The sequence below is a fragment of the Streptomyces sp. NPDC085524 genome, from assembly GCF_044541755.1.
Classification (GTDB): domain Bacteria; phylum Actinomycetota; class Actinomycetes; order Streptomycetales; family Streptomycetaceae; genus Streptomyces.
On record NZ_JBITTH010000030.1, the window covers coordinates 1 to 106,363 of the forward strand.

The following is a 106,363-nucleotide window of genomic DNA, read 5'->3' on the forward strand; positions in this document are numbered from 1 at the left end:
GGGACTCAGAGTGCTACCGATAGTGGGCGGTTCCGCCATAGGACATGCCCAGGGCCACGGTGAGCTGCTTGATGTCGAGTTCGTCGGCAAGGGTGAGCAGCCGTGTGGAACGCAGAATCCGCAGGAGAAGTCCGATCGGTGCGAGGCTGTCTCGGATGTGAGCTGCGCCGGCCGGGCCGGTGGTGACTCTGGTGAGCCGGCTGACGAGTACATGCGGGTTGTCCGTGTGCAGGGCGCGGCGGTGGGTGAGGCAGGCTTCCAAGGCCCGCCATGTGGCGTCATCGAGAGCGAGATCGACGCTGCGCCCTGGGAAGCGGACTGTTCGGGAGGCGGTGGCGATGTCCATGAGGGTGAGATGGCGGAGTTCGGTGGTGGTGGCAGCGTGCAGAAGAGCCGCCAGGCCGATGAACGCCTCGTGCGGCAGGGCAGCCTCGCCGGCGCTCCAGCGGCGGTAGAGGACACGCTGCTCATCGAGGGTGAGGGTCGAGCCGCTGAAGCCGCGTGGCTGCGGGGCCTCCATGGCCGCGGCCGGGTCGTGGAGTACCAGGCCGGTCCGGTGGGAGTGGGAGAAGAACTGCCTCAGCCCGGGGAGCCAGGAAGCCCGGCGGGCCGGGTTCCGGGCCAGGAAGGCTTCAAGGTCGGTGGCGTTCACGCCTGCCCAGGTGGTGTGGCCCTTCGCGTGGAGGTGGAGTGCCAGGTCTCGGACGGTGTCGAGGCGGATCTCGATGGTCTTGAGCTGATTGGGTCGTAGCCCGAGACGCTCGGCATTCTTCCGGCGGGCCACCAGCACCTCCGCGAAAGCGCGTATGGCGGGGCGCAGCGGGGCGGGGACTGCCTCGATCCGTCGCTCACGGCGGGCTGCAGCCCGCGTGCTCTGGATGTCTGCGGGTGTGTCGAGGAGGTGGTGGGTGTGGAAGAAGTCCGCGAGCAGCCGGCTGAGCCAGGGGCGTGTGCGGCGGGCTTCGGCGAGCAGAGTGTGCGGGTCGGTGTGGCCTGTGTCGATGACGAGGCGGGCCGTGTGAGCGAGGGTGTCCGCGCCGTAGAAGACGTTGCGGTGGGTTACCAGGTGCGCGGTAAGACGGTCCCACCAGGCCGGCGTGCAGGGCATCCGGCGAGCCCAGCCTGCCGCGCGGGTCGTGACGGTGTGAGGCGAATATTCGTAGCAGCGCTTGCACATACCCCGCGCCCACTGGGACGGCACACCGCATCCCGTACAGGCCGCAGGCGGCTGGGCCCTCGTAGGATCGGTGCACGGACGGCACCACTGGGTCGCCGCGTCCAGGATCCGCCGGCGCCCGCATCGCCGACATGGGCCGAGCGCCGGCCTTCCTGCGGCCCGCCGTCGGCATGCCGCGCACGTCTCCTCCACCGAGCGTCTGCCACCTCCGCAACCAGGACACGTCCGTAAGCACCAGGCACACAGGCCCGATCCTGGGCGCAGCCAGCGCAGCTTCGTACAGCCGGGGCAGCGGCCCTGCACGGCGTCAGGAACGGACGCTGACATGGATCTTGAACCCGCCAGGTAGGTGGAAGGACGGCCGACGAAGAGCCGCGAAGGTCAGAGGGGAGGCAGTGACCGTCTCCCGGCCACCCGCGACGAACCGGGCGACGGCCTCCCGTCTGACAGCCCTCCCAGCGCGGGTCCCGGGGCCGGTGCCGGTGCTGCGGGACCGAGCACAAGTAGATCTCCAGGAGCACAGTCCAGGGCCGTGCACAGCGCAGCCAGGGTGGAGAGCTTCACCTGGGACGGCTGCTTGGTGAACAGGGCCGACACCGAGGCCGTGGACAGCTCCAGTCCCGTCCTCTCAGCCAGCAGTAGCCGCAGTTGGGTCCCCGTCCACACACCGCGCTCCGCCGCCGCCATCCGCAACCGCCACTGAACGCCTGCCGCCGCTGGGTGTGAGAGCTCAGGTCCCCTCGAGGTCATGTCCATCGCCCCTCTCCGGTCAGCCGGCCAGGGCGCGGACGGTGGCATCGGTGGCGCGCTGCCAGGCGTCCTCGACGAACCGCTGCGACGGCTTCACGTACGCCATCGTCGAGGCGATATGCCGATGCCCGAGCAGCTGCTGGACCGCGACCAGGTCCATGCCCCGCTCGTACTGGTGCGTCGCGCACGCCCGACGCAGCGCATGAGGCGTGAACCGCTCCTCCCAGCCCACACCCTCAAGGTCAAGAAGTCGGGCCAGACGATCCCGCACCGTGCCCGTCTTCAACGCCTGCCCAACGTCATCACAGAACAGCGCCGCCCCGGCAGGGAACAGCGGCCGAACGTCCTGCAGGTACCAGCCCAGGATCCGGTCCAAGCCCTCCAGCATCGGCGCCCACCGCGGCCGCGGCCCCGACGTGTTCGCCGCCTTCCCGAACCGCACATGCAACTTCCCCGCCGGCCCACGCTGCGGATACACATCAACCTGGTCTAGGCGCACCAGCTCACTCACCCGCACCCCCGACAGGTACGGCGTGCGCAGCATGGCGTAATCCCGCGCCGCAGCCCGGTAATCGGACGCGACCGCGATCTGGGAACGGGCGAAGGAGAAGAACCTCTCCAGACGCTCCCGGCCCGGCGGCGGCCCCACGGCAGCATCGTCACCGGCATGCCGCACACGATTGAACCGGTCCAGCCCACCCCCGCCGGCCTGCACCCCGAACAGGGCCCGGACCTGGGGGCCATACCGCAGCACGACGAAAGCATGGAAGTCACGGAGCATCTGCAAGTACTGCCGACGCGTACCCGCCGCCAGACCCTCCACCACCAGAGCGTGGAGCATCTCATCCACGTCCTCGGCCTCCACCGCCCACACCGGACAGTCGAAACGCCCCAGCACCCGCGCGAGGAGCGTCGTGTAACCACGCACTGTCGTCAGAGCGAACCCCCGCACCACCCACGACCTCGCGAACGCCTCAGCGCACTCGGCCTGGAACACCCACGGATCCGCCCCGGCATCCGGACCGGCCAGCCCGCCACCGACCAGACGCAACCCGCCCCACTCCCCCACAACCACCCGCGACACCCCGAAGCTCGTCAGTTAAGGCAGCACCTGAACAACCGAGCTACCACCGACGAACTCAACGACCCACCGGATGAAAAGCAACCGCCGCCAGCGAAACAACCGGCTCATCCACACCACATCTTGAACAGCCACTGGGCCTCATCACAGACCAGGACATGCGGCTCCTCCAGCGCACCGCGCAGCATCCGGTCGAACTCGATCGCATGAGAGGGTGGGCGCCCCTGCAGGCCGAGTGCGTGGAACAGCTCGTGGCGCAGATCGCGGGTGGAGGGGCGTGCCCGGAACTGGATCCGGCGGGTCAGCTTCGGCGCGAGCTCGCGCAGTGACGCGTTGACCGCGAAGGACTTGCCGTTGCCGGCCTGCCCGTAAATGCAGATCATCGCCTTTGCCTCGATCACGGCCCGGATGTTCTCCCGAGCCGTGAGCAGCGCACGGGTGGAGACCACCTGGGCGCCCGGCAGGCGCATGAAGTCATCCTCACGTTCCCTGGGCAGGCGTCCCCTGCGTTCCGCGGCAGCCATCTGGTGTCACTCCTTGCTGCCCGAACCGGGCTCGGTGTCCATCGCGTCGGCCGGCACGGCTGTGCCGGGGCCGTGCTTCGAGGTCGATGAGGTGGTGCCGGGGCGCGGCCTGGGCCGTGCCCAGCCCTCAGGCGGGTCCCGGGGCGGGATCAGATCGGGCAGAGCACGTGCGGCCAGATCCGTCGCTTTCGCTTCGGCGATCTCCGCCCGAGCCTGCTCCCCGGTGACCGCGTTCCGCGGACGAGGAGCGCCCGGCGTGGTCGTAGCCGCATACCGGGTCCGGCGCAGCTTCTCCGCCGCCTTCAAGGCGGCCTTGAGCTCGCGGGCCTTCTTCTCCCTGACCGAGCTGAGCGCCCAGCGCTCTTCCAGCGTCGCCTCCTGAGCAAGGTGAGCGGTGCCCAGATGCCGGCCCCACCCCTCGGTGGAGAACACCTCGATCCGCCCGTCAAAGTGCGGCAGATACCTCAGCCGGACCCTGGTGCCGACGTGACCGACCATCCACGGCGCGATATAGAACCGGCGCCGCCAGCGGACCCCGCTCGTCGAGATCTTCCGGATGCGGCCGTCGTCCTCCAGCGCGAAGAACGCCAACCGCTCCTCCGGAACGTCCTCGACGGGTGTCGGGTCCGCCTCCCACGCCGCCAGCGGCGTCAGCCCCGACTCCAGGCCCGACGGGCGGTGCTCGGTGTTCCACCGCCGCACCCAGCCCAGCAGTTCCTCGACGAACTGTGCGAACGACAGGAGGTCCTCCACCTGATCCGCGCGGTGAGCACCGACCGGCCGGGCCCTGCGGGTATAGCCAGGCAGGGAGACCAGGAACATCTCCTCCACCGCGTCGTTCAGAGCCTCGACGGTGCCCTTGCGATACGGCTTGTAGGCAGGCAGATCACGGACCGGAACCGCGAATGCGCCCAGAGCGCGTTCCACCGTCCGGCACAAGAACTCCTTACCGCGATCACCCTGACCATCCCCGGCAGGCCACCGAACGGCCCGTACGGATCCCGGCGGCTGATCCCCGCCCGCAACGCCGCCAGCACCGCATCCCTCGCCGGCTGATGCGGGGTGACCGCCACCCCCACGATCACCTTCGACGCGACATCGATGAACCACGTCACCCACGGACACACCGCCCTGCCCTCGACATCCACACGCACCGGGATCCGCTTGTGATCACCCTCCCAGCACGCGTTCCGATGCGTCGGCGGACGCTTGCCATACACATCGAAGCTGCGACGTGCCGCCTCACCGCCCTTCAACCCCGCCCGCTCCCCCACCGACAAGTCCTGGCGAACAGCGCGCTGCAGGGCGCGCAAAGAAGGCACCGATCCCGGCTCGCCGGCCGCAGCGGCCTCGGCAGCCAGTTCCCGGTGCACCGCAGCCACATTCCCGCCCCCACACCGCCAAACGCGCACGCAGATCCGCACTCACACCGACCCGCGACGGAGTCCGTGCGGAGAGCCGGCCCTCACGCCGGGCCACCGCCACCCAGTTCCAGACCGTCCGCAGCGACACCCCAAGAGCCTCCGCGACCAACCGCGCGTGCTCCGTCGTCAATTCGCCCCGGCCATCCAGCGCCACGAGCCGTGCCACCGCGCCCTCACGCGCCCCGCCCGGCGACAACGGCGGCATGCCCCCACCGGCCAGACCCTGATCGGACACCCCTCACCCCCAGCCGCAACCCCGCACCATGCGGCTGTCCACGCGCAGAGGTGTCCATCCCGACACGCCGACCAGACCAACACGAACGAGGGGAGCGGGAAGATCGGAGTTGCCGTATGAATGTGATCACCTCACTACGCTGGCGGCGTGACAGGACTTCCAGGCCTCGGTGCACTCCTAGCGCGACTGTCAGACCTCCGGAATCTCGGCATCAGTGACCTGTCCGAACGGGCCGGTGTAGCCGAATCCGAGCTCCAGGCAGTACTCGACGGCGCCGTACCCCGTCCACCACTGCTCCGGCGGCTCGCACCCGCGCTGAAACTGCACACCGCAGACCTCTTCGTCATCGCAGGAATGGCGGTTCCAGACGAGTTGGCCCCCTCCGACACAAAGGCCGGCAGCCAGATCCCCTCGCTCGCTGGGGACGCCACGGCCCTCCCGCCAGACCGCAGACGACAACTCCGTCAGCTCGCCCAGTCACTGCCCCGGCACAACCGGATACAGCCAACTCCGCCAGCGCCTGCGCACGAGCAGTACCAACCAAGCCACGGCGCGCTACTCGTACACATGCTCGGCAACCGGAACCTGAACTGGACGGCTTCCGCCAAGACCCTCTACCACCTCACGGGCCGGCTCCTCGCCGCAGCCACCATCGGAGCAATATGCCACGGCCGCAAAGAAGTAACCCCCGACCTCCTGGCCGACTTCGCAATCCTGCTCGGCATCCCCGCCCACGACCTGGCCGCCCTGACCGGCATCGACCCGCCGGACCAGACCCCGCCACAGAACCCAGCCGCAGCCGACGTGGCCGAGCTGATCTGGGACATCCGATCCCTGACCGCCGCCCAGGTACAACACATCAGCGACAAGGCCAAGGCCCTGCAGCAGGACTGACCTCACGCGCTACACGAACGACAGCCAACCTTCACTGGAGAACGCCAGCAACCTTCACCAAGAAAACGACATCCCCACGAGCCCACCCACCCCAACCACCAGCAAAAACGCCTCACACACCCGGCGCAAACAACTGACGCCACCCACTGAAAATCACACGACGCCCATCACCGACCGTGATCCCTGTGGTGTGGTCACTGGCCACGGTGAACAGCAGACGACACGGAGCCTCGCAGGTAAGGCAGGCAACGTCGTCAGGTTCGTTCAGGTGCCAGGTGGGCCACCCGCCGAACTTGAGCCCGGCCACCCTGGTGATGACATCGTCTCCGTCCCCAGTCGCCTCCACATACTCCTTCACGGATTCGATGAGCTCCTCGTCTGGCAGGGTCTGCGGGTAGGGGAAATCGACGAGGGGCACCGGGGCAAGCGTGCACCGCACCGGGGAGTAGCCGTAGTCAGGATCCTCCTGCCGTACGGGCAGCGGGGGCGACCCGAGTATTCGCGTGACCTCGGCGCTGCTCCGCCAGCGGATCTCGGCGACCGGGCTGACGTCGGCGTGCGGAGCTGGCGGACCCCAATGCACGTTGGGACACCACAGAAGCTGAAACACGTCCTTGCCTTCCGGCCACCAGTCACCCCGTGCGTCCCGCCGGTATACCTGCACCACCGCCACCATGGCCGTCGCCGGCATCCCCGAACTGGACCTCTCGTCCGGGAAGTCACAGTGCGGCCAAGGCTCCTCGGCCGGCCAAAGCAACGGTCCGCCCACTGCACTCTCGTGGACCGTCGGCGCCCCGTTCGGGGGCCAGGACCACAGCGGGTTGTGCGTACGGTGCAAGTCTGGGCACCGCTGCAACGATCTCCTCCATGGAGGGCCTGGTGCTGTAGGGCAGATCCATGGCCGGAGAGTCACCCACCCCTCCGACGGCCCCCGCCCTGAACGCCTGCACGCGCGCCGTCGGCGAGACCGGCGTGCTGTTCATTGGCGTGCTGGACGAAGTACTCCCTCACTTCACCCGCCTGCCCCGAACACCGACCCATGCACCGGCGGCGACCCCACCTACACCACACTGCGCCACCCGGCCCTGAGCGAGATGGCCGTGCGCGACGACGGCGACGGAGCTCCGACACCCCATAACTGGGGCGGCCCAAAGGCGGCCATACGTAGTGGGCAGCCCCGCCATACGACATGCCCTGAGCCGCCGTGAGCTGCTTCATGTCGGACAGCTTTCGCCAAGACCTCTACCACATCACGGGCCGGCTTCTCGCCGCAGCCACCAGAAATAGCCCACGGCCGCAAGAAGATCACCCGACGCCCATCAACCAGCACGAACGAAACTCCGCAGCAGCGCCTCTGCGCCTACTTGAGCTGCCACAGACCTTCGTCTACGCGGATGCCGGGAAGACCCGGGACTGGCGCTGTGGCCGCATAGAGCACGCACCGGTCCTCTCCCTCATCCATCGCCGCACGAAGGCGTTGGCCATCCGCCAAAATCAGAGTCCACAATCCCGGCGGCTCGGTGTCGCCGTACAGCACATACGCATCGAAGTGGGCAGCAAACCTTTCCGCGAACTCCAGGCGACCCACCCGGTCGACCAACCAACCCTCGATGCTGACGCTAAAACCCATCACGAAGTGACCGAAGACCTCCCGGTACGTACAGAACACCGAGAACACCACATCCTGCGGGACGTCCCGTAACCCCTCGGCGACGCGGTCCTCATGCCCCACGAACAACTGCCACTCGGCGACCTCGAAACAGTCCAGCAAAAACGCCCGCCACTCGCCCTCCGACACCGGACGAGACGAAAGACAGTCATAGCCTGTGGCCTGGGTATCCGTCACCCCTCCACCCTACGTACCACGACAACAGGTCCGGATGGGCAGGAACTCAGCGCAGGTGGCGAAGCTCTCGCAGGCCGTGGTCCGGTGGCAACCACCCCTTCTTCCGCCTCTCGATGGTCTTGCATCAGATCGGGTTCGTCCCTGTCCCACGAGGGCCTGAAGCGAGCGGTGCATACAGGCCAGACAGTGTTCTCCGGCTCTTTCACGCTCGGGGTCGTCCCGCGCCGGCCACGACGTCGTCGGCCAGGCGGTCGTCGTTCGAGTCTGTTCACTCGGGGCCTGCGATCCCAGCTGGACAACTGGGTACGACCGGATCTGAACGGAATGAACGCCAGGCTTCGCCGTAGGTCAGGCCCGGGGCACAGAAGGAGTTACCACGCCTCAATATGCTTATCCCATGACGCATCCTCGTTGGGGACTCCAGTTCCACTGGTGGGCGGTAGATCCGTTCGACCGAGTCGGGTTGTTCTACTCCGCGTTCGGACCGGTGCCCTCGGCGGCAAACGCTCATGTGCAGGCCCTGGATGAGGCGACAGCCTGGGCCAAGACGCGGCACCCGGAATGGTTCGCTGCGGGGTGTGTGGAATATGACTGCCCTCAGCACTGCGTCATCGAGCTGGCACGGGCGCCGTATCTGTTCACCTGGGACGAGGAGCACGACGATCGCTACAGCCGATACGGCGTGCCAACACAACCGCTTTTGCTGTCCGAGCTGCCTACGGCACTGGCCGCTGCCGTGCGGCTTATAGAAGTCGACTTCTCCTTCGACCGGGCCGCGCGGATCGACCTGGGATATTCCACAGGCCGAGAAGCCATCTCGGCCTCGGCGCTCACCCCCTGGACGTACTGCCAACGGCACCTGGACGGGCGGGAGCCGCACACCGTAGGAGAACTTGGCGCCTCGTAGAGTTGTGAGTCTGTTGGTCCGCAGTGCGCCGTGAGTGTGTTACAGGCCGATCGTGTAGGCGAATCCAGGACCGACCTCGTCCTCGGGAACCATCACGACGTGCCATCCGTGCTGCTACACATTCTCGATGATCGTCAGATTCGCATGGTCCGCTTCGTCAGGTCGCCGTAGACCATGGCAGAAGACACAGCGGCACAGGAACGCATCACCAGTCATGTGCGGAGGCTACGAGGTGAGCGTTCGAGTCGGGCAGCCGAGGCTCGTGACCACCCTCTTAAATCGAATGGTCGTCACCCTCCGCGACCGCTCCCCAAGATCTGTCCAGGACCCGGTTCTCGTGAACAAAGCCACTTTGCCGTCCTGTGGGTCGGTCCGCTCAGAGCCAGCCCTGCTGGGCCGCCTTCAGGCCGGCCTCGAAGCGGCTGCTGGCGTTAAGGCGTTCCATCAGAGCGGACATCTGGCGGCGGACGGTCCGCAGGGACACCCCGAGGGGCTTGCCGGCCGCTTCGTCCGTCATCCCCGAGGAGCTTGAGGAGTTCGAGTTCGCCCGCGGTGGGCTTTGAGTCGGTGGGGCGGGGGCGGTCCGCGCCGAGGGGGACGGCGGAGTCCCAGGTCTGCTCGAACAAGGTCAGCAGTGACGCCACGATGCCAGGTGCGCGGGTGCACAGGGCGCCCAGGCGTGAGTTGGCAGGGTCGATCGGTACGACGGCGACCTTGGCGTCGAAGATCAGCAGGCGGGGCGGCGGCAGGAGCGGGCTGGTGCGCACCTGGCCGCCCTTCTCCGTCAGCCACCGGGCGTAGGCCAGCGTCGCGGGGTCATTGCGGGCGCTGTCCTGGTAGACCGAGCGCATCTCGTTGCCACGGCCCAGTGCGCGCCGGTCGAGCGGACGCGAGGCTTCCAGGCTCGCCTCGGACAGGGCACCGCCGGGCAGGATCGCTGTGAACTCCCGGGCCAGCCCGTGGGCCAGCTCCTCCAGCGTCTGAAGCCCGTGGGCGGGGGCTCGGTGCGCCCCCGCCCGGGGATGTCGGTTCGCGGGGACGTCAGCTCGCGGGGCACTCCCGCCAGGCCAGGTGGTACACGGTGCTGATGTCACCGTCGGTGGAGTCCATGGTCATGTAGCTGCTGGACGCGGGGGCCGACGTGCCCTTGCGCACGCGGAGTTCGGTGTTGATGTTGAAGTTCCGTTGCACACCGCACGGCGCCCACACCAGCTGCGCCCAGTCGGTCTCGTCGGTGACCTGCCAGTTGTCGTCGTACAGGCCGTTGAACGTGTGTTCCCGGGCGGCGGTCTGCGGTGAGCCCTGGAAGTAGTACGAGGCCTTCGTGGTGCTGCTCGCGCCGGGTGCGAGGGAGGCGTAGCCGCGGTAGTCCGCGCTGGCGATCGCGTAGGTGAAGCCGTGGGGCACGTGCACGATGAGGTTGAGCTGGCAGTTCCTGCGTGCGGCGGTGGGCGGTGCGCCGGCGCCGACCTGGGCGACGTACTGGCTGTAGGTCACCGTGAAGGCGGTGTTGTCCTGGGACACGGCGACGGCCGCCGTGTCCTTCGGGCAGCCTGACCCGTTGACCGTCGCGACGTCGATGACGATCCGGTCCGGCGGCGGGTCCGTGATCGCCGAGGGGCCGTGCTGGGCGGGCAGGGCCGTTGCGAGCAGCAGGCCGATCGCGCCGCTCGCCAGAAATCCTCCGGCCATGATTCTCCAATTCGCTGCTTCGGAGACCGGGCGCCACTGGGCCGCGGTCCGGGTCACGTGGGGGACGCAACAGCAGGCGGAAGCTGCGTGAATGTCATGTACATGGCAAGCCGGGCGGTCCGCGGGGCCGGACAGCGGAATCGTAGGAGGCGCCACCGGGCCGGGCCAGCGTGCAGTTCGGCCATTCGCCGGTTGCCGGAGCCCGGCGTCGGGCCGCTGGCCGAAAGGGCTCCAAGACCGCTCCGGATGAGCCGGTTCGCCGGGCGGGGCGCGACTTCGCCGAGGCCGTCCTTTCCGGATCCGCCCCTGCGGGCCGGGGTCGTACGCTTCGCTGGCCAGCGTTGATCAGTGTCCGGTCCTGGAGGGGGAGTTGGGGGAAGTGAGCCAGACTCGTGACGAGGAGGGGGCGCGGGTCGAGCAGGCGCCTTCGCAGTCGGGCGGTACGGGCGGCAGTCCGCCCAGGTGGGCCTGGTGGGTCATCGGAATCGTGATCCCGGTCCTGGGCATCGCGGCCACGGTGTGGACCACCTCCGCCAAGACGCCGGGTTCCGCCGCTCCCCCGGTCCAGACCCCGCACACCACCGCGCCGGGAACCCCGGCGCCCTCCGCTCCGGCGGGCGCCGTACCGGCGGTGTTCCTGGGCGTATGGGAGGGAGCCATCAGTGACGACACCGGGGAACACCATCGGCGCATGACCATCCGGCAGGGGAAGTTCGGTGACGAGGTGGTCACCACGCGCACCACCAGCACCGCGACCGGCAGCACGATCCAGTGCAGGGGGACGGGCACCCTCGTGGCCGCCGACGTGGGCGCGATCGAACTCGACACGATGGTCACCGAGAGCATCCCCAGCGGCAGGTGCAAGAGCATCGGCGAGCAGACGCTCACCCTGCTGGACGAGAACCGGGTCCGCTACCAGACCGGAGAGGCGACCGGGATCCTCACCCGCCAGGGCTGATTCGACGGCCGCCCGGGAAGTCCCTAGAGTTCCGGGCGGGCGGGCCCGTAGCGCAGAGGTCGACGCGCGCGGTCTCCAAAATCGCGAGGACGCCGGTTCGAATCCGGCCGGGGCCGCCCCGCCGTCCCGCCCGTGCCCGTCCTGCCGTGTGCGGCCCGTCCCGTCCCGTGCGCCGGCCGGGCGATGGGGGCGGGTCAGACGGTCGCGAGGAATGCGCGGACCGCGGTGGCGAAGCCTTCGGGGTCGGCCTGCTGGACGAAGTGGTCGGTGTCCAGGGAGCGGTAGAGCGTGCCGGGGCGCCGGGAACACATGGCCCGGGCCTGGTCTGCGGGCAGGACCTGGCTGCGCAGGCCGTGGATCAGGAGCGCGGGGCAGTCGGTGGCCAGCCACTGCTTCCAGTGGTCGCCGTGGACGAGGTTCTCGGAGTCGACGGTGTCCTGCGGGTGGAACGGCAGCCGCCAGCCGGCCCCGCCCGGCAGCGGGCGCAGCACCGGGCCGAGGACGGCGGCGAGGGGGCCGCAGCCGGCGGCCAGTTCCTCGCGGGTGGGGGCGGTGTACGGGAAGTCGAGGACGAAGGCGAGGGGGCTGGTGCCGTGGTCGGGGAGGTCCACGGCGGTGTCGACGTTGATCAGGGCCTCGACCAGGCCGGGGCGTTCGGCTGCCAGGTGGACGGCGTTGTACGCGCCGAGGGAGTGGCCGAGGAAGACCGCGCGGTCGATGCCGAGGTGGTCGACGAGGGCGAGGAGGTCGGCGACGTAGCCGGCGCGGGTGTATTCGGGGGCGCGGTCGGAGTCGCCGTGGCCGCGCTGGTCCGGGGCTATCACCCGCCACTCGGGGCCGAGGGCGGCGGCGAGGGCGGTGAAGGAAGCGCCTTCGGAGAGGTGGCCGTGCAGCGCGACGAGGGGGCGGCCGGTGCCGCCGAAGTCCAGGTAGGACAGGGTGCGGCCGTCGACGGTCAGGGTGGCGCGGGTGGGCTGGACGGTCATGGCGGTAGTGCTCCCTCGGTTCGGGTGGTGGGGCGGTTGCCCTTGCCGAGATCGACTATACGCATGTCTATGACGGTTGTTCAATACGCTTGTATGAACGATGTGGCCGGAGGGGCGGTCGACGTGTCCGGTCGACCGCCCGTCACGGTGCGGCGGTCGTCAGTTGGCGCCCAGGTGAGCGGCGTCCGCCCACTCCTTCTCGCCCTCGGCGGCACAGTTGGAGGTGTAGACCGGGCCGACGACCGCCGGAACCGCCGCAGCCGAGGCGCAGGTGCGCGCGAACTGCGAGTGGCCGCCCGAGAAGCTGCCGATCTCGACGCCGTCGTCGGCCAGGGCCGCACCCGCACCGCCCAGCAGGATGCCGGCAGCCAGGACAGAGGACGTGAGAGCAGAGCGAATACGCATGATTCTCCTAAAACTCGATCGCACGCCGGAAAAGTGCGTGCTGACCGCTTCAACATCACGTCCTGGCAGCGGGGAACGCCGGTTCACTCCAATGGCAGGACAGAACCCCCCTCCAGGGAAAGGTCATACGAGCGGCAGCTTCAGAAAGCCCCTGACCGCGAAGGGGATCGTGCCGGGCTCTTCCTCTCCGGGGGCCGGTGCGTCGGCAGCCAGCCCGACCACGGTGAGGGCCTGCCCGTGGAGGTGACGCCGATGGCCCCCGTGCCCCGGGTGCCCACCTGCGGGAGGCGCAGCGGCGACCGCGCTCCGCCGGGTGCCGTCGGAGTGTGCGACCGGTCCGTGGTCCGTGCCGGTCGCACCGCGTTCGACGCGGGCCTCGGCCCAGACGTGGTTCGGGCCGTTCGAGGCCATGGCGTTGAACTCCGCCGTCTCTGAGCAGCGCCGCCGCCGGAAGGTTGAGACGTTTCCGGCACACCGCGGGGCGCATGCGACACGCCCTGCGCAGGGGAGTCCGGTGTCCGCCGACCGGCCCCCGGCCGCGCGCGTCGCGGGTCCGGGCAGCCCGCGCTGCTGCTAGGCAGGCCCTCATCGGCCGTCGGCCGCCCTGCTGCACACCGGGAGAGACCCGTGCCCACCCGCGCCTCCGTACGCCGTTTCCGCGGTGGACTGTCCGCCGCCGCCCTTGCCGCCGCCGCGGTGGGGGCGCTGTTGCAGCCCGCGCATGCGGCCGGTGGCAGCCCCGGGCACGACGAGCAGCACCTCCGGCGGCAGCTCGAACGGCTCGTCGCACAGGACGACGGCCCGCCGGGGGTGATCGCCGTACTCACCAGGGACGGGCGGCCGCAGGTGTACACCGCCGGGGTCGGGGACATCGCCACCGGCCGTCCGCCGAAGCCCGACGACCACATGCGCATCGCGAGCATCGCGAAGGCGTTCAGCGGCGCCGTTGCGCTCCGGCTCGTCGACCAGGGGCTGCTCTCCCTCGACGCCACCATCGGCGAAGTGCTGCCCGCCCAGCCGGCCGCCTGGCACGCGGTGACCCTGCGTCAGCTGCTCCAGCACACCAGCGGGCTGCCCGACTACTCGGCCGATCCCGCGTTCCTGCGGATCCTCCAGGCGGATCCCCGCCACGTGTTCGACCCGCGCACGCTGCTGGACTTCGTCGCCGGGGAGCCGCTGCTCTTCCGTCCGGGTGTCCTGTACGAGTACTCCAACTCCGACAACATCGCCGTCGCGCTGATGGCCGAGGCCGTGACCGGCCGGCCGTACGAGGAGCTGCTCAAGGAGCTCGTGTACCGGCCGCTGGGGCTGCGCCGGACGAGCCTGCCGCTGGGCTACCGCCTGCCGAGCCCGTTCCTGCACGGCTACGACGTCACCCCGCCCGCCGAGCCCGAGGACATCAGTGAGGCCGTCGGCACCTCGGGGGTCTGGGCCTCCGGCGGCATCGTGTCGACCCCCAGGGAACTGGGTGCCTTCATCCGCGGCTACGGCGGCCCCGCGCTGCTGTCGGAGAAGACCCGCAAGGAGCAGCTGGCCTTCCGCCCCGGCGACTCCTCCGAGCCGGCGGGTCCCGGCACCAACGCCGCCGGCCTCGCGATCTTCCAGTACACCACCCGCTGCGGCGTGCTCTACGGCCACACCGGCAACTTCCCCGGCTACACCCAGCTCGCCGCCACCACCCCGGACGGCCGTCGATCGCTCACGTTCTCCATCAACACCCAGACCAGCAAGGGCATGAAGCCCGCGCTGCTCGCCCGGCTCCGCACGGTCCAGGAGGACTTCGCCTGCGCACTCCTCAAGGACCGCTGAGCCCCCTGGGCCATCAGTTGCTGCGGGCGGTGATGTTCGGCGAACCCCCCTCCTCCGCGCCCGCACCCTCCGCAGGGGCGCGCCTCCAAGATCGATTGTCAGTGGCGGCTGCGAGGATTCGAGTATCGATCCGGGGAAGTCCGGAGAAGGGGGAGCCGTCATGTCCGGAAACCAGAACTACATCAATCACGTCGCCCTTGTGCTGGATGCCAGTTCGTCCATGTCGCACCTGAGCGACAAGGTCGTCGAGGTCGCAGATCAGCAAATCGCCTATCTGGCCCGCCGGTCCAAGGAATTGGACCAGGAAACCCGTGTGACGGTGTATGTCTTCGCAGCGGGGGTGGAGTGCGTCATCTACGACAAGGACGTGCTGCGGATGCCGTCCCTGAAGCAGCTGTACCGGGTCGGCGGAATGACGGCCCTGCTGGCGGCCACCCTGAAGTCGCAGCGGGAGCTGGCGCAGACGGCGCAACTGTACGGCGACCACAGCTTCCTGACGTTCGTGCTGACCGACGGGCAGGAGAACGCGAGTCATCGCTGCCCGGAGGCCTTCAGCAGGGATCCGCGCCAGCTGGTGCAGGCCGTGGCCGAGCTGTTCGCGACGCAGGAGGACAACTGGACCCTGGCGGTCCTCGTGCCGGACCAGATGGGCAAGCGCGAGGCCATGCAGTGCGGTTTCCCGAAGGACAACATCGCCATCTGGGACGCCACGAGCACGCAGGGCCTGGAGGAGGCCGGTCAGGTCATCCGGGAGGCCACCGAGAAATTCATGGTGGGCCGCTCCCAGGGAATCCGGGGATCCCGGGCGGTTTTCTCCACGGGCGCCGAGGCGGTGAACAAGGAATCCATCAAGGCCGCAGGGCTCACCGCCGTGAAGCCGTCGGAGTACCAGCTGATTCCGGTGGCCCGCGATGCCTCGATACGCGAATGGGTCGTCGAATGCGGCCACACGTACCGCACCGGCTGTGCGTTCTACCAGCTGAGCAAGTCGGAGAAGATCCAGGCGCGGAAGCAGATCGCGGTGCTGGAGAAGAAGACGGACCGCGTGTACACGGGGCCGGAGGCCCGTGCCCTGCTCGGGCTTCCGGATGCGGAGGCGCGCGTGAAGCCGGACCACAACGACGACTTCACGATCTTCGTGCAGAGCACCAGCGTGAACCGGAAGCTGGTGCCGAACACGCGGCTGCTGCTGATGATCTGACGCTTCAGACGCCGGTTCGGACGCCGGTCCGGGCGAGGTACGGGGTGAGGTCGTCCGAGGAGTCGCCGGCCCAGCCGATGTAGCCGTCGGGGCGGACGAGGAAGAGGCCGTTCCCGTAGGGCTCGGAGGCGGGGAGGCGGACGGTGTGGAGCGCGGGGAGGTCGGCGGAGGCGGCGGGGCCGACGGCCAGGAGGGTCCAGTGGGGGCCGCGGAACTCGTCGAAGAGGCGGACGGTGTCGAAGCCGTCCGGGGCCCGGTCGCCTGCGCGGAGGGCGTCGGCGGGGAGGTCCGTGCGGGTCTCCACCGCCAGCGAGGAGCCGCGGTAGTTGAGGTGCAGCTGCCGGGTGGCCGCCCCGCGGCCCTCCTCGCCCCGGTGGATCCGGGTGGAGAGGCCCAGCATCTCGGCGGCGATGGGCAGGCGCTCCTCCTCGTAGGTGTCGAGGAGGGACTCGGGTGCCTGGCCGTTCAGGACGGCGCCCAGCTTCCAGCCGAGGTTGTACGCGTCCTGGACGCTGGTGTTGAGCCCCTGGCCGCCGGCGGGCGAGTGCACGTGGGCGGCGTCGCCGGCGAGGAAGACGCGCCCCTGGCGGAAGCGGTCGGCCAGGGCGGCCCTGGGGCGGAAGTCCGAGGCCCAGCTCATGGCGGTCACGTCTTCGGGCGAAAGGTGGGAGCGCGCAGCCACCGCCTCGCGGACCGTCTCGAGGGAGGGGACCACGGTGGTGTCCTGCGGGAACTGGGCCACCACCTGGAAGTCCTCCGTCCCGGCGAGGGGGCAGATCGCCAGGAAGCCGGTGTCGCCGGTGGGCGGGAAGATGTGCCAGTTGTCGCGGTCGAGGTTGTCGATGCGGACGTCGGCGACGAGCATCGGGTTCGGGTCCACGGTCTCGCCGGTCATGGCGATGCCGGCCAGACGGCGGACGGTGGAACGGCCGCCGTCGGCGGCGACGGCGTAGCGGGCGCGGACCGGCGGGCCCGCGGCGAAGCCGGCGCTCACGCCGTCCGCGTCCTGGTCCAGGGTCACCAGTTCGCGGCCGAAGGCGATGTCGCCGCCCAGTTCCGCGAGGCGCGCGGCGAGGATCTCCTGGGTGCGCCACTGGGGCACCATCCAGGGCTCGCGGTAGGGCGAGTCCTCGCTGCCCTCGTCGGTCTCGTCGAACATCCGGTGTTCGCCCTGGCGCCGGCCGTCCTGCCAGATCATGCCGACCGGGTAGGGGCCGCCGGCCGCCCGGATCGCCTCGCCGACGCCGAGGTCGTCGAAGACCTCCCGGGTGCGGGGCTGGATGCCCTTGCCGCGCGAGCCGGGGAAGAGGCCGTCGGCCCGCTCCACGACGAGGGCGCGCACTCCGCGGCGGGCCAGGTCCACGGCGAGGGTGAGGCCGGTGGGGCCCGCGCCGACGATCAGTACGTCGCGTTCGATGAGCATCTCACTTCTCCTTAACGTTGTTAAGTTGCGCCTCCAGGAGGATCTCCTTAACGGTGTTAAGCTGTCAAGCGTGACGGCACGGAGATCTCCCAGACTGGACAAGAAGCAGGTCGTGGACGCAGCGCTGCGGCTGCTCAACGAGGTGGGCCTCGAGGGGCTGACGCTGCGGGCGATCGCGAAGGACCTGGAGGTCCAGGCACCGGCCCTGTACTGGCATTTCCAGGGCAAGCAGGAGCTGCTGGACGAGATGGCCACCGAGATGTACCGCAGGATGGTCGCGGGCTCGGACCTCGCGGCGGGCGTCACCTGGCAGGAACGGCTCACGGCCGGCAACCGCGGTCTGCGCGCGGCGCTGCTCGGCTACCGCGACGGCGCGAAGGTCTTCAGCGGCACCCGCTTCACGGGCACCGAGCACGCCGTGCAGATGGAGGAGAACCTCCGGGCGCTCACGGAGGCGGGCTTCACGCTGCCGCAGGCGGTGCGGGCGACCACGACCGCGTACTTCTTCACCCTCGGGTTCGTCACCGAGGAGCAGGGCGTCGAGCCGCTCCCGGGCGACCGCCGGGAGGGCTACGACGTCGACGAGCGCGCCGCCCGCATGGACGGGTTCCCCCTCGCCGCGGCCGCCGGGGCGGACCTCTTCCAGAACTACGACGAGGGGTTCGAGGAGGGCCTGGCGCTCGTGATCGCGGGCATCGGGGCCCGCTACCGGGTGGGGTGAGCCCTACTCCGCGGGCGGGGTTCCGGCCGGGAGGCGCAGGGCCAGGCCGTCGAGCACGGCCTCCAGGCCGTAGGCGAACTTGGCGGCGCGCATGGCGGCCGGGTCGGACGCGGACACCTCGGTCGCTGCTGCGGCGTAGGACTCGGCGAGGTGGTCGTGACCCTCGGCCGCCTGCTGGGCGGCGGGCATGAGGCGAGTGATGAAGCCGGCCTCCGTCTCGCCGGACCGGGCCACCGTCGTCAGCCAGGCCGCTTCGGTGGTGCTCATGCCGATCACGTACGCGAGGAGGGTCTCGATCGCCCGCGGGGGTTCGGGGAATCCCGCCTCGACGAACAGGGTCGCCAGCCGGCTGGAGTAGGCCATCAGGTTGGGGCCGAGGTAGGCCAGGCCGGCCTGGCCCAGTACCGAGGAGAGCCACGGGTGGCTCAGCGCCGTCGCACGGAAGGCTGCAGCGGCCTCGGCGGCCGCGGTCCGCCAGTCGGCGGAGCCGGCGGGCGGCACGGCGATCTCCCCGAAGACCTCGTCCACGGCGAGTTCCATCAGCTCGTCCTTGGTGGCGACGTGGCGGTACAGGGAGGTCGCCCCGGCGTTCAGCCGGGCGGCCAGCTTCCGCATGCTCAGGGCCTCGATGCCCTCGGCGTCCAGCATCACGATCGCCTCCCGGACGATCGCGTCCCGGGACAGCGCGGGCTGTTCCGCCTCGCGCGGCCGTCGGGTCCACACGGAGGGGACGGGCTGCGGCTTCATCTGGGCGGCCATGGGCTCACTCCTTTGCGTACGGTGTGCGCTTCCAGCGTACAAGGTTCAAGGGTTGCGAACAGTGTGCGCATGAGCGTACGGTGTTCGCAACGCCCGGAACGGTGTGCGCGGCGAGCGGAACAGTGTGCGCACGAGGAGAGGAAAGACCGATGACAGACGCAGGGGCCCAGGCCCGCAGTCCCCACCGCTGGTGGATCCTGATCGTGCTGTGCCTCAGCACGCTGGTCCTGGTGGTCGACAGCATGGCGCTGACCGTCGCCGTGCCGGCCATGACCGAGGACATCGGGGCGAGCCCCCAGCAGATCCAGTGGATCCTCGACTCCTACGTCCTGGTCTTCGCCGGTCTGCTGCTGACCTCGGGAAGCCTCGGTGACCGGTTCGGCCGCCGGAAGGTGATGATCATCGGTCTGCTGCTCTTCGGGGCGGCGTCCCTGGCCGCGGTGTACTGCACCACCCCGGGCGAGGTCATAGCCGTCCGCACGGCCATGGGCATCGGCGGCGCGCTGATCATGCCGTCCACCCTGTCGATCCTGATCACGGTCTTCGACGAGGAGGAGCGCCCGAAGGCGATGGCGGCCTGGGGCTCGGTGTCGATGCTCGGCCTGGTCGGCAGCCCGGTCCTCGGCGGTGTCCTGATCGACCGCTTCTCCTGGCATTCGATCTTCTTCATCAACGTGCCCGTGGTCGTCCTGGCCGTGGCGGCCGGTCTGCTGCTGATGCCCGAGTCCAAGGCCCCCTGGCAGAAGCCCGACCCGCTGGGCGCCGTCCTCTCCGCCGTCGGCATGACCGCACTGGTCTGGTGGATCATCGAGATCCCGCAGCACGGCGCCTTCCAGGGCCGCGGGCTGGTCACCCTCGCCGTCGCCGTCGTCGCGCTGGCCGGCTTCGTGGCCTGGGAGAACACCACCGCCTCGCCGATGGTCCCGCTCGTCCTCTTCAAGCACCGCAACTTCACCGGCGGTTCGATGTCGCTGGCCTTGGTCCAGATCGGCAACGGCGGTCTGCTCCTGGTCCTCACGCAGTACCTCCAGGCGGTGCTGGGCTACTCCCCCGTCAAGGCCGGTCTGGCCTTCACGCCGCTGGCCGTGGCCGCGCTGATCGGCAACGGGGCCGGTGCGAAGCTCGCCGCGAAGGCCGGCCACCGGTGGCTGATCCTGGCGGGGATGCTCCTGATGTCGGCCTCCTTCGGCCTCCTGACCACCGTGGGCGCGGACAGCGGCTTCACCGTCCCCGCGCTTTCCCTCGGTCTGCTCGGCCTCGGCGCCGGCCTGGCGATGCCGGCCGCGGTGGGCGCCCTGATGGGGACCATCCCGGCCGACAAGGCGGGCGTCGGCTCGGCGCTGAACGACACCATCCAGCAGGCCGGTACCGCGCTCGGCATCGCCATCCTCGGCTCGCTGCTCACCAGCACCTTCTCGGCGGAGATGCCGGCCGGCGCCCCCGAGCAGGCCAAGCAGTCGATCGGCGGCGCGCTGGCCGTCGCCCAGGGCGACGCGGGTCTGGTCCAGGCCGCCAAGGAGGCCTTCACCGCCTCGATGTCCACCACCCTCACCGTCAGCGCGATCGGTGTCCTGGCCGCGGCGCTGCTGGCCATGGTGGTCATGCGGGGCGGGAAGGAAGAGGAACCGGCCGAGGCCGCCGCCGCGGAGAAGGAGGTCGTGAGGGCCGCCTGACCTGCCCGAAGACTGTTCCACGGCGCGAGGCCGGCACCCCGGGAGGGTGCCGGCCTCGGCCGTTTCCGCAGTGCAGGTAAGTCCTGTCAGCCGCGGCGGGCCTTCACCAGCCGGAAGGCGGCGTAGAGGGCGGCGGCGGCCAGGAGCAGGAGGATGGAGGTTTCGATGAGCTGCGTCGGCCAGTAGTGCGAGGACGGGTGGAACTCCTGGTACCGGGCGGTGACGTTCATGTCCACCAGGCAGTCGTCCCGGCTCTTGTCGCTCGAGAAGCAGGTGTCATAGGGCAGGCGCCCGCCCGAGGCGGTGAGGAATCCGGATTCCATCAGCAGGCCGGAGTTCGGCATCAGTACGGAACGCCCGGGGAAGGGTGTCGTTTCGGTCACCGTGGGCATGAGCGACCACCGTACGAAGCCCATGACCAGCATCGTCAGGCCGGTGAGGAGGCCGGTCACCGCCATGGCGGCGAGGGTGCGCCGGACCAGCTGGCCGACGAGGACCCCGAGGGCCACGCCCAGCAGGCAGTAGCCGACGAGGACGGGGCCGGTGGCCTCGTACGCCCCGCGGTCGGCCCAGTGGAACCGGTAGGTGCCGGACACGCCGGTCCAGCCGAGGCGGTAGACGCCCGCCAGCGCGGCCGATCCGAGCGCCACCGCCGTCGCGGCCACGACGACCTTCGCGCCGAGCCAGGCCTTGGGAGTGGAGGACTGGGTGAGGGCGAGCCGCCAGGTGCCGCTCTCCAGTTCCCGGGCGGTCATCGGGCCGGCGACGAAGGCCCCGGCCAACAGCGGCAGGAACACCAGGGACTTGCCCGCGAACTCCATGAACAGCCGCAGCACGCCGTAGGCGTGGTTCGCGTACAGCGAGCCGTCCTGGGGGGCGTCGGCCCACGCGCGCAGGGCGAGCACCGCGGCGAGGCCGGCCACCACGAGGGCGGGCACGGTCCACAGGGCGAGCCGGTGCTGGCGGACGGTGACCCAGTACGGGCCCTTCAGCGTGAGCGCGCTCATGCCCGCACCTCCGCGGCGGCCGGGGCGTCCCCGGCGGTGAACGGCGGGGCGTCGGGGGAACGCAGGTGGGCGAGCAAGAGCTCCTCCAGGGAGGGGTACGCCGTCTGCCAGGTCCCGCTGTCGACGGGCCCCCGCAGCCGTACGAGTGCGGTGAGCTGGCGGCCCGTCGTACGGGACTCGACGACGGTGTGCGCGGCGAGTTCGGCGGAGGCGGCGACGGGCCCTGTGAGCAGCCGGTGGGCCGCGCCGATGTCGTCGACGGGGCCTGCGAGGCGGATCCGGCCGCGGTCGGCGAGGAGGAGGTGGTCGCAGGCGCCCTCCAGCTCGGTGAGGATGTGCGAGGACATCACCACGGAGGTGCCGTTGTCGGCGGCGTCGGCCATCAGCGTGCCCATGAGCTGGTGCCGGGCGAGCGGGTCGAGGTCGGCCATCGGCTCGTCGAGGAGGAGCACGTCGGGGCGCTTGCCGAGGGCCAGGGCCAGGGCGACGCGGGTGCGCTGGCCGCCGGAGAGCGTACGGACCTTCGCGTCCGGGTCGAGCGCGCCGGCGTCGACGATCCGCTGCGCCGCCTCGGCGTCCCAGCGGCCGGGGTTGAGCTCGCGGCCCATGCGCAGGGTCTCGCCGATGGTGAGCTGCGGGTAGAGGGCCTTGTCCTGGCCCACGTAGGCCAGGGTCTCGCGCGGCACGGTGCGCAGCGTGCCCTCCGTGGGGAGTACGAGCCCGGCCGCGAGCATCAGCAGGGTCGACTTCCCTGCGCCGTTGGGGCCGACGAGGGCGCACACCCGGCCTTCGGGCAGCCGGAAGGAGCAGTCGCGCAGCGCCCAGCCTCCCCGCCGTCCGTAGCGCAGGCCGAGGCCTTCCGCCTCGATCACGGTTCGCGTCATGCGTCGCCGTCCCCCTTGAAGTGTCGTTCCAGTACGGATGTGAAGAGTGCGGACACGTCGTCCCGTTCCAGCCCCGCGTCCTTGGCGCGCTGCGCCCAGTCGGCGAGTTCGCCGTGCAGCGGGGAGTCGGCCGGGGCGCTGCCGCTGCCCAGGGACTTCCGGATGAAGGTGCCCAGTCCCCGCTTCGCCTCGACGAGCCCTTCGCGTTCCAGTTCGCGGTAGGCCTTGAGGACGGTGTTGGGGTTGATGGCGGTGGCTTCCACGACCTCGCGCGCCGTCGGCAGTTTGTCGCCGGGCTCCAGCAGGCCCAGGCGCAGGGCCTGTTTGGTCTGCTGGACGATCTGCAGGTACGTGGCGATGCCGCTGCGCCGGTCGATGCGGTATTCCAGCACGAAACAGCACCACCCTTTCACTAGGTAAGTAGTGAAAGGGTGGTGCAAGGGCGGGCCGTCTGTCAACCGGCCTCATTCACCGCCCGCTTAAGGACGTGGCCGGGCGCCGTCGGCGCGCCTAGGTTCCGGTCCGGAGGAAGGGGGTGGAGGGGTGGTGCGCCTGATGGAGGCTCAGCGGGCCGCGGCGGCCGTACGGTTCTCGCGGGCCTTCTTCCGCGTGACGGCGGCCCAGCGTTCCAGGACCGCGGCCGCCGCGCCGGAGTCGACGGACTCGGCGGCCCTCGCCAACCCGTCGGCCAGCCGCTCGGCGACCGGCCGTGCGTCGGGTGACAGGGCGGCGAGTCCGGCCGCGGCGGAGAGCAGGACCGCGTCCCGGACCGGTCCCCCGGCTCCCGCGAGGACCTCGCGGGCCACCCGTGCGTTGTGGACCCGGTCGCCGCCCCGCAGGGCCTCGGCGGGCGCGTACGGGATGCCGAGGTCCCTCGGGTCGAAGGTCTCCGTCCGCACTCCGGAGCCGGTGGCCGACCAGACGGTGGAGGTGGTGGTGACGGTCAGCTCGTCCATCCCGTCGTCGCCCCGGAAGACCAGCGCGGACGTCCCGCGCCGGGCCAGCACCTCGGCGATCAGCGGGGCCAGCCGGGCGTCGGCGACGCCGACCGCCTGCGCCGCGGGGGCGGCCGGATTGGTCAGCGGTCCCAGCGCGTTGAAGACCGTACGGACGCCCAGTTCACGGCGGGGTCCGGCGGCGTGCCGCATGGCGGGGTGGAACAGCGGGGCGAAGCAGAAGGTGATGCCGGTTTCCTCCGCCACCTCGGCCACCTCCGCCGGCGGCAGGTCCAGGGCGATCCCCAGTTCCTCCAGTACGTCGGCCGAGCCGCAGGCGGAGGAGGCGGAGCGGTTGCCGTGCTTGACCACGCGGGCGCCCGCCCCGGCGGCCACCACGGCGGACATCGTGGAGACGTTCACGCTGTGCGAGCCGTCGCCGCCGGTACCGACGATGTCGAGCGCGGGGCCGGGCACCGGCAGGGGCACCGCGTGCCGGCGCATCGCGCGCACCAGGCCCTCCACCTCGTCGGCGGTCTCCCCCTTGGCCCGCAGGGCCGTCATCAGCCCGGCGAGCCGGACCGGTCCGGCCTCGCCGGACATGACCCGGTCCATCGCCCACTCGGTCTCGGCCGGGGACAGGTTCCGGCGGTCGAGCAGTGCGTCGAGCAGTGCGGGCCAGGCGGTCACGGGGCTCTCCTCGGCGAAGGCGGGACGTACGCGTGCCGACAAGTCTGGGAAAGGGGCGGCCGGGCCTCCAGACCACTGGCCCGCCCTCCGCACGGTCCAATCCGGCAGACACCGAAGGAGAAAGCCAGTGTCCCTGCACGCCACGGTCGCCCTCGTCAGGCACTCCGGCATTCCGCTGACGTCGCAGATCCAGCGGTTCATCAGGCAGGAGGTGACCGAGGGAGCGCTGCACCCCGGCACCCGGCTGCCCTCCAGCCGCCGCCTCGCCGACGACCTCGGCGTCTCGCGCAGCGTCGTGGTGGAGGCGTACGGGCAACTCGTCGCGGAGGGCTACCTCGAGGCCGTCCAGGGTGCCGGGACCCAGGTCGTGCGCCATCTCGAGCGCGCCGCCCCCGCTCCGCCGGTGCCCTCCCTGCTGGACGACGCGCACGGCGCCCGCCGGGACCCCCCGGTCCGCTGGAACCTGCACCCCGGCGGGGGCGGCGTCCCCGGCTTCCCGCGCCGCGAATGGCTCGCCTGCTACCAGCGGGCGCTGAACACGGCCGACCCGGCGGCCCTCGGCTACCCGCCGCTCGCCGGGGACGCGCGGCTGCGCGTCGAACTGGCCCGCTGCCTGGGCCGGATGTGCGGGGTGCGCAGCACGCCCGAGCAGGTCATGGTGACCGCCGGGTTCGCCCAGACGCTGGGTCTGCTGGCCGCGTCACTGCCGCAGCTGGGCATCGGCTCCCTGGGCATCGAGAACCCGGGCCATCCCGGCCAGCGCCGGTTCGTCCGGGAGAGCGGGCTGCGGCCGGTACCGCTGCCGGTGGACGGGGAGGGCCTCGTGGTCGAGGCGCTCGCCGCTTCCGGGGTGCGGGCCGTCCTGGTCACTCCGGCGCACCAGTTCCCCACCGGGGCGACCCTTTCCGGGCCCCGCCGCGAGGCGCTGGTGCGGTGGGCGCGGGAGGTGGACGGCCTGATCATCGAGGACGACTACGACCGCGGGCTCTGGTACGACCGGGGAGCGGGCCGGCCGCCGGCCCTGCAGCGGCTCGCCCCGGACCGCGTGGTGTACGCGGGGACCTCGAGCAAGTCCCTCGCCCCCGGGCTGCGGCTGGGCTGGCTGGCCGCCCCCGTGCCGCTCCTGGACGGGCTGCTGCGCGCCCGGGCCCGCCAGGACCTGGGCACCGACGTACTGACCCAGCTCGCCTTCGCGGAGTTCCTGCGCGGCGGCGCGTACGACCGGCACCTGCGGCGGCTGAACTCCCTGTGCCGCCACCGCCACGACGCCCTGCGCGAGGCGGTGCGCCGGCACCTGCCGGGAGCGGCCGTGGTGGGTCCGGCCGCGGGGCTGCACGCGTACGTGACGCTGCCCCGGCACACCGACGAGGCGGCGCTGGTCGCCGGGGCGCTGCGCCGCTCGGTGCTGCTGTGCGGCGCGGCCTCGCACCACGCCCGCCCCGGCGGGGGCGCGCCCGCACTGGTGGTGGGGCACGCCCATCTGCCGAGGACGGGGGCGGAGCAGGCGGTGCGGGAAGTGGCCGCGGTGCTCGGCGGGGCGTGAGGGTCCCGGTGGGGCCGCACGCCCCCGGAGGGCGGGGTGGGTCAGCTCCGCGAGGCGGAGGAGACGACGCACTCCTTGTACTCGCTGCCGTCGCCCTTGCCGGTGTACGGCGCGGTGGCCTCGGCCTGCTGGGACGCGCCCGCCTTGACCTTGAGGTTCGTGACCAGGGCCTGGGCGGGGGCGGCGGTCGAGCCGGCGGCGCCGCGGAACTTCATGGTGATGTTGTAGGTGTAGTCCAGCGAACCGCTGTTGGTGACGGTGAGCTTGGCGACCAGGTTCTTGCCCGTGGCGTCCAGCTTGCAGGCGTCGATGCGGATGTCGCGCTCGGCCTTGTTGCTGCTGCTGGACCCGCCGGTGACCGAGGTACCGCCGGAGGTGGTGCTGCTGTTGCTGTCGTGGCTGCCGCCGGTGGAACCGCCGCTGGAGCTGGAGCTGTGGCTGGAACCGTGGCTGCCACCGCAGCTGCCGCCGTGGGAGCCGCGGGCTCCGGTGAGGGCGACGATGGCGATGCCGAAGACGGCGACTGCGCGGACATGGCGAAGCTTCACGTTCAAACCCCGTTGATGTGTCAGTGAATGAGAGGGCCCGCCTTGACGGGCGCATGCCACCCTAACAGCGGGCACCGACAGGCCCGGTCCGCGAGACGGACGGCTCCGGGCACACGGCGCTTCAGGATGCGGGCCAGACCGTCAAGTCACCGGTCAGCCAATTCGGTCCGTCACTCATCGCGATGATCTGCTTGAGCTGGAGCACGAACAACGCGATGTCACCGGAGGGGTTCTTGATGCAGAACTGGCTGCCGCCCGCGGCCAGGGACAGCTCGACCTTGCGCCGCTCCGTGCGTTCGAGGGCCGTCCGGCACGTGTCGAGGGTGCCGCTCGCGCCGGCCTCCAGCAGGGTGATCACGCTCGATCCGCTCTCCAAGTCGCAGCTGCCGTACTTGCACTTCAGGCGGAGGTCGCCCGTGCGGTCGGCGCGCAGCACCGGCTTCTTGAGGTCGATCGAGTTGTCCTCCTGCAGCTCCAGGCCGGGATAGGGGACGGGAACCGGCGTCCTGGGCGGCGCGGGTGTGCCCGGTGCCGGGGCGGAGGCCGGCGGTGCGGACGCGCCGGTCGCCGCACCGGACGACGCCGGACCGGACGACGCCGACCCGGACGACGCCGACCCGGGCGTGCGGGCGGGTGCGGATGCGGAGGGTGCGTGCTGCTTCGTCCTGGCGCCTTCCGGGTCGCGCAGGCCCGCCGTTCCCTTGGCCGCCCAGACCAGGCCCGTCACGAGCAGGGCCCCGGCCGTCACCGCCGCCGCGGCGATCAGTGCCGTACGGCGCCGCCCGCGCGGAAGCCGGCTCTGCGGTCCGGGCTCCGGCGGCGGGCGCCAGGCCAGGGCGAAGGTGTGCAGGTCGGTCGGGTTCGGGACCGGGGCCGGGACGGAGACCTCGGGGCCCGCCACCTCCCGCCAGACGGCCGGGCCGTCGTCCGTGTCGCCGGGCAGGTGGCGCCGGCACCATGCCACGATCTCCGCCGGGGTGGCCCGTTCCTCCGGGTCCGCGGCCAGGCAGCGGGCGATCAGCGGGCGCAGTTCCTCCGGCAGGCGGGAGAGGTCGGGGGCGGAGTTCACGATGCGGAACAGCACGCTGACCGCGGGGCCGGATCCGTAGAGGGGTTCGCCCAGCGCCGCGTACGCCGCGGTCTGGCCGAGGGCGAAGACGTCGGTGGCGGCCGTGACGTCGCCCGCCTCCGCCTGTTCGGGAGCCATGTACTGGGGGGTGCCGATGGGGCTGCCCGTGGCGGTGGCCGCGGTGGTGCCGGAGGCGAGGGAGATGCCGAAGTCGATGACGCGGGGGCCGTCGGCGGCCAGGAGCACGTTCGACGGCTTCAGGTCGCGGTGGACGACGCCTGCGGCGTGGATGACCTCCAGGGCCTCGGCCACTCCCGCCAGCAGCCACAGCACCGCGGGCACCGGCAGCGGTCCGCGCCGGGAGACGGCCTCGGACAGCGAGGGGCCGGGCACGTACAGGGTGGCCAGCCAGGGCGGGGTCCCGCCCGCGTCGGCGTCGATCAGCTCGGCGGTGTACGCCCCCCGTACCCGCCTGGCCGCTTCGACCTCGCGGCGGAACCGCCGCCGGAAGTCGGGGTCCTCGGCCAGTTCCGGACGGACCACCTTGATGGCGACCGGGCGGCCGCCCCGGGTGTGCGACAGGTAGACCCGGCCCATGCCGCCCGCACCGAGCCTGGCCGCGAGGCGGTAGCCGCCCACGACGGTCGGATCGTCCGCGTGCAGCGGCTGGAATGCGTCGGTCGCGGTGCTCATCGGTCTCCCCCGGTCCCCTCATCAGCCGACGGGCTGATCAGACGTCACCCTAAGCGGCGGGCAGGGAGGGGGATCTTCCGGGGCGGGCCCGCGCCCACCTGCGGCTTTACCGGTTCACGGCGGACGGGTACCAGCCCGGCCACTGCGGGTGGGGATACCGGCGCACGCGGCGCCCGAGGGCTTCGAGCCCGAGGAACGCGGCTCCCGAGGCGAGGGTCGCGAGGAACGTCAGGCCCATCGCCGCCACCCGCCAGAAGCCGGCGGCGCCCGTCACGCCCAGCCAGAGCGCACCGGTTCCCGCCGCCAGGAGCAGCAGCAGCGGAATCCTGGCCCCGAGCGACAGCCGGCGGCTCGTCGCGACCACGGCGAAACCGACGATCACGCCCGGCGTCACGGCTACGAGGAAGCCCAGGAAGAGGAAGACGAGAAGGGCGATGACCATGGCGCGCTGACCTCCGGGACGCGGACTCCGACGGCCTCCATGCTGCCACAGGATCTGAACGTGTTCAAGAAAACCGGAGGGGGCGTTCAGGCAGGTGAGAGGGGGGTCGCACTCCCTTCTCCCATGCGTGTCCGTCGAGTTGGGGAGCCGTCCATCATCCTGAGGAGCAACGCACGAGCAGGACGAGGTCGGTGGAGCCGTCGCGATGGCCCGGCCCTGGAGGTGCCGGCGCCATCCGGCGGGCGTGCCCGGCGAGCAGCGCCCGGGCCAGGCCCGCGGCCACACCGGCGGCGAACCGGCCGCCATGGTCAGGGAGTACGAGGTGGAGAAGGCGGGGGCGACCTTCGCGCACGCAGACAAAAGGACAGCCGGGCGCCGCCCTGTCGGGCGCCCGGCCGTCCTGGGGGGCCTGCGGTCACTTCGCGGTCCACCCGCCGTCGACGGGCATGGCGGCACCCGTGACGAAGGAGGAGCGGTCACTGAGGAACCACGCGGCGGCCTGGGCGATCTCCGAGGGATCGGCCATGCGCTTCTGGGCGGCGCAGCTGACGAACGGCTCCCGCAACTCCGGTATCTCTTCGAGCACTTGCTGGATGAGTTCGGTGCGGGTGGTGCCCACCACCAGGCGATTGGACCCTGCCCCGTCTCGGCCACACCAGTGATCACTGGACGGCCGGCGGCCCCGGGGCGGGACGCCCGCGTCCCGCCCCGTCACGCGTCGGCCTTCCCGCGCAGCGGGTCGAGGTCGATGGTGGCCGCGACGGCATCGGGAGCCAGGCCCGGAAGCAGCAGCCGCCACATCCTGACCACGCGATCGGTGAGGTCCGCCCGCCCGCTCATCAGCTGCGAGTGCAGCTGCGTGCCGGTACAGGTGCCGACGATGAACTCGGCCACCTCGGCCGGGTCGACCCCTTCCCGGAGCTCGCCGTTGGCCGCCGCCTCCACGAGGCAGGCCTCCAGGATCTTCTCCCAGTCGGTGAACGAGGTCGCGTCCCGCACCCCGAAGGCCCCCTGCTCCACCGCCAGTTGGACGCCGGCCCGCAGCAGCAGGTCCGTCCGCAGGCGCCAGGACCACACCAGGGTGATGTCCACCAGGCGCTGCAGGCCCGATGACGCCAAGTACGGGACGACCGTCTCGGGCTGAGCGTTCATCACGGCACGGGCCATCGCCTCCTTGTCGGGGAAGTGGAAGTAGACGGCTCCGAGTGTGACCCCGGCCAGTCTCGCCACCTCCCTCATGCGGGTGCCCCGGTACCCGTGCTCCTCGAGCAGTTCTGCCGCTGCCCTGAGGATCTGGTCCCGCGTCCTGACCGAGCGCTCCTGCTTCGGCTCCTGCATCGCGCCTCAACTTCCTCGACAAACAAAAAGAACGCACGTTATGTTACGGGCCTCGGCCCCCTCACCGCCAGCGGCCAAGGCGCAACGAGGTACAACGAGGCACGCTCGCCGTTCCCGGAGTGAATCAAATGATCGACATCCAGCCTGCGCACGTCCGTTTCACCACCCGCCTTTCCCACATCCCCAAGCACCGTGCTGGATCGGGGCGGGGCCGTCGCCTCCACCTGCTCCGTGACGCTCGAACCGCACGCCCGCGAGTCGGCAGCCGCGTGACCTCCTGGGGCAGAATGGCCGGCATGCGCGCTCCCATCGGCCCGTTCGAGCAAGTCCGCCCCGCCCCCGAGTGCCTCGAGGAGCTCACCCGGCCGGTGGCCGACGCGATCCGCTCCTGGAGCGGCGGCGTCCCCGCGGAGCAGATCGTCTACGTGGACAGCGACCCGGCCATCGCCGACACGGCCGCCTTCGTCGAGCACTACGGGCAGGAGCTGCTCGGACAGTCGGCGAACTGCGTGGTCGTCGCGGCGAAGCGGGGCGGCGAAACCACGCTCGCGGCCTGCCTGGTCCCCTCGGGCGCCCGCGCCGACGTCAACGGCGCGGTGCGCAGGCGGCTCGGCGCGCGCAAGGTGTCCTTCGCGCCGATGGACACGGCCGTGGAGCGCACGGGCATGGAGTACGGCGGCATCACCCCGATCGGCCTGCCGGCCGACTGGCCGCTGCTGGTGGACCGGGCCGTCGTCGACATGCCGTACGTACTGATCGGCAGCGGCAGCCGGCGCGGCAAGCTCATCGCTCCCGGCAAGCTCTTCGCGGAGCTCCCGGGGGCGGAAGTGATCGAGGGCCTCGCCTTCGCCGGCTGACGGCGCGGCCGGGACCGGCGGCCCTGGACCGGCGGCCCTAGACCGGCGGCCCGGGATCGAGGTGTGCGGGCGTCTGCGATACCGGGGACGGGCGGGACACGGGATAATCGGGTTCATGGTCATGCTCCCCTCCGACAGCGCGGCGCCCTCGGCGGCCGAGGTGCTCCACGCCCGGTACGCGGGCAGGCTGCCCGCCTCGCTGGAGAAGCTCGCAGGTCCCCGGCACGGTGTGGTCGAGCTCCCGCTGCACGTCGCCTGGTCCGGACTGCGCGCCTACGACCTGGACCGGCCGCGGCTGCGCATGGGCCTGTACCGCACCGTCCTGGCCGAGGGGCAGCACGAGGACCTGGTGGCCCTGCTGGACCGCGATCTCCTCCTGGCCCAGTGGCCCGTCCTGCGCACCCTGGTCAGCAGGCACCTGCGGGAGGTCTGGGAGGACGCCTTCCCCGAGCTCGCGTCGGCGGGATCCGCCGCCGCGTGAACCTCAGCGACCTGCACCGGCGGCTGCTCGCCGCCGTGATCGACATCGGTGCGCCGTACCCCCTCGTGATCACCGGCGGGTACGCGGTCCAGGCCCACGGCCTCGTCGAGCGCCTGAGCCAGGACCTCGACGTCGCCACCGAGAATCCGGCGCCGATGGCGGAGATCGCCGCCGGGCTGGAGCGGGGGCTGGCGGCCCGGGGCTGGCAGGTGCGCGTGATCTCCGTGGACCCCCTGTCGGCCCGGCTGATGGCCGCCGACCCGGAGTCCGGCGAGGAGTGCGAGGTCGACGTCCTCAAGGAGCACTTCTGGACCCCGCCGGCCCAGACCGAGTACGGGCCGGTCCTCGCCCTCGACTCCGTGATCGGCACCAAGGTCCGCGCCCTGGCGGACCGGGGGGCCGTACGCGACCTCATCGACGTCCACGCGGCCTCCCGCCACCGCACCGCCGGCGAACTCGAACGTCTCGGCGAGCGGCACGGCCGCGACGAGTTCCGCCTCGAGGACCTCCGCGACCGGCTCGCCGGGGCGGACTGGGCGGACGACGAGGAGTTCGCCGCCTACGGGCTCACCGAGGACGAGACGGCCGGGCTGCGCGTCTGGGCCCGGGGGTGGGCCGACGACCTCGGCCGTCGTCTGCACCACCAGGACGACGAGCACGACGTCTGAGGCGGCCGGCGGCTCCGTTCTTCAGTTGCTGCGGGCGGTGATGTCGCCGTAGGCGGTGGTGGCCCGGAGGCTGAGGCCGGCGCCCGCGCCTTCGGTGTTCAGCAGCGAGTTGTGGATCCGGCCGTAGGCCGTGTCGGCCTCCAGGGTCGCGGAGACCCCCTGCGCGGCGGCGACCGTGATGTCCCCGTGCTCCGTGCGCAGTTCGACCGCTCCCGCCAGGGCGTCGGTGACCCGGATGTCGCCCTTCTGCGTGTGGATCCGGGACGGGCCCGACAGGCGGCCGACCGTGACGTCACCCGACTGCAGGGTCAGACGGGCGCTCGCGGTCTCCTCCAGCGTCACGGTCGCCTTGCTGCCCTCGAAAGTCACGTCACCCAGGCGGCCCGCGCCCTGGAACTCCGCGAGCGCCACCTTCGCCTCGACACTGGAACCGGCCGGCAGCTGCACGGTGACCTCCACCGACCCCGAGCTGCCCAGCAGCCGGTTCCCGGCCGGCCCCGCCGCGATCCGCAGCACACCGTCCGCACAGGCGACCGTGACCTGCTCCGCCGCCTTCACGTCACGGCCCTTCGACGCATCCGAGGGAACGACCTCGACCGTGGTCTCCGCCCGGTCGGCGGCGACGAACCGGATCCGGCCCGCGGGAATGTCCAGGACGGCGGAGACGGGAGCGGCGGTGGCGAACTTCTGCATGGTCATATCCTTCGGCTCGTTGTTTCTGATGACCGAAAGCTACGTTGCGTTCATGGATGCCTGCAACATACTCGTTGCGTAAAATCCAACTTTCCGCAGGTCAAGTGACTAAAATCGTTGCACCGGGTTGGATTTCAACGCAATGGAGATCCTCCTTTCGTTGCAATGAATGGAAAGTGAAGGCCACGGCGGTCAGGCCTGGGCGCGGGGGCGGTAGGTGGTGACCTGGACGCCGGTGGCGCTGGTGACCGTCGAGACCAGGTCGAGCGGGCGCATGGTGCCGTCCGCAGGGAAGATCGACTTACCGGGGCCGAGCAGCACCGGCATGATCATCAGGCGCAGCTCGTCGGCCAGGCCCTCGCTCAGGAGGGTGCGGGCGAGGGTGGGGCTGCCCATGACCAGGAGGTCGCCGCCGGGGGCGTCGTGCAGTTCGCGGATGCGGGTGACGGCCTTGCCGGCGGGGATGAGCGCGGTGTTCCAGGCGAGGTCGTCCTCGGTGAGGGTCTCGGAGACCACGTGCTTGGGCAGGGCGTTCATCCGGTCGGCGAAGGGGTCGCCGGCCCGCTCGGGCCAGGCGGCGGCCATGTTCTGCCAGGTGCGGCGGCCGAAGAGGAGCGCCTCGGCCTGGTCCAGCGCCTCGGCGAAGGCTCCGCCGACGACCTCCGGGTCGAAGAAGGGGTGCGTCCAGCCGCCGTGGGCGAAGCCTCCGTCGGTGTCCTCCTCGGGGCCGCCGGGGGCCTGGACGACGCCGTCGAGGCTGATGAACTCGCTGATGACGATGCGCATGGGAGGTGCTCCTGTTTCCTCGCGTCGGTCCGTACGCCCATGAAGACCGGCGCGAGGGGGCGAACTCATCGGTGGGGGGCGGAGTTCGCGGTGTGAACCGGATCACATCCCGCCGGGGGCGCTCACGTCATGGAGACGACGACCTTGCGGGCCCCGGTGAAGGACTCCCGGCCGTGCAGCACGGACATGTTGTCGACGATCATGATGTCGCCGGCCTGCCAGGGCTCCGCAACCATGTTCTCCCGCTGGGCCTTGCGCACGTGGGCGAGGTCGTCGTCGCTCAGCAGGGTGCCGTCGGCGAAGGTGGCCCAGTGCGGCAGGTCGGCGGCGGTCTCGGTGAGCTCCAGCAGGAGTTCGGCCTCCTCGTCCGGCAGGTTGGACGGGTGCCACTGGTCGGCCTGGTTGAACCAGGTGTAGCGGCCGGTGCGCGGGTTGACCCGGATGCCCGGCCGGCGCTGTATGACCCGCAGGCCGCCCTCGGGGGTCCATTCGTACTCGGCGTCGGACTCCGCCAGGAAGGCCTCCACCACGGACCGGTCCTGCGTCTCGTAGGTGTCCTGCCAGGACTTGCCGAGCCCGAGCCCGCCGTGCAGGTGCTGGCTGTAGACGACGCCCGAGGAGAACCGCGCCCGTACGCCGGGGGGCAGGGAGGCCAGCAGGGCCTCTCCGTCGCAGACCGGGGTGGCGCCGCCGGTCTCGGCCGCGGTCAGGCAGCCGAAGTAGAGCCGCGTCGGCCAGGCCTTGGCGTACGACATCTCGTTGTGCAGGGAGATGTCGTAGCGGGCCGGGTACTCGGTGGAGGTGAAGACCCCGTCCGTGACGGACATGCGCGGGGTGTTGCCGCCCCGGTAGCTGTCGATGAGGGAGTCGCCGAACCGGCTCACCGCACGGTGGAAGGCTTCCGCGTCGCGGGCGCCGAGGCCGCGGACCATCACCGCGCCGCAGGCGGACAGGAGTTCCTCGGCACTCCGGCAGACCTCGTCCCAGCGCGCGTCGTCCCATCCGTCCGCCGGAGTCCCGGTGTGCAGGACCGCCAGCGTCGTGCCGCCGGCGGTGCGTGTCTCGTATCGCATTTCAGCGGTTCTCCTCGCAGTCGCGCGCCGCACCTCGGACCACTCTCACCGGGCGGCGGATGGCGTCGATTATGGGACGGGCCGGGGAGGGGCCGACATGTACGGATTCACGTGCGCGGCATGAACTCCTCACGTCCTGGCGGGCCTTGTGAAAAATTCATGATCATCTCGATGAGCGCGTCACTCGGTTTCGGGTAGAGCCGCACTGGGCCCGGGGCGGGGCCGGGTGAAACGGTCGGGGAAGACAGGGGCCGCACATCCGGCACCACCCGCACCCGTCCTGGAGATGCCATGCAGATCAGCGTTCTCGGTCCGCTCGACGCCGAATGCGAGGGCGTCCGCATCCTGCCCAGCGCCGGCAAGCAGCGGCAGCTGCTGGCCCTGCTCGCCCTGCACTCCAACCGCGCGCTGCCCGTGTCCACGCTGATGGAGGAGCTGTGGGAGGGGGAGCCGCCGCGCACGGCCGCCTCGACCCTGCAGACGTACATCCTCGCCCTGCGCCGGCTGATCGGGCGGGCGCTCGGCGAGCGCGGGCGGACCGTCGCCAAGGAGGTCCTGGTGTACCGGCACGGGGGGTACGAGCTGAGGACCGCCCCGGGCACCGTCGACGCCCTGGAGTACGACCGGCTCGCCGCCGCCGGGCAGGCCGCCTTCGGCGCGGGGGACGACGAGGGGGCGATGCGCATGCTGCGCCAGGCGCTGTCCCTGTGGCAGGGGCCCGCCCTGGCCGACGTGGCGACCGGGTCCCTGCTGGAGCTGGAGCGGGTGCGGCTGGAGGAGAGCCGGCTCGGGATCCTGGAGCGGCGGATCGACATCGAGCTCGGGCTGGGGCTGCACAGCGAACTGATGCCGGAGCTGACGGTCCTGACCCTGCGGCACAGCCTGCACGAGGGGCTGCACGCGCTGCGCATGGTCGCCCTGTACCGGTCCGGCCGGCCTTCGGAGGCCCTGTCCGCCTTCGCCACCCTGCGGACCCGGCTCAAGGACTCCCTCGGGATCGAGCCCTCGGCCCGGCTGCAGCGGCTCCACCGGGCCGTGCTGGCCGGCGATCCCGTGCTGGAGGCCGGGCTCCCGGACCGCCCCCGGCAGCGGGTGCCGGCCGCGTTCCCGGCGTGACGGTCCCCGCGTTGCCGGCGTGGGGTTCCCGCGTCCTCGGCGTGCGGTTGCCCGCGACCCCGGCGCGGCGGGTCCCGTCAGTACGGCGTCAGTTGGGCGTCAGCAGCCGGGAACAGGATGAGGGCGTCCACCGGGACCATTCATCTCATGGAGGCGAAATGCCCAGCACCGTTGCCCTCACCACCGAGCAGCGCGAGCAGATCAAGGAGATCGTCTGCGAGATCCTCGAGATCGAGATCGCCGACGTGACGGACACCAGCCTCTTCAAGGAGGACCACAACGCCGACTCGCTCGGTGCGATCGAGATCCTCTCCAACCTGGAGCGCACCTTCTCCATCGAGATCGACCAGGCCGAGCTGACCCGGATGGTCAACCTCGACGGCGTGGTCGCCGTCGTCGAAGAGGGCCTGGCCAAGTAGGAACGCGGGCCGGGACGGGACGAGACGGGACAGAGGGAGGCATGGTGGAGAGCAGGCACCGGGCACCGCGCCGGGTCGTCATCACGGGGCTGGGCGTGGTCACCAGCATCGGCACCGGGCGGACGGAGTTCCTCGCCGGGCTCCGCTCCGGGCGCAGCGGGGTGAAGCCGATCACGTCCTTCGACACGGCCGGCTACGCGCACGCCAACGGCTGCGAGATCGACGACTTCGACCCGGCCGACTGGATCACGAACACCGACCCCGAGGAGCTCGGCCGGGCCAGTCAGTTCTCCGTGGCCGCGGCTTCGATGGCCGTCTCCGACGCGGGCATGGACGTGGCCGAACTGCGCAGGCGCCGGGTCCTCGTCTCGGTGGGGACCACCGACGGCGAATCGCACGACCTCGACGTCCTGATGGAGCACCAGCTCCGGGACGGGGCCGGCACCCTGCCCGCCCACGTGGCGCGCCGCTCGTCCGCCGGGCTGCTGTCCAGCAGCGTGGTCCGGGAGCTGGCGCTCACCGACGTGGAGGCCGTGACCATCCCCACCGCCTGCGCCGCGGGCAACTACGCCATCGGCTCCGGCTTCGACGCCATCCGCTCGGGCGAGGTGGACATCGCCCTCTCGGGCGGCGCGGACGCGGTGTGCCGCAAGACGTTCACCGGGTTCTACCGCCTCGGCACCATCGCACCGGAGGTGTGCCAGCCGTTCGACGTGGACCGCAAGGGGATCCTGACGGGCGAGGGCGCGGGGATCCTGTTCCTGGAGAGCCTTGACTCGGCGCTCGCGCGGGGTGCCCGGATCTACGCCGAGGTGCTGGGGTACGGGCTGAACTGCGACGCCCACCACCCGGTCGCCCCGGACCGGGACAGCCTCGCCGCCTGCATCGAGGTGGCGCACCGCAACGCCGGGGTGAAGCCCGAGGACATCGACTTCATCTCCGCGCACGGCACCGGTACCAAGGCCAACGACGTGACGGAGGCGGGCGCCATCCGGCAGGTGTTCCCCGAGCCGCCGCCGACCGTCTCCATCAAGTCCATGCTCGGCCACACCATGGGCGCGGCCAGCGCCCTGGCCTCGGCCGCCTGCGCCCTGGCGATCACCGAGGGCTTCATCCCCCCCACGATCAACCACCACGAGACGGATCCCGACTGCGGTGTCGACCCGGTGCCGAACGAGGCCCGGACCGCCGATGTCCGCATCGTGCAGAACAACGCCCTGGCCTTCGCAGGGAACAACGCCGTGCTGATCCTGGCCCGGTACGAGGAATCCGCGCGGTTCGCCCCCACGGCCGCCCCGGAGCCCTCCCGGAGCGCGGCGTGAGCCGCTCGCTCCCCCGCCTGCGGCGGGCCGCCGACCCCACCGGCGGCCGACCGCTGCGGACCCTCCTGCTGCACGGCCTCGGCGGGAAGGCCTCCGTCTGGGACCGGTTCGTACCGCTGGCCGCGCCGGAGCTCGAGCTGTGGGACGTCGAGCTGCCGTGGGCCGCGATGGCCGGCAGCGAAGGCTGGGGCTCGCTGCCCGACCCGGCCCGGTTCCTGGTGGATCTGATCGACGGCAGCGGCAGCGGCGGCGGCCCGGACGACGGCGCCGGCTTCGACGCGGTCGTGGCCCATTCGTACGCCGCGAACCTGCTCACCGAGGCCTACACGGGCGGACGGATCGCACCCCGGCCGACCGTGCTGGTCAGCCCGTTCCACCGGTCCAGTCCGCAGGAGTTCGACTGGTCGGTGATCTCGTACTACCTGAACGACTTCCACCGCGTCTTCGAGGAGGCCCTCGCCGTCGGCGAGACGGGCCGCTACACGAAGGCCCACCGGGACTGGATGGCGCTCCAGCTGCGCGACCGCATCGGACCGTACGGCTGGATGCGGTTCTTCGAGAACTACCTGCGCTCCCCCTTCCTCGACCTCGGCGCCGTCCGCGCTCCGCTGCTGGTGCTGTCCGGCTCGCGGGACAGCGCGGCGCGGCCCGAGGACGGCCGGACCCTGGCGGCGGGCGTGCCCGGGGCCCGGTTCGAGCTGCTCGACGACTGCGCGCACTTCCCGATGCTGGAGCGCCCCGGCCCCTTCGCCGGCCTGGTGTCCGGCTTCCTGCGCGGTGAGGCCCCGGACGCACCGGTGGAGCCGCCGCTCATCTCTTCCCTTGGACTGGAGTTGTCATGACCAACAGCACCACCGCCGCCGCCACGGACGGTTCGACGAGCCTGGAGATCCGGCCCCGTTACGAGGGCTCCAACATCTGCACGTGGATCGGCTTCAAGCACGTCAACTACATGGTCGAGGAGGCCGTCTACGACCACCTGCGCCAGCACGGCTTCCCGGCCGGCGAGCTGTACGAGCGCTTCGGTCTGGGCACCGACATCACCGAGATCGACACCAAGATCCTGACGGCCTTCCACATCGACGACGTCGCGACCGCCGTGGTGCGCCCCGCCCCGGACAAGGGCGACGGGAAGCGCCTGGTCGTCGAGTTCACCGTCCGGCGCGGGGGCGAGACGGTCAAGGCGGTCGTCTCCAAGGTCGCCGTTCAGCTGCGCCTCGACGGCCGCGGCCACCCGGTGGAGGAGCCGCCGGCCGCGCTGGCCCCGTACGTGGTGGAGGGGCTGGGCGCGGGCGCCGAGCCGATCGCGGTGCCCGAGGGCGCGGACCCGCTCGACGTGCTGACCGAGGGCCGCAACGCCTTCGGGTGGGCGTGGCGGATGCCGTACTTCTACTGCCACTTCACCGAGCGCGTGCAGATGTCGGGCTACCTGCGGCAGATGGAGGAGGTCGTCGACCTCTTCCTGGAGGACCGCGGGGTCTCGATCAAGACCCTGCTCGACGAGCAGGACTGGATCCCGGTCGTCCCCCACTCCAAGATCACGATCCTGGACGAGGCCCGGATGGAGGAGACCCTCTACACGGTCTACACCGTCGAGAACGTCTTCAAGCGGCACACCTACACCGCCCGTCAGGACACCTACGTGCTGCGCGACGGCGTGCTGGTGCCCACCTCCACCGGCCGGATCACCCACGGCTGGGCCGTGATCGAGAACCGCCGCGACTGGAGCCTGGTCGAGTTCGACGACCGTCTGCTGAACGGGCTGAACGGCAAGGCCGGCAAGACGGCCGGGCGGGGCTCGGCATGACGGCCGGGACGGCCGCCCTGACGGACCGGGCGGACGCCAGCCGGGCGGCCGGGGACGAGCTGGTCTTCTCGGCGTGGTCGGTCGTCTCGCCGTTCGGAGTGGGGGTGGAGGCCTTCGCCGCCGGGCTGCGGGAGGGCCGCAGCGCCGTCGCGCCGCTCGGTACCGCGGTGGAGGAGAACCCGTACGAACTGGGCGCTCTGGTACCGGAGTTCACGGCTGCCGGGGCTCTGGGCAAGAAGGGCACCCGGACCATGGACCGGGTCACCGCGCTCGCGGTGTCGACCGTGGGGCGGCTGCTCGACGCCGCCGGGGAGGGGCTGCTGGAGCGGCCCGAGCGGGTCGGCCTGGTGCTCGGCACCGGCTCCGGGAGCGTGCAGAGCATCATGGACTTCACCCGGGACTCGCTGACCGGCGAGCGCCCGTACCTGGTGGACCCGGCGCGCTTCCCCAACACGGTGATGAACCGGGCCACCGGGCAGAGCGCCATCTGGTACGGGGTCAAGGGACCCAACACCACCATCTCGGGCGGCTGGCTGACGGGACTGCTGGCCCTCGGTTACGCCGCCCGGCTGTTCCGGGCCGGCCACTGCGACCGCGTGCTGTGCGGGAGCGCCGAGGAGTTCTCGGCGCAGCGGGCCTGGCTGGAGTGGCACGCGGCGGGCGAGGAGCGGACCCCGCTCGGCGAGGGCGGAGCGGCCTGGCTGCTGGAGCCGGCCGGGGAGGCCCGGGCCCAGGGGCGCACCCCGCTGGCCACCCTCCTCGGCACCCGTTTCCGCGCCTACCAGGACCCGGCCGATGCCGGGGCCGCGCTCACCGCCTGTGTGCGCGGGGCGCTGGAGGACGCGGGGGTGCCGGCCGGGGACGTGACGGTCGTGGCTCCGCTGGGCACGCCCGGCGAGGAGGCCGCGGTGCTCGCCGCTTTGGCGCCGGGTGCCGGGCCGAAGTGGCTGCGGTGCCGTCCGCTGGTGGGCGACGCGTCCGCCGCGGCCACCGCGTTCCAGGTGGCGGCCGTACTGGCCGAGGCCGCCGGGGGCAGCCCGGGCGGGCTCGCACTGGTCACCGGCATCGACCGGGACGGCACCGTCGGCTGCGCGCTGCTCGCGCTGTAGGAGGACACCATGATGCTGGAGCAAGCACTGGTCATGGCCGCGGCGCAGGACGCCGGCGTGCCGGGGGCCGCCGCGGACACGGCTGCGGAACGGGAGCCCGAGGGCGCCGCCGCACCGGTGGTCCGCGGCACGGTGACCGTCGGCGCCGACGACCCGTTCCTGGCCGGGCACTACCCGGGCTTCCCGCTCGTACCGGGGTTCAGCCTGGTGGGTTACGTCCACGACCTGGTGGCGGGCGCCGTTCCCGGGCCCGCCCACCGGCCGGTCGTCGTGGAGAAGGCCCGCTTCCTCAGCCCGGTCCGGCCGGGCGAGGAGGTCGTCGTCGAGGCGCACATCACCCGGGACGGGGACGGCGTGCGGGCCGGGGCGACCGTTTCGGCGGACGCACGGCCCGCGGCCGAGATCCGGCTCCACTACCCGCAGGCAGAACCGCAGGCGGAGACGCAGACGGAACCGCAGACGCATCGCACGCAGGAGAGCACGTGACTGGAACCGCCCCGATCGCCGCCGTCATCCCGCACCGCCCCCCGGCGCTGCTGGTGGACCGGGTCGTCGAGGTCGAGCCGGGCCGGCGGCTGGTCGCGCACAAGGCGGTCAGCCTGGCCGAGGCCTGTTACCGCGAGGTCCCCGCGCACGCCGCCGAGGAGGAGTACGCCTACCCACTGGGCCGGCTGCTGGAGTCCTGGGCGCAGTCCGCGGTGCTGCTGGCCTGCTGGGAGAAGCCCAACCCGGACGTACTGGCCGGGCAGGTGGCACTGCTGGCGGGGGTCAGGGGCGCCCGGTCGCTCGCGCCCGTGCTGCCCGGGTCGGTGCTGGTGCACGAGGTCGAGATGGTCCGCGACCTCGGCGACACGGTGATCGTCACCGGCCGCAGCACCGTGGCCGGCGCCCCGGTCCTGGAGGTCGGACAGCTGACGCTGGCGCTGCGCGGCGCGGAGGTCCTCGCGCCGGCGCACGTGAACACCACTACCCCCGAGAGGTCATGATGTCGACAGACAGCAGGCGCGTCGCGCTGGTGACGGGAGGGTCGCGGGGCATCGGCCGCAGTGTGGTGGCCCGGCTCGCCGCCGACGGCTACGACGTGGCGTTCTGCTACCAGTCCAACGAGGAGGCGGCCCGGCAGGCGGCCGAGGAGGCGGAGGCGGCCGGGGCCGCGGTCTTCTCCCGGCGGCTCGACGTGTCCGTCCAGTCCGAGGTGCAGTCCTTCGTCAAGGCCACCGAGAAGGAGTTCGGCCCCGTCCACGCCGTGGTGTCCTCGGCGGGCATCGTGCGCGACAACCCGCTGATCATGCTCGACGAGAAGTCCTGGCAGGACGTGCTGCGGGTCAACCTCGACGGCACGTACAACGTGTGCCGCGCGGCGGTCTTCGCGATGATGAAGCGCGGGACGGGCACCCTGGTGACGATGTCCTCGGTGGCCGGCGTGTACGGCAACGCCACGCAGACCAACTACGCGGCCTCCAAGGCCGGGATCATCGGCTTCTCCAAGGCGCTCGCCAAGGAGGTCGCCCCGCGCGGCATCCGCGTCAACGCGGTGGCCCCCGGGTTCATCGAGACCGACATGACGGCGGCGCTGTCCGACACGGCCGGTGACAGGCTGGCCGAGCGGATCCCGCTCGGCCGGTTCGGCAGGCCCGAGGAGATCGCCGACATGGTGTCCTTCCTGGTGTCCGACCGGGCGTCGTACGTCACCGGGCAGGTGTTCGGGGTGGACGGCGGGCTGGTGCTCTGATGGCCGGTGCCAAGCGGGTCCCCCGCTTCTACTTCTCCCTGCGCAGCCCGTACTCCTGGCTCGCCTACCGCGAGCTGCTGGAGCGCTACCCCGACGTGGCCGGCGCCGTCGAGTGGCGGCCGTTCTTCGAGCCCGACGAGCGCAGCGCGCAGCTGCTCGCCGAGGCCGGCGGGTCCTTCCCGTACACGCCGATGTCCCGGGCCAAGCACATGTACGTCCTCCAGGACGTCGGCCGGATCGCCAAGGAGCGCGGGATCGCGCTGACCTGGCCGGTGGACCGGGACCCGGTGTGGGAGGTCCCGCACCTGGCCTATCTGGTGGCGCTGCGCGAGGGGGCCGGGTCCGCGTTCATCGCGGCCGCGTACCGGGCCCGCTGGGAGCGGGGGCAGGACATCTGCGACCCGGCGGTGATCGCGCGGATCGCCGTGGAGCTGGGGCTGGACCCCGGCGCCCTGGCGGGTGCGAGCGAGGATCCGGGGCTGCGCGCCGAGGGCGTGCGGCTGCTCCTGGACATCGAGGAGGACGGGGTGTTCGGCGTCCCGTTCTTCGTGCACCGGTTCAGCCGGTTCTGGGGACTGGACCGGCTGGCGGAGTTCGCCGCGCACATCCGCGCGAAGCTCGTCCCGGCCCGGGAGCTTCCCGCGCCGGTGCCGGCCGCCGTCGGGCTGGGCGCGCGCTCCACCGACGACGGACACGCGGGCGGCTGCGGATGATCATCGCCGACGAGCGCCTGAACATCCTGCGGCGCCAGTTCCAGGAGTGGGGCCACGACTTCCGCGAGCACGCCCTGGAGATCGACGCGGACGCCGAGGCGATCCGCCGGTACCTCGACCTGCCGGCCGTGCGCTACCTGGCGACGATGGGCATCCCGGCGGAGTACGGCAACGACCCGGAGCCCATCGGCGGCCACCGCTTCCGCGGCGAACTCGCCCTGGAGCGCGCGGTCATCATGGAGGAGCTGGCCTGCGCCGACGCGGGCATGCTGGTCGCCTCCCCCGGGCCGCTGCTGGCCGGGGTGCTGGTCGACGTACTGGCCGACCGCGCGCAGAAGGAGCGGTTCTACGGCCGGATGACCGCCGAGCCGCTGTGGACCTGCTTCGCGCTGACCGAACCGGACCGCGGTTCGGACGCCGGCGGGCTCACCACCCGCCTCACCCCGTCCCCGGAGGGCGGCTTCGTCCTGGACGGCGCCAAGCGGTACGTGGGCAACGCGGCCCGTGCCCAGCTGTCGGTGGTCTTCGCCCGTACGGGTCCGGGCCCGCTCGGGGTGACCGCCGTCCTGGCCGACACCGGGGACCCGGGTTTCCGGGCCGAGGCGCTGCCGATGATCGGGCTGCGCGGGGCGATGATCAGCTCGATCGAGCTGGACTCCGTGCGGATCCGCGAGGAGGACGTGCTGGGCCGGCACCTGTCCGCCACCCGGCGCGGTACCTGGGCGTTCGTGCAGACCTTCAACCGGCTGCGGCCGGGCGTGGCGGCGATCGCGCTGGGCATCGCCCGCGCGGCGCACACGTACGTACTGGCCAACCGGCGGGCGCTGGGCCGGGCCGAGCGGGACCGGCTGGACGAGCTGGGCCGCCGGATCACCGGGACCCGCAAGCTCGTGCACCGGGCGGCGGCCGCGGTGGACCGGGACGGCCAGAACGGCCACCTCGCGTCGGCCGCGAAGGTGCGGGCCGCCCAGCTCGCCGAGGACGCGACCCGCCGGGCCTGTGCCTTCTTCGGGCCGGGCGCCAGGCTGGAGCACCCGCTGCTGGACAAGCTGGCGCGCGACGCGCGGGCCATGGAGTTCCTGGAGGGGACCGGCCACATGCAGCGGCTCAACCTCTTCCAGGGGTACCTGTCGGGCCGGATCGACCGGGACGCGCCCTTCCCGGCGGAGGTTCGATCCGCCGGTCAGTTCAGCAGCACTGCGTCCTGAGTGAGGATCGACTGGTAGATCCTCGACAGATTGCGGCCGGGCTCCAGACCGAGCTCCTCGACCAGCCACCGCCGGGTGCGGTGGAAGACGTCGAGGGCCTCGGTCTGCCTGCCGTCCCGGTACAGGGCGAGCATGAGCTGTTCGCTGAACCGCTCCCGCCCGGGGTGCTGTGACGTCAGCCGGCGCAGTTCGAAGATGACCCCGCGTTCGTCGCCGGTGCCGAGCTTGGCGGCGATGAGGTCCTCGCGCGCGCACAGCCGCTGCTCCTCCAGATGGGCCGCCTCCAGTTGGAGCCGCGGCCCTTCGTACATGTCGAGGAGCGCGGGCCCGCGCCACAGGAGCAGCCCCTCCTCCAGCAGCCGCACGGCCTCGGACGGGTCGGAGCGCACCAGTGCGGAGCCGCGTACGGCCAGGTCCAGGAAGTGCTGGGCGTCGACGGTGTGCCTCGGCAGGTCGAGCATGTAGCCGCCGTTGACGGTGCAGAGGATCTCGTCGCCGCGCCGGCCGGTCAGCGCGCCGAGTATCTTGCGCAGCCGCAGGACGTTGGCCTGCAGGGCGTTGCGCATGTTCTCCAGTTCCTCGCCGCCCCACAGCTCCTCCATCAGCTGTTCGGCGGTCATAGGGGTGCACGGGGGCAGGGACAGCAGGGCCAGCACGGTGCGCACCCGCTTCGACGCGATGGGGCGGCGCACGTCCCCGCATACGACGGTGGCCGTTCCCAGCAACTGCACTTCCATGGTGTCTCCCCCGAGATTTCCGGCCGCGGCGGCTGTGGGACGGTGCGGCCTGCTGTCATTGAGCCATTGGCGGCTAGGCGGACGCGCAGGCCGTGGTCCGGTGCCGGTAGGGCGGCGCCGTGAGATCCTCACGAGCCCGGATCAAGAGGGACGAAAAGGCCCCGGGGACCGTCGCACGGCGGTCGGCCGGCGGTCGTAGGGCCGTACATCGGTGCACGGGTGGGCCTCCGGCCCCGGAGAGGTGAAGTCCTTCATCTGCACGCGCGAGCCCGCCCCGATGGCGTACTCCTCGGGGCTGGTCAAAGCTGAGAAACCATCACAGGCGGGCAGAGCCCGCAGCACACCCTGATGCCCTCGCTGCCCATGGCAGCGAGGGCATCAGTCGTCAGGCGGCCCGAGCTAGGGGTAACTGCGCGACCCACGTCGTGACCTCGGTCAAGTGCCCGGGCTGCAGCCCGAGGTGTGGGTCGGGCTGCACGATGAGGGTCGCCCTTCCCTTGGCGGTGCGCTCCGCCGCCCAGGCATGGTCGAGACCGGTGAAGTCGTCGTCGATCCAGACGACGGGGGCCTCTGCCAACCAGGCGTCGACGTGGTCGCGCTTCCACAGGTAGCCGTTGGGGTGGCTGGTGGCGATCTGGGGGCGCGGCAGGTCGACGTACGGCAGGTCCGGAAGGCCCAGGAGGGGCCCGATGAGGGTGGTGGCGTCCTGGCGCCAGCTGGTGCACCAGACCGGCGTGACCAGACCGGTGCGGATGACATCCATGAGCATGGGGCCGTGGGCGGGGTTGAGCCAGACGGTGACCGGGTTGTCGGCGTTGCAGCCGGTGGGGACGACGTCGTGGCGGGCGTGCGTGGCCGGGGTCGAGCCGTCTGCGGTTGGGAAGGGTATGAGGACACCGTCGATGTCGAGGAGCAGGTAGGGCGGGCGCATCGGTTCCTCCGGGGGAATCCGGGGCGAATGGCTGGTCAGAGCTTGCGTGCGCGGACCAGCAGGGTGGCGGGCCAGTGGCCCATGCGGGGGTCGTTGAACTCCTGGGCCGAAGCGAGCCAGAAGCCCGCCCGGCTGAGGTGCCTCTCCCAACGGTCGGTGTCGAACTCCCATCGGGCGATGGGGAGCCGAGTGCGGTCGGGCAGGGTGACGAAGTCGCGGCGGGGCCGGTCGTCGCCGGAGGGGCTTCGACCGCCGCGCTGTGGGTGGGGGACAGAGAAGGCCAGCACTCGCCCGGGTGTGAGGCGCTGGGCGATGGCCGGGAGCAGGAGCTCGGGGGCGACGAGGCCGACGGCACCGAAGACGGAGTAGACCGCGTCGAACTGCTCGTCGGAGGCGTGCAGGTAGTGCAGGGCGTGGCCGGCGGCGAAGGTGAGGCTGTTCAGCCGTCCGTAGTGGGAGCGCGCGCGGCGGACTTGGAGGCCGACCAGGTCGACGCCGGTGACATGGGCGCCATGGCGGGTAGCAAGGTGGGCTGCGTTGTGGCCAGGGCCGCAGCCGAGTTCCAGGAGTCGCTTGCCGCGCAGGTCGGGGCCGAGGACGTCGGCTCCAGGCCCTTGGCTGGGTCTCGTGGTCCACTCCATCCGGGTGGGTACGGAGAGAGGTTCGGCGAGTCCGGTGGCGGTGCGCTGGATGGCGTGGGCGTGCCATGGGGATGCCTGGGCGAGCACGTCAGATCTCCAGGAGGTGGAGGACGTCGGTGAGGTGGCGGCGAACGGCCTTAATGTAGGCGGGGTCGGTGGCCGGGTCGTTAATCCAACGGATGGCCTGCTCCATGAACCACTCGACGGCCCACATGCGGTGCCAGCCCAGGGCCCAGCTCTCGGCAGTGAGCCCGCCGCGCGGGGCGAGGGCGTCGGGGGTGCCGCCGGCGGTGACGTACTGCTCCAGGAACACGCGCAGGCGCACAGTGTGCGGGGGTTCGATGGTGCCGTGCCAGCTGGCGAGATCGAGCAGGCCGGGGCCGGTGAAGGCGCGGGCGAAGTCGAGCAGCCGCCAGCCGCGCTCACCGATGTGGAGGCTGGTGGGGTGGAACTCGGAGTGCACCCAGCCGAAGGGCGCCAATGTTGCTCCAGCCGAGCGGGCCTCAGCTGCCCGGGCGATCCGGTCGAGCGCGTCCTCGACGTCGTCGGCGTCCTGCCACCGGTCGGCCTTGCGCAGCCGTTCGAGATGCTCCAGTGCCCGGGCCGGCAGTGTGCGCAGCCGGTCCTGGTCGAGAACGGGCGAGGGCGGAGCCGTACGGGTGCTGTGCAGAATCACGGCCGCGGCGACGCCGTCGAGGTCATCGGCCTCGCGGACGGAGGGTCCGAGGTCCTCCATGACCATGCCGAGCCAGCCGTCCAGAACGGCTGAGGCGTGGACCTGGGGAACGGGAACGCCAAGGGTCTGGGCCAGCCGGAGGGCCTGGTCCTCGCTGTCGAAGGGCTTCTTGGCGTACTTGAAGATCGCCGTGGAGCCGTCGGGGAAGGTCACGCGCTCGACGCCGGACATGGACCACACGCGTACCTCCTCCCGTACGGCGGTGGTCCGGCCGGTCGCGGTGAGCAGGTTGTCGAGGAGTTCGGCACTGGGATTCGTGGTCACGTGAGGGCTCCGGGGAGGGGTGGTGGCGTCCGGGGCAGGCGAGAGAAGCCGGCCCACCCCGGAGCCTGATCGGGTGGGTCACGCGGCGGGGTTCACGCGGCGGGCGTAGACCTGCTCGATCCAGCCCGCCTTGAACGCGGCGAGGTCGTCGCGGAAGTTCGCCATCGAGGCACCGTAGGGCGCGACCACGCCGCCGGACTGGTCCGGCACGGACTGGCAGCCGTGCACGAGTCGGCCGCCGAGGGCGGCGTGGGCCTTGATGGACTCGATCCGGCGGTGCTCGTTGAACCAGCCGCCGTGGTAGACCTCGTCGAGCATCCCGTCCATCTCGTCGTCCAGGTCGAAGACGACGGAGGTGGCGGCGGGGAAGAACCAGCACGGGCCGACGTTGGAGATGTGCCCGTCCAACTCGACCTTGTTGAGCGCCATGAGCGTGGCCGCCTCGCGGAGCATCCGCAGGTGGTCGGCGGTGATCTGCGGCAGGCCGAGGCCGGCCAGGTGCTCGTCGCGGAAGAGGTACACGTACACCTCGTACGCGGTGGCCAGGACACGGGCCGCGTCGGAGGTGGACTCCCCGTGCTGCTTGATGAAGTCGAGCGCGAGCTGCTCGACCGCGCTCTCGGTCGTCTCGTCCACGTCCAGGAGCTGGGACTTGACCAGCTCCCAGTCGGCGACGAGCCAGGTGTTGGACTCGAAGCGGAAGAAGTACTCGGCCGGGTTGATCGTGATGCGCCGGCCGTCGACCTGGATGCCGGGCAGGCGGCTCCAGCGCGGGTCGAACGCCTCGGGCAGCTCGACCGTGATGGCCGTGGTGTCGATGGTGGTCACCGTGTCTCCGTCTCTGATCGGCCAGGTTCGGGCACAGGAATGCCCGAGCCCGGTGTGGGCGTACGGAACTTCGGGGTGCCGCCCAGACCAAGGGGGAGCCTGGATCACGGTCGCGCCGTTCCGGGCGGCTGCTGATAAGTGAACCGGTGGTCACGCTCAGTGGGTACGGTGGAAGGCAGTTGAAGCGGTATACGCGGTTTACAGCTCCGGAGTGGAGGCGATCGTGGCGGCGCCGAGAGAACCCAACTCCCGTCTGCGCGACGTCATCGCGGCGGTCGACTGCACCTACGAGGCCCTCGCCAGAGACGTGCGACGTATCGCGGCCGAGAACGGCGAGATCCTCCAGACCAACAAGTCGGCCATCTCGCACTGGGCGAACGGCACCCGCGCCCCGTCCGGCCGGGTAGGTCAGTACCTGGCCGAGGCACTGTCCCGCCGAGCGGGGCGCACGATCACCCAGACCGAGATCGGCCTCCAGGCCGGCGATGACGAAGCGCCGATGGAAGCCGACCCCGTCCTCGCGGTCACCGACCTGGGCCGGGCCGACGTCGAGCGCCGCCGCTTCCTCGCCATCGCGGCCTTCACCACCGCCGGCGTCGCCATGCCGCTCGGCTACGACCACGAAGCCACTGCCCGCATGCTGCGCGCCCGCACCGGCACGTCCCTGGTCGGCGCGGAGGACGTGGACGTCGTACGGCAGATCACCGCGGCCTTCAGCGCCGCCGACGAGCGCCTCGGTGGCGGGCACGGCCTTACTACCGTCACGGCGTACCTCGCCGACACAGCCGCCCCCATGCTGCGTGGACGCTTCCCCAGCGATGCCTTACGCCGAACAGCCTTCGGCGCCGTCGCCGAACTCGCCTATCTCGCAGGGTGGAAGCACCACGACCTCGGCCAGGAAGGCGCTGCCCAGCGCTACTACCAGGTCGGCTACAAGCTCGCCTGCGAAGCCGACCCCCACGGCCACGCCGCCTGGATGATGCGCGCCCTCGCCCACCAGGCTCTCAGCCTCAAACAGCCCCACCACTGCGTAGACCTCGTCGAAGGCGCCCTACGCGCAGGTCTCGGCCACGTCGACGGCCAGACCGAGGCCCTGCTCCACATCACCCACGCCCGCGCCTACGCAGCCACCAACGAGAACCCATTGGCCGCACGCGCCCTGCTCGCCGCCGAAGGCGCGCTCCTCCGCGACGACGGCCCCCAGCCCAGCTACTCCTGCGTCAGCGGCCCCGCTGCCGGCACCGTGGCCAGCCACACCGCCCGCACCCTGACCGATCTCGCCGACCACATCGGAACTGAGCAGCAGCACCGCGATGCCCTAACCCGCTGGGACCCCGAGAAGTACAAGCGGGTCCACGCCCTCACTCACGCCGACCTCGGCGACAGCCTCGCTGCCCAGGCCCGCGCCGACGAGGCGGTCGCCGCCTGGACCCAGGCCCTGGTCCTCATGGAGGGCATGACCTCAGACCGCACCCGCAAGGCGATCACCTCGATCCGCTCCACGCTCGCGGTCTACCAGCGCCGCCGCGTTCCCGGTGCCGCCGATCTGGCCCGCCGCGCCTGCGAGGCCCTCGCCTAACATGCCCAACAACCCGTCCGACGAAGGGAACACCGTGGCCCAGCAGACCGGCGATCAGCCGAAGGCCCTGAAGCCGGCGCTCGAATCCATGACCCTGCTGGTCGCCGCGGTCATCGTCCATGACAAGGCCGCCAACCGCGTCGTCCTCCTCCAGCGCAGCGAGAACGCCAAGTTCGCCCAGGGCATGTGGGACCTACCCGTCGGCAAGAGCGAGCCGGGTGAGCCCATCACCGAGACCGCGGTCCGCGAGCTCTACGAGGAGACCGGCCTCACAGTGAAGCCCGAGTCGCTCAAGGTCGCCCACATCATCCACGGTGCCTGGGGCGTCGAAGCCCCCAACGGCTTCCTCACCGTCGTCTTCGCCGCCCACGAATGGACCGGCGAACCCGAAAACCGCGAACCGCACAAGCACTCGCAAGTCTGTTGGGTCGACACCGATTCCATCCCCGAGGAATTCGTGGACACCACCTCAAGCGCCCTCCACCGGTACCTTGCGGGAGGTCCGGAGGTCTCCCTCGAAGGTTGGAGGTAGAGGTCCGCCCGTCTACGGACCGGAGAAGGAAGCCCTCGGCGCCCTCGCCATTCATGTCCAGCGGATCACTGAGAGAGGCGCTGTTCTGACGGGCAACCGTCGCCCACGGCCAGGTCACTGCTGACCGCTCCACCGGGCGGCCTCGCTTGGCGAGCTTCAGCGACGCGTCGGCCCCCTGGGCCACTGGGGCGCAGGGGGCCGAACGGGCTGAGGTCAGGCGATGATGTCCGTCACGCCGTCCTCGCCGATCTGGTGGGCGATGACCGCGCCGGGACGGGGGATGGGCGGGAGGTGTCCGTCCTTCCGCTTCGCTTCGGCGTAGCCGATGGCCCGCGCCTGCGCCGTGGAGGTCCCGAAGAAGAGGATGTACGGGTGGATCTGGTAGCGGCCGCGCCCGGACTTCCAGATGAACGAGCGCTCCATCAACTGCCCCACGGCGGTGTTGATGGAGCGGCGGCTGACCCCGAGGGCGGCGGCCAGCTCGTCCTGCTTGATGGCCACCTCGCCGTTCTCGTTCATGTGCGGGTAGCGGCCGTTCTCGTCGGTCTCGGCGAGCGCGCCCACGATCTTCCAGAAGGCGTCCTTGGCCAGCGAGCCGATTTTGTAGTCGGGCAGATGGCGCAGGAAGTCCAGGCTGATGACGACGTGGATGGGGCCGGTGTCCTCGCCGTTCATGGCTGCGTCCGTGATGACGAGCATGGTGTACGAGCCTCTTCTTCGAATGGTGATGTCAGCCGACTCGCCAGGCTGAATGAGGGACGCGACGGCCTCTGCGACCTGGACGCGGGTACGCGTCGCACGCATACGTGCGCTGCTTCTCGTTGCCACACCCAAACGCTATCAAGTGAGAAGCTTGGCTTCACACTTACTTCCACGATGCGAACCTCGATTTCTCGTTTCCGGGCTTGCCTGTTCCGGCGGTCGGCGGAAGCGGGCGTGGGGCCCTTGTGTGCAACTGGGGGACTCATTACCCCTCCGTAGTGTGAAGCAGGGCTGCGCATATCAACAGCGAAGGCGCAGATCAGAAAGGCGCTCCTTCTTTGAAGTGGCATCGACTTCCGTGACTGCGCGCGCCGGGTTGACCATGCCGGCCCTCCACGACCTCTCCCCCTCGGCCTCAGCCACAGAAGGTGTGCCCAACTCGGCGCGCACACGGTTCCGGTGTACGGGCGCCTCGCTCAAGCACCCACCTGCCTCAGCCACGCCATTTCAATCACTCGGTGCGCCCACCACGGCCTGGGACCGGCACGACGGCCGTGGTGTTTCAGGGCGCGCACCGGCTTGCGGTGGCGACCACGACGGCGATGGGCCGCCGATACCACCACGGCGGCCGGGCGCCCCGGAGCGGCGTGATGCGCGGCGAGCGCGGGCCGACGCCACCCGCACCAGACGATGCCAGGGGTACTCCTCCTCGGTGTGGCCCACTTATGACAAAGACCCCTGGAGACCGTCTGCCGACGGTCCCCGGGGCCTTGCCGGGCGGGCTCTCAGTGCGCGGTCCGGGTGAGGGCGGCCCCGGTGGTGCGGGTCCGGCCACCCCGGCGCGGCGCGGTATGGGCCGGCCACCAGAGGAGGGGGGTGAGGAGGTTGAGGAGGGCCGGGAGGATCAGGATCCGGACGACCAGGACGTCCAGGAGGACCGCGACGCACAGGCCGAAGCCGAGCTGCTTCATCTCCAGCAGGTTGGTGAAGACGAAGCTGGCGAAGACGGAGACCATGACGACGGCGCCGCCCGTGACCACGGACCCGGAGCGGCCGATGCCCTCGAGTACCGCCTGCGCGGCCGTACGGCCCTCGGCCACCGCCTCCTTGATCCGGCTGACCATGAACACGTTGTAGTCGGTGGAGAGTCCGAAGAGGATCACGAAGAGGAACAGCGGCACGCGGGAGACGATGAAGCCGTCGGAGGTGTAGCCGAGCCGGTCCTGCATCCAGTCGGACTGGAAGACCAGGACGAGCAGTCCGAGTGCGCCGGCCGCCGAGGCCACGTTGAGCAGGGTGGAGACCAGCGCGATCACGACGGAGCGGAAGGCGAGGAACATGACCGCCAGGCTGAGGAGGAGCACCGCGCCGATCACCCAGGGCAGTGCGTCCATCTGGTGGGCCAGCACGTCGGCGTTGCGGGCGACGTCGCCGGAGACGGCCGCGTCGGTGCCCGGGTGTGCTGCGAGGGCGGCCGGGACGAGGGTGCCGCGTACGAGGTCCAGGGTCTGGCGGGCGGCTTCTGAGTCGATGGCGTAGGCGGTGTGCAGCAGGATGGTGACCGTGCGGCCGTCGGCGGAGGTGCGCAGGGCCGGGACCTCGTCGGAGCGCAGCAGCGGTTCGGTGCCGGCGGCCCGGACGAGGCTGTCGGCGGCCTGCGCGGCCGTGTCGGCGGTGCCCTCGCCGACGGCCTTGAGGGCCACGAGGTAGGAGGCGCCCTCGGAGGGGAACTGGTCGATCATGCGGTCCCGGGCCTGTACGGCCTCGACCTTGGGCAGCGTGCTGACCTCGGTGGAGGACAGCTGCATGCCGAGGGCGGGCAGCGCCAGTCCGGCGATCAGCGCGACTCCGGCGATCAGGGTGGCCAGCGGACGGCGGGTCGCGGGGCCGAGCAGCCGCTTCCAGACCCGGCCGGGGCCGCCGGACCCGGCGGCGGAGGCGGCGGAGCGGTCGGCGAGGCGGCCCAGCAGCGGCAGCCGTGGCCGGTCCAGGGCCCGGCCGAGCTTGACCAGGAGGGCGGGCAGCACGGTCAGGGTCGCGGCCATGACGATGGCGACGACGGTGATGGAGCTGACGGCGAGGGAGGAGAAGACCACGTCGCCGACGACGAACAGGGCGGCCAGCGAGACCATCACGGCGAAGCCGGAGACGATGACGGTGCGTCCCGCGGTGGCGGCGGCGATCCGTACGGCGGCCTCCTGCGAGAGCCGGCCCCCGGAGCGGGCGTGCTCCTCGCGGACCCGCTTGATGAACAGCAGCGAGTAGTCGACGCCCACGGCCATGCCCATCAGCAGGATCAGGCTGTTGTTGGCGCCGACGCTCGGGAAGACGTGGGAGAAGAGCTGGGACAGGCCCATGGCCGCGGCGACCGCGGAGAGCGCCAGCAGCACCGGGACCCCGGCGGCGACGACGGCGCCGAACACGGCCATCAGGATGACGAGGGTGAGCGGGAGGGTGATCCGCTCGGCGACGGCGAGGTCCTTGCCCATCGACTCGGAGACGCCCTTGCCCATCGAGAAGTGGCCGGTCTGCGCCACCTTGACCTCGGGGTGGGCCTGCTGCACGGACCGGGTGCGCTCCAGCAGTGCGGGGATGTCGGCGGAGACCGCGGAGTCCGCGCCCTCGACCGTGAAGGGGACCAGCAGGGCCTGTCCGGACGGGGACCACTGCGGGGCGCCGACCTCGCCGACGGAGGGGGCTCCGGTCATGCGGGAGACGGTGTCCCGGCCGGCCGCCTCGGCCGCGCCGCGGTCAAGCGGCGCGCCGCCGGCGCCGGCCGGGGTGATGACCACGTACTCCTTCAGCGGGTCGAGGATCCCGCCCTGTTCGGCGATGAGCTCGGCCCGGCCGGCCTCGCCGACCCGGTAGTCCACGCTGTCCGCCTGCCGCGTCCCGGACATCGCGCCGGCCGCGAGGCAGACGACCACGAGGACCAGCCAGCCCGCCATCGCGCGCCACGGGTGGCGTGCGCTCCAGGCGGCCAGTCGGACCGTTAACCGCTTGTCCCTGCTTGTCTCGTCCACTTCCACTCCTGCGTCTCCCGGTCGGGGCTCGCGTCACGAGATATGAAAGCCCGCGCTATTACCTGTAAGTCGAGAGTGACAGGTGATAGTTGTAGCCGTCAACCGGGCGGGGGGCCGTGCCGAGAACTGTCCGGAATTCGCCCCTCCGGCGCCGGGGCGTGAAAAAGGGCCGGGGTGCGTGTTTCACACCCCGGCCCCGGAACAGCTCAGGCGCCGGTGTCTACCAGCATCTTCCTCCGGCCGCGGACGCGCGCGTGAGCTGCGGTTCCTCGGCCCTTCCGGCCATCGCGTACGCCTCGGCCACCAGCTCCGACACATAACCCGTCTGGCCCGGCCCGTCGGCCAGATAGCCGGATGCGCCGAGCAGTTTGACCTGGGCCCGGTCGGTGGCCGTCAGCTGCCGGTGCAGGTCTTCGACGGCGGCCGGATTCAGCTCCCCGGGCATGGCGTCGGTGAGCACGGCCCGGATCTCCAGGTGGTCGACGAGGGCGTCGGCCACGGCCGCCTTCACCAACTGCTGCCGGATCAGGGGGACGTCACCCGTGGTGCGGCCGGTCAGGTGGGCCACCACCCGCTCCCGCAGCGCCTCCGAGAGCCCGAGACGCACCCACAGCAGTCCCGCCGACCAGTCCGTGCCGGCCCCTCCGGGCCCGTACTCGGCACCGGTCGGCACCTCCTGGCGCACCATCACGAGCTCGCCCCCGGGCAGCTGCTCCGTGCGCAGGACCTCGGGCCCGCCGGGGTCCAGCGGCCCAGGCCGCCCGGCGTACCAGGCGCTCTCCGCCTTGAGCAGCATCTCCCGGGACACCGCTCCGTGGCCGTGCGGCCCCAGGGGCAGCCGGCCCGGCAGTACGGCGGCGCAGAGCGCGGTGAGGGCGGGCGCGAGGCCCTCGTCCCGGGCGATCCGGTGCCAGACCGCTCCGGCGGGCCCCGGACCGGCTGTCATCGCGGCCGCTCCCCGGCGCCGTCCACGGCCCCGGTCACGGCCCCCGTCACGCAGACTCCGAGGTCGCCCGAGACCGGGTCGTGGTCGACCAGGACCAGCGGCCGCCCGGCGTCGGGACCGGCGACGTGGGCCGCGTGGGCCGCGTGGGCCGCCCACAGTGCCGTGCACGGGAACCCCTTGCCGGTCTCCCGGACCGCGCCGGTGCCGGCCGGCAGGTCCCGGCCCGGGTCGATCCCGGGCCCGGCCGCCACGAGGACGTCCGGCCCGAACGGCGCCAGCTGGCCCGCCAGCAGGGACCGTACGTCCTCCACGGCCACCCCGGGGGTGTGCCGTACGAGCGGCCGCGCAGCGCCCGCCACCGGCTGCGCCGACAGGAGCAGGGCCGCCCCGGCGTCGCCGCCGAGCCCGGCGCCCGTCTCGTAGGGCAGCGTCGCCTGGTCCAGCACCAGGACGAGCGCCTTGCGCAGCCCGCCGCGCTTCACGTATGCGGCGGCCAGCCGCAGCGCCGCGAACGGTGCGGCGGTGCCCTGTTCGGAGACCCCGAAGGACAGCGGCCCGTGCGGCCAGGCCTCGGAGAGGTAGGTGGCGGCGGCGTAACGGCAGTCGAGGTCGGGGGTGGCGTGCGCGGCGATCGCCACGCCGACCGGCTCCCGGTCCAGACCGGCCGACTCCACCAGGGCCCGGGACATCGCCGCGAAGGTGTTCCCGGCTCCGGAGGGGGCCAGGTCCGGGCGGTAGTCGCGGCCGTACGCTCCGGCCACGTCGGTGAAGTGCCGGGCGGAGAAGGCGTCGTCGATCCGGCCGGAGCCGGCCGGGAACTCCCGGTGCACCACGCGCTCCAGCCACAGGGGGAGGGCGTCGGCCCCGGGGTCGAGCGGTGCGTCCGGCGCCCTGTCCGCGGCTCGGGGGGCGGGCGCGCCCACGGGAGGCGCGGGCGTCTTGTACACGGCTACGCGCCCATCTCGGCGAGCAGGAAGTCGGCGAGGGTGCGCACCGACTCGAAGTGGGCCATCTCCAGCTGGTCGGTGTCCAGTTCGATGCCGAGGTTCTCCTCCAGGGCCATCAGGAGCTCGAAGACCCCGCTGGAGTCGAGTCCGACCTGGTCGAAGAGGCGGGACTCCTCCGTCAGCCCGGGGATCTCGTGACCGAGGACCTCGCCGAGGGAGAGGGCGATGGTCGTGGTGACCCTGGTGCGCTCCGCGTCGCTCACGAGGGGGGCGGTTTCGGTCATGGCGTGATGTCCTTCCGGGCGAGGCTGTCGTGGTCGGGCAGGTGCTGGTTGCGCAGCAGGTCGTCGGGGCGGTCGCGGTCGCGCACCAGGTGGGCGCGGCCGTCGAGCACGAGGACCTCGGCGGGGTGGCCGTGGCTGAGGAAGTTCACCGGCGAGGCGCTCGGGCCGTAGGCGCCGGAGCGTTCGACGCCGACGATGTCGCCGGGGCGGACCTCGGGCAGGGCCACCTTCTTGCCGAGGGTGTCGTTGGGGGTGCAGAGCGGGCCGGTGATGTTCCACTCGCCGGTGGCCGGCTCGTCGATGCGGTTGAGCAGCCGCATGGGGAAGTTGCGCTTGACGAAGGAACCGATGCCGACGGCCGCCATGTGGTGGTTGGTGCCGCCGTCGGCGACCGCGAAGTTCTCGCCCATGGAGGTCTTCACGTAGCGGACCCGGGTGGCGTAGGTGCCGAAGGGGGCGGTCAGGTAGCGGCCGAGCTCCATCACCAGGCGGGCCTCGGGGTGGGCCGCGGCGAACTTGTCGATCAGGGGGTTGATCCTGTCGGCGAGCACGCCGAAGTCCAGGTCGTCCTCGTTGTCGAAGTAGGCGACGCCGAGGCCGCCGCCGATGTCCACCAGCTCCAGCGGGAAGTCCAGCGTGGCGGAGACCCGTTCGGCGAGTTCGAGGATGCGCTCGGTGTTCTCGGCGATCGCCTCCTCGCTGAGGATGCGGGTGCCCATGTACACCTGGACGCCCATGAGCCTGACGTGGGTGAGGCCGGCGAGTGCCGCCGGGTCGCTCAGCTGGGCCTCGTCGATGCCGAACTGGCGGGGCTTGCCGCCCATGGTCAGGCCGGAGCCCTTGACGGCGAACTCGGGGTTGACGCGCAGGGCGACCCGCGCGGTGGTGCCGCGCTCGCCGGCCAGCTCGTCGATGAGGCGCAGTTCGCCGAAGGACTCGCAGATGATGGTGGAGACGCCCTCGTCGAGGCAGGCGGCGAGTTCGGTGCGGCTCTTGCCGGGGCCGAGGAAGATGATGTCGCGGGGGGAGACCCCGGCGCGGAGCGCGGTGGCCAGCTCGGTCATGGACGAGATCTCGGCGCGGGCCCCGTGGGCGTGCAGCAGTGCACACACGGCGATGTTCGGGTTCGACTTGAGCGAGAAGAACACCTCCAGCCGCGGGTGCAGCCGGTCCAGCAGCGAGGTGATGCGGGCGCGCAGGCCGTCGCCGTCGTAGACGTACAGCGGGGTGCCGTAGCGCTCGGCGAGTTCCGTGATGCCGATCCCCTGCAGGGTGTACTCAGCGGGCATTGCTCACTCCTTCCGCCACCAGCCGGGCGGTGATGCCCTCGTCGAGGGCGGTCAGCTCGGCGGCCGAAGCGGCCACCAGGATTCCGTAGAGGCGGCCGTCGAACGGCTCGCCCGGGTTGACCCCGCTGCCGGCGTTGACGGTCGCGAAGTTGTTGACGAGCAGGCCGGAGCCGCCGGGGCCCGGCAGGACCAGGTCGCCGAGGAGTTCGCGCAGCCGGGCGAAGCCCAGCGGCCGGTCCAGGCGCACCGGGTAGTGGCGGGCGAGCGCGACGCGGCCGGTGCCCACCAGGTGTTCCTGGAGGCGTACCTGGTAGGTGGACATGTTGTTGCGCGCGTTGATCTCCAGGACCGGCCAGATGCCGTCGGCGTCGTCGAGCAGCGCGTCCACGCCGACCACGCCCGTGTAGCCGTCGGCGGCGAGCCGCTTGCCGAGGGCCTGGGCGGCGTCGTGGACGGCCACCAGCTGGCCGTCGGTGAGGTGGGCGGGGAAGCGGTGGCCCTTGTGGACGCCGTTCTCGGTGACGGCCCGCTTCACGAAGTCGAAGTGCACCTGCTGGTCGCGGCCCACGGTGAACTGGTAGTTCAGGTCTCCGCGGTGGGGCACCCACTCCTCGACCACGAAGGCGATCCGGGGCTCTCCGGAGCGTTCGACGCTCTGGCGGACCATGCGCAGCACGCGCTCGGTCCAGCGCTTGTTCTCCAGGACGACGATGCCCTTGCCGGAGACCCCGAAGGCCTCCTTGACCACGGTGCGCCGGCCCTGGTCGATCAGGTCCCGGGCGTGTCCGAGGGCCTCGGCGAGCTCGTCGACGTTCTCGCAGGTCCAGCCGGCGGGCTGGCGCAGTCCCAGTTCGTCGGCGGCCCGGCGGCTGTAGATCTTGCTGTTGACGGCCTTGGCGAGGTCCGCGCCGGCGCCGGCCAGGGGCAGTCCGGTCTGCCGCGACAGTTCCTCCTCCAGTACGGAGACCCCGTGCGGGAGCAGCCGGGCGCCCTGGGCGGCGAGTGCGCGCAGCCGCTCCAGCAGGGCCGGGTCGGCCAGGACGTCCTGGGTGACGTTGCGCTGGGAGTCCTGGGCGGCCACCACGTGGAGGGTGGGCAGGGCCAGCCCGAGGCTCCTGAGGTACGCCAGGTAGTCCGGGTCCGGTGCCGTCTTGAGCACCACGTGGTCGCCCTCGCCGGCCAGCAGCAGGGCGAACTCGTCCATGCGGTTGACCACCGCGCTGCCGGAGGCGGCGGAGAACCGGGGCAGGGTGTGCTCGCCGCGGGCCCACACCTCCTCGACCTCGAAGTTGCCGAGGAACACCAGCGGGGTGCCGGAATCCCCGGTGACCGCCTGCTTGAGCCGGCTGCCGAAGTCGCTGCGCGGTGCGCCGGCCGTGCCCGTCGTGCCTGTCGCGTTCATCTCGTCCGCCCTAGTGCTGGAAGACCATCGCGGCGAAGGACTGGCCGAGTCCCGCCGAGGTCATCAGGTAGTGGTCGCCCGGCTTGAGGAGGCCGCGTTCGGTCGCGGACCGGTGGTTGATGAAGGGGTCCGCGCAGAAGGAGTGGCCGGTGGCCCCGATGTTGCCGAGGTAGATCTTGTCGTTCGGGATGCCGAGGTTCTTGGCGGCGACGGTCCACGAGACCCGGTTGACGTTGTGCGGCAGGACCAGGTCGATGTCGGCGATGGTGAGCCCGGCCTGTTCCAGGGCCGCCCCGACGACCTCGGCCAGGGCGTCCTGGTAGATGCGTACGGCTTCCTTCGCGAGGTCGCCGACCAGGTCGATGAGGCCGTCCTCGCGGCCGTGCAGCCGGGCCGCGTAGCCGAGCATCCGGTCCCGGTCGCCGCCCGGGCCGACCAGGACGGCGGCGGTGGCCTCACCCATGATCGAGACGTCGGCGACCCACTGCGAGAACGGGGTCAGGGTCTTGTCCCCCGCCAGGACCAGGGCCAGCGCGTCCGGGTCGCCGTCCGCCTCCAGGAGCATCCCGGCGACGTCGATGGCGAGCAGCCCGGTGGCGCAGCCGTGGTCGGCGACCGCGAAGGTCCTGGCGTGGCGCAGTCCGAGTGCGTCGCGCACCTCGTGCAGCGGGCTGACCGGGTACGGGGCCGTGGTGCGCAGGCCCTTGGCCCGGATCACGTAGCGGATCCGGTCCTCCGTGCCGGCCAGGCCCTCCAGCTTCCCGGCCGCCGCGAGCAGCAGTTCGGCCTCCCGCTGGTCGGGGGCGTGGCAGATCCGGTCGAGGCCGTAGAGGCGCGTGAACCGGCGTACCTGCTGGTCGTCGAGACCGAGGGGTTCCTTGAGGGCATCCACCGCAACCGTGCCCGGCAGATGGCTTGACACCGCCACCAATGAGGTCATGCGCCGCAAACTATGGGGCTCGGCTGACCGCGTGCTGACGCCGGACTGACCAGCCTCCGGGCCCGGGGCGTGCCCCGGCACGGCGGCGGCCGGGGCCGGGCGCGGGCCGGGACGGCCGGCGGGACACCCCCTGGCGGGTCAGTTCGCGGTCAGTGCCGCGTCAGCGCCGTTCCCAACGATGAGCGTGTCCGGATCGCCTGTGTCAGGGAGTGTGTGGATCAGATGTCGCAGTCGGAGCAGGGTGGGCGCCCCACTTTCGCCGTCGTGCCGGGAGCGCAGGTCAACTCCGTCCTCCGGGGCCGCGAGAAGCAGGTCGTGGAGCTGGTGGAGGCCGCGTACCGGATGCACGGCGGCGGGGAGACGGTCAATCCGCCCTCCTACTTCCTGCGCTTCCCCGACCGGCCCGACTCCCGGATCATCGCCCTGCCGGCTTCGCTCGGCAGTGACCGCTCCGGTGTCGACGGCCTGAAGTGGATCTCCAGTTTCCCGGCGAACGTCGCCTCGGGGCTGCCCAGGGCGTCCGCCGTCCTGATCCTCAACGACCAGGCCACCGGATACCCGTTCGCCTGCCTGGAGTCCTCGGTGATCAGCGCGGCGCGCACCGCCGCTTCGGCGGCCCTCGCCGCGGACGTGCTCAGCCGCGGCCGAGGCGACCGCCCGCGCCGGGTCGGCTTCGTCGGTACGGGGCTCATCGCCCGCTTCATCCACACGTACCTGGCGGCGACCGGCTGGGAGTTCGACGAGGTCGGCGTGCACGACCTGTCGGCCGACCACGCCCGGGCCTTCACCGGGTACCTGACGGGCGGCGGCCACTCGGGCCGGCCCGTGGTCCACGAGAGCGCCGAGGAGCTGATCCGCGCCAGCGACCTGGTGGTCTTCGCCACCGTCGCCGGGGAGCCGTACGTGGCCGACCCGGGCTGGTTCGCGCACGCGCCGCTCGTGCTGAACGTGTCCCTGCGCGACCTGGCGCCGGAGGTGGTCCTGTCGGCCGAGAACGTCGTCGACGACGTCGAGCACTGCCTGAAAGCCAACACCTCGGTGCACCTGGCCGAACAGGCCACCGGCGGGCGGGACTTCCTGACGGGGACGCTGTACGACGTGCTCACCGGCGCGGTCCGGCCCGATCCGGCCCGCACGCTCGTGTTCTCCCCGTTCGGCCTCGGTGTGCTCGACCTGGCCCTCGGCCGGTTCGTCCACGACGAGCTCGACCGGTCCGGCGAACTGCTTTTCATCAACGGATTCTTCGATGAACTCGACCGCTATGGGAACAGCTGAGCTGCGCCGCATCGGCCGTAGGTGGGAGTCGTCCAGTGCCTGTCATATCCGCCCCGCAGGAGTTCAACGTCGACGATCTCTACGTTGACCTCGAATGGATCTCCGGTCGTCCGCTCTATCTGAAGTGCGAGGGCTTCAACTTCGCCGGCTCCATCAAGCTCAAAGCCGCGTCCGAGATGATCGCCACGGCCGAGCGCAGCGGCGAGCTGGGCCCCGGCGACATGCTCGTGGAGAGCTCCTCGGGCAACATGGGCGTGGCCATCAGCCTGCTCGCGAGCAGCCGCGGCTACCGCTTCACCTGCGTGACCGACTCGCGCTGCACCCTGGGCGCCCGCCGCCTGATGGAGGCGCTGGGGACCCGGGTCCACGTCATCACCGAGCCCGATCCGGTGGACGGCTTCCTGGGCGCGCGCATCAACCACGTGAAGCGGCTGGTCGCCGGGAACGACGGCTACGTCTGGCTCAACCAGTACGTCAACCCGGGCAACTGGCTGGCGCACTTCAACACCACCGGCCCCGAGGTGCTCAAGAGCTTCCCGGAGGTCGACGTGGTGTTCGTCGGCGCGGGCACCACGGGCACCCTGATGGGTTCGGCCCGCTACCTGAAGCAGGCCAAGCCGTCCGTGCGCATCGTGGCCATCGACACCGTCGGCTCGGTGACCTTCGGCACCCCGCCCGGCCCGCGGTCCATCCCGGGCCTGGGCACCGGTGTCCGCCCGCACATCCTCGACGAGTCCTTCGTCGACGACGTCGTCCACGTCACCGAGCCCGAGACGATCCGGGTGTGCCGCCGGCTGGCCGACCGCGGCTTCCTCTTCGGCGGCTCCACCGGGACGGTCGTCAGCGGGGCCCTGAGCTGGCTGGAGCGCTGCGCCCCGGACCCGGGGATCACCGCCGTGGCGATCGCGCCGGACCTCGGCGACCGCTACCTGGACACGCTCTACAACGACCAGTGGGTCGAGGAGATCTACGGCGCCGAGGCGCTGCGCGGCGCGACCGCCACGAGGCTACTGAGCAGGGGACCCCGATGACGGACACGACGGACACGGCGGACATGACCGACACGACGCACACGCACGGCGCGCACGACCGCACGCAGGTCCTGGCGCTCTCCGCCGGGCAGGCGGACATCTGGTTCGACGAGCAGCTCTCCGGCGGCGGCTTCGCCTACAACACGGCCGGCTACCTCGACATCCGGGGCCCGCTGGACACCGCCTTGTTCCGGGAGGCCGCGCGGCTGCTGGCCGAGGAGGCCGAGTGCATGCGCGCCCGTTTCCTGGAGACGGCGGGCGGCGAGCCGCGCCAGAGCGTCGAGCCGCTCGGCGAACTGCCCTACACCGCCGTGGACCTGGCCGGGTCGGCCGATCCGCTGGGCTCCGCCCGGGTGTGGATGGCCTCGGACCTCGAGACGCCGTTCGACCCCGAGGGCGGACCGCTCTTCCGGCTCGCGCTGCTGCGGCTGGCCGGGGACCGCTCGCTCTTCTACATGTGCATCCACCACTTCCTGTGCGACGGCTACAGCCAGGTGGTGTTCTGGCGCCGTCTCACGGAGCTGTACGAGGCCCTGCTCGCCGGGGTCTCGGCCGACGAGGGCCGGCTGCCCCCGCTGAGCGCGCTGATCGACGCCGAGCAGGCCTACACCGTCTCCCGCCAGGCCGAGCGCGACGCGCGCTTCTGGTCCGGCCGGTTCCCGGCGGCGCCCGCCCCGGTCACCCTGTCCGGCGGTGACGCGGAGCCCGGATCCGGTTTCGTACGGGCCCGGTTCGAGCTGCCGGCGTCCGCCGCCGGGGCGCTGCGCGGCCTGGCCGCGGACGCGTCGGTGACCTGGCCGACCGTGGTGATGGCCGCCATCGCCGCCTACACGGCGCGGTGCACCGGCCGGCGCGAGGTGCTGCTGACGGTGCCGGTGACCACGCGGGTGGGCGCGCTGATGCGGGCGGTCCCGGGGATGGTCGCCAACACGCTGCCGCTGGCGGTGGAGGTCGCGCCGGCGACCACGCGCGCGCAGCTGCTGCGGCAGACCTCCGGCGAGTTCACCCGGATCCTGAAGCACCAGCGCCGCCGGGTCAGCGCGATCCGCCGCGACATGGGGCTGCGCAGCGACGACCGGCGGCCGTTCGGGCCGCTGGTCAACATCCTGCCGCAGCAGACGCGCCTCGCGCTCGGCCCGTGCGAGGTGACCGTGGAGAACCTGTCCACGGGCTTGATCGACGACTTCGAGATCACCCTGGTGGACGCCCCCGACGGCGGCACCACCGTCCACCTCAGCGGCAACAGCGCCCGCTACACCCTCGCCGAACTGACCGGCCACGCGCAGGGACTGGCCCGGTTCCTCGAGCAGTTCGTCGCCGCCGGGGACGACACCCCGCTGGCCCGGCTGGCCACCCTCGACGAGGAGTCGGTGCGCGCGCTGATCGCCGCCGGTTCGGGGACCGTGGACGAGAGCCCGTTCGAAGGCCTCGTGGAGCGCGTCCGGCGCACCGCGGGCACCTACCCGGGCGGCACCGCCGTCATCGACGACTCCGGTGAGATCGGCTATGCCGCCCTGGTGGGCCGGGCGAGCGCCCTCTCGAGGCGGCTGGACACCGGTCCGACCGCCGTGCTGGCCGCCCCGGGCATCGGGTTCGTCACCACCGTGCTCGCCGCGGTCGGCGCCGGCGGCAGCTACGTGCCGCTGGACGTCGCGGCCCCCGAGGCCCGGCTCGTCGCGCTGCTGCGGGACAGCGGGGCGACGGTGCTGGTCGCCGACGCGGAGCGGCTCCCGCTGGCCGAGACCGTCGCCGCGGCGGCCGGCACGGGGGTGCGGGTGGTGGTGCCGGACGGGTCCGAGGACCCGGCGGACGCGCTGGCCGAGCCGCGCGGGCGCGACCTGGACCTCGCCTACACGATCTTCACCTCGGGTTCCACGGGCACGCCCAAGGGCGCGATGGTGCACCGCGGGGGCATGGCCAACCACCTGCTCGCCAAGATCGAGGACCTCGACCTGTCCGAGATCGACACGCTGGTGCAGAACGCCCCGGTGACCTTCGACATCTCGGTGTGGCAGATGCTCGCACCGCTGCTCGTCGGCGGCCGGGTGCGGGTAGTGGGCCGGGACACCGCGGCCGACCCCGAACTGCTGTTCCCGCTCACGGCCGACGAGGGCGTGACGGTGCTGGAGGTCGTGCCCTCGCTGCTGCGGGCGGCCCTCGACTCCTGGGACGACACGGGTCTCGTGCCCCGGCTGCCCTCGCTGCGCCGGCTGATGGTGACCGGCGAGGTGCTGCCCGTCGACCTGTGCGCGCGCTGGTCGGCCCGCTTCCCCGCGGTCCCGGTCGTGAACGCGTACGGGCCCACCGAGTGCTCGGACGACGTCACGCACGCCGTGCTGACGGCCTCGAACCTGCCCGTCGGGCGGCCGAGCGCACCCATCGGCAAGGCGGTGCGCAACACCCGCCTCCTCGCGCTCGACGACGAGCTGCGTCCCGTGCCCGCGGGCACCCCGGGCGAGCTGTACGTGGCCGGGGCGGGCGTCGGCCGCGGCTACCTGGGCGACCCGGCGCGCACGGCTTCGGTGTTCACGGCCGACCCGTACGGCCCGCCCGGTACCCGGATGTACCGCACGGGCGACCAGGTGATCCTGCACGCCGACGGGCGGTTCGAGTTCCTGGAGCGGCGCGACCACCAGGTCAAGATCCGCGGCCACCGCATCGAGCTCGGTGAGATCGAGTCGGCGCTGCGGGCGCTGGAGGCGGTCACCGACGCCGTGGTCGTGGTGCACCGGGACCCGGCCGGCCGGGCCCGGCTGACCGGCTACGTGGTGGGCCCCGCCGGCCCGGGGGCGCCGGACGCCGTCCGGGAGGGGCTGGCGGCCCGGCTGCCGGGCTACATGGTCCCCGCCGAACTGCTGGTGCTGGACGCGCTGCCGCTGACCGCGCACGGGAAGGTGGACCGCAAGGCCCTGCCCGAGCCGGCCCGGGGGCCCGCCCCCACCGCCCACGAGGCGCCCGCGGGGCGGGCCGAGGCGCTGCTGACCGCGGTGTTCGCCGAGGTGCTCGGCCGGGCGCAGGTCGGCCCGCAGGACAACTTCTTCGCCCTGGGCGGCGACAGCATCAGCGCCATCCAGGTCGTCAGCCGGGCCCGCCGGGCCGGGCTGACGATCAGCGCCCGCGACGTCTTCGACCACCGCACCCCGGCGGCCATCGCGGCCGCGGCACCGCCCGTACGGGAACGGGTGACGGCCGCCGACGACGGCGTCGGCGAGACCGGACTGCTCCCCGTCGCCCACCAGTTGCGCGAGCAGCTGGCGACCTCGGCGGCCGCGGCCCGGGTCTACAGCCAGCACGTCGCGGTGGAGCTGCCGGCCGGCGCCGGCGCCGGGCACGTCACCGGCGCGCTGCAGGCCGTACTGGACCACCACGACGCGCTGCGGCTGAAGCTGGCCGTCCCCGTCGAGGGGCTGTGGACCCTCGAGGTCCGGCCGCCCGGCGAGGTCCGCGCGGAGCAGGTCCTGACCCGGGTGAGCGCCGACGGGCGCCCGCTGCCGGAGCAGATCGAGGAGCAGGTGGCCGCCGCCCGCGAGCTGCTGGACCCCGAGGCGGGGACCGTGCTGCGGGCCGTCCTCCTGGACCGCGGCCCCGCCCTGCCCGGGCGGCTGGTCGTCGTCGCCCACCACCTGGCGGTCGACGGGGTGTCCTGGCGGATCCTGGTCCCGGACCTGAAGGCCGCGTACGAGGCGCTGGAGGCGGGCCGGACGCCCGCGCCGGACCCGGTCGCGACCTCGCTGCGGCGCTGGTCCCGGGAGCTGACCGAGCACGCCCGCTCCACCCGCCGGGTCAGCGAACTGCCCCTGTGGCGGGGGCTGCTGGCGGCCCCGGAGCCGGTGCTGGGCAGCCGCCTGCCGGATCCGGAGCTGGACACCCGGGCGAGCGCCCGGCACCTGCGGGCCGAGCTGCCCGCCGCCCTGACGGCCGAACTGCTCGACACCGTGCCCGGCGTGCTGAACGCCGAGGTCAACGACGTGCTGCTGACGGCGCTCGCGCTGGCGGCGGACGAGTGGCGGGCCCGGCGCGGGGAGGGCCGGGGCGGGCTGCTCGTGGAGATCGAGGGCCACGGGCGCGAGGAGTTCTCCGACGAGCTGGACCTGTCCCGCACCGTCGGCTGGTTCACCAGTGCCTTCCCGGTACGGCTCGACGCGGGCGGCGCCGCCGCCGGCGACGCGCTCAAGCGGGTCAAGGAGCAGCTGCGGGAGCTGCCGGACCACGGCATCGGCTTCGGACTGCTGCGCCACCTCAACCCGCAGACCCAGTCGGTCCTGGCGCGGTTCCCCGCCCCCCAGGTCGGCTTCAACTACCTGGGCCGGTTCCGGCCCCAGGCCGACGGCGGCTGGTCCCTGGACGGGTCCGGCGCCGTGGTCGGCCTCGGCGTGCACCCCGACACCCCGCTGCGCCACGCGCTGGAGCTGTCCTCGGTGGCCGAGGAGCGGGCGGACGGCCCGGTGCTCGTCGCCGAGTGGACCTGGGCCGGCGGGCTGCTGGCCGAGGAGGACGTGGCGGAGCTGGCCGCGGGCTGGTTCCGGGCCCTGGAGTCGCTGGCCGTCCACGCCCGCACCGCCGGGGCCGGCGGTTCCACGCCCAGCGACTTCCCGCTGGTGTCGCTGGGCCAGCGGGAGATCGAGGAGTTCGAAGGGGAGCTGGGGCCGCTCGCCGACGTGCTGCCCGCCTCGCCGCTGCAGCTGGGGCTGCTGTTCTCGGCGGAGTACGACACCGAGGGCGTGGACCCGTACACCCTGCAGATCGGCGTCGACGTGACGGGTCCGCTGGACACCGCGCTGCTGCGGGCGTCGGCGCAGGCCCTGCTGGACCGGCACGACAGCCTGCGGGCGTGCTTCCCGGACCGCACGGACGGCGACCGGGTCCAGGTCATCCCCGCCGGGGCCGTCCTCGGCTGGACCGAGACCGATCTGGGCGGGCTGCCCGGGGAGGAGCGGGAGGCGGCGCTGGCCGAGGTCACCGAGGCCGAGCTGGCGCGCCGCTTCGACGTGCGGCGGGCCCCGCTGGTGCGGTTCACGGTGGTCCGCACCGGTCCGCAGGCGCACCGGCTGCTGTGGTCGGTGCACCACGCGCTGGTGGACGGCTGGTCCATGGCCCTGTTCGCGCAGGAGCTGTTCACCCTGTACGCGGGCGGCGCCGACCCCGGCGTCCTGCCCGAGGCGGTCCCGTACCGGGCGTACGCCGCCTGGCTCGCGGACCAGGACGGCACGGCCGCCCGGAACGCCTGGAAGCTGCTGCTGGACGGCATCGAGGAGCCGACCCGGCTCGTCCAGTCCGGCGCGGCGGGCGGCTCCGCGCTCCCCGGCGAGCTGCTCGTCGACGTGGACGCGCCGTTCACGGCGGCCCTGGCCGAGTGGGCGAACGCCCGTGGCCTGACCGTCAACACGGTGGTCCAGGGCACCTGGGCGATGCTGCTGGGCCGGCTCACCGGCCGGCGCGACGTGGTGTTCGGGGCGGTCAACTCGGGCCGGCCCGCGGACCTTCCGGGAGTGGAGTCGATGATCGGCTCCTTCCTCAGCACCCTTCCGGTGCGGGTCGCCCTGAACCCGGGCCGGACGCCCGCCGAGCTGTTCACGGACCTCCAGGAGCAGCAGTTCTCGATGGCGGAGCACCAGCACATCGGCCTCGCCGAGGTGCAGCGCATCGCCGGGGTGGGCGACCTCTTCGACACCGTGGTCAGCTACAACAACTATCCGATGGCCGACGTGTCCGCCCTGAACGGCCTGGTCGATGGACTGCACTTCGAGTCCGGCCACGCCCGCGTCGTCGCCGAGTACCCCTTCGCCCTGTCGGTCTATCCGGGCGAAAGCATGCGCCTGCACGTGCAGTACGCGCCCGGCGCCCTGACCCCGGCCGCCGCCTCGTCGCTCACCGACCGGTTCACCCGCCTGCTGCGCGCGGTGGTGGAGCGGCCCCAGGACCCGATCGGCCGGTTCGACGTGCTGGGCGGGGAGGAGCGGCAGCGGCTGACCGGCGCATGGGCAGGCGAGGTCACCGCGGATCCGCGGTGCGTGGTCACCGGCCTGTTCGAGAAGTGGGCGCGCGAGACCCCGGGGGCGACCGCCGTCGTCCACGACGGGGAGGAGATCCCGTACGCGGAGGTCAACGCGCGCGCCAACCGGCTGGCCCGGCTGCTCGTCGCCCGCGGGATCGGCCCCGAGCAGCTGGTGGCGCTCGCGCTGCCGCGGACCCCGGACATGGTGGTGTGCGCGCTCGCGGTGCTGAAGGCGGGCGCCGGATACCTGCCGGTCGACGCCGGGTACCCGGCGGAGCGCATCGCCTACATGCTGGCCGACGCCCGGCCCGCCGCCCTGCTGACGGCCGGGGAGGTGGCTCTGGACCTGGACGCCGGGGAGGTGCCGCTGCTGGTCGTCGACGGTGACTCGACCCGCGCCGAACTGGCCGGGCTGAGCCCGCAGGACGTACGGGACGAGGAGCGGACGGCGCCGCTGCGCCCCGGGAACCTCGCCTACGCCATCTACACCTCCGGTTCGACGGGCAAGCCCAAGGGGGTGCTGGTCGACCACGCCGGGTTCGCGGCGATGGTGGCGAGCCTCACCGAGCGGTTCGGGCTGGGCCCGGCGGACCGGGTGCTGCAGTTCGCGTCGTTCAGCTTCGACGCCTCCGCGTGGGAGATGGGGCTCGCCCTCTTCAACGGCGGCGCCGTCGTCGTGGCCGACGACGAGTGCCGGGACCCGGGGCAGCCCCTGGTGGACCTGATCAACGACCACGGGGTGACCCTGGCGGGGCTGCCGCCGGTGGTGGCCGGCGCCCTGCCGCAGGGCACCCGGCTGCCCGCCGGTCTGACGATGGCGGTGGCGGGCGAGGCCTGCCCGCCCGAGGTGGTGGCCCGGTGGTCCCCGCACGTGCGGGTGTTCAACGGGTACGGCCCGACGGAGGCGGTCGTCGCCAGTACCGTCGGCGGCCCGCTGGGGGCGCCCGAGCGGCCGCCGATCGGCAGGCCCACCTCAGCGCACCGGGTCTACGTGCTCGACCGCGACCTGCGCCCGGTGCCCGCGGGCACCACGGGCGAGCTGTACGTGGCCGGGGGCCTGGCCCGCGGCTACGCCGGCCGGGCCGCGCTGACCGCGCTGCGGTTCGTCGCCGACCCGTACGGCGCCCCGGGCTCCCGGATGTACCGCACCGGGGACCTGGTGCGGTGGCTTCCCGACGGGCAGCTGGAGTACGCCGGGCGCAGCGACGACCAGGTGCAGCTGCGCGGCTACCGCGTCGAACTCGGGGAGGTCGAGGCCGTGCTGGCCGCGCACCCCGAGGTCGCGGCCGCCGTGGCCACCGTCCACGAGCCGGTGCCGGGCGACCGCAGGCTGGTCGCCTGCCTGGTGCCGGCCGTGCCGCTCGGCCCGGACGGCGACGAGGCGGCGCTGGCCTCGGCGGTCCGCGCGTACGCCGTCGCGACGCTGCCCCAGCACATGGTGCCCTCGGCGCTGACCGTACTGGACGCACTGCCGCTGACGAGCGCCGGCAAGGTGGACCGCAAGGCGCTGCCGGTGCCCGGATTCGCCGACCTGGCGGGCGGGCGGGCCCCGCGCACCCCGGTGGAGGAGATCCTCTGCGGGATGTTCGCGGACGTGCTCGGCATCGAGCGGATCGGCGCGGACGAGGACTTCTTCGCGGCGGGCGGGCACTCGCTGCTCGCCACCCGCGTGGTCAGCCGGGTGCGCTCGCTGCTCGAGGTGGAACTGCCCATCCGGGCCCTGTTCGAGGCGCGGACGGCCGAGGGGCTGGCGCTCCGGGTGACCGGCGCCGGTGCCGAGGCGGCCCGGCCCGCCCCGCGCCCGTCGAGCCGTACGGGTGCGGCCGCCGGCGGGATCGCCCCGCTGTCGTACGCCCAGCAGCGGCTGTGGTTCGCCAACCGGCTGGAGCAGGGTGCGAAGGGCTCGTACAACGTGCCGTTCGCGATCCGGCTGAGCGGGGAACTCGACCCGCAGGCCCTCCAGTCGGCCCTGAACGACCTGGTGGGCCGCCACCAGGTGCTGCGCTCGGTGTTCCCGCCGGTGGACGACCTGCCCTACCAGCGGGTGCTGGACGCGCCCGCCGGGAACCCGGTGCTGGAGACCCGGCAGACCGGGCAGGAGGCCCTCGCCGGGACCCTGGCCGACGAGGCCGAGCGGGGCTTCGACCTGACGGCCGAACCCCCGCTGCGGGCCCGGCTGTTCACGGTGACCGGGGGCGAGCCCGGCCAGTACGTGCTCCTCCTGGTCTTCCACCACATCGCGTTCGACGGCTGGTCGATCGCCCCGCTGCTGCGGGACCTGTCCACGGCGTACCGGGCGCGCAGCGCCGACTGCGCGCCCCGCTGGCCGGCCCTGCCGGTGCAGTACGCGGACTACGCGCTGTGGCAGCGCGATCTGCTCGGCTCCCCGGACGATCCCGGCTCGCTGCTCGGCGAACAGCTGCGGCACTGGGCGCGGACCCTGGCCGGGCTGCCGGACGAGATCCGGCTGCCGCGGGACCACAAGCGGCCGGCGGTGGCCAGCCACCGCGGCGACGGCGTGGGGTTCCTGCTGGAGCCCGCGGAGCACGCCCGGCTGGCCACCCTGGCCCGGGAGTCCGGCGCCACGCTGTTCATGGTGCTCCAGGCCGCCTTCGCCACCTTGCTGAGCAGGCTCGGCGCGGGCAGCGACATCCCGCTCGGGACTCCCATCGCGGGCCGTACCGACGAGGAGCTCGGCGATCTGATCGGCACCTTCATCAACACGCTGGTGCTGCGCACGGACGTCTCCGGCAACCCCGTCTTCCGGGATCTGGTGACCCGGGTGCGCGAGGTGAACCTCGCCGCGTACGCCCACCAGGACCTTCCCTTCGAACACGTGGTGGACGCGCTCAAGCCGGCCCGCTCGCTGGCCCGGCACCCGCTGTTCCAGGTGATGCTGGTGCTCCAGAACACCGAGGCCGGCGAGGCGCCCGTACTGCCGGGCCTGCGCGTGAGCGGTGAGCACGTGCCGCAGCGGATGACCAAATTCGATCTACGGCTCCAGTTCGACGAGTCGGAGGACGGGCTGCGGGGCGTACTGGAGTACGCCACCGACCTCTTCGACCGGTCCACGGCCGAGCGGCTGGCGGAGGGCGTGCAGCGGGTGCTGCGCGCCGTGGCCGCCGATCCCGATGTCCGCCTCGCGTCGATCGAGCTCCTCGACGGAAAGGAACGGCAGCGCGTGCTGACCGACTTCAACCCCACGCAATCCGACACCGACACCGCCGCCGGCACCTTCCCGGAGCTGTTCGAGGCCGCCGCCCGGCGTGCGCCCGAGGCCCCGGCCCTGCGGGCGGGCTCCACCACCCTCACCTACCGGGAGCTGGACGAGCGGGCCGGCCGGCTGGCCCGGCTGCTCGCGGACCGCGGGGCCGGTCCCGAGCGGCTCGTCGCCGTCGCCCTGCCGCGCTCCCCCGAACTGGTGGTGGCCGTCCTCGCGGTCCTGAAGTCGGGCGCCGCGTACACCCTCTTCGACCCGCGGCTGCCCGCCGGGCGGCTGGAGGCGCTGGCCGGGCAGGCCCGCCCGGTCGCGATCGTCGCCGAGGCCTCCGCCGCCGCGGCGCTCCCGCCGGGGCCCGCGCGGATCCTGCTCGGCTCCCCCGCCGTCACCGAGGCCCTGGCCGCGCTGCCCGACGGCGGCCCGGCCGGGCACGGCGCCCCGGACCCGCGGCACGCGGCCGTCGTGGACTACGCGGCCGATCCCGACGGGAGGCTGCTGGGCACCGTGGTGGAGCACCGGGCGCTGAGCCTGGAGGGGACCGCCCCGGCCCTGTTCGCCCCGCTCCTGGCGGGCCGTACCGTGCTGCTGGACGGGCCGGAGGGCTCCGGCGGTGCGGCCCCGGACGACGACCTCGTGCCGGGCGGGATCACCCTCGGCGGCCGGCCGGCCGCGGGGACGCGGGCGTACGTGCTCGACGAGCGGCTGGAGCCCGTCCCGGTCGGGGCGGTCGGCGAGCTGTACCTGGCGGGCGAGGGGCTGGCCCGCGGCTACTTCGGCCGTACGGGCCGCACCGCGGAGCACTTCGTGGCCGCCCCCTTCGGCCCGGCCGGCACGCGGATGCTGCGGACCGGCGAGCTGGTGCGGTGGAGCGAGGACGGCGCCCTGCTGCCCGCCGAACCGACCGCCGTACGGCCGCAGGAGGAGCCGGCCGCTCCGCAGCCCGCCGCCACTGCCGCCCCCGCCGTCGTCGCCCCGCGGACCCGGCGTGAGGAGCAGCTGGCCACGGCCGTCGCGGAGGCGCTGGGCCGGGACGTCTTCTCCGTCGAGGACAACTTCTTCGACAACGGCATGGACTCCATCCGCTCGCTGCGGCTGGTCAGCCGGGCCCGCAAGGCCGGGGTGGCCATCACCATCGCGGACGTGTTCGCCCACCAGACGGTGGCCGCGCTGGCCGCCGAGGTGGACCGCCGGGAGCAGCCCGTGCGCCAGGACCCGCCGCGCGGCTCCGTCATCGACGAGGTGTTCGCCAAGCTGGGCTCGCCCGAGGAGAACGACCCGTTCGCGACGGTGGTGACGCTGAAGGCGACCGGCGACCGGCCGGGGCTGTTCTGCCTGCACAGCGGGGTCGGCTTCGCCCTCCCGTACGTGGGCCTCGCGCGCCACATCGGCGAGGACTACCCGATCTACGGGATCCAGGCGCCCAGCATCACGGAGCTCGCCCCGCTGCCGGCCGGCGTCGAGGAGATGGCGGCCCGCTACGTGGAGCTGATCCGGGAGGTGCAGCCGCAGGGCCCGTACCACCTGCTCGGCTGGTCCTTCGGCGGCACCCTCGCCTACGAGACGGCCGTGCAGCTCCAGGAGGCCGGCCACGAGGTCGGGCTGGTCGCGAACCTCGACTCCTACCCGCGCACCCCCGAGGAGGAGGTCGGCGACGACCAGTCGCTGCTGGGCTGGGTGGTGGAACTCGTCGGGCACGACAAGTCCGAGTTCGCGGGCCGCGAGCTGACCCCGGCCGACGTGGTCGACGTCCTGGAGCGCGGCAACAGCCCGATGGCCGCACTCGGCGAGGAGCGGGTGCTCGCGATGCTCGCGACGATGCGCAACAACGGCAAGCTGCTGGGCGGATACCTCCCGGGCACCCTGCGCGGGGCGCTCCAGCTGTTCGTCGCCTCGGCCGGCCTGTCCGGGGAGGAGGTCGCCGCCCGGGTGGCCGGCTGGGCCCCGCACGTGGAGGGCCGCATCGAGGTGCACGAGGTGCCCTGCTCGCACGACTACATGATGCATCCCGACCCGCTCGCCCTGATCGGCTCCGCCGTCGCGGCCGGGCTCCAGCGGCTGCACATGGCCGCCGCCCTCGCGCCCGCGGGCAGCGCGGGATGAGCACCGCCACGGCCGCCCCGGCCGCCGAGGTCCTGCGCCCGGCTCCCGGCCGGGTCGCGGCGGCGCTCACCGAGACCCTGGCGGTGGCCGGCCGGCGGCTGCGCCACCTGCGCCGGGCCCCCGGCCGGTTCCTCGGCATCACGCTCAACCCGCTGCTGACCATGCTGGTGCTGGGGTTCCTGCTGGAGAAGTCCCTGGTGCTCCCCGGTGACGGCAGCTACCAGGAGTACCTGTTCGCGGGTGCGGTGGTGCAGGGCGGGCTCGCCGGGGTCGGGCCGACCGCCATCGCGGTCGCCGGCGACGTGCGGGGCGGGGTCATCGACCGGTTCCGCTCGATGCCGGTGTCCCGGGCGTCGGTGCTGTTCGGGCACACCCTGGCGGACTTCCTGGTGGGTCTCGGCGGCCTCGCGGTCGTCGCGCTGTTCGGCCTGCTGCTGGGCTGGCGCCCGCACACGGGTCCGGCGGCGGTGCTCGCCGGGTTCGGCCTGCTCGCCGCGTTCAACTACGTGATGCTCTGGGTGGGGGTGCTGCTCGGCCTGGCCTCGCGCAGCCTGGAGACCATCAGCTCGCTGACCCCGCTCGTGGTGACCGTGCTGCCCTTCCTCTCCGGGGCGTTCCTGGCGCCGGAGAACCTGCCGGCGGGGCTGCGCACGGTCGCCGAGTGGAACCCGGTGACGGCGGTGGCCCGGGCCTGCCGCGAGCTGTGGGGCAACCCGACCGCGGGCGGGGACGGCTTCCCGGCCGAACACCCGCTGACCGTGGTCGCGCTGACCCTCGGCGTGCTGCTCGTCCTGACCACGACCGCGGGGCTGCGCCGCTACCGGCGCCTCGGCACCTGACGTCCCGCCCCTGGGGCCTGTCTAGGAGCCACTCCCCCTGGAACCCGGCCGCGACCCCCGCGCGGCCGGGTTCCGCGCTGTCCGCCGTCCCCGCGGGGCGGTCCCCATCAGGGCGGGGTCAGCAGCAGGTCAGCGCCGCGCGGCAGCATCGTGGACACCACGCTACGACTGCCCCGGAAACGGAGAGTGCGCTGTGAGCAACCCCTTTGAGGACCAGGACGGCTTCTTCCTCGTGCTGGTGAACGACGAGGAGCAGCACAGCATCTGGCCCGCCTTCGCCGCCGTCCCCGACGGCTGGACCGTCGCCCTCGAGGCCAGTACGCGCGACACCGCACTGGCCTTCGTCGAGGGCAACTGGACGGATCTGCGCCCGCTCAGCGTGCGCAACTGACCGATGGGCGCCGAACTGGCGGTGGAGGCGGCCGGGCTGACCAAACGCCACAAGGACAAGCGGGCCCTCGACGGCATCGACCTCGCGGTGCCGGCCGGCTCCGTGCTGGGGCTGCTCGGGCCGAACGGCGCGGGCAAGACCACGACGGTGCGGGTGCTCTCCACGCTGCTGAAGCCGGACTCGGGCACGGCCCGGGTGGCCGGGTTCGACGTGGCGCGGGAGCCCGCGGAGGTACGTCGGCGGATCGCGCTGGCGGGCCAGTACGCGGCTCTGGACGAGCTGCTCACGGGCCGGCAGAACCTGGTGCTCATCGGCACGATGCTGCACCTGGGGCGGGCCGGGGCCCGGTCCCGCGCGGCGCAGCTGCTGGCCCGCTACGGCCTGGAGGAGGCCGCGGACCGCCCGGTGGGCACGTACTCGGGCGGTATGCGCCGCCGCCTCGACCTGGCGAGCTGCCTGGTCGTGCGGCCCGAGGTGCTGTTCCTCGACGAGCCCACCACGGGCCTGGACCCGGCGAGCCGGATCCTGTTGTGGCGGGCGGTGCGCGACCTCGTGGACGAGGGCGTCACCGTCGTGCTCACCACGCAGTACCTGGAGGAGGCCGATCAGCTGGCCGACCGGATCGTGGTGATCGCGGCCGGGTCCGTACTGGCGGAGGGCACTCCGGACCAGCTGAAGAACAAGGTCGGCGAGGCCCGGCTGTCGTTCACCGTCGACGACCGGTCCATGCTGCCGGCCGCCCTCTCGGCCCTGGCCGGGGTGCGGGCCGGTGCCGAGGCCCGGGTCGACGAGCAGCGGGGCGCGGTGACGCTGCGCGTCGGAGACGGGATCCACGACGTCGCCGCGGCCGCGGCGGCGCTCAGGGACGCGGGGGTGCGGGTGGGCGAGTTCGGCCTGCGCCGGCCGACGCTCGACGACGCCTTCCTCCAGCTGACGGGGACCGCGCCGTCCGCGTAGCACTCCCCTGACACTCAAACCAGCGGGGACGAGACCTGTGCAGACCATTCATTTCACCACGTCCGACCTGGCCCGCACCCGGTTGCAGAGCACCCTCGGCCCCTTGGCCGAGGGTGTCTTCGCGCTGGGCGTGCTGACCCGCTCGGGCCAGGCCAACTACGCGCGCTGGCGGGGCGAGACCCTGGGGCGGATGCGCCGCCGGGATCCGCGGGGGGCGGTGTTCACCCGGCGGACCCGGGACCTGGGCGCCCCGGAGGACCTGCTGTTCCTGCTGGAGCACGGCGCCGCCGCCCCCGGGGGTCCGGGGGCGGGCCTGGAGGAGGCCCGGCTCGCCCTGGAGGTGTGGCGTTCGGGCGTGGCCCCGTACTGGGACCGGATCGACCGGCGCCTCGCCGCCGAATGCGAGGCGCGCGGGCGGATCGCGATGACCGGCGGGGTGGAGCGGCTGCTCGCCACGCTCCACCCGAAGGTGGTGTGGAACTCGCCCGTGCTGGAGATCCACGAGGGCCCGGACCGGGAGATCCGGCTGGACGGCCGGGGGCTGCTGCTGTGCCCGTCGGTGTTCCTGCCGGGCCGGGCCGGGCTGGTGGTGGAGGCGGAGCGGGGCAGCGGGATGGCCGCGCTGGTGTTCTCGGTGCCCGCGTCCTCCCCGCGCGACAGCGACGTGTGGGACGCGCCGGCCGACACCAGCGCCGAGGCGCTCAGCGCCCTGGTCGGGCAGACCCGGGCCGCGGCGCTGCGTACGCTCACCGCGGCGTGCAGCACCAGCCAGCTCGCCGAGCGGCTCGGCATCTCCTCGGCCGGGGCCAGCCAGCACACGGCGGTCCTGCGGCATTCGGGGCTGATCACGACCCGGCGGGTGCGCAACAACGTCCTGCACACGGTCACTCCGCTGGGGATGGCCCTGCTCGACGGCCGGCTGGGCGGCGGGGCGGCCGGTGCGCACCCGGAGGGCGGTTCCGTCACCCTGCTCGCGGCCGAGCTGGCGGCGGACCTCCTGCAGGAGGCCGCCGCCGGCTGAGTGTGCGCCGCGCGGTGCAGGCCGGATCAGGAAGCCCAGTGCGGACACCCCCTAGGCGGCCGGCCAGTCGCGGAACTGGCGCAGCCCGTACAGCAGCGGCTCCTGCTCGGCCCGCCGGACGATCCGGCGGGCTTCGCCGTACACGGTGACGTGGTCGCCCATCCGCTGGGTCAGCACCACCTCGCAGTCGGCGATGGTGTGGGCGTCCTGTACGAGGTGTGCGCCGGCGGCGTCCTCGTCCGCCGCCCACCGTACGAGGCCGAAGCGGTCGGGGTTGCCGGAGGCGAACAGCTCGGCCGCCCTGCGGCCGCCCGCGTGCAGCAGGTTGACCGCGAAGGCTCCCGATTGCAGTACGGCGTCGAGGGTCGGGGAGCCGTGGCGCAGGTTGACGAGGAGTACGGGCGGGTCGAGCGAGACGCTGCACACGGAGGAGCAGGTCATGCCGCGCTGTGCTCCGTCGTCGTCGGTGGCCGTGATGATGCCGACCCCGGTGGGGAAGCCGCTCATCATGGTCCGGAACTCGTCGGCGGTCGCCGACGGCGGCGTCCGCAGGGCCGATTCGGTCATCGCACACCGCTCTCTGTGGGTACGGGCACGGCCCGCGGCTCGGCGACCGCGGGGCCGGCGTGCGGCCGGGTCCCGCTCCTGCGGTCGATGAGCAGCAGCAGGGGTCCGGTCATCGCCGTGGTGACCAGGGCCATCACGATCAGCGCGAGCACGAGGGGCGCGGTGAGCAGGCCCGCGGCGAAGCCGGCCTGCAGGACGATGAGTTCGGTCAGGCCGCGGGTGTTCATGAGGGTGCCGATGCGGGCCGACTCCTCGGCGGACTGTCCGGCGATGCGGGCCCCGAAGTAGCCGCCGCCCGCCTTGCCCAGGCAGCCGAGGAGCACCGCGAGCCCGATGAGGGTCCAGGGGACGTCGTCGAAGGCACGGGTGAGCACGGTGATGCCGGTGACCACGAAGAAGGCGGGTACGAAGGCCCGGCCGGCCCGGGAGACCCGGGAGACGGCGGGCGCCCAGGGCGCCGACGCGTCGCCGGGGATCGCGAAGCCGATCAGCGCGGCGCCCACGATGGCCGTCATCCCGAGGGCCTCCATGCCGAAGGCGACCGCCAGGGTGAACGCGCCGAGGAGCACGGCGGCACCGGCCGGCGAGCGCCGCAGGAGCAGCGCGGCCACGTGGGTGCGCAGTCCGTGGCGCAGGGCGAAGGCGCAGACCAGGCCCAGGGCGAGGGCGATTCCGGAGCGCAGCACTCCGGCGGGGCTGCCGTCGCCGATGCCGATGGCGACGGTCAGCAGCAGCCAGCCCACTCCGTCGATGGCGATGGCCGCGGCGAGGGCGAGGCGTCCGGCGGAGGTCTCGCTCATGCCGCGGTCGGCGAGGATCCGGGCCATCACGGGGACGGCGGTGATCGACATGGCGACGGCGGTCATCAGGACGAACGCGGGCAGCGGGGCGCTGCCGCGCACGGCCGGGTCGTCGGAGGCCAGCACGTAGCCGGCCAGGAGGAGTCCGGTCGCGAGGGGCGGTACCAGGGCGCCCGCGGTCACCCACGCCGTGGTGCGGCGGGGCAGGCCCCCGGGGGTGCTGCCCAGCTCGTGGGCGAGGCCCACGAGGAAGAGCACCAGGGTGGCCTTGGAGAGCGTCTTGACGGCCTCGAAGACCTCGTCGGGGAGGACCGTGGTGTGGAAGGTGCCGGCACCGAGGAGGGCGATCGCGGCGGGGCCGGCGACCAGCCCCACCACGATCTCCCCGATGACCTCGGGCTGCCGGAGCAGCCTCGCGGCCGCCCTGCCCAGGACCGCGACGGACAGGACGACCGCGAGTGCCGCGGCCACGTGGGCGGCGTACCACATCACCGCTGGGCCGCGAAGTAGTCGTACGCCTTGGGCAGGGTGTCGAGCAGGCGGGCGGTCTTCTGCCGGATCGCCTCGAACTCTCGCTCCGCGGCGCTGCCGTCGGCGAGGCTGAGCGCGGGCGAGGGCTTGAGGTCGATCCCGCCCATGCCGAGCAGGATGCACATGTAGGAGTACGGCGGGAGCCCGTGGTAGTAGGGGAAGACGGTCTCGCTGTCGGGCAGCTGCGTCTTCCACTTCTCCAGGCGCTCGGCGAGGCCGTCCGGAATGGCCCGGGTCTTGGTGTCCTTCCAGTACTGGGTGTCGTTCCGCTTCGCCGCGACGTAGTGCAGGACGAGGAACTCCCGTACGCCGTCCATGACGTGCGCGATGGCGTCGTTGTAACGGTCGCGGTGGGTGGGGTCCCAGTCCGCTCCGGGGAAGTTCTTGGCGAGCTGTTCGATGGCGTGGTGGATGAAGAAGATTCCGGTGGATTCGAGCGGCTCGACGAATCCGCTGGAAAGTCCGATGGCGACGCAGTTCTTCACCCAGGAATTACGGGTGCGGCCGATCCGCATCTTGATGTGATTGGCCTCGACCTCGGCCGCGGCGGGGCCGACGAATTCCCGCAGGGTGCGTTCGGCCTCCTCCGGGGAGAGGTAGTCCTTGGCGTAGACGTAGCCGGTGCCGACGCGGCCCATCAGCGGGATGGTCCAGATCCATCCGGCGTCCTGGGCGGTGGCGGTGGTGGCGGGGCGGATGCCGCGCCGCTGCATGTCCATGGGGACCTGGAGGGCGACCGCGCTGTCGTTGGGCAGGGTGTCCTGGTAGGAGATGAACGGCTCCTCCAGCGCCTGGTTGATCAGCACGCCGCGGAAGCCGGTGCAGTCGACGTAGACGTCGCCGGTGATCTCGCCGTGTTCGGCGGTCGTGATCTGCGAGATCCAGCCGCGGTCGTCGAGGGCGACGTGCTTGACGTCGTCGACGATGTGCTTGACGCCCCGCTCCACCGAGTACTTGGTGAGGTACTTCGCGAGCAGCGCGGCCTCGAACTGGTAGGCGTAGGGGAACTGGGTCTTGCCCTGGTGCTCGGACATGGTCAGGCCCTGCATCTCGTCCGCGCCCTCGTCGAAGGGCTGGTCGATCAGCGTACCGTCGAGGCGGCGCGGGCTCAGGCCGGCGTCGATGACGGAGGCCATGACGAAGCTGTCCTTGTCGAAGCGGCTCGTGGGGCCCTGCTTCAGCCACCAGTCGGCCAGCGGGAATCCGTTGACCGAGCGCATCTGCTCGAAGGGGTGGTAGAAGTAGTGGCCCTTCTCGCGCCAGTCCTCGAAGCGGACGGCGAGCTTGTAGGTCGCGTTGCAGGCCGGCATCCAGTCCTTCTCCTTGAGCCCGAGGAACTCGAAGAAGTGCCGGATGTCGCTGAAGGTCGCCTCGCCCACGCCGACCGATCCGACGTTGCCGGATTCGACCAGCGTGATGTCGATACGGTCACCGAATGCGGCCTTGAAATACGAGGCCGTCATCCATCCCGCCGTACCGCCGCCGACGATGACAACTCGGTTGAGCATCACTGCCCCCTGTTCCAGTAACTCGCGGATTTCCAACTGGAATTGACCCTAGATTTGGCCCAGTCCGCCCGGTACCCCATTAAGGGAGGAGCGAATGTCCCAGGCCGCCCGGCGCGGCGCGGCCGGGAACGGCAGCGGCGGCCGGACCCGGTGAAACGGGATTCCGGCCGCCGCGGTTGCGGGGGTGCGGGTGCGCTTCCGCGACGTGCCGCGGCTCAGGCGACCGCGATCACCTCCGCGGGCCGCTGGCGCAGGGCCATGCGGCTCGGTACGAGGGTCGCCGCCAGCGTCATCACGGCGGCGAAGCCGACGACGGCGAAGTAGATCCACACCGGTCCGGAGGGCAGCCAGCCGGTGCCCAGGGCGATGCCCATGGGGGCCAGCGTGGCGAGGGCCACCGCGGTGCCCAGTGCGATGCCCGCCAGGGCGACGAGCAGGGACTCGACGGTCATCATCCGCAGGACCTGGCCCTCGGTGGCGCCGACGAGCCGCTGGAGGGCGAACTCCCGGCGCCGTTCGGCGGCCGACACCACGAGGGTGTTGATGAGCGAGATGACCGCGTAGCCGATGATCGTGCCGGCCAGCAGGTAGTTGATCCACGCGCTGGTCTGGCTGTCCTGGGCGGCGGCCTCCACGGTGGCCCGGTCGGCGACCCGCACGGCGGGCGTGGCGTCCGCGGCGCCCCGCAGGGTGTCCACGAGCGCGGCGGCCGGGACGCCGTCCTTGGCCGCGACCAGGATCTGCGGCACCAGCCCGGTGTCGGAGTGGGCCAGCACCAGCTCGGCGGGGAGCAGTCCGGTCTCGAAGCCGGGCTTGCCCTCGTACGACGCGACGATCTTCAGCGGGAGGGCGGTGCCGTCGCCGAGGACGACGGTGACGGTGTCGCCCACCCGCCGGCCCTTCTCCCCCGTCAGGGTGGTGGGCAGGGCGAGGGTGTTGCCGGTCAGGTCCGCGTACGAGCCTTCGCGCGCCGGGGCCGAGAGGGTGGCGGCGGCGCCCGCCGCGCTGACGCCCTGGACGGGGAGCTCGATCTCGTCGGGCTCGTCGTCCGGGTCGCCGCTCGGCTCGAGGATGTAGGCCTTGCCCGGGATGTACGCGGACGCTCCCGCGACGCCGGGCAGTGCGGCGATCCGCTCGACCTGGCCCGGCTCCATGCCGCCTGCGGCCGAGCTGACGACCGCGTCGGCCCGGACGAGGGAGGAGGCCGCGTCCCGGGAGGCCTCGGCCTGCGCGGTCTGGAGGTAGATCAGGCCCGTGGCGAGGCCGGTGACGAGCATGACCGGGGTCACCGCGCCGGCCACCCGGATCCGGCGCACGCGGGCGTTGTCCGTGGCCAGTCGGCCCGGGAAGCCCGACAGGGCGCGCAGCGGCCAGCGCAGTACGGCGGTCAGCACCCGGGTGAGCCCGGGGCTGATCAGGGCCATGCCGCCGGCCCAGAGCATGGCCGAGGGGCCCGCGGTGGCGGCGGCGATGGAGCCGCGCATCACGAGTGCGGTGACCAGGGCGAGCGCAGCGCCGCCGGCGAAGCAGAGCAGGGCGAAGAAGAGCCGGGGGCCGCTGAGCCAGCGGGTCTGCACGGCGGACTCGGCGAGCGCGTCGGCGGGCCGGGCGAGTGCGGCGCGGCGCGAGGCGATGAAGGCGGCGGCCACGGCGGAGGCGAGGGCGGCGCCCGCGGCGACGAGCATCGGGATCCAGCCGGCCCGGTAGACGATCTCGGGGGCGACGACCCCGCCGTCCGCGAGCCGTCCGAGCATCCAGCGGCCGGCGAGCCATCCGGGGACCAACCCGGCGAGGATCGCGGCGGAGCCGACGACCAGGGTCTCGCCGACGATCATGCGGCGGATCTGGGTGGGCAGCGCGCCGATGGCCCGCAGCAGTGCCATCTCGCGCAGCCGCTGCTGGACCAGCAGGGCCAGGGTCGAGCCGACGACGAACACCGCGACCATGACGGCGATGCCGCCGAAGACCGCGGACATCGAGATCAGCCGGGTGGAGGCCTCCAGGGCCTGCGGGAACTCGGCGGCGCCCCGGGCGTCGCCCGTGAGCACCTGCGCCCCGGTGCCCTTCAGCTCCTGCTCGATCTTGCCGGCCAGTTCGGCGGTGGGGACTCCGGCCTTGGGGAGCACGCCGATGGCGTCGGCCCGGCCCGGGCGGCCCAGCAGCCGGCCCGCCTCGCCGTCGGCGAAGTACAGGGAGGCGTCCGTGCCTTCGTGCGGGCGGACCAGCCCGGTGACGGTGACGTCCTCGCCGGTTCCCGCGACGCCGAGGGTGATCCGGTCGCCGGTCCTGACGCCGAGCCGGCCGGCCAGCGCCTGGTCGAGGGCCGCCTCGCCGCGGCCGCTCGGGGCGGCGCCGTCGGCGAGCGGGGCCCCGGTCAGTTCCGCGGAGGACCAGCCGTGGCCGGTGAGGCCGGTGCCGTTCGGGGCGGGGTGTCCGCCCTTCAGCGCGGTGACGGGGAAGGAGACGTCGGTCAGGACCCGGTCCACACCGGGTACGGCGCGCAGCCGGTCGGCGAGGGAGGCGTCGAGCCGGGCCCGTTCGGGCAGGGTGTCGCGCTGGAAGGTCTGCTTGCCGGAGACGACGACGGGGGCGGCGGCGAGCCGCTGCGGCGGGACGACGCTGCGGATGCCGGTCTCCATGAGCGAGCCGCAGGCCATGAGGATGGTGGCGCCGAAGAACAGCGCGACGAAGGAGGCGACGAAGCTGCCGATGCGGAACTTCAGCGTCTGCAGGGCGAGACCGAACATCAGCGGGCCCCTTCCCGGCTCGCCACGGTCTGGTCGCCCCAGGCGCCGAGGTGGGTCATGCGCTCCGCGATGGCGTCGGCGGAGGCTCCGTACAGCTCGTCGACGACCTTGCCGTCGGCGAGGAAGACGACCCGGTCGGCGTGCGAGGCGGCCACCGGGTCGTGCGTGACGACGATGGCGGTCTGTCCTCCCTGGTGGACCGATTCGCGCAGCAGCCGCAGGATCTCCAGTGCGGTCCGGGTGTCGAGGGCGCCGGTGGGTTCGTCGCCGAAGATGACGGCGGGCTTGGTGATGAGGGCGCGGGCGATCGCCACGCGCTGCTGCTGTCCGCCGGAGAGTTCGCCGGGGCGGTGGGTCTTGCGGGAACCGAGGCCGACGCGTTCCAGGACCTGGTCGACGCTGCCCGGCTCGGGCTTGCGGCCGGCCAGGCGCAGCGGCAGCGCCACGTTGTCGGCGACGGTCAGCGCGGGCAGCAGGTTGAAGGCCTGGAAGACGAAGCCGATGCGTTCGCGGCGCAGCATCGTCAGCTGCTTCTCGTCGAGCCCGGTGAGTTCCTGACCGTCCAGCAGCACGGAGCCGGCCGTCGGCCTGTCGAGTCCGGCCGCGCACTGGAGCAGCGTCGTCTTGCCGGATCCGGACGGTCCCATCACGGCGGTGAAGGTGCCGGTGCGGAAGCCGATCGACACGTCGTCGAGGGCGTTGACCCGGTTGCGTTCTCCGCCGTAGGTGCGGCTGACCCCGGTCAGCCGCACCACGTCGGCGGTGGCGTTCGCGGTTGCGGTGTTCATGGGTTCATCCCTGTCGGAGCAGTCGAAGGAGCGGAAGGGGCCGGCGTGTTCACCGGTGCGGCGGCCGCGGCGAGCGGCCCGGGTTCGGCCAGCAGGCGCTTCGCCGCGGACAGCGGGTCGGTCCTGGGTCCGAGGAGTTTGCGGGCCACGGCGCGGTGCAGGCGCGCGGCGGAGGTCACGACGTAGCCGGTGGCCGGGAGCAGTGCGCAGGCCACGAGCGCGGCGGCGAAGGCGGTGGGCAGCGTGTCGACGCGCAGGATCCCGAGGGCGCCGCCGTCGGGCACGGCCCAGTACCAGGCGGGGACGAGCGTGAGGGCGAGGGAGGTCAGCCAGATCACGAGGGCCACCGCGTCCAGGACGAGGAGCGGGACGAAGAGGCAGACCAGGTAGGCGAGGTCGCGCAGGGTCGCCGGGTCGGACCAGCGGGCCTTGACCCCGGCCCGGATCCCGTTCGGTTCGACGGTGCGGTAGTCGGCGGCGACGGGCCCGGACACGAGCCGGGCGCGGGCCCGCTCGATGTGGGCGCCGCCGCGCAGCAGGGCCGCGGCACCGATCAGCAGCGGCAGGCCGATCATGGTGATGTTGAGGACGAAGCAGACCACGACGGTGGCCAGGCAGAACGCGAACAGCACCGGGCCGGTCAGCAGGTAGCTCGCGAGGTAGGCGGTCGCGCGCCAGGGGGCCGGCGACAGCGGTAAGGACAGGGGCCGGGGCGGCAGGCCTAACGGGTCGGGCGCGGCGCGCGTCATTCGTCGACGCTCCTCAGCAGTCCCTCGACGGAGCCCACCCGCTGGGTGAGTTCCCTGACCTCGGCGTGCAGGGCTGCCTGCTGGGCCACGGCCTCTTCGGCGAGTTTGCGGTATCCGGCCATGGCCACGGCGTCCGCGCGGTGTCTCTGCAGCGTGAAATAGGCGACCGTGCTGACGCTGATCCCGCCGACGACGATGAAGGTGACGAGGATGGCGATGATTCCGCCATTCATGAGGGGGTTCCTTTCTTCCCTGCGCCGCTGTCCGCTCCCGCGGCTTGCAACTCGTCCTCCCGGAGGGCCGCGAGGACGGTGTCGACCGTGAGATGGATGTCGAACGGGGCGAGTTCGAAGAACTTCATCGCCTTGCCGTCCTCGGAGAGCTCCAGTGACCCGGCCACCAGCCCGGCCTTCTCCAGACGCTCCAGGTGCATGTACAGGAGCGGCCTGGACAGGCCGAGCCGGCGGGCCAGTTCACTGACGTGCACCCGGCCCCGGGCGAGTTCTCCCACGATCCGCAACCGCTGGGCGTGTCCCACGGCGGCCAGCAGCGTCAGCAGCTCTTCGCTCGTCAGGACCCTCACCCCATTCGTTCCACCCGCAGCCCTACCTGTAAGAAGACACTGACAGGTGTCATGAACGATGTCAATCCAGCGCAGGGGTCACAGCGGGGCGGCCAGGTGGACGTCCACCGGAGCGCCCCGGGCGTCCGGTCCCAGGACGGCGACGGTGAGGGTCACGCGGTCGTCCAGGAAGGGCGAGGAGACCGACAGTCCGGGCTCCCCGGGCGGCGGGGCCAGCGGGGCGTCCGCCCGCCGGTCCCGGGGCCAGCGGGCCGGGACCGGCGCCCGCCGCCGGAAGGCCTCCGGGTCCAGCCCGGTGCCGTACGCCTTGCCCATCGCCTCCTTGTGGGTCCACAGCCAGAAGTACGCGGCCACCCGCATCCGTTCCTCCCGGCCCTTGAGCCAGTCGGCCTCGGCGGCGGGGAACCACCGCTCCGCCAGGGCGACGGCGCGGACCGGCCGCTCCGCCTCCACGTCGACGCCGAGCGGCCCGAGGCCGGTGAGCGCCAGCGCGGCGACCCCGCGGCCGTGGCTGAGGCTCACGTGGACGCCCTCGCCCAGCCCCGACAGCAGCGGCCGGCCGTTGTCCTCGTGGCCCAGGCGCAGGGTGCCGGGTCCGGCCCCCAGCACGACTTCGGCCGCGTCGAGGACCCGGCGGCGCGACTCCGCGTCCCGCAGCCCCGGCGTCGGGACGACCACGACCGTCACGCGCCGGGGCGTGAAGACGCCGTTCACCGGACCGGCCGCGCCAGTTCGGCGAGCTGCTGCCGGGTGGCCCGTACGTCGCGCTTGCCGTTGGCGTTGACGAGCAGCCGGGCGACCACGTGCACCTCGTTCGGCACCAGCACCGAGGGCAGAACCGCCGCCAGCGAGGTCCGGACCCGTTCGGCGAACTCCCCGGCGTCCGGCCACGGCTGCGCGGGCACCACGAAGGCCTCCAGGGTGTCCACGGGCCCGCGCACCACCTCGAAGGCCGCGTCGGCGACCCCCGGGACGGACAGCGCGTGGTGGCGGAGCTCGCCGAGTTCGATCCGGTGGCCGCTCACCTTCAGCTGGTCGTCCCGGCGGCCGAGGTACAGCAGGGCCCCGCTGTCGAGGAGTTCCACCACGTCCCCGGTGCGGTAGGCCCGTCCCGGTACGTCCGCGAGGCCCAGGTCGGCCTCGTCGACGAAGCGGTCGCCGCCCCGGCCGCCCAGGTAGCCGGCCGCGACCGCCCGGCCCGCGATCACCAGTTCGCCGGCCTGCCCCGGGGCCACCGGGCGCAGTTGCTCGTCGAGCACGTGGGCCCGGGTGTTCCAGGCGGGCGTGCCGATCGGCACGGTGGGGGTGCCCGGCACGCGGCCCCGGTCGAAGACGTGCGCCAGGGCGCCGATGGTGGTCTCCGTCGGCCCGTAGTGGTTGATCAGCCGGACCCCGCCGAGGCGCGGGGCCAGCTCCCGGATCAGGGCCGGGTCCAGGCCCTCGCCGCCGAACATCAGGGACCGGGTGGTGCCCCCGTAGACCGGGGGTTCGGCCAGCACCTCGAAGAACCGTGCGTGGGACGGGGTCTGCTTGATGAAGGTGTACGGCTGTGCGCGCGGCCCGAACAGGGTCTCCTGGTCCCAGACCCCGGCCACGGTGACCACCCGGCTGCCCTGCGCCAGGGGCACCCAGAGCGAGGTCATGGCCAGGTCGAAGCCGAGGCTCCCGAAGAGGGGGCTGCCGCCCGTCGAGCGGCCGACCAGCCCGCCGCACCAGCCGACGTAGTTGACCAGCGAGGCGTGCTCGACCAGCACCCCCTTGGGCACTCCGGTGGAGCCCGAGGTGAAGACGGCGTAGGCGACGTCCCCGGGCCGGGGCAGGGCCGGCTCGGGCGGCGCGTCCAGGGCGGGCAGGACCGCCACGTCCACCGCGGGCGCGCGGCCCGCGGCGGCCGCTTCCGGGAAGCCGGTGCCGTCGTGCACGAGGGCCGCGGGGTCGCAGGCCGTCAGGACGGTGGCGATGCGCTCGGCGGGATGCGTCGGGTCGACCGGTACGTACACCGCGCGCAGGGCCATCACGGCCAGGGCGGCGGCGATCACGCCGGGCGTCCGGTCGGCGCGGACGACGACCCGGTCGCCGGGGCCCACCCCGGCCTCGTCCAGGGCGGCGGCGATCACCAGGGCCCGGTGCCACAGGCCCGCGAAGGTCAGCAGGGTGCCGGAGCCCTCGACCGCCACCGCGTCGGGGCGCCGCAGCGCGTGTTCGCGTACGAGGTGGACGACCGAGTCCGCGAGCGCGGGGCGGACCTGGCCGTACAGCGTGCCGCCCCGCGCGGCCGGGGACTTCTCCGTGATCGCGGTCCTGCTCACTCCCTGGCTCCGCTCAGCTCGCGCCGGGAGACCATGTCGCCCATGGTCACCATGATCTTGCGGGCGCCCGCGAACGGGTCCCGGCCGTGTGCGACCAGCATGTTGTCGATCACGACCACGTCGCCGCGCTGCCAGGTGAAGCGGCGGGCGAGGGTGTCGTAGAGCCCGAGCAGCAGGTCCACGGTCTCGTCCGGGATGGGCGAGCCGTCGCCGAAGGTGGCGCTGCGCGGGAAGAGCGCCTCGTCCTCGCCGAACAGCGAGGTCAGCAGTTCCCGCACCTCCTTGTCCAGGCAGGCCGTGTGGTGCAGGAACAGCTGGTTGAAGAAGACCGGTTCGCCGGTCTGCGGGTGCCGGATCACGGCCGGCGCCCACTGCCGGGTGCGCAGGGTGCCGTCGGCCAGCCATTCGCACTCGACGCCCTGGGCGGCACAGCGCCGCTCCACCTCGCCGGGGTCGTCGGTGCCGAACATCTCCTTCCAGCCGACGTCCAGCCCCTCCACGAAGTTGCGGGAGTAGCGGATGCCGAGGGTCTCGAACTGCCGCCGGATGTCCTCCGGCAGCCGGGCGTGGACCTCGCGGCCGTCGACGATCGGGGTGGCACCGCCCTGCTCCGAGGGCTGGACGCAGCAGAAGAACTGCCGGCTCGGCCATTGCGGCATGTGTGAACTCTCGTGGTGGAACAGGATCGACTGCCGCGCCGGATAGGGCGTCGACTTGTAGACCCGGTCCGTGTCCTTCTCGTGCGGGAGGTCGCCGTACTCCCCGTAGAGCGTCGTGACCAGGCTCGCCGCGACGGCTTCGAAGGTGTCGGCGTCGGTCACCGAGAACCCTCGCAGGAGCAGCGCCCCGCTCGCGCGCAGCACGGTCTCGATGGCCTCGCGCCGCTGCGCCGCCCACTCCGCGGCATCGACGCCCGGCACGTCACACGTGACGGCCGGGGGGAAGATCCCCTCTGTGAAACGCACGCCTTCACCGAACACCAGACATCTCCCTCTCACTCGCCCACCCCCGTGCGCCAGAGGGTAGGGAGGCGCCGGCGGGGGCCGACAGGTGATTAAGGGAGCGGTGAATTGCCCTGGGTATGAGATGTTCACGCCCAGTCCGTGACGACGTGGCTGGGCAGGGTGCCGCCGCGGCCCGCAGACTCGACGGGATCAACTTGGAAGGGGGCGCCACCCACATGCCGAACGCCGAGCGGAACCGTACAGTCCACCTCTGGTCGCTCTCCGAGGACGTCGTCGTCCGCACCGGCCCCGGCGCGGGCGAGTTCACCCTGAGCGGGCCGTGGGGCGAGGAGCGGCTCGGCGAGGTGGACCCGGCGGTCGGCGAGGCGCTGCGGCGGATGGAGCTCGGCCCGATGTGGCCGCCGAACCTGGCTCCCGGGGACGACGACCCGGCGGCGCCGGCCTGGTCCTGGCTGGTGCTGATGCCGGAGCTGGAGCGGGTCTCCCACCTGATCGTGCGCACCCTGGGCATCGACGACCTGGCCGGGCCGCTGCTCTCGGCGGCGCCGGTCTCCCGGTACGCGCGTTTCGGCCTGGAGCGGCTGCCGGTCCGTCAGCCCGTCTGGCTGGCCCCCGACGTGAGCCTCTCCCGCCGGGCGCAGGGGATGTCGCTGGAGGCCTCGGGGGCCCTGTACCGGGTCCTGGTGCACCGGCCCGAGGTGGCCTGGGTCGTGGGCATGCTGGCCTGGCCGGTCACCCCGGAGGACGCCTCGGCCTCGCTGGCGATGCCCGCCGGGGTGGCCGAGGGGATCCTGGACTACCTGGTGGCGGCGGGGATCGCGGCCCGGGTGGAGGACGGCGGGGCCCCGGGCCCGCGGGGCCTGGTCCGCCCGGGGGAGGTCACAGGAGCCACCCTGCTTCCCGGGCAATTCGGATGGCGTCCACGCGGTTCCGCGCGTTGAGCTTGGACACCACCGTGGTCAGGTAGTTGCGTACGGTGCCCGGCGCCAGGTGCAGCCGCCTCGCGATCTCGTCGGCCTCCGAGCCCTCGGCCGCCAGCTGGAGCACCTCGGTCTCGCGGTCGGTCAGCGGGGTCTCGCTGCCGCCCCAGGCGGCGAGCGCCAGCTGGGGGTCGATGACCCGGTGGCCGGCCGCCACCCGCCGTACGGCGTGGGCCAGTTCGTGCGGCGGGGCGTCCTTCAGCAGGTAGCCGGTGACCTGGGCGTTCAGCGCCCGGCGCAGGGTGCCCTGGCGGCCGAGGCTGGTGAGGATCAGGGTGCGGCACTCGGGAAGCTTCTCCCGGAGCCGGGCCGCGGCCGTCAGCCCGTCCAGGCCCGGCAGGTCGATGTCGATGATGGCGACGTCGGGCCGGCACTCCACGGCGGCGTCCACGATGCCGTCGCCGCGCTCCAGCTCGCACACGACCTCCATGTCGCCCTCCAGGTTCAGGAGCGCCACGAGGGCCCCCCGCACCATGTTCATGTCCTCGGCGAGCAGCAGTCGGATCGTCACCCTCGGCCTCTCTTCTCTTGCTTCTCCGGATCGGCGGGGAAGGCGTCCGCCTCCGCCACCAGCAGGAACGTTCCCTCTCCGGCGTGGACGGTGGACATGGAGCCGCCCACCTCGGCCAGCCGGGCGGCCAGGCTCTCCAGCCCCGTGCCCCCGTCCGGGGACGGGTCGCGGTGGGCCGGGTCGGCGCCGTCGTTGCGGACCGAGAGCCGGACCCGGTCGCCCGAGCGGACGGCCTCTATCTCGCAGCGGGTGGCCTTGGAGTGCCGGATGAGGTTGGTGACGGCCTCCCGCAGCACCGCCGCGAGGACCGTGTCCGTACGCCGGCCCATCGCGCCGGGCTCGATCCGTACGTGCACGGCGACCTCGGCCGAGATCAGCAGCGACTCGGCCGACTCCGCCTCCTCCGCCAGCGACATGTCGCGCAGCCGGCTGGCCACCGTCCGCACGTCCGACAGGGACTGCCGGGATATCTCCAGGACCTCGCGGATCTCCTCCATCGCGCGCTCGGGGTGGGTGGGCAGGATGCGCCGGACCACCTCGCTCTTGAGCGTGATCGCGGAGAGGCTGTAGCCGAGCAGGTCGTGCAGGTCGCGGGCGAAGCGCAGCCGTTCCTTGGTGACGGCCAGCCGGGCGAGCCGGCCCCGGGTCTCGTGGAGCACGTTGACCAGGTCCGCGAGCCGGGTCAGTCCGAAGACGACCAGCCCGGTCAGCAGGGTGGACTGGCACAGGTAGATGCTGTCGAGCACGGGGCGGCCCTCCAGCAGCGGCGGGGCGAGCATGCTCAGGCCCACGGCGGCGTACAGGCCCCAGGCCGCCCTGGCGGGCAGGAGGAGCAGCAGCGAGCCCGCGAAGAACCCCGCCATCGCCCCCCACACGGCCTTGAACAGGATGACCGGGAGGTAGGTGAGCAGTGCCTGGGCGCCCAGGGTGACGGCGTTCTGCCACCGGGGGCGGCGCGAGGCCCCGGGGCTCGAATGCCGCAGCTGGATGCAGAAGATGGCGGTGAGGCAGGCCAGCCCGGTGAGGAGCAGCCGCGGTCCGGTGTGGGCGCTCCAGATGTTGAGCGTGGTGATCAGCAGGTAGCTCAGCAGAGCCGCCGTCAGGATCACCCGGGCCAGCCGGGGAGCGGGCAGGTCCCGGTGTTCGTCGGGCTCCGGCCCGTACGGCTCGTCGGACTGCTGAGGGAGTGACATCGTCGACCGCGGGCCTCTCCTGTCGCGCCTGCTTGAGCCTCGGTGGCGATCCTATGTGGCACTCTGTTACGTAATGGCCAAATGTGGCTGGTTATACGAACATGGCAACCGGGTTGAGCTCCTCGTACGGGGTCGGTTCCGGGCACCTCCCCAGGGCGACCGGTACGTCGTAGAGCCTGCCGGGGGCGAACCGGGGCCAGAAGTGGCGCATCCCCGGAACGATCACCTTCACCACGGGAAGCCGCAGGTCGGGCCGTGTCTGATCGAGCACCAGCAGCTCCATCCCGCGCTCCCGGACCAGCTCCGTCACGACGTTCACGTCCTCCAGCAGGTCCGCCCGCGGACGGTACCCCCAGTCCTGGGGAGTTCGCGCCACGCAGGCCGGATCTGCCACCAGATATGGCTGATTGGCAACGGTGGCCCCGCTCCACCAGCGGACCGCCGCGGGGTCCGTGACCCGGTGGCCCCCGCCCGGGCCGGCGGCCGCCACGGCCGGCAGCAGCTGGCCCATCTCCGTGAGGGCCCGGCGCAGTGCGGTCCGCGGGTCGAAGTGCGCCCCGAAACCGAACAGGATCTCCTCGGCCGGACCCGATGTGCGCCGCGACAGCGCGGCCACCACCGGGATCCCGAAGTCGGAGGTGAGGTCGAGGGCCCAGACCTCCCGCCCCAGGCTCCGGTAGCCCGCCCGCAGCCGCTCGACGTACGGCTCGCCGGCGGCGTCCAGGTCGATGGCCGGCACGCGCAGCCGGTTGTACCACCACTGGGCGACCGCGTCCCGTTCGACGAGCTCCATGAAGCCCTGGAGCAGCGCGTCCTCGGGGCTGCTGCCCGCGGCGTTCCCGTTGGAGTCGGCGCACAGTCCGTCGGGGGCGTGCGTGTCGCCGAAGTACAGCAGGGAGGTGGGCAGGAGCCGGTGGGTCCGCCCGGTGAGCGACCAGACCGGGGTCCACTCCGTCGGACGGCGCTCGTCGAAGGGCTCCGGCACGTAACTCAGCGCCGATCCGGCGGCGTTCCACCGGTCCCGGTCGCGCAGCTGGCGCTCGTCGTAGAGCTGGCAGGCGTACGGGTGGACGGCCGCGGCCGCCCCCAGGGCCCGGTAGCTGTCCCGGACCACCGGCTCGTCGCCCTGCCGGGTGCCGCTGTAGCGCTCGACGGCCTCGCACAGGGCGCTCGTCCGGGCGTCCGTCTCGTCAAGCCCCTTGCCGCCGCTGAGCGCGCGCAGCCCGGCGTGCAGTCCGGCCAGCGACCGGGGGGCCAGCGCGAGGTTGTGGCCGGAGTGGAAGGCGTGCAGGAAGTCCGGGGCGCCCGGGTCCCGTTCGACCGCCTTGACCACGCCCGTCACGGGCCCGACGAGGTGCCCGTACGCCGCCAGCACCTGCTCCGCGCCGAGCGCGCGGTCCGCTCCGGGCGAGTGGGGGGCCTTGGGGCGGGAGACCGGGACGAAGGGCGAGCGGACCCTGCGGGCCACGAGGGCGGGGTCGCCGCAGACCGCGCACTGCGGCAGCCGGGCCACCGGGTGGGAGGTGATGCCCAGCTCCCGGGAGTCCAGGATCCGGATCGAGGACTGCGCCTCGGAGCGTACGCCGGCCAGCCACTTGGCGGTTTCCAGTACGGCGAGCTGGAGGGCTGCGGCAGCGCCCGCACCGAGCGAGGAGGCCGGCCGGGGCAGCGGCCCGTCGAGGCCCAGCCGGAGCTGGAGGGGGCGCTCCGAGCGCCGGTGCAGGCGCAGCCGCGTGGCCATGCAGGACCAGCACGGACCGGTGCCCGGCCGCATGACCGGCCCGATCCACGGCTCCGCCCCGGTGGCCCGGACCGGCATCCAGGGGGTCCCCTGGGCGCGGTGGACGCTGTCGGTCTCCTTGAGGGCCGGGGAGAGGAAGTCGTCGCAGAGCACCAGGGCGAAGTCGGCGTACCCGCCCGGCTCCGCCAGGCCGATGCCCGAGTCCCGGCAGGCCGCGCGGGCCCGCTCGGCCTCGAGGGGGCCGGTGGAGTCGAGGGCCACCACCCGCACCGTGGCCCGGCGCACGTCCCGGGCGGCGGCTCCGCCGTCCAGGCCGAGCAGGTCCCAGTACGCCTCGGAGTCGGCCGGGGCTCCTTCTGCGGGGGCGGCGGGGGCGGTGCAGGCGGCGGGGGCGGTGCCCGCGGCCCCGGCGGGGGCGGGCCACGTCCGTACCAGTCCCGCCCCGGTGAGGGAGGCGAGCGCGGCCCGGGTCTGGCCGGCGCTCAGCAGGGGCGCGGCGTCCCGGACCACCTGCGCGACGCTGCGGGTGCCGTCGAGCAGCGGCGCCAGCACCTCGGCGTGGGCTCCGCGCAGGGCCAGTACCTCCCGCTGGGAGACCAGGTAGGCCGCCTCACCGGGTACCACGGTGGCCGCCAAATGGGCCTTGAATCCGATGCGTTCGGTGCCGTCGCACCCGATGCCGCCTTCCTGCCCCCCGGGGAAGGTCATCGCGGGAGCCGCCCGGCGGCCGGAACCGCGACCACGCACACGGTGAACAGGGCGACGCCCTGGTCACCGGGGTGGTCGAGGTTCTCGATGACGAGGTCGTGCATGAAAGGAACAGCGGCCGAGTCGACGAGGCGGGCGGCATCGGTGCAGGCGAAGTCGTTCATGAGTGCGGGTGGGTCCCTTCATGTGCTGCGGTGGAGTCCCGGTCGAGAACCGGTGGAGTGCGGTACAGAAGAGATTCTGTGAACCCGGGTGGGTGGCGGACAGTGTGGGGTTCACCCGCCGGGAGTGAAGTTTTCACGGCGGCCCTGACCAGCGTGGAACGCGGTTCCCCCGGGGTTCTCCGCTCCTTCTCCACTCGCCGTACACCCCCCGTACGGCGGTGGCAGCCGCACTACAGGACGGGTAGAGGACCCGGGGGGAAACTGCCCCGTGCCTGCCGCGCCGGCACGGGTCCCGACCGGACGGGGCGCTCGACGGGGAGTGACTGGAAGTGGAGCAGTACCAGGGGGTGGAAGCGGAAGCCGTCGCCGGGCGGCGCGCCAGGGGAGCGGACCGGCTCCAGGAACGAGCCGTCGACGAGGCCCTCCACCAGGTCCTCGGCCCTGCGTACCGGCAGTCCGAGGACCGTCGCGGCGGAGGCCGCGGAGAACGGGCGCGGACCGAGCACCGAGAGCCGGGCCAGCAGCGCCCTGGTCTCCGCGTCGGTGCGCCGCAGCCAGCCGGCGAGCGCTTCGGCCATGTCCAGCTCGCCGAAGGAGAGTTCCGCCAGCCGGCTGGGCTCGTCGGCCAGCCGCTGGGCCAGCCGGGCCGCGGACCAGTGCGGGCGGGAGGCCAGCCGGGCTCCGGCGATGCGCAGCGCGAGCGGTATGCCGCCGCAGAAGTCCACGAGCCGCTCCACGGAACCCGGTTCGGTGGCGGAGAGTGCCGTGCCCAGGGCGTTCGTGAGCAGGTCGAGGGAGTCGTCGCGGTTCATCGGGCCGAGGGCGAGCGTGTGGGGTCCGGTGGCCGCGGTGAGGTGGACGTGCCCCGTCACGAGCACCGCGCACTCCGGCCCGGCAGGCAGCAGCGGGGCGAGCCCGGCGGTGTCGGCCGCGTTGTCCAGCAGGACCAGGAGCCGGCGGCCCGCCGTCCGGGTGCGGTAGAGCCGTACGAGTTCCTCGAGGTCGTGCGCGGCGGGCGCGGGCGGTTCCTCCCCGAGCGCGCGCAGGAAGCGGACCAGCACCGCCCGCGGGTCCTTGGGGGCGCCGTCCGGCTCGGCCAGGTCGGCGTGGAGCCGGCCGTCGGGGAACTCCTCCTGGGCGGTGTGTGCGGCGTGCACGGCGAGGGCGGTCTTGCCGATGCCCGCCATGCCGGTGATCAGGCAGCGGCGCGGTTCCCCGGCCGTACCGGCGAACATGCGGCGCAGCGCGGCCAGTTCGCGGGTGCGGCCGGTGAAGGCGACCCCGGTGTCGGGTGGCAGCATGAAGGGCGGCAGCAGCACCCCGGCGGGAACGGCGGCGGTGTCCGGGGCGGCGGTGTCCGCGGGACGGCGGGTGACCGCAGGGGCGCCCCCGGGCCCGGCGGGTTGCGGTGCGAGGTCCAGGGTGGCGCCCAGCAGGGCCTCGTGGGCGGCCTGCAGGCCGTGGCCCGGTTCCACGCCGAGCTCCTCGGCGAGGACGGAGCGGCCCTCGTGGAAGACGTGGAGGGCGTCGGCCTGGCGCCCGCACCGGTAGAGGGCCGTCATCAGCTGGGCCCTCATCCGCTCGCGGAGCGGGAAGTCGGCCACCAGCCGGGTGAGTTCGGCGGTGATCCGCTGGTGGTGGCCGAGGGCGAGGTCGGCCTCGATCCGGTTCTCCAGCGTGGCCGCGCGCGCCTCCTCCCACTGCGGGACCTCCTCCTGCACGAGGTGCTCGGTGGCGTTCACCAGCATGGGCCCCTGCCACAGCTCCAGCGCGTCGCGGAGCAGGGTGCCGGCCTCCTCGTACCGGTGTTCCTGGAGGGCCTGGCGGCCGAGCCGGTCGAACCGCTCGTACTCCGCTACGTCGAGGCGGCTGTCGCCGGTCCGGACGGCGTAGCCGGGTCCGCGGCGCTCCAGGGTGACCTCGGGTTCGAGGAGTTTGCGCAGCCGGGAGACGTACGTGTGGAGCTGCGCGCTCATCGTGACGGGCGGCCGGCCGCCCCACAGCAGCAGGCTGAGCCGGGTGTCGGGCACGACGCGGCCCCGGGCGAGCAGCAGGGCCGCCAGCACGGTGTGCGTCTTCGTTCCCGAGAGCGCGATCCGAGTGCCCTCACGGGAGGCCTCGACCGGGCCGAGCAGCTGAAGGTCCATGGTGTCCTGTCGACGGCGGGGGCGTTGGGGCTGTGTGCGCCACCTTCGCCGACCGCGCTGTCCCGCCGATGTCGGATCGGTTTTTCCGCGTCCGAAGCAGGCCCCCCGGATGGCGAAATAGGGGCGACATCGGGTTGACAGCGCCGCCCCCTAGCGTCGGCGGTGTCGTGCCGGTCAGGCGGCGAAGTGGCCACAGCACTAGGAGATCCGCATGCGAAAGACCCGCACCGTGCTCGCCGGCGTCCTCTGCTCCGCGGCCGCCGCCGCGGCCCTCGTGGCCGGATCGGCGGGGCAGGCGGCGGCGGACGAGGTGCCGTGGACCGGGCCGGCGCCGACCGTGGTCACCGGGGCGGCCGACGGGGTGGCCGGGGCCCTCGGGGAGGTGCTGGACACCGTCGAGGTGCCGTGGACCTAGGGGGTGTCCGGGCGTGGTCTGCCGGGCGCGGCTGAGCTGCACGGGGCTCCGCCCCGGACCCCGCGCCTCAAACGCCTGGCGGGGCTGGATATGCCGGTCCGCGGCGAGATCCAGCCCCGCGCGACGTTCGAGCGCACCGGGCGGCCCGGCGCGGCCGGTCAGCTCTCCAGTACGCGGACCAGGGTCTGCGGGGTGAGGGGGCCGGGGGTGGTGACCGTGGCGAGTACGCGGTCCAGGCGGTCCCGCCAGACGGTGGCCCGCAGTTCCTCGAACACCGCCCGGGCCGACTCCAGCCGGCGTACCGCGCCGTGGTCCCCGCAGACCGCGAGCGCACAGCCGAGGTCGGCTTCGATGCGGGCCTGCAGGAAGCGGTCGGATACCTCCCCGGCCGCCTTCAGCGCCTGGCGGAGCACGGTCCGCGCGCTCCGGCACGCGCCCTGGCGCCAGCGGGCCTCGCCGATCCCGCGCAGGGCGTGGGCCTCGCCGAGCCGGTCGCCGTCCTCCCGGGTCAGGGCCAGCACCCTGAGGCAGATCCGCTCCGCCCCGGCGGGATCGCCGTGCCGCAGCAGGGCCTCGGCCAGCCGGTAGGTGTTCTGGGTCTCGCCGCGGACGCTGCCGGCCTCGCGGCTCTTGGCGATGGCCTGCCGGCACAGGGCGATGCCTTCGGCGACGTGGCCGCGTTCGAGCTCGATCTGCGCGAGCACGCCCAGGGCGTGGGACTCCCCCGCGGTGTCCCCCGCCGTCCGGAATCCGCCCAGGGCCTCGCGCGCGTCCTGCGCCGCCCCGTCCAGGTCGCCGGAGAAGCGGGCGCACAGGGCGAGGTTGCGCAGGGTCACGGCGCGGCCGTGGACCTCGCCGCACGCGTCGAAGAGGGCCAGGGCGCGGCCGAGCAGCGGCTGGGCCTCCTCGTAGTGCCGCTGGTAGATCGCCAGGGTGGCCAGGGAGCGCAGCATCGTGGCCTCGCCCAGGGTGTCGCCGGTGCGGGCGGCCGAGGCCACGGCGTGGTCGGCGCAGGTGCGCCAGTCCTCCAGGTAGTTGTGGGCCTCGAAGAGGGTGGTGCTGTTGAGGGTCAGCCCCCAGGCGTAGGCGGCGAGGTGGTCGGTGGCCGCGCAGTGGCTGATGACGGCGCCGAGGGCGACGCGTTCGGACTCGAACCAGGCGATGGGGTCGGCGAGCAGCTCTCCGACGAGCCCGTCGGGCAGCGGGTAGGGCTTCACCCGGCCGTAAGCCATCGCGTGAGCACCGCCGTACGTGCGCTCGCGGGCCGTGTCGGCGAGGTGGAGCCAGCCGCCGTACGCCCGCTCGAGTGCGGCCGTGCGCTCCTCCTCGCTCTCCTCCTCCTGGGCGCGTTCCCAGGCGAAGAGCCTCAGCAGGTCCTGGAGGCGGTAGCGGGTGGCGGGTCCGGAGGACGGGGCGACCTCGAGGAGCTGGGTGTCCACGAGCTGTTCCATGAGGTCTTCGGCGTGGGCCGGGTCGGTGTCGACGAGGGCCGCACCGGCCCAGGCGGCGAAGTCGGGCACGCCGAGCAGACCGAGGCGCCGGTAGAGGCGGCGGGCGTCCGGGGCCAGATCGCGGTAGCTCAGTCTGAATCCGGCGCGTACGCCGCCCTCGCCCGGGCTGAGTTCGTCCAGTCTGCGCCGCTGGTCCTCCAGCCGGGTGACCAGGCTCCGTACGGACCAGTGGGGTTTGGCGGCGAGGCGGGAGCCCGCGATGCGCAGGGCGAGCGGGAGCCGGTCGCACAGCTCTCCGAGGCGTTCGGTGGCGCCGGGGTCCACCGTGATCCGGTCCGCTCCGGCGACCTCGGCGAGCAGTGCGGTCGCCTCGGAGGGGGACATCGCGTTCAGCCCGACGCGCAGCACGGCGTAGTCGCCGATGAGGTCGTCCATCAGGTCGCGGCTCGTGATGAGCACGCAGCAGCGGCCGTTGCCGGGCAGGAGCGGGCGGACCTGCCGGAAGGAGCGGACGTTGTCCAGGACGATCAGGACGCGTTTGCCGCCGAGCACGCTGCGGTAGAGGGCGGCCCGGTCGCCGGGGTCGGCGGGGATCCGGGCGGCGGGGACGCCGAGGTCGCGCAGGAAGCGGTCGAGGGTGGTGGCGGGCGACACCGGCTCGTACGTCTCGTCGTAGCCCCGCAGGTCGCTGAAGAGCCGGCCGTCGGGGAAGCGGGCGGCGATCCGGTTGGCCCACTGGACGGCGAGGGCGGTCTTGCCCACCCCTGCGATGCCGCTGATGGCGGCGACGGTCAGGGGGGACTGGCCCAGGCGTTCGTCGAGCATCCGGTCCAGGGCGTCCAGTTCCCCGGCGCGGCCGGTGAAGGAGGCGGAGGCGGCGGGCAGCTGGGCGGGTACGTGGGCGGCGGGGACGGTATCGGCGGGCGGCCCGGCCGGTTCGGGCGAGTCGCTGAGGACGAGGTCGTGCATGTCCTGGAGCACGGGGCCGGGCTCGATGCCGAGTTCGCCGACGAGCAGGGCGCGGCCCTCACGGAAGACCTCGAGGGCGGCGGCGCGGCGCCCGGAGCGGTACTGGGCGAGCATCAGGTGGGCGCGGGCCTGTTCCCGCAGCGGGTTCTCCCGGACGAGCGCGGAGAGTTCGGGGATCAGGGCGCGGTGGCGGCCGAGCTGGAGGCGCAGGCCCGCGTACTCCTCGTGGACGTCCAGGCGCAGTTCCTCCAGCCGGGCGGCCTCCTGCTCCACGCGGGGGCCGGTCACGCCCTCCAGGGCGCGGCCGCGCCACAGCGAGAGCGCTCCGGCGTACGCGTCGCAGGCCTCGTCGTTCCTGCCGCTGCGGACCAGCTCGCGGGCCCGGCGGACCGCGTCGTCGAAGGCGACGGCGTCGATGCGGTGTTCCAGCGGGTTGAGGACGTAGCCGGGGTGGGACGTCGTGATCAGCGGGGCGGTCTCGCCGGATCCGGCGGGCGCGGTGGCGGCCCTGAACACCTTGCGCAGGCGGGCGACGCAGATGGCGATCTGGTTGCGGGCGGTGGTGGGGGCCCCGGAGGGCCAGACGGCGTCGATGAGGCTGTCCACGGAGACGATCCGGCCGGGTGACAGGAGCAGCACGGCCAGCAGGGTCCGCTGGCGGGCTCCGCCCAGCTGGACGGAGACCCCGTCGATTTGCACGTCGAGCGGCCCCAACAGGCCGAATAAGACCTCTCGCATCGCTGCGTCCCCCTGAACTCGCCTGCCGTGCGCATCCCCCACGCACCCGCTCATGTGATCAGTTACCAGTCAGTAGATCCACTTCGAAAAGCCTTCTCGGAAGGTTCACGGGTGTTGCTCCCGCCAACGGCCGTATGTGGTGCGAAGAGGTTCCGTATAGGCGCACCGGGGCTGCGCGATATCCGGCCCTCCCAGTCTGGGGCCGCCCGGCGCCGGGAACCCCCGGCGCCCCTGTCCCCGGAGGACTTTGATGCGCCGTCGACTCGCCACCGTGATCGCCGCTTCCGCCGCCGCCCTCGTCGCCCTGGCCACCCCGGCCTCCGCCGCGCCGGCCGACAAGCCCCAGGTCCTCAGCAGCTGGACGCAGACGAGTTCCGCGAGCTACAACGCCTGGCTCTCGGCCCGCAACAACCAGGGCGCCTGGTCCGCCTACGGGTTCGACTGGTCGACCGACTACTGCTCGTCCTCCCCGGACAACCCGTTCGGGTTCCCGTTCCAGACGGCGTGCGCCCGCCACGACTTCGGCTACCGCAACTACAAGCAGGCGGGCACGTTCAGCGCGAACAAGTCGCGGCTCGACGACGCCCTGTACGCCGACCTCAAGCGGGTGTGTTCGGCGTACTCCGGGCTGAAGAAGACCTCGTGCGACTCCACCGCCTGGACCTATTACCAGGCCGTGAAGGCCTTCGGGAACACGGCCGCCGTGGACAGCGGCGCCGTGGCCTGACCGGTCCGTCCGCAAGGACCGGCCGGGCCGACGGGCTCGGCCGGGCGACCGGGACCGGCCGGGCCGACGGGCTCGGCCGGCGCCCCGTCAGGCCCCGCGTGAGACCGCCGCGTCGGCCGCCTTCGCGGCGGGGCGGCCGGCAGCGGGGCCTGCGGCCGATTGGTCCATGCGGGTCAACGTACTCACGGGGCGCCCGGCCCCGCTTCGGACATTCCGTCAGGGCCGGTTCCCCGGATCCCCTTCCAGCAGCAGCTTCTTCTGCGGTTTGCCCATGGCGTTGCGCGGCACCGCCGTGACGAAGCGGACCTCGCGCGGGCGCTTGTGCACCGACAGGTGCGCGGCGACGAAGTCGGTGAGCTCGGCGCCGGTGACCCCGTCGGCGACGACGTAGGCGACGATCCGCTGTCCGAGGTCCGCGTCGGGGACGCCGACGACGGCCGCCTCGCGCACCTTGGGGTGGTCGAGCAGGGCGTTCTCGATCTCGCCCGCGCCGATCCGGTAGCCCCCGGACTTGATCATGTCGATGGAGGCGCGGCCCACGATCCGGTGCACGCCGTCCCTCTCGTCGACGGCCGCGATGTCCCCCGTACGGAACCAGCCGTCCTCGGTGTACGCGGCGGCGGTGGCCTCCGGGCGGCCGAGGTACCCGGAGAACAGCGTGGGGCCGGTCAGCTGGAGTTCCCCGATCCCGGCGCCCGGTTCGGCGGCGATGCGGGTGCGGATGCCGGTGAGGGGTGTGCCGACCGTGCCGGGGCGGACCTCGCCGCCCGCCCGGCCGCTGAGGGTGATCAGGGTCTCGGTCATGCCGTAGCGCTCGACGGGGCGGTGCCCGGTGAGGCGTTCGAGGTCGCGGAAGACGGGCGCGGGCAGGGCCGCGCTCCCGGAGACGAGGAGCCGGGCCCCGGACAGGGCGGAGGCGGCCTCCGGTTCGGCGGCGATGCGGGACCACACGGTCGGCACCCCGAAGTACAGGCTGCCGCCGGCCGCGGCGTAGGCCTCGGGCGTCGGCCGGCCGGTGTGCACGAGGCGGCTGCCGGTGCGCAGGGCGCCGAGCACGCCGAGCACGAGGCCGTGCACGTGGAACAGCGGCAGTCCGTGCGCCAGGGTGTCCTCGGCGCTCCACTGCCAGGCCTCGGCGAGGGCGTCGAGGTCCGCGGCGATGGCGGCGCCGCCGAGCACCACGCCCTTGGGCGGGCCGGTGGTGCCCGAGGTGTAGAGGATCAGCGCGGGGTCCTCGGACGCGGCGGTCTTCCCCGACGGGGCGTCCGCGCGGCGCGCGAAGTCGACCTCGACCTCGGCGGCCCCCGAGTCGCGCAGGATGTGCTCCCGCTCGGCGGGCCCCGCGTCGGGCGGCAGCGGCACGCAGGGCACCCCGGCCAACAGCCCGCCGACCACCGCGGCGACGGTCTCCAGCGAGGCCGTCGCCGTGACGGCGAAGGCCGGGGCCCCCGCGACGTCCGCGGCGACCGCTCCGGCCGCGCCGAGCAGTTCCTCGTACGAGGCGGTGCGGCCGGCGACGGTGACGGCGTCCCCGCGGTCCCCGTAGGCGCCTTCAAGTGCCGTGAGCACGGTGGCACTCCCCTATCTGTCGTTCCGGGTGGTCCCCGGACACAGGCTGCCGGAACCGGGGGGAGGCGCGCCACCCCAGCCGGGTCGCGCCCCGCCCCAGATCACCGCCCCGGGTCGTCGCCGCGGACCGCTGCAGATCGCCGCGGATCGCCGCCTCAAATATCCATCCATCTTGATGCATCAAAAAAGATGTATTACGGTTGCTCCCAGCAGACGGCGCGAGAGGAGTGGACACATGCGGAAGTGGGCCGGGAATCCCTGGGCGGTACTGGTGACCATGTCACTGGGGTTCTTCATGACCTTGCTGGACCTGACGATCGTGAACATCGCGATCCCCGAGATGATCGACGCACTGGGGGCGACCCTGGACCAGACCCTGTGGGTGGTCAGCGGCTACGCCCTCGTCCTGGCCGTGCTGCTGATCACCGCCGGCCGGCTCGGCGACCTGTGGGGACCCCGCAACCTCTTCGTCGCCGGCGTGGCGGTGTTCACCGCCGCCAGCATCGCCTGCGGGCTGGCCACCGGCCCGGTGATGCTGATCGCCGCCCGCGGGGTGCAGGGCCTCGGCGCCGCGCTGCTCACACCGCAGACGATGGCGCTGATCATGTCGGTCTTCCCGGCGGCCCGGCGCGGCACGGCGATGGGCATCTGGGGCATGGTGGCGGGCCTGGCCACGCTGTCGGGTCCGACCCTGGGCGGCGTGCTGGTCTCCGCCGTCGGATGGCGCTGGATCTTCCTGGTGAACGTGCCGATCGGGATCGCCGCGCTGGTGCTGACGTTCCTGGTGGTGCCCGACGTACGCACCGGCCGGACGCGCACCTTCGACGTTCCCGGCGTCCTGCTGGCCACCGGCGCGCTGTTCTGCCTGGCCTTCGCGCTCCAGGAGGGCGAGCACTACCACTGGGGCGCCGGGATCTGGGGACTGCTGGCCGCGGGTGCGGCGCTGGCCGCCGGGTTCTTCGTCCACCAGCGGGGTCGTCAGGACCGCGAGCCGCTGGTCCCGTTCGCGCTCTTCAAGGACCGCAACTTCTCCGTGCTGACGGGGATGGTCGCCCTCGTGTCGATGGCGATGATCGGGCTGGTCCTCCCCTTCAACCTGTACCTCCAGTCCGTCCTGGGCCTGAGCGCGATCAAGGCGGGCCTGGTGCTCGCCCCGTCCTCCCTGGTGTCGATGGCGGTGGGACCGTTCGCGGGCCGGCTCTCCGACAGGATCGGCGGCAAGTACCTGCTGATGGCGGGTCTGACCCTGTACGCGGTCGGCATGGCGGCGATCGTGCTGATCGCCGGTCCCGCGACCCCCTGGTACGCCTTCGTCCCGGCCACCGTCGTCACCGGCCTCGGCATCGGCTGCGTGGTCGCGCCGATGTCCGCCGAGGCGATGCGGGGCGTGGACCCGCGGCTCGCGGGGGCGGCTTCCGCGGTCAACAGCACCGTCCGGCAGATCGGTTCGGTCATCGGCGCGGCCGCCGTGGGCGCCCTGCTCCAGGGCCGGCTCGCGGCGGAGCTGGCCACCGGGAAGGCGTACGCGGACGCCTTCGTCGCGACCCTGCACGTGACGGCGGCGCTGCCGATCGCGGTGGTCCTGGCGGGTGTGCTGGCCTGCTTCCTGGTCCGCGGCCGGGCCGAGGAGACGGCCGCGGGCACGGCGGCCGGGGCGGCGGCCGGGGCGGCTCCCACGGCGGCTCCCGCCGGGGCGCCGAAGGCGGCGGCGGGCGTTTAGAGCGGCTTTAGCCGGACGTCTGATCCTGTCCGCGCAGTGACGTCACTGCCTCCGTATCCGCGCCCCAGAGGAGACGACGCCATGACAACACAGAGCCCCAACGTGGTACTCAGCGGCGGACCTGCGACGCTCGAACTCAAGCCCGAGGAGCGGGTCCGCTACGTCGAGGACACCAACTCCAAGGTGAAGCTGCTCGTGGGAAACCGGTACGAGCACTTCGAGCCCACGGACGGCACGGTCACGGAAGAGGAGCTGGAGCTCCTGGTATACGCCTGGAGCGGGTACACGTACGTCGCCGAGTAGGGACTCACCGCCGAGAAGACGCGGAAGCCGCCCGGGTGCCGAGCACCCGGGCGGCTTCCTTGCGTCTCCGGCCGTCAGGACGGGTCCGGCGCCAGCCGGGCCAGCACCTCGGGGGACAGGCGCCGGGCCAGGGCCTCCAGGAGGGCGACCACCTGGGCGACCTCCACCGGGTCGTCGGTTCCGAGCGCCGTGGCGAGGGCGTCGTCGACGCGCGCCCCGGCGACCTCGGCGCGCCGGTCGGTCACCTCGGGGTTCTGCCGGACCAGGGTCCGGCGCCGGTCGCGGGGGTCGGTCTGCGTCACCACCGATCCGGTCTCCCGCAGCCGCGCCACACAGGCGGACACGGCGCTCTGCGGCAGACCGGAGCGGGTGGCGATCTCGCCGACCGTCGTGTCCGGGTGCGCGTAGATGTCGAGCATCACGATCAGTACCGACCGCGTGCTCATCGGCCGCTTGCCGAGACGATCGGTGGGGATGGCCTCCTCACCGATCTTCATCAGCGTGCGTCCCAGCAGGAAGAGCTGTACTCCATTCACACGGGCGACCTTATATCAGTCCAGATACATCTGTATCTGATGGATCAGATGATTCCCTGGGCGAGCATCGCGTCGGCGACCCGCTCGAAGCCGGCGATGTTCGCGCCGGTCACGTAGTCGCCGGGCGCGCCGTACCGGTGCGCCGTCTCCCAGCAGGTGGTGTGGATGTCCCGCATGATGCGCGCGAGCTCCTCCTCCACCCGGCGGCCGCTCCACGCGTCGCGCGCGGCGTTCTGGCTCATCTCCAGCGCGCTGACCGCGACTCCGCCGGCGTTGGCCGCCTTGCCCGGGCCGAAGGCCACGCCGGCCTCCTGGAACAGGTGCACGGCCTCGGGGGTGGTGGGCATGTTGGCGCCCTCGGAGACCGCTTTGACCCCGTTGCCGATGAGCGTGCGCGCGTCGTCGGCGCCGAGTTCGTTCTGCGTGGCCGAGGGGAAGGCGACCTCGGCCGCCACCTCCCAGACCCGGCCGCCCGGCACGAAGCGGGCGGAGCCGCCCCGGCGGGCCGCGTACTCGCCGACCCGGCCGCGTTCCACCTCCTTGATCTGCTTGAGCAGTTCGAGGTCGATGCCCTTGCCGTCCACCACGTAGCCCTCGGAATCGGAGCAGGTGATCGGGTGCGCGCCCATCCGCTGCAGCTTCTCGATGGTGTGGATCGCGACGTTGCCGGAGCCGGAGACCACGGCGGAGCGCCCTTCGAGCCCGGCGCCCTTGCGCTCCAGCATCTCGGCCGCGAACAGGACGCTGCCGTATCCGGTCGCCTGCGGGCGGATCGCCGAGCCGCCCCAGCCGGTGCCCTTGCCGGTGAGGACGCCGGCCTCCCAGCGGTTGGTGATGCGCCGGTACTGCCCGAAGAGGTAGCCGATCTCGCGGCCGCCGACGCCGATGTCACCGGCCGGGACGTCCGTGTGCTCGCCGATGTGCCGGTGGAGTTCCGTCATGAAGGACTGGCAGAACCGCATCACTTCGGCGTCGGAGCGCCCGCGCGGGTCGAAGTCGCTGCCGCCCTTGCCGCCACCGATCCCGAGCCCGGTCAGGGCGTTCTTGAAGATCTGCTCGAAGCCGAGGAACTTCACCACGCCGATGTCGACGGCCGGGTGGAAGCGCAGGCCCCCCTTGTACGGGCCGAGCGCGCTGTTGAACTCCACCCGGTAGCCGCGGTTGACGTGGACCTCGCCCCGGTCGTCCTGCCACGGCACCCGGAAGATGATCTGGCGCTCGGGCTCGGTCAGCCGCTCGACGAGCCCGGGAACGGCGTACTCGGGGCGCGCGGCGAACACGGGGGCCAGGGTCTCCAGCACCTCGCGCACCGCCTGGTGGAACTCGGGCTGCGCGGGGTTGCGCCGCTCGATGTCGGCGCGCAGCGAGTCGAGCCGGGCCTTGGGGTCCTTCACGGTGTGTTCCTCCTGGTGGTGTCGGGTGCACCGGTACGGACCGCGCAGGCGGCGGCGAATCCCTCGCCGACCGCGATGTCGTACACGGTCCATCCCGGGGGTCGGGCAGGGCCGGGGCCGCACCCGAGGAAGATGTGGTCGACGCCGTCGGCGAGTCCGGCGCCGGTGCCTTTCAGGTACGCCTCCTTGCGCGTCCAGCAGCGGGTGAACGCGGTGGGCCGGTCCTCGGGGGCGAGGGCCGTCAGCTCCGCCCGCTCACCGGGGTGCAGGCAGTCGGCCATGTCTCGAGGCCAGGCAGTCGCCGCCGCCCGGGGTGCCGCCACGGCTTCGATGTCGGCGCCGACGGGGGTGCGGGCGAAGGCCAGCAGGACCCGGTCGGCCGCGTAGGAGAGCGAGAAGTGCAGCGGAGCCCCGGGCACGGCGGGCCGCCCGTGCGGGCCGCCGCAGCCGGGGCAGTCCTCCCGGACCAGTTCGATCTCGCGCGGCGGCCTGCCCAGATGGGCTCCGAGCAGCCGGCGCAGCGCCCAGCGGCCCGCGAGGAACCGCTCGCGGTCCAGGGGCCGTACGTACGTGCTCGCGCGGTGCAGCTCGTCGGCGTCGAGCACGCTCGCGTAGGAGGAACCGTCCCGGGGGAAGTGCCGGCCGCCCAGTGTCAGGAGCCAGGTTTGCGGCACTCCCCCGGGCGGTGGCACCGGGGGGACCGTCAGCCCGCGACGGTCCACGTGTCGTTGCCGGTCAGGAGCGAGGACAGGTCGCCCTTGCCCTTCTGGTCGACGGCCGTGTCGAGCTGGTCGGCCATGAGGGTGTCGTAGACGGGCCGCTCGATGCTGCGGAAGACGCCGATGGGGGTCTGGTGCAGGGTGTCGGGGTCGGCGAGGCGGGAGAGCGCGAAGGCGGTGGTGGGGCCGGCCGCGTGCGCGTCGTGGATGAGGATGGACGCCTCGTTCTGCGGGGTGACCTCGACGACGTGCAGGTCGCCGGTGGCCTGGTCGCGGACGACGCCCTTGTGGCCGTCGGTGCCGAAGCGGATCGGCTGCCCGTGTTCGAGGCGGATCACGGCCTCCGCCGCCTGTTCCTTGTCCTTGAGGACCTCGAAGGCGCCGTCGTTGAAGATGTTGCAGTTCTGGTAGATCTCCACGAGCGCCGTGCCCTGGTGGTCGGCTGCCTGCCGGAGCACCTCGGTGAGGTGCTTGCGGTCGGAGTCGACGGTGCGGGCCACGAAAGTGGCCTCGGCGCCGATGGCGAGGGAGACCGGGTTGAAGGGGGCGTCGAGGGAGCCCATCGGGGTGGACTTGGTGATCTTGCCGAGTTCGGAGGTGGGGGAGTACTGGCCCTTGGTCAG

97 protein-coding genes, 1 tRNA gene and 1 pseudogene are annotated in these 106,363 nt (G+C 72.6%); 37 read left to right on the forward strand and 62 right to left on the reverse strand.

Annotated elements, in window-relative coordinates:
• Positions 1-13: 13 nt before the first annotated feature.
• From ACIGFK_RS34375 to ACIGFK_RS34400, 6 genes and pseudogenes are all read right to left on the reverse strand, one after another.
• Positions 14-1,108: an integrase gene (locus ACIGFK_RS34375; RefSeq protein ID WP_400055006.1), complete on the reverse strand. Its 1,095-nt coding sequence runs from the start codon at positions 1,106-1,108 to the stop codon at positions 14-16.
• Positions 1,109-1,558: 450 nt separating this feature from the next.
• Entirely contained in the window at positions 1,559-1,975 is a 417-nt protein-coding gene (locus tag ACIGFK_RS34380) for a helix-turn-helix domain-containing protein (RefSeq protein WP_400055007.1), read from the reverse strand.
• Complete coding sequence (locus ACIGFK_RS34385; protein ID WP_400055008.1) at positions 1,947-2,978, reverse strand: tyrosine-type recombinase/integrase; 1,032 nt, start codon at positions 2,976-2,978, stop codon at positions 1,947-1,949. Before ACIGFK_RS34385 ends, ACIGFK_RS34380 begins: the two co-directional genes overlap by 29 nt.
• A gap of 137 nt (positions 2,979-3,115) precedes the next feature.
• Positions 3,116-3,532 (reverse strand): ATP-binding protein, encoded by a 417-nt coding sequence (locus tag ACIGFK_RS34390; RefSeq protein ID WP_400055010.1) that lies wholly within the window; start codon positions 3,530-3,532, stop codon positions 3,116-3,118.
• 6 nt (positions 3,533-3,538) lie between these two features.
• Positions 3,539-5,161 (reverse strand): annotated as a pseudogene (locus ACIGFK_RS34395) (Mu transposase C-terminal domain-containing protein).
• Between the two features lie 219 nt (positions 5,162-5,380).
• The gene (locus ACIGFK_RS34400) at positions 5,381-5,518 is read right to left on the reverse strand and encodes a hypothetical protein (protein WP_400055012.1); all 138 of its coding nucleotides are present in this window, start codon (positions 5,516-5,518) and stop codon (positions 5,381-5,383) included.
• 240 nt (positions 5,519-5,758) lie between these two features.
• On the opposite strand from ACIGFK_RS34400, the gene ACIGFK_RS34405 reads away from it, so the two are divergent.
• A complete protein-coding gene (locus ACIGFK_RS34405) occupies positions 5,759-6,085 on the forward strand; it encodes a hypothetical protein (protein ID WP_400055013.1) in 327 nt (108 codons plus the stop codon).
• Positions 6,086-6,197: 112 nt separating this feature from the next.
• On the opposite strand, the gene ACIGFK_RS34410 is transcribed toward ACIGFK_RS34405, so the two are convergent.
• Entirely contained in the window at positions 6,198-6,776 is a 579-nt protein-coding gene (locus tag ACIGFK_RS34410) for a hypothetical protein (RefSeq protein WP_400055014.1), read from the reverse strand.
• A 669-nt stretch (positions 6,777-7,445) separates the two neighbouring features.
• Positions 7,446-7,931: a hypothetical protein gene (locus ACIGFK_RS34415; RefSeq protein WP_386468684.1), complete on the reverse strand. Its 486-nt coding sequence runs from the start codon at positions 7,929-7,931 to the stop codon at positions 7,446-7,448.
• A 397-nt stretch (positions 7,932-8,328) separates the two neighbouring features.
• Between ACIGFK_RS34415 and ACIGFK_RS34420 the strand changes: the two genes are divergently transcribed.
• Positions 8,329-8,838 (forward strand): hypothetical protein, encoded by a 510-nt coding sequence (locus ACIGFK_RS34420; protein ID WP_376655284.1) that lies wholly within the window; start codon positions 8,329-8,331, stop codon positions 8,836-8,838.
• 431 nt (positions 8,839-9,269) lie between these two features.
• Here the strand turns inward: ACIGFK_RS34420 and ACIGFK_RS34425 are convergent, their stop codons facing one another.
• Positions 9,270-9,932, reverse strand: coding sequence for a hypothetical protein (locus ACIGFK_RS34425; RefSeq protein WP_400055017.1), 663 nt, complete (start codon positions 9,930-9,932; stop codon positions 9,270-9,272).
• Complete coding sequence (locus tag ACIGFK_RS34430; protein WP_376655286.1) at positions 9,880-10,530, reverse strand: DUF4360 domain-containing protein; 651 nt, start codon at positions 10,528-10,530, stop codon at positions 9,880-9,882. The genes ACIGFK_RS34425 and ACIGFK_RS34430 overlap by 53 nt, the downstream gene beginning before the upstream one ends.
• Positions 10,531-10,909: 379 nt before the next feature.
• On the opposite strand from ACIGFK_RS34430, the gene ACIGFK_RS34435 reads away from it, so the two are divergent.
• Together ACIGFK_RS34435 and ACIGFK_RS34440 are read left to right on the forward strand one after the other, a co-directional pair.
• Positions 10,910-11,488: a hypothetical protein gene (locus ACIGFK_RS34435; RefSeq protein WP_386468681.1), complete on the forward strand. Its 579-nt coding sequence runs from the start codon at positions 10,910-10,912 to the stop codon at positions 11,486-11,488.
• Positions 11,489-11,529: 41 nt separating this feature from the next.
• Positions 11,530-11,604 (forward strand) — tRNA-Trp (locus ACIGFK_RS34440).
• 78 nt (positions 11,605-11,682) lie between these two features.
• On the opposite strand, the gene ACIGFK_RS34445 is transcribed toward ACIGFK_RS34440, so the two are convergent.
• The 3 genes from ACIGFK_RS34445 to ACIGFK_RS34455 all read right to left on the reverse strand — a co-directional run bounded on the left by ACIGFK_RS34445 (position 11,683) and on the right by ACIGFK_RS34455 (position 13,290).
• Positions 11,683-12,474 (reverse strand): alpha/beta fold hydrolase, encoded by a 792-nt coding sequence (locus ACIGFK_RS34445; RefSeq protein WP_386468679.1) that lies wholly within the window; start codon positions 12,472-12,474, stop codon positions 11,683-11,685.
• Positions 12,475-12,633: 159 nt separating this feature from the next.
• On the reverse strand, positions 12,634-12,879 hold the full coding sequence (locus tag ACIGFK_RS34450; RefSeq protein ID WP_376655289.1) for a hypothetical protein: 246 nt from the start codon (positions 12,877-12,879) through the stop codon (positions 12,634-12,636).
• A 123-nt stretch (positions 12,880-13,002) separates the two neighbouring features.
• Positions 13,003-13,290 (reverse strand): hypothetical protein, encoded by a 288-nt coding sequence (locus ACIGFK_RS34455; RefSeq protein ID WP_376655290.1) that lies wholly within the window; start codon positions 13,288-13,290, stop codon positions 13,003-13,005.
• A gap of 216 nt (positions 13,291-13,506) precedes the next feature.
• On the opposite strand from ACIGFK_RS34455, the gene ACIGFK_RS34460 reads away from it, so the two are divergent.
• Together ACIGFK_RS34460 and ACIGFK_RS34465 are read left to right on the forward strand one after the other, a co-directional pair.
• Positions 13,507-14,688, forward strand: a complete 1,182-nt coding sequence (locus ACIGFK_RS34460; protein ID WP_376655291.1) for a serine hydrolase domain-containing protein — start codon at positions 13,507-13,509, stop codon at positions 14,686-14,688.
• 160 nt (positions 14,689-14,848) lie between these two features.
• Complete coding sequence (locus ACIGFK_RS34465; protein ID WP_376655292.1) at positions 14,849-15,889, forward strand: vWA domain-containing protein; 1,041 nt, start codon at positions 14,849-14,851, stop codon at positions 15,887-15,889.
• Between the two features lie 4 nt (positions 15,890-15,893).
• On the opposite strand, the gene ACIGFK_RS34470 is transcribed toward ACIGFK_RS34465, so the two are convergent.
• The gene (locus ACIGFK_RS34470; RefSeq protein ID WP_386468674.1) at positions 15,894-17,312 is read right to left on the reverse strand and encodes an FAD-dependent oxidoreductase; all 1,419 of its coding nucleotides are present in this window, start codon (positions 17,310-17,312) and stop codon (positions 15,894-15,896) included.
• 70 nt (positions 17,313-17,382) lie between these two features.
• Between ACIGFK_RS34470 and ACIGFK_RS34475 the strand changes: the two genes are divergently transcribed.
• Positions 17,383-18,033, forward strand: coding sequence for a TetR/AcrR family transcriptional regulator C-terminal domain-containing protein (locus ACIGFK_RS34475; RefSeq protein ID WP_386468672.1), 651 nt, complete (start codon positions 17,383-17,385; stop codon positions 18,031-18,033).
• A 3-nt stretch (positions 18,034-18,036) separates the two neighbouring features.
• Here the strand turns inward: ACIGFK_RS34475 and ACIGFK_RS34480 are convergent, their stop codons facing one another.
• Positions 18,037-18,792 (reverse strand): TetR/AcrR family transcriptional regulator, encoded by a 756-nt coding sequence (locus ACIGFK_RS34480; protein WP_400055019.1) that lies wholly within the window; start codon positions 18,790-18,792, stop codon positions 18,037-18,039.
• Positions 18,793-18,941: 149 nt separating this feature from the next.
• Here ACIGFK_RS34480 and ACIGFK_RS34485 point away from each other — a divergent pair, with 149 nt between their 5' ends.
• Positions 18,942-20,465: an MFS transporter gene (locus ACIGFK_RS34485; RefSeq protein WP_386468670.1), complete on the forward strand. Its 1,524-nt coding sequence runs from the start codon at positions 18,942-18,944 to the stop codon at positions 20,463-20,465.
• An 86-nt stretch (positions 20,466-20,551) separates the two neighbouring features.
• Here the strand turns inward: ACIGFK_RS34485 and ACIGFK_RS34490 are convergent, their stop codons facing one another.
• The 4 genes from ACIGFK_RS34490 to trpD form a co-directional block, all read right to left on the reverse strand.
• A complete protein-coding gene (locus ACIGFK_RS34490; RefSeq protein ID WP_400055021.1) occupies positions 20,552-21,472 on the reverse strand; it encodes an ABC transporter permease in 921 nt (306 codons plus the stop codon).
• Positions 21,469-22,356 (reverse strand): ABC transporter ATP-binding protein, encoded by an 888-nt coding sequence (locus tag ACIGFK_RS34495; RefSeq protein WP_376655298.1) that lies wholly within the window; start codon positions 22,354-22,356, stop codon positions 21,469-21,471. Before ACIGFK_RS34495 ends, ACIGFK_RS34490 begins: the two co-directional genes overlap by 4 nt.
• Positions 22,353-22,748, reverse strand: a complete 396-nt coding sequence (locus ACIGFK_RS34500) for a GntR family transcriptional regulator (RefSeq protein ID WP_376655299.1) — start codon at positions 22,746-22,748, stop codon at positions 22,353-22,355. Before ACIGFK_RS34500 ends, ACIGFK_RS34495 begins: the two co-directional genes overlap by 4 nt.
• Before the next feature lie 171 nt (positions 22,749-22,919).
• Positions 22,920-23,981: an anthranilate phosphoribosyltransferase gene (gene trpD / locus ACIGFK_RS34505; RefSeq protein ID WP_376655300.1), complete on the reverse strand. Its 1,062-nt coding sequence runs from the start codon at positions 23,979-23,981 to the stop codon at positions 22,920-22,922.
• A gap of 127 nt (positions 23,982-24,108) precedes the next feature.
• Here trpD and ACIGFK_RS34510 point away from each other — a divergent pair, with 127 nt between their 5' ends.
• Complete coding sequence (locus tag ACIGFK_RS34510; protein WP_376655301.1) at positions 24,109-25,524, forward strand: PLP-dependent aminotransferase family protein; 1,416 nt, start codon at positions 24,109-24,111, stop codon at positions 25,522-25,524.
• Between the two features lie 41 nt (positions 25,525-25,565).
• Here ACIGFK_RS34510 and ACIGFK_RS34515 read toward each other — a convergent pair whose 3' ends face one another.
• The 5 genes from ACIGFK_RS34515 to ACIGFK_RS34535 all read right to left on the reverse strand — a co-directional run bounded on the left by ACIGFK_RS34515 (position 25,566) and on the right by ACIGFK_RS34535 (position 29,614).
• On the reverse strand, positions 25,566-26,072 hold the full coding sequence (locus ACIGFK_RS34515) for a hypothetical protein (protein ID WP_400055024.1): 507 nt from the start codon (positions 26,070-26,072) through the stop codon (positions 25,566-25,568).
• Between the two features lie 121 nt (positions 26,073-26,193).
• Entirely contained in the window at positions 26,194-27,834 is a 1,641-nt protein-coding gene (locus tag ACIGFK_RS34520; RefSeq protein WP_386468662.1) for a serine/threonine-protein kinase, read from the reverse strand.
• Positions 27,835-27,940: 106 nt separating this feature from the next.
• Complete coding sequence (locus ACIGFK_RS34525; RefSeq protein WP_386468661.1) at positions 27,941-28,276, reverse strand: hypothetical protein; 336 nt, start codon at positions 28,274-28,276, stop codon at positions 27,941-27,943.
• Positions 28,277-28,691: 415 nt separating this feature from the next.
• On the reverse strand, positions 28,692-29,075 hold the full coding sequence (locus tag ACIGFK_RS34530; RefSeq protein ID WP_400055026.1) for an SDR family oxidoreductase: 384 nt from the start codon (positions 29,073-29,075) through the stop codon (positions 28,692-28,694).
• Positions 28,988-29,614: a ScbR family autoregulator-binding transcription factor gene (locus ACIGFK_RS34535; protein ID WP_376655306.1), complete on the reverse strand. Its 627-nt coding sequence runs from the start codon at positions 29,612-29,614 to the stop codon at positions 28,988-28,990. The genes ACIGFK_RS34530 and ACIGFK_RS34535 overlap by 88 nt, the downstream gene beginning before the upstream one ends.
• 296 nt (positions 29,615-29,910) lie before the next feature.
• Here ACIGFK_RS34535 and ACIGFK_RS34540 point away from each other — a divergent pair, with 296 nt between their 5' ends.
• The 3 genes from ACIGFK_RS34540 (at position 29,911) to ACIGFK_RS34550 (ending at position 31,620) form a co-directional block, all read left to right on the forward strand.
• On the forward strand, positions 29,911-30,471 hold the full coding sequence (locus ACIGFK_RS34540) for a YbaK/EbsC family protein (RefSeq protein ID WP_376655307.1): 561 nt from the start codon (positions 29,911-29,913) through the stop codon (positions 30,469-30,471).
• Between the two features lie 115 nt (positions 30,472-30,586).
• Positions 30,587-30,952 (forward strand): hypothetical protein, encoded by a 366-nt coding sequence (locus ACIGFK_RS34545; protein ID WP_376655308.1) that lies wholly within the window; start codon positions 30,587-30,589, stop codon positions 30,950-30,952.
• Positions 30,949-31,620, forward strand: a complete 672-nt coding sequence (locus tag ACIGFK_RS34550) for a nucleotidyl transferase AbiEii/AbiGii toxin family protein (protein WP_376655309.1) — start codon at positions 30,949-30,951, stop codon at positions 31,618-31,620. The genes ACIGFK_RS34545 and ACIGFK_RS34550 overlap by 4 nt, the downstream gene beginning before the upstream one ends.
• A 21-nt stretch (positions 31,621-31,641) precedes the next feature.
• Here the strand turns inward: ACIGFK_RS34550 and ACIGFK_RS34555 are convergent, their stop codons facing one another.
• The 3 genes from ACIGFK_RS34555 to ACIGFK_RS34565 form a co-directional block, all read right to left on the reverse strand.
• Positions 31,642-32,313 (reverse strand): DUF4097 family beta strand repeat-containing protein, encoded by a 672-nt coding sequence (locus tag ACIGFK_RS34555; RefSeq protein ID WP_376655310.1) that lies wholly within the window; start codon positions 32,311-32,313, stop codon positions 31,642-31,644.
• A gap of 192 nt (positions 32,314-32,505) precedes the next feature.
• Positions 32,506-33,099 (reverse strand): dihydrofolate reductase family protein, encoded by a 594-nt coding sequence (locus tag ACIGFK_RS34560; RefSeq protein WP_376655311.1) that lies wholly within the window; start codon positions 33,097-33,099, stop codon positions 32,506-32,508.
• Positions 33,100-33,221: 122 nt separating this feature from the next.
• Positions 33,222-34,172: a TauD/TfdA family dioxygenase gene (locus tag ACIGFK_RS34565; RefSeq protein WP_376655312.1), complete on the reverse strand. Its 951-nt coding sequence runs from the start codon at positions 34,170-34,172 to the stop codon at positions 33,222-33,224.
• Between the two features lie 291 nt (positions 34,173-34,463).
• On the opposite strand from ACIGFK_RS34565, the gene ACIGFK_RS34570 reads away from it, so the two are divergent.
• The 11 genes from ACIGFK_RS34570 (at position 34,464) to ACIGFK_RS34620 (ending at position 43,598) form a co-directional block, all read left to right on the forward strand.
• Complete coding sequence (locus ACIGFK_RS34570) at positions 34,464-35,288, forward strand: BTAD domain-containing putative transcriptional regulator (RefSeq protein WP_386468648.1); 825 nt, start codon at positions 34,464-34,466, stop codon at positions 35,286-35,288.
• 158 nt (positions 35,289-35,446) lie between these two features.
• Positions 35,447-35,707: an acyl carrier protein gene (locus ACIGFK_RS34575; RefSeq protein WP_376655314.1), complete on the forward strand. Its 261-nt coding sequence runs from the start codon at positions 35,447-35,449 to the stop codon at positions 35,705-35,707.
• Between the two features lie 41 nt (positions 35,708-35,748).
• Positions 35,749-37,029: a beta-ketoacyl-[acyl-carrier-protein] synthase family protein gene (locus tag ACIGFK_RS34580; protein ID WP_376655315.1), complete on the forward strand. Its 1,281-nt coding sequence runs from the start codon at positions 35,749-35,751 to the stop codon at positions 37,027-37,029.
• Positions 37,026-37,871, forward strand: coding sequence for an alpha/beta fold hydrolase (locus ACIGFK_RS34585; RefSeq protein WP_400055030.1), 846 nt, complete (start codon positions 37,026-37,028; stop codon positions 37,869-37,871). Before ACIGFK_RS34580 ends, ACIGFK_RS34585 begins: the two co-directional genes overlap by 4 nt.
• Positions 37,868-38,836 (forward strand): hypothetical protein, encoded by a 969-nt coding sequence (locus ACIGFK_RS34590; RefSeq protein WP_400055031.1) that lies wholly within the window; start codon positions 37,868-37,870, stop codon positions 38,834-38,836. The genes ACIGFK_RS34585 and ACIGFK_RS34590 overlap by 4 nt, the downstream gene beginning before the upstream one ends.
• Positions 38,833-39,945: a beta-ketoacyl synthase N-terminal-like domain-containing protein gene (locus ACIGFK_RS34595; protein ID WP_400055032.1), complete on the forward strand. Its 1,113-nt coding sequence runs from the start codon at positions 38,833-38,835 to the stop codon at positions 39,943-39,945. The genes ACIGFK_RS34590 and ACIGFK_RS34595 overlap by 4 nt, the downstream gene beginning before the upstream one ends.
• Before the next feature lie 9 nt (positions 39,946-39,954).
• Positions 39,955-40,431 carry a hypothetical protein gene (locus tag ACIGFK_RS34600; RefSeq protein WP_400055033.1) on the forward strand — a complete coding sequence of 159 codons (477 nt, stop codon included), beginning with the start codon at positions 39,955-39,957 and terminating at the stop codon, positions 40,429-40,431.
• A complete protein-coding gene (locus tag ACIGFK_RS34605) occupies positions 40,428-40,931 on the forward strand; it encodes a 3-hydroxyacyl-ACP dehydratase FabZ family protein (RefSeq protein WP_376655320.1) in 504 nt (167 codons plus the stop codon). The genes ACIGFK_RS34600 and ACIGFK_RS34605 overlap by 4 nt, the downstream gene beginning before the upstream one ends.
• Positions 40,931-41,677, forward strand: coding sequence for a 3-oxoacyl-[acyl-carrier-protein] reductase (gene fabG / locus ACIGFK_RS34610; RefSeq protein ID WP_376655367.1), 747 nt, complete (start codon positions 40,931-40,933; stop codon positions 41,675-41,677). The genes ACIGFK_RS34605 and fabG overlap by 1 nt, the downstream gene beginning before the upstream one ends.
• Positions 41,677-42,390, forward strand: coding sequence for a 2-hydroxychromene-2-carboxylate isomerase (locus ACIGFK_RS34615; RefSeq protein ID WP_376655321.1), 714 nt, complete (start codon positions 41,677-41,679; stop codon positions 42,388-42,390). The genes fabG and ACIGFK_RS34615 overlap by 1 nt, the downstream gene beginning before the upstream one ends.
• The gene (locus ACIGFK_RS34620) at positions 42,387-43,598 is read left to right on the forward strand and encodes an acyl-CoA dehydrogenase family protein (protein WP_376655322.1); all 1,212 of its coding nucleotides are present in this window, start codon (positions 42,387-42,389) and stop codon (positions 43,596-43,598) included. Before ACIGFK_RS34615 ends, ACIGFK_RS34620 begins: the two co-directional genes overlap by 4 nt.
• Here ACIGFK_RS34620 and ACIGFK_RS34625 read toward each other — a convergent pair.
• The 5 genes from ACIGFK_RS34625 to ACIGFK_RS34645 all read right to left on the reverse strand — a co-directional run bounded on the left by ACIGFK_RS34625 (position 43,574) and on the right by ACIGFK_RS34645 (position 47,735).
• Positions 43,574-44,335: a BTAD domain-containing putative transcriptional regulator gene (locus ACIGFK_RS34625; RefSeq protein WP_376655323.1), complete on the reverse strand. Its 762-nt coding sequence runs from the start codon at positions 44,333-44,335 to the stop codon at positions 43,574-43,576. The genes ACIGFK_RS34620 and ACIGFK_RS34625 overlap by 25 nt on opposite strands.
• A 385-nt stretch (positions 44,336-44,720) precedes the next feature.
• Complete coding sequence (locus ACIGFK_RS34630; protein WP_400055035.1) at positions 44,721-45,266, reverse strand: HAD domain-containing protein; 546 nt, start codon at positions 45,264-45,266, stop codon at positions 44,721-44,723.
• A gap of 35 nt (positions 45,267-45,301) precedes the next feature.
• Positions 45,302-45,994, reverse strand: a complete 693-nt coding sequence (locus ACIGFK_RS34635; RefSeq protein ID WP_376655325.1) for a class I SAM-dependent methyltransferase — start codon at positions 45,992-45,994, stop codon at positions 45,302-45,304.
• Between the two features lies 1 nt (position 45,995).
• Positions 45,996-46,907, reverse strand: a complete 912-nt coding sequence (locus tag ACIGFK_RS34640) for a phosphotransferase family protein (protein ID WP_400055037.1) — start codon at positions 46,905-46,907, stop codon at positions 45,996-45,998.
• A gap of 78 nt (positions 46,908-46,985) precedes the next feature.
• Complete coding sequence (locus ACIGFK_RS34645) at positions 46,986-47,735, reverse strand: hypothetical protein (RefSeq protein WP_400055039.1); 750 nt, start codon at positions 47,733-47,735, stop codon at positions 46,986-46,988.
• Between the two features lie 223 nt (positions 47,736-47,958).
• On the opposite strand from ACIGFK_RS34645, the gene ACIGFK_RS34650 reads away from it, so the two are divergent.
• Together ACIGFK_RS34650 and ACIGFK_RS34655 are read left to right on the forward strand one after the other, a co-directional pair.
• Complete coding sequence (locus ACIGFK_RS34650) at positions 47,959-49,314, forward strand: tetratricopeptide repeat protein (RefSeq protein WP_376655328.1); 1,356 nt, start codon at positions 47,959-47,961, stop codon at positions 49,312-49,314.
• Position 49,315: 1 nt separating this feature from the next.
• Positions 49,316-49,846, forward strand: coding sequence for an NUDIX domain-containing protein (locus ACIGFK_RS34655; RefSeq protein ID WP_376655329.1), 531 nt, complete (start codon positions 49,316-49,318; stop codon positions 49,844-49,846).
• 213 nt (positions 49,847-50,059) lie between these two features.
• Here ACIGFK_RS34655 and ACIGFK_RS34660 read toward each other — a convergent pair whose 3' ends face one another.
• The 8 genes from ACIGFK_RS34660 to ACIGFK_RS34695 form a co-directional block, all read right to left on the reverse strand.
• The gene (locus ACIGFK_RS34660; RefSeq protein ID WP_376655330.1) at positions 50,060-50,545 is read right to left on the reverse strand and encodes a replication/maintenance protein RepL; all 486 of its coding nucleotides are present in this window, start codon (positions 50,543-50,545) and stop codon (positions 50,060-50,062) included.
• 788 nt (positions 50,546-51,333) lie between these two features.
• Positions 51,334-53,496 (reverse strand): MMPL family transporter, encoded by a 2,163-nt coding sequence (locus tag ACIGFK_RS34665; RefSeq protein ID WP_400055041.1) that lies wholly within the window; start codon positions 53,494-53,496, stop codon positions 51,334-51,336.
• 295 nt (positions 53,497-53,791) lie between these two features.
• Positions 53,792-54,517 carry a hypothetical protein gene (locus ACIGFK_RS34670; protein ID WP_400055043.1) on the reverse strand — a complete coding sequence of 242 codons (726 nt, stop codon included), beginning with the start codon at positions 54,515-54,517 and terminating at the stop codon, positions 53,792-53,794.
• Positions 54,514-55,464, reverse strand: a complete 951-nt coding sequence (locus tag ACIGFK_RS34675; protein WP_376655333.1) for a hypothetical protein — start codon at positions 55,462-55,464, stop codon at positions 54,514-54,516. The genes ACIGFK_RS34670 and ACIGFK_RS34675 overlap by 4 nt, the downstream gene beginning before the upstream one ends.
• A 2-nt stretch (positions 55,465-55,466) precedes the next feature.
• Positions 55,467-55,748: an acyl carrier protein gene (locus tag ACIGFK_RS34680; protein ID WP_376655334.1), complete on the reverse strand. Its 282-nt coding sequence runs from the start codon at positions 55,746-55,748 to the stop codon at positions 55,467-55,469.
• Positions 55,745-57,037 carry a type III PLP-dependent enzyme gene (locus ACIGFK_RS34685; RefSeq protein ID WP_376655335.1) on the reverse strand — a complete coding sequence of 431 codons (1,293 nt, stop codon included), beginning with the start codon at positions 57,035-57,037 and terminating at the stop codon, positions 55,745-55,747. Before ACIGFK_RS34685 ends, ACIGFK_RS34680 begins: the two co-directional genes overlap by 4 nt.
• Positions 57,027-58,439 (reverse strand): ATP-grasp domain-containing protein, encoded by a 1,413-nt coding sequence (locus ACIGFK_RS34690; RefSeq protein WP_400055045.1) that lies wholly within the window; start codon positions 58,437-58,439, stop codon positions 57,027-57,029. Before ACIGFK_RS34690 ends, ACIGFK_RS34685 begins: the two co-directional genes overlap by 11 nt.
• Positions 58,440-58,449: 10 nt before the next feature.
• Complete coding sequence (locus ACIGFK_RS34695; RefSeq protein WP_376655337.1) at positions 58,450-59,379, reverse strand: 3-oxoacyl-[acyl-carrier-protein] synthase III C-terminal domain-containing protein; 930 nt, start codon at positions 59,377-59,379, stop codon at positions 58,450-58,452.
• A 222-nt stretch (positions 59,380-59,601) separates the two neighbouring features.
• On the opposite strand from ACIGFK_RS34695, the gene sbnB reads away from it, so the two are divergent.
• The 7 genes from sbnB to ACIGFK_RS34730 all read left to right on the forward strand — a co-directional run bounded on the left by sbnB (position 59,602) and on the right by ACIGFK_RS34730 (position 76,208).
• The gene (sbnB, locus tag ACIGFK_RS34700) at positions 59,602-60,654 is read left to right on the forward strand and encodes a 2,3-diaminopropionate biosynthesis protein SbnB (RefSeq protein ID WP_376655338.1); all 1,053 of its coding nucleotides are present in this window, start codon (positions 59,602-59,604) and stop codon (positions 60,652-60,654) included.
• A gap of 35 nt (positions 60,655-60,689) precedes the next feature.
• Entirely contained in the window at positions 60,690-61,685 is a 996-nt protein-coding gene (gene sbnA / locus ACIGFK_RS34705) for a 2,3-diaminopropionate biosynthesis protein SbnA (RefSeq protein WP_376655339.1), read from the forward strand.
• A complete protein-coding gene (locus ACIGFK_RS34710; RefSeq protein WP_400055047.1) occupies positions 61,682-73,000 on the forward strand; it encodes an amino acid adenylation domain-containing protein in 11,319 nt (3,772 codons plus the stop codon). Before sbnA ends, ACIGFK_RS34710 begins: the two co-directional genes overlap by 4 nt.
• On the forward strand, positions 72,997-73,839 hold the full coding sequence (locus tag ACIGFK_RS34715) for an ABC transporter permease (protein ID WP_386468631.1): 843 nt from the start codon (positions 72,997-72,999) through the stop codon (positions 73,837-73,839). Before ACIGFK_RS34710 ends, ACIGFK_RS34715 begins: the two co-directional genes overlap by 4 nt.
• Before the next feature lie 193 nt (positions 73,840-74,032).
• Complete coding sequence (locus ACIGFK_RS34720) at positions 74,033-74,230, forward strand: MbtH family protein (protein ID WP_376655342.1); 198 nt, start codon at positions 74,033-74,035, stop codon at positions 74,228-74,230.
• Positions 74,231-74,233: 3 nt separating this feature from the next.
• Positions 74,234-75,187, forward strand: coding sequence for an ATP-binding cassette domain-containing protein (locus ACIGFK_RS34725; protein WP_376655343.1), 954 nt, complete (start codon positions 74,234-74,236; stop codon positions 75,185-75,187).
• A gap of 37 nt (positions 75,188-75,224) precedes the next feature.
• Positions 75,225-76,208 (forward strand): ArsR/SmtB family transcription factor, encoded by a 984-nt coding sequence (locus ACIGFK_RS34730; protein WP_386468628.1) that lies wholly within the window; start codon positions 75,225-75,227, stop codon positions 76,206-76,208.
• 51 nt (positions 76,209-76,259) lie between these two features.
• Here the strand turns inward: ACIGFK_RS34730 and ACIGFK_RS34735 are convergent, their stop codons facing one another.
• The 11 genes from ACIGFK_RS34735 to ACIGFK_RS34785 form a co-directional block, all read right to left on the reverse strand.
• Entirely contained in the window at positions 76,260-76,775 is a 516-nt protein-coding gene (locus tag ACIGFK_RS34735) for a flavin reductase family protein (RefSeq protein ID WP_376655345.1), read from the reverse strand.
• Positions 76,772-78,046, reverse strand: coding sequence for a cation:proton antiporter (locus tag ACIGFK_RS34740; protein ID WP_400055050.1), 1,275 nt, complete (start codon positions 78,044-78,046; stop codon positions 76,772-76,774). Before ACIGFK_RS34740 ends, ACIGFK_RS34735 begins: the two co-directional genes overlap by 4 nt.
• Positions 78,047-78,063: 17 nt before the next feature.
• A complete protein-coding gene (locus ACIGFK_RS34745) occupies positions 78,064-79,614 on the reverse strand; it encodes a tryptophan halogenase family protein (protein WP_376655347.1) in 1,551 nt (516 codons plus the stop codon).
• Between the two features lie 215 nt (positions 79,615-79,829).
• Positions 79,830-82,361 (reverse strand): FtsX-like permease family protein, encoded by a 2,532-nt coding sequence (locus ACIGFK_RS34750; protein ID WP_400055052.1) that lies wholly within the window; start codon positions 82,359-82,361, stop codon positions 79,830-79,832.
• A complete protein-coding gene (locus ACIGFK_RS34755) occupies positions 82,361-83,149 on the reverse strand; it encodes an ABC transporter ATP-binding protein (RefSeq protein WP_386468621.1) in 789 nt (262 codons plus the stop codon). The genes ACIGFK_RS34750 and ACIGFK_RS34755 overlap by 1 nt, the downstream gene beginning before the upstream one ends.
• On the reverse strand, positions 83,146-83,898 hold the full coding sequence (locus ACIGFK_RS34760) for a sensor domain-containing protein (RefSeq protein ID WP_376655350.1): 753 nt from the start codon (positions 83,896-83,898) through the stop codon (positions 83,146-83,148). Before ACIGFK_RS34760 ends, ACIGFK_RS34755 begins: the two co-directional genes overlap by 4 nt.
• Positions 83,895-84,131 (reverse strand): hypothetical protein, encoded by a 237-nt coding sequence (locus ACIGFK_RS34765; protein ID WP_376655351.1) that lies wholly within the window; start codon positions 84,129-84,131, stop codon positions 83,895-83,897. The genes ACIGFK_RS34760 and ACIGFK_RS34765 overlap by 4 nt, the downstream gene beginning before the upstream one ends.
• Positions 84,128-84,472 (reverse strand): ArsR/SmtB family transcription factor, encoded by a 345-nt coding sequence (locus tag ACIGFK_RS34770; RefSeq protein WP_376655368.1) that lies wholly within the window; start codon positions 84,470-84,472, stop codon positions 84,128-84,130. Before ACIGFK_RS34770 ends, ACIGFK_RS34765 begins: the two co-directional genes overlap by 4 nt.
• Positions 84,473-84,559: 87 nt before the next feature.
• Entirely contained in the window at positions 84,560-85,168 is a 609-nt protein-coding gene (locus ACIGFK_RS34775) for a 4'-phosphopantetheinyl transferase family protein (protein WP_386468618.1), read from the reverse strand.
• A gap of 23 nt (positions 85,169-85,191) precedes the next feature.
• Positions 85,192-86,790 (reverse strand): amino acid adenylation domain-containing protein, encoded by a 1,599-nt coding sequence (locus tag ACIGFK_RS34780; protein ID WP_400055054.1) that lies wholly within the window; start codon positions 86,788-86,790, stop codon positions 85,192-85,194.
• The gene (locus tag ACIGFK_RS34785; protein WP_376655354.1) at positions 86,787-87,755 is read right to left on the reverse strand and encodes a TauD/TfdA family dioxygenase; all 969 of its coding nucleotides are present in this window, start codon (positions 87,753-87,755) and stop codon (positions 86,787-86,789) included. The genes ACIGFK_RS34780 and ACIGFK_RS34785 overlap by 4 nt, the downstream gene beginning before the upstream one ends.
• A 146-nt stretch (positions 87,756-87,901) precedes the next feature.
• On the opposite strand from ACIGFK_RS34785, the gene ACIGFK_RS34790 reads away from it, so the two are divergent.
• Complete coding sequence (locus ACIGFK_RS34790) at positions 87,902-88,696, forward strand: NADH oxidase (protein WP_376655355.1); 795 nt, start codon at positions 87,902-87,904, stop codon at positions 88,694-88,696.
• On the opposite strand, the gene ACIGFK_RS34795 is transcribed toward ACIGFK_RS34790, so the two are convergent.
• The 5 genes from ACIGFK_RS34795 to ACIGFK_RS34815 all read right to left on the reverse strand — a co-directional run bounded on the left by ACIGFK_RS34795 (position 88,635) and on the right by ACIGFK_RS34815 (position 95,199).
• On the reverse strand, positions 88,635-89,246 hold the full coding sequence (locus ACIGFK_RS34795) for a DNA-binding response regulator (protein ID WP_376655356.1): 612 nt from the start codon (positions 89,244-89,246) through the stop codon (positions 88,635-88,637). The two genes, ACIGFK_RS34790 and ACIGFK_RS34795, sit on opposite strands and share 62 nt — an antisense overlap.
• Positions 89,243-90,439: a sensor histidine kinase gene (locus tag ACIGFK_RS34800; protein ID WP_376655357.1), complete on the reverse strand. Its 1,197-nt coding sequence runs from the start codon at positions 90,437-90,439 to the stop codon at positions 89,243-89,245. The genes ACIGFK_RS34795 and ACIGFK_RS34800 overlap by 4 nt, the downstream gene beginning before the upstream one ends.
• Positions 90,440-90,530: 91 nt before the next feature.
• The gene (locus ACIGFK_RS34805) at positions 90,531-92,888 is read right to left on the reverse strand and encodes a TOMM precursor leader peptide-binding protein (protein WP_376655358.1); all 2,358 of its coding nucleotides are present in this window, start codon (positions 92,886-92,888) and stop codon (positions 90,531-90,533) included.
• Positions 92,885-93,052 carry a hypothetical protein gene (locus ACIGFK_RS34810; protein ID WP_376655359.1) on the reverse strand — a complete coding sequence of 56 codons (168 nt, stop codon included), beginning with the start codon at positions 93,050-93,052 and terminating at the stop codon, positions 92,885-92,887. The genes ACIGFK_RS34805 and ACIGFK_RS34810 overlap by 4 nt, the downstream gene beginning before the upstream one ends.
• Positions 93,053-93,282: 230 nt before the next feature.
• Positions 93,283-95,199, reverse strand: a complete 1,917-nt coding sequence (locus ACIGFK_RS34815; protein ID WP_400055056.1) for a BTAD domain-containing putative transcriptional regulator — start codon at positions 95,197-95,199, stop codon at positions 93,283-93,285.
• A 211-nt stretch (positions 95,200-95,410) separates the two neighbouring features.
• On the opposite strand from ACIGFK_RS34815, the gene ACIGFK_RS34820 reads away from it, so the two are divergent.
• Positions 95,411-95,614: a hypothetical protein gene (locus tag ACIGFK_RS34820; protein WP_386468612.1), complete on the forward strand. Its 204-nt coding sequence runs from the start codon at positions 95,411-95,413 to the stop codon at positions 95,612-95,614.
• A gap of 158 nt (positions 95,615-95,772) precedes the next feature.
• Here ACIGFK_RS34820 and ACIGFK_RS34825 read toward each other — a convergent pair whose 3' ends face one another.
• On the reverse strand, positions 95,773-98,772 hold the full coding sequence (locus ACIGFK_RS34825; protein ID WP_400055059.1) for an AfsR/SARP family transcriptional regulator: 3,000 nt from the start codon (positions 98,770-98,772) through the stop codon (positions 95,773-95,775).
• A gap of 250 nt (positions 98,773-99,022) precedes the next feature.
• On the opposite strand from ACIGFK_RS34825, the gene ACIGFK_RS34830 reads away from it, so the two are divergent.
• The gene (locus ACIGFK_RS34830; protein ID WP_376655363.1) at positions 99,023-99,499 is read left to right on the forward strand and encodes a phospholipase; all 477 of its coding nucleotides are present in this window, start codon (positions 99,023-99,025) and stop codon (positions 99,497-99,499) included.
• A 216-nt stretch (positions 99,500-99,715) separates the two neighbouring features.
• Here the strand turns inward: ACIGFK_RS34830 and ACIGFK_RS34835 are convergent, their stop codons facing one another.
• Positions 99,716-101,068 (reverse strand): AMP-binding protein, encoded by a 1,353-nt coding sequence (locus ACIGFK_RS34835; protein ID WP_386468608.1) that lies wholly within the window; start codon positions 101,066-101,068, stop codon positions 99,716-99,718.
• A gap of 235 nt (positions 101,069-101,303) precedes the next feature.
• Here ACIGFK_RS34835 and ACIGFK_RS34840 point away from each other — a divergent pair, with 235 nt between their 5' ends.
• Together ACIGFK_RS34840 and ACIGFK_RS34845 are read left to right on the forward strand one after the other, a co-directional pair.
• Positions 101,304-102,788: a DHA2 family efflux MFS transporter permease subunit gene (locus tag ACIGFK_RS34840; protein WP_400055061.1), complete on the forward strand. Its 1,485-nt coding sequence runs from the start codon at positions 101,304-101,306 to the stop codon at positions 102,786-102,788.
• An 81-nt stretch (positions 102,789-102,869) separates the two neighbouring features.
• On the forward strand, positions 102,870-103,091 hold the full coding sequence (locus ACIGFK_RS34845) for a DUF5988 family protein (RefSeq protein WP_376655366.1): 222 nt from the start codon (positions 102,870-102,872) through the stop codon (positions 103,089-103,091).
• 74 nt (positions 103,092-103,165) lie between these two features.
• Here ACIGFK_RS34845 and ACIGFK_RS34850 read toward each other — a convergent pair whose 3' ends face one another.
• The 4 genes from ACIGFK_RS34850 to ACIGFK_RS34865 all read right to left on the reverse strand — a co-directional run.
• Positions 103,166-103,588, reverse strand: a complete 423-nt coding sequence (locus tag ACIGFK_RS34850) for a MarR family transcriptional regulator (RefSeq protein WP_376662437.1) — start codon at positions 103,586-103,588, stop codon at positions 103,166-103,168.
• 83 nt (positions 103,589-103,671) lie between these two features.
• On the reverse strand, positions 103,672-105,021 hold the full coding sequence (gene gdhA / locus ACIGFK_RS34855; protein ID WP_386468606.1) for an NADP-specific glutamate dehydrogenase: 1,350 nt from the start codon (positions 105,019-105,021) through the stop codon (positions 103,672-103,674).
• Positions 105,018-105,713 carry a 4'-phosphopantetheinyl transferase family protein gene (locus ACIGFK_RS34860; RefSeq protein WP_376662435.1) on the reverse strand — a complete coding sequence of 232 codons (696 nt, stop codon included), beginning with the start codon at positions 105,711-105,713 and terminating at the stop codon, positions 105,018-105,020. The genes gdhA and ACIGFK_RS34860 overlap by 4 nt, the downstream gene beginning before the upstream one ends.
• An 11-nt stretch (positions 105,714-105,724) precedes the next feature.
• The coding region (locus ACIGFK_RS34865; RefSeq protein ID WP_400055064.1) for a thiamine pyrophosphate-dependent enzyme at positions 105,725-106,363 on the reverse strand (639 nt) is incomplete at its 5' end.

Coding starts and splice junctions, on each gene's coding strand:
- ACIGFK_RS34375 (WP_400055006.1), bottom strand. CDS start 1,108: ATGCCCTGCACGCCGGCCTGGTGGGACCGTCTTACCGCGCACCTGGTA.
- ACIGFK_RS34380 (WP_400055007.1), bottom strand. CDS start 1,975: ATGCCACCGTCCGCGCCCTGGCCGGCTGACCGGAGAGGGGCGATGGAC.
- ACIGFK_RS34390 (WP_400055010.1), bottom strand. CDS start 3,532: ATGGCTGCCGCGGAACGCAGGGGACGCCTGCCCAGGGAACGTGAGGAT.
- ACIGFK_RS34405 (WP_400055013.1), top strand. CDS start 5,759: ATGCTCGGCAACCGGAACCTGAACTGGACGGCTTCCGCCAAGACCCTC.
- ACIGFK_RS34410 (WP_400055014.1), bottom strand. CDS start 6,776: ATGCCGGCGACGGCCATGGTGGCGGTGGTGCAGGTATACCGGCGGGAC.
- ACIGFK_RS34420 (WP_376655284.1), top strand. CDS start 8,329: ATGACGCATCCTCGTTGGGGACTCCAGTTCCACTGGTGGGCGGTAGAT.
- ACIGFK_RS34430 (WP_376655286.1), bottom strand. CDS start 10,530: ATGGCCGGAGGATTTCTGGCGAGCGGCGCGATCGGCCTGCTGCTCGCA.
- ACIGFK_RS34445 (WP_386468679.1), bottom strand. CDS start 12,474: ATGACCGTCCAGCCCACCCGCGCCACCCTGACCGTCGACGGCCGCACC.
- ACIGFK_RS34450 (WP_376655289.1), bottom strand. CDS start 12,879: ATGCGTATTCGCTCTGCTCTCACGTCCTCTGTCCTGGCTGCCGGCATC.
- ACIGFK_RS34455 (WP_376655290.1), bottom strand. CDS start 13,290: ATGGCCTCGAACGGCCCGAACCACGTCTGGGCCGAGGCCCGCGTCGAA.
- ACIGFK_RS34465 (WP_376655292.1), top strand. CDS start 14,849: ATGTCCGGAAACCAGAACTACATCAATCACGTCGCCCTTGTGCTGGAT.
- ACIGFK_RS34470 (WP_386468674.1), bottom strand. CDS start 17,312: ATGCTCATCGAACGCGACGTACTGATCGTCGGCGCGGGCCCCACCGGC.
- ACIGFK_RS34480 (WP_400055019.1), bottom strand. CDS start 18,792: ATGGCCGCCCAGATGAAGCCGCAGCCCGTCCCCTCCGTGTGGACCCGA.
- ACIGFK_RS34485 (WP_386468670.1), top strand. CDS start 18,942: ATGACAGACGCAGGGGCCCAGGCCCGCAGTCCCCACCGCTGGTGGATC.
- ACIGFK_RS34490 (WP_400055021.1), bottom strand. CDS start 21,472: ATGAGCGCGCTCACGCTGAAGGGCCCGTACTGGGTCACCGTCCGCCAG.
- ACIGFK_RS34495 (WP_376655298.1), bottom strand. CDS start 22,356: ATGACGCGAACCGTGATCGAGGCGGAAGGCCTCGGCCTGCGCTACGGA.
- ACIGFK_RS34520 (WP_386468662.1), bottom strand. CDS start 27,834: ATGAGCACCGCGACCGACGCATTCCAGCCGCTGCACGCGGACGATCCG.
- ACIGFK_RS34525 (WP_386468661.1), bottom strand. CDS start 28,276: ATGGTCATCGCCCTTCTCGTCTTCCTCTTCCTGGGCTTCCTCGTAGCC.
- ACIGFK_RS34535 (WP_376655306.1), bottom strand. CDS start 29,614: ATGCAGGAGCCGAAGCAGGAGCGCTCGGTCAGGACGCGGGACCAGATC.
- ACIGFK_RS34540 (WP_376655307.1), top strand. CDS start 29,911: ATGCGCGCTCCCATCGGCCCGTTCGAGCAAGTCCGCCCCGCCCCCGAG.
- ACIGFK_RS34545 (WP_376655308.1), top strand. CDS start 30,587: ATGGTCATGCTCCCCTCCGACAGCGCGGCGCCCTCGGCGGCCGAGGTG.
- ACIGFK_RS34555 (WP_376655310.1), bottom strand. CDS start 32,313: ATGCAGAAGTTCGCCACCGCCGCTCCCGTCTCCGCCGTCCTGGACATT.
- ACIGFK_RS34560 (WP_376655311.1), bottom strand. CDS start 33,099: ATGCGCATCGTCATCAGCGAGTTCATCAGCCTCGACGGCGTCGTCCAG.
- ACIGFK_RS34565 (WP_376655312.1), bottom strand. CDS start 34,172: ATGCGATACGAGACACGCACCGCCGGCGGCACGACGCTGGCGGTCCTG.
- ACIGFK_RS34570 (WP_386468648.1), top strand. CDS start 34,464: ATGCAGATCAGCGTTCTCGGTCCGCTCGACGCCGAATGCGAGGGCGTC.
- ACIGFK_RS34575 (WP_376655314.1), top strand. CDS start 35,447: ATGCCCAGCACCGTTGCCCTCACCACCGAGCAGCGCGAGCAGATCAAG.
- ACIGFK_RS34580 (WP_376655315.1), top strand. CDS start 35,749: ATGGTGGAGAGCAGGCACCGGGCACCGCGCCGGGTCGTCATCACGGGG.
- ACIGFK_RS34590 (WP_400055031.1), top strand. CDS start 37,868: ATGACCAACAGCACCACCGCCGCCGCCACGGACGGTTCGACGAGCCTG.
- ACIGFK_RS34595 (WP_400055032.1), top strand. CDS start 38,833: ATGACGGCCGGGACGGCCGCCCTGACGGACCGGGCGGACGCCAGCCGG.
- ACIGFK_RS34600 (WP_400055033.1), top strand. CDS start 39,955: ATGATGCTGGAGCAAGCACTGGTCATGGCCGCGGCGCAGGACGCCGGC.
- fabG (WP_376655367.1), top strand. CDS start 40,931: ATGTCGACAGACAGCAGGCGCGTCGCGCTGGTGACGGGAGGGTCGCGG.
- ACIGFK_RS34615 (WP_376655321.1), top strand. CDS start 41,677: ATGGCCGGTGCCAAGCGGGTCCCCCGCTTCTACTTCTCCCTGCGCAGC.
- ACIGFK_RS34620 (WP_376655322.1), top strand. CDS start 42,387: ATGATCATCGCCGACGAGCGCCTGAACATCCTGCGGCGCCAGTTCCAG.
- ACIGFK_RS34625 (WP_376655323.1), bottom strand. CDS start 44,335: ATGGAAGTGCAGTTGCTGGGAACGGCCACCGTCGTATGCGGGGACGTG.
- ACIGFK_RS34630 (WP_400055035.1), bottom strand. CDS start 45,266: ATGCGCCCGCCCTACCTGCTCCTCGACATCGACGGTGTCCTCATACCC.
- ACIGFK_RS34655 (WP_376655329.1), top strand. CDS start 49,316: ATGCCCAACAACCCGTCCGACGAAGGGAACACCGTGGCCCAGCAGACC.
- ACIGFK_RS34660 (WP_376655330.1), bottom strand. CDS start 50,545: ATGCTCGTCATCACGGACGCAGCCATGAACGGCGAGGACACCGGCCCC.
- ACIGFK_RS34665 (WP_400055041.1), bottom strand. CDS start 53,496: ATGGCGGGCTGGCTGGTCCTCGTGGTCGTCTGCCTCGCGGCCGGCGCG.
- ACIGFK_RS34670 (WP_400055043.1), bottom strand. CDS start 54,517: ATGACAGCCGGTCCGGGGCCCGCCGGAGCGGTCTGGCACCGGATCGCC.
- ACIGFK_RS34680 (WP_376655334.1), bottom strand. CDS start 55,748: ATGACCGAAACCGCCCCCCTCGTGAGCGACGCGGAGCGCACCAGGGTC.
- ACIGFK_RS34685 (WP_376655335.1), bottom strand. CDS start 57,037: ATGCCCGCTGAGTACACCCTGCAGGGGATCGGCATCACGGAACTCGCC.
- ACIGFK_RS34690 (WP_400055045.1), bottom strand. CDS start 58,439: ATGAACGCGACAGGCACGACGGGCACGGCCGGCGCACCGCGCAGCGAC.
- ACIGFK_RS34695 (WP_376655337.1), bottom strand. CDS start 59,379: ATGACCTCATTGGTGGCGGTGTCAAGCCATCTGCCGGGCACGGTTGCG.
- sbnB (WP_376655338.1), top strand. CDS start 59,602: ATGTCGCAGTCGGAGCAGGGTGGGCGCCCCACTTTCGCCGTCGTGCCG.
- ACIGFK_RS34710 (WP_400055047.1), top strand. CDS start 61,682: ATGACGGACACGACGGACACGGCGGACATGACCGACACGACGCACACG.
- ACIGFK_RS34715 (WP_386468631.1), top strand. CDS start 72,997: ATGAGCACCGCCACGGCCGCCCCGGCCGCCGAGGTCCTGCGCCCGGCT.
- ACIGFK_RS34725 (WP_376655343.1), top strand. CDS start 74,234: ATGGGCGCCGAACTGGCGGTGGAGGCGGCCGGGCTGACCAAACGCCAC.
- ACIGFK_RS34735 (WP_376655345.1), bottom strand. CDS start 76,775: ATGACCGAATCGGCCCTGCGGACGCCGCCGTCGGCGACCGCCGACGAG.
- ACIGFK_RS34745 (WP_376655347.1), bottom strand. CDS start 79,614: ATGCTCAACCGAGTTGTCATCGTCGGCGGCGGTACGGCGGGATGGATG.
- ACIGFK_RS34750 (WP_400055052.1), bottom strand. CDS start 82,361: ATGTTCGGTCTCGCCCTGCAGACGCTGAAGTTCCGCATCGGCAGCTTC.
- ACIGFK_RS34755 (WP_386468621.1), bottom strand. CDS start 83,149: ATGAACACCGCAACCGCGAACGCCACCGCCGACGTGGTGCGGCTGACC.
- ACIGFK_RS34760 (WP_376655350.1), bottom strand. CDS start 83,898: ATGACGCGCGCCGCGCCCGACCCGTTAGGCCTGCCGCCCCGGCCCCTG.
- ACIGFK_RS34765 (WP_376655351.1), bottom strand. CDS start 84,131: ATGAATGGCGGAATCATCGCCATCCTCGTCACCTTCATCGTCGTCGGC.
- ACIGFK_RS34800 (WP_376655357.1), bottom strand. CDS start 90,439: ATGTCACTCCCTCAGCAGTCCGACGAGCCGTACGGGCCGGAGCCCGAC.
- ACIGFK_RS34805 (WP_376655358.1), bottom strand. CDS start 92,888: ATGACCTTCCCCGGGGGGCAGGAAGGCGGCATCGGGTGCGACGGCACC.
- ACIGFK_RS34810 (WP_376655359.1), bottom strand. CDS start 93,052: ATGAACGACTTCGCCTGCACCGATGCCGCCCGCCTCGTCGACTCGGCC.
- ACIGFK_RS34815 (WP_400055056.1), bottom strand. CDS start 95,199: ATGGACCTTCAGCTGCTCGGCCCGGTCGAGGCCTCCCGTGAGGGCACT.
- ACIGFK_RS34820 (WP_386468612.1), top strand. CDS start 95,411: ATGCGAAAGACCCGCACCGTGCTCGCCGGCGTCCTCTGCTCCGCGGCC.
- ACIGFK_RS34825 (WP_400055059.1), bottom strand. CDS start 98,772: ATGCGAGAGGTCTTATTCGGCCTGTTGGGGCCGCTCGACGTGCAAATC.
- ACIGFK_RS34830 (WP_376655363.1), top strand. CDS start 99,023: ATGCGCCGTCGACTCGCCACCGTGATCGCCGCTTCCGCCGCCGCCCTC.
- ACIGFK_RS34840 (WP_400055061.1), top strand. CDS start 101,304: ATGCGGAAGTGGGCCGGGAATCCCTGGGCGGTACTGGTGACCATGTCA.
- ACIGFK_RS34845 (WP_376655366.1), top strand. CDS start 102,870: ATGACAACACAGAGCCCCAACGTGGTACTCAGCGGCGGACCTGCGACG.
- ACIGFK_RS34850 (WP_376662437.1), bottom strand. CDS start 103,588: ATGAAGATCGGTGAGGAGGCCATCCCCACCGATCGTCTCGGCAAGCGG.